We start from the raw sequence: 113,256 nt of genomic DNA, 5'->3' as shown, positions 1-113,256 counted from the left end.
GAGATGGCAGCCGAGTCGCGTTGGAACAGGACACCGGCTCCCGAGGGGATCACGGACCGCACCGCCGGTTTCGCCGGGGAGCTGCACCATGTGACCGGTGCGCGGCTGGTCGCGGAGGATTTTCTGTACGATCTCGCGCGGGTCGCGCCGCCGGCCGCCCCCGAGCACTGGGACGACATTCTGCTGGTGGTCACGGAACTGGCGGCCAACGCGGTGCAGTATGCGCCCGGCCCGTTCGAGCTGCAGCTGCGCCGCACCTTCGACGGTGTGCACGTGGTGCTGCACGACACCAGCTCCGTCCCGCCCGAACCGCGTCCCTTCCGTCCCAGCAGCGGCGGGGGCGGCGTCGGCTGGCATCTGATCCACACGCTGTGCGACCAGGTCAGCGTCGTCACCGACGAGCACGGCAAGGACATCCACGTCTTCCTGCCCTGGTGAGCCCGGCCGCCGCGGCGGCGGCCGGGCTCGTGCCTCAGGGCGCGGAGCCGCCCGCGGGCGGCAGCCGGTCGTAGTAGTCGCCGACCGCCGTCAGATACTCCCGGTCCATCGTCTCGCTGTCGGTGCGGAACCGGGGCGCGGCCTTGATCTGGGCCTTGGTGCAGGACACCGTGACCCGCCGGTCCTGCGGGTCGATGCCGGTGACGATCCCGACCGGCACGAGCACGCTGCGCCCGAAGACCCAGGCACCGCTGTCGACGACCAGATGACGCATGCCGAAGTGGTCGGCCTGGCGGTCCACATGGCCGACGGTGCCGTCGGCCGCGACGACCGTGCAGCCGGTCAGGTCCTGCCCCTCGGCATGACCGCTGTCCGGCGCGTACGTCCAGATACTGTCGCTCGGCACGCTGCTCCTTCCCTCCCGGGTGGGTGACGGGTCCCGGTCCGGCGTGCACCGGTGTGCGACGCCGGTCCCACAAGCAGCAATTACCCTGCCCGCGCACCGGCATTCGGCGGCTCCCCGGGGGTGCCGGGCGGCGACGGGCGGTCCCAGCGTACGCCGGGCTGCCGCTCTCGACTGGCGGAACCTCCGGCAGCACGATGGGATCGATGAGGTGCGAGGCACCGGCCCGGGGGCAGGCGCATGGCGTTCGAGGCAGACCGCCGGGAGCCGCAGAAAGGGATGAGCACCGTGACACGACCCAGGATCCTGGTGGTCGGCGCAGGTTTCGCCGGCGTGGAGTGCGTCCGCCGTCTGGAGCGGCAGCTGTCTCCGTACGAGGCGGACATCACGCTGGTGACGCCGCTCGCCTACCAGCTCTACCTGCCGCTGCTGCCCCAGGTCGCCTCCGGTGTGCTGACGCCCCAGTCGATCGCGCTGTCGCTGCGCCGCAGCCGGAAGTACCGCACCCGGATCATCCCGGGCGGCGCGATCGGCGTGGATCTGAAGGCGAAGGTGTGTGTGGTCCGCACCATCACCGACCGGATCGTCGAGGAGCCCTACGACTACATCGTGCTCGCCCCGGGCAGCGTCACCCGCACTTTCGACATCCCGGGTCTCACCGATCACGCCTACGGCATGAAGACCCTGGCCGAGGCGGCCTACATCCGCGACCACGTCATCTCCCAGCTGGACCTGGCGGACGCCAGCCAGGACCCCGCCGAGCGCGCCTCCCGTCTGCAGTTCGTGGTGGTGGGCGGCGGCTATGCGGGCACCGAGACCGCCGCCTGTCTGCAGCGGCTCACTCATGCCGCGGTGAAGCGCTATCCGCGGCTGGACCCCCGGCTGATCAAGTGGCATCTGATCGACATCGCGCCGAAGCTGATGCCGGAGCTGGGCGAGAAGCTGGGCCGCAGCGCCCAGGACATCCTGCGCCGGCGCGGTATCGAGATCTCCCTGGGTGTCTCCATCGAGAAGGCCGGTGCGGAGGAGGTCACCTTCACCGACGGCCGCGTGGTGCCCACCCGCACGCTGATCTGGACCGCCGGGGTGGTGGCCAGCCCGCTGATCGCCACGCTCGGTGCGGAGACGGTCCGGGGACGGCTGGCGGTCACCTCGGAGCTGACCGTGCCCGGCCGAGACGGGGTGTTCGCGCTGGGCGACTCGGCCGCGGTGCCCGATCTGGCGAAGGGCCCGGAGGATGCCGTCTGCCCGCCGACCGCACAGCACGCCATGCGGCAGGGCAGGGTCGCCGCCGACAACATCATCGCCACGGTGCGCAACCAGCCGATGCGACCGTACGTCCACAAGGATCTGGGACTGGTCGTCGACCTGGGCGGGGCGGACGCGGTCTCCAAGCCGCTCGGGGTGGAGCTGCACGGCCTGCCCGCCCAGGCGGTGGCGCGCGGCTACCACTGGTCGGCGCTGCGCACCGGCGTGGCCAAGGCCCGGGTGATGACCAACTGGCTGCTGAACGCGGTGGCCGGGGACGATTTCGTGCGGACCGGCTTCCAGGCGCGCAAGCCCGCCCGGCTGAAGGACTTCGAGTTCACCAACGCGTATATGACGCCCGAACAGGTGCGGGCGCATGTGGAGGGGTCCGGTCCGTCCGCGCCGTGACCCGGCCGCGGCGCTCCGCCCGCGCCGTGACATGCTGAGAAGCGGATCTCTGCGGCGGACGGAGCGGCGGACGGAAGTGAGTGCGGCGGCGTGAGGGCAGGCAGACGCTCGGGGCGGACCCGGCTGCGGGACCGCGTCGCCGCGTCGGATCCGGGGCTGCTGCGGCTGATCGCCGGGCTGCGGACGGTAGGCGCCATCGCGCTGGCCCTGGCCGTGCTGGCGCCGTTCGGCGTCGATGTCTCCCTGCTGGTGGCGGGCGCCATGACGGCGATGGCATCGACGTTCGCCATCCGGGAGAAGCAGCGCGGCGCCCAGGCGGTCACGCTGGCGCTGGGCCTGCCGGTGGCGCTGGTCTCGGTGACGCTGGGCGCGCTGCTGTCCTCGCGCGTCGTCGCCGGTGACCTCTTCTTCGTCGTCCTGATCTTCTGCGCCGTCTACGGCCGCCGGTTCGGCGACCGCGGCACCGCGCTGGGGCTGATCGGCTTTCAGGTCTACTTCGTGTCCCTGTTCGTCGGTGCCACCGTCGCTGAGCTGCCGGGTCTGTGCGCGGCCGTCACGGTCGCGGTCGCCTGCAGTGCCGTGGTGCGCTTCGGGATCGTGCCGGCGACCCCCGCGGGCGTGCTGCAGCGGCTGCGGCAGGCGTTCCGGGCCCGGCTGGCGCAGCTGATCCAGGCACAGACCGATCTGCTGGACGCCGGGGCGGACGACATCGACAAGGCGCTCGAGGACGTGCGCGACGGCACCGCGCGGCTCCACGAGACGGCCCTGATGATCCAGTCCCGGCTGGAGGAGGGCACCCCCGACGCGCCCACGGCGCGGCTGGTGCAGCGGCGCATCGCGGACGCCGAGATCGCCGCGGAGCGGCTGGGCCTGCTGCTGCTGTCCGCGCGCAGCGCCGAGCGCGCGGACACCCTGACGCTGCATCTGCCGGGCGCTCCGGCCCCGTCGGTGGCCCGGCTGCCCGGGCCGGACGAGGCGACGGCCCTGCTGCGCCGTGACCTCGGCGCGCTGCGGGCGCTGGTGCTGGTGCCGCCGGCCCAGGCGCGCGGGACGGCGCTGTCCCAGCTGCGCAACCGGCTGCTCGGCTACCGCGACGAGGAGAACCTGCCGGCGGCCACGCCGGCCGTGCAGGACGTCTTCCGCGGCGTCGGCGAGGCCGCCCGCGCGGTCATGGGGCTGCGGATCGCGCTGGACGGCCCGGAGGACGAGTCGGACGACTCCCCCGCCACCGCGCGCTCTCGCGAGGAGATGGACGCCGAGGACGCGGCGATCGACGCCGAGGAGAGCACGCCCGAGGAGGAGCCGACCGGGCTGCAGCGGCCCACCACGCGGGCCGCGGTGCAGGTGACGGTCGGCTCGTCGCTGGCGATCGTCGGCGGTGAGCTGCTGTCCGCGCAGCGCTGGTACTGGGCGGTGCTGGCCTGCTGGATCGTTTTCCTGAACACGGCGTCCACCGGGGAGATCCTGGTGAAGGGCTACCGACGGGTACTGGGCACGCTGTTCGGGGTGGTGGCGGGCATCGCGCTGGCGGGCCTGGTCGGCAACCGGACCTGGCTGGCGTTCGCGCTGGTCATGCTGTTCATCTTCGCGATGTTCTACACGGCACCGCTGTCGTACACCCTGATGTCGTTCTTCGTCACCGCGATGCTGGGGCTGCTCTACACCCTGCTGCACACCTACAGCATGTCGGTGCTGCTGCTCCGGGTGGAGGAGACCGCGCTGGGTGCGGCGTGCGGGATCGTCGCGGCGGCGCTGGTGCTGCCGGTGCGCACCGACCGCCGGACCAACGAGCTGCTGGTGACGGTGCTGGAGCGGCTCGCCGACGTCACCGAGGGCGCGGTGGACCAGCTCAGCGGCGGCCCGGCGGCGGACCTGCTGGACCGGGCCCGGGACCTGGACCAGGCGCTGGGCGATCTGCGGGCGGCGACACAGCCGCTGACCCATCCGATCACTCCGCTGCGGACCCGGCGCGACACCGCCCGCTACGTGGTGGCGCTGCTGGAGACCTGCGCCTATCACGCGCGTTCGCTGGCGGCGACGGCCGAGCTGCTGCCCGCCCATCCGTCGATCGCGGCGGATCCGCGGCTGCGCGGGGCGGTGCGGCGCACGGTGCGCAACATCGGGGCGATCGCGGCGCGTGTCGCGGACGAGGACGCCCGCACGGAGGCGGAGACCGGGCCGAGCATCGCCTCGCTGCTGCAGCCGGACGCGGAGGGCACCCCGCGGTACGGCAGGATCACCGGCCGGGTGCTGCGGCATCTGGAGCGCCTGGACGAGGCGGTGGTCGGTCTCGCCAGGCCGCTACGGGTGCCGGTGACGGCGCCGCGGCGCTGACGGGCCCCGGGCGGGCGGCTCAGAAGTCGGTGGGCAGGCCGCTGACCTCGGCGATGCCGCGCAGCTCCGCGTTCTGCCGGTGCCGTTCCCGGAGGTAGTCGGCGATGGCGTCGAGCCGGGCCGGGTCGGACGCGGTGACCGCGTCGGTGACGACTCTGACCGGTCCGGTCTCGTCGGTGCTGATCTCGACGACCTCGTTGTCCAGCCGTCCGGTGACGGCGGTGGCGATGACGAGGGCGGCCTCGTCGCGGACCTCCTGGGGCAGCGCGTCGGCTTCGTGGCCGTCCAGGGAGAAGTCGATGGTGGGCAGCTGGTCCTCGTCGATGGCCCGCAGGACGGGTTCCACCACCCTGAGCAGCAGCCGGTAGTCCTCGGTGTCCATGCGGATGCGCAGGAGGTCGAGGTAGACGTCCACGGGACGGCCGTCCGGCGGGATCTCGTGTTCGTTCATCCTGGCCGTGTTCCCCTCCCTGTGCGGTTCAGGCCCGGTCCGTGGCGCGGCGGCAGGGGCGGGACCCCAGGGCCTCGTCGCGCACCCGGGCGCAGCTGCGGTTGATCAGGCGGGAGACGTGCATCTGGGAGATGCCCAGCCGGTCGGCTATCCGGCTCTGGGTCATGTCCTCGAAGAACCGCATGTAGAGGATGGCGCGCTCGCGCTCGGGCAGCCGGCGCAGGCCCTCCTTGGCGGACTCGCGGTCGACGACGACGTCGTAGGAGGTGTCCGTGGCGCCGAGAGTGTCGGCGAGGCTGTAGCCGTCGTCGCCGGTGGACAGCTCGGCGTCCAGGGACAGGGTGCTGAAGCTCTCCAGTGCCTCCATCCCGGCGGCGACCTCGTCCTCGGTGAGCCCGGTGTGCGCGGCGATGTCGGCGACGGTGGGTTCGGGGCTGCCCGGGTTCTGGGTCAGCTCGCGGCGTGCCACCCGTACCTTGTTGCGCAGTTCCTGTACCCGGCGGGGCACCCGCAGCGCCCACATCCGGTCCCGGAAGTGCCGCTTGACCTCGCCGGTGATGGTGGGCACCGCGTAGCTCTCGAAGGCGCCCCGCTCCGGGTCGAACCGGTCGACGGCCTTCACCAGCCCCAGCGCCGCCACCTGGCGCAGATCCTCGACGGACTCCCCGCGGTCGCGGAACCGTCCGGCGATGCGGTGGGCCATGGGCAGCCAGGCGGTGACCAGTTCGTCGCGGACGGCGTCGTGCTCGGGTCCGTCCCGGAGCACCGCGAGCCGGGCGAACAGAGCCGTGGTGTCCGGGGCGTCGTCGTGCCGTCGCCGGGCGGGCCGGGCGGTCTCGGGGTGGGCAGGGGTCGGTTCGGGTGCGGCGGGACGGGTTGCGGGCGTGTCGATGAGCATGCGGACTCGCTCCTGAACTCTGTTTCAGGGACTCTCCGCGGGAACGGGGCCGGCCGGACGGCCTGGAGGGGCCCGGGGCAGCCGTGACGCTCCCGCTGCTGCGCCTCCGGTCCGAAGCACGAAACTGCGACTGCCCCTCGCTCGGGGGGACAAACTCCGCTTCTCTCCGCTTCTCCGAAAGAATTCGAGCGGTACCACCACGGTGCTGCGCCTCGGGCAGGACGGCAACTCGGGGAGGGGTTGCGCGCCGTGGGACGGCCGAGGGCGGGTACGCGGACTGCATGACCGATGTGGTGGACTCCGACGAACTGCTGCGGCGGATGCAGCGGGCGCGTGCCTGCGCCGTCCGGGAGGCGCGGGCCTGGCGGGCCCGCCGGGACGAACTGCGGGCCACGGACCCTGCGGGATCCGGAGAGGCGGCGGTGCGGACGGTGGCCTTCGAGGCCGTGGTGCGGGTGCTGGACGAGGTGCTGACCCCGGGCCGGCACCGGTCCGCGGAGTGAGACGGGTCACGCGACGCCGTTCCGGTTTCACGGCGGAGCCCTAGATGGTTTAGCGTTCATCCATACGTGGTGGCGGGGTCGACCGCAGCCGTCCTCCGTGCACCACCCTTGACAGCCCTGGCTGGCTTCCCCCGTCCAGCCAGGGCTCCTTCATGCCCGCGGGTGTGCCGGGCGGGACGTGTGCGGCGGGTGCGGCGGTCCGGTCGCCGGGTTCGCGCCACCGGCACGGAATCTCCGCCGGATCCGCCGTCCTCCGAGGTGCCCAGGGCGGCGGCAGCGGCTGAAATGGGCGTAGGGAAAGCCCCGGGACCGGACTGTCGGCGAGGAGCTCCGCGTCATGACCAAAGCGATCAAGCTGCTGACCGCCCTGCCACCGCCCCAGCGCGAGCGACTGATGGCGCTCGCCCGGGAGGTGGCGTTCGCCGAGGACGTCCGCATCTTCGAGGCGGGAGAGAGCGCCGACCGGTTCTGGGTGATCCGTTCCGGTGCGGTCTCCCTCACCCAGCGCGTGTCGTCCCTGCAGCGGGTGACGGTCGCCAGTCTCGGCGCGGGCGATCTGCTGGGCTGGTCCTGGCTCTTCCCGCCGCACCAGTGGGACTTCGGGGCGGAGGCGTTCAGCCCGGTGCGCGCCTACGAGTTCGACGCGCAGGCGGTGCTCGCGCTGTGCGAGGAGGACCCGGCGCTCGGACTGGTACTGGTGCGCTCGGTCGCGGAGATCCTCGCCCACCGGCTGGAGACCACCCGGGGCAGGCTCATGGAGCAGTACACGGTGCACCGGCGCGGGCCGGTGTGAGGCACCTGCCGGGGTGAGGCGCGGGCCGCCCCCCGGTGCGAGGGGCCGGTTCAGGCTCCCGCGATCAGGGTGAGACCCAGAACGATCATGGTCGTGGCGACCAGGGCGTCGAGCAGCCGCCAGGCGGCGGGCCGGGACAGGAACCGCCCGAGGAACCGCGCGCCGAACCCGAGCGCGGCGAACCAGCACAGGCTGGCCAGCACCGCGCCCAGACCGAACGTCCAGCGCAGTTCCCCGCGGTCGGCGGCCACGGAGCCCAGCAGGAACACGGTGTCCAGGTAGACGTGCGGGTTGAGCCAGGTCAGCGCCAGACAGGTGAGCACCGCCCGCCGCCGGGACCCCGCGGCGTCACCGTCCGCGGTCAGCGCGCCGCCGGGCCGCAGCACCCGGCGCGCGGCCAGCGCACCGTATCCCAGCAGGAACGCCCCGCCGACCCAGCCGACCACGGTCAGCGCCTCCGGCCAGGCCACCACCACCGCGCCGACCCCTGCGACACCCAGCGCGATCAGCGCGGCGTCGGACAGGGCGCAGATGCCGACCACCGCGAGGACGGCGTCACGGCGGAGCCCCTGACGCAGGACGAAGGCGTTCTGGGCGCCGATGGCGACGATGAGCGAGAGGCCGGTGCCGAATCCGGCCGCCGCGGCGGTGAGGGCGTTGGTCATGGCCCCGACGCTAGGCCGGACGATCACCTGACGTACAGCTAAAGATTCTTACGTATCCTTAGCTGCTGTGATGAGGACGGGCTTGGCGGAGCTTCCGCTGGATCAGGTGCGCACCCTGCTGGCAGTGGTCGACGAGGGCACCTTCGACGCTGCGGCGGCCGTGCTGCATGTGACGCCGTCGGCGGTGAGCCAGCGCATGAAGGCGCTGGAGCAGCGCACGGGGCGGGTGCTGCTGCTGCGCACCAAGCCGGTGCGACCGACCGAGTCCGGCGCGGTGCTGGTGCGGCTGGCCCGGCAGCTGGCGCGGCTGGAGCGGGACGCGCAGGCCGAGCTGGGGCTGAGCGGGGCGGCCGGGGGGCCGACCCGGGTATCGGTGGCGGTGAACGCGGACTCGCTGGCCACCTGGTTCCCGGCCGCACTCACCCGGGTGCCGCAGCAGCCGCCGCTCTGCTTCGAGCTGCGCCGCGAGGACGAGGACCACACCGCGGCGCTGCTGCGGGAGGGCACGGTGATGGCGGCGGTGACCTCGTCACCGGACCCGGTGCCGGGTTGCTCGGTGCGGGCGCTGGGCCGCATGCGCTACTTCCCGGTGGCCGCCCCCGGCTTCGCCGACCGGTTTCCGGCCGGCTCGCTGCCCGAGCTGCTCGCCGGGGCACCGGTGGTGGCCTTCGACCGGCGCGACGACTTCCAGGACGGTTTCGTCCGGCAGCTCGGCGGGGGGCACGGCGCGGCGAGTGCGGCGCGCCACCTGGTGCCCACGTCGGAGGGGTTCGTCGAGGCGGTCGCCGCCGGCCTGGGCTGGGGCATGGTGCCCGAGCAGCAGGCCGGCCCGCTGCTCCGCTCCGGGCGGCTCGTCGGTCTCGCCCCGGACCTCCCGGTCGACGTGCCCCTCCACTGGCAGCAGTGGCGGCTGGACTCACCGGCGCTCTCGGCGGTCGCCGAGGCGGTGGCGGGGGTGGCGGCCGAGGCGCTGCGCCGCTGACCCCCCGGGCCGGGAATTGACCGCCGGCCGGCGGTTTCCCAGGGGCACCGGCGGGTGACCCTGGCGGGTGAGACATCCCCGAGGACGCGAGACCGCGTGGAGCACAGGTGAGCTTCATGGACGACCGGCGGGAGCGGGCCACGGGCCGCTCCGCGGACCCCGATCGGTTCCTCCCCGTCGGCGGCGCCGGCCCGGCCCTGCTGCGGACCGGGCGGGCCAGGGCGGTCCGCCGCCGCCCGGGCGGATGACCCGGCACGGCGGCGGTGCCGGGACCATCCGGGTGCGCCGTGTCTACGACCCGCCGGAACCGGACGACGGGGTCCGGGTCCTGGTGGACCGGCTGTGGCCGCGCGGGCTGGCGAAGGACGCGGCGCAGGTCGACCACTGGCCCAAGGCGATCACCCCGTCGACGGGTCTGCGCCGCTGGTACCACGCGGGCGAGGGCTCCTTCCGGGAGTTCGCCGCGCGCTACGCGGCCGAGCTGGACGCTCCGGAGGCGGCGGACGCGCTCGACGAGGTGCGGGAGCTGGTCCGCCGGGGCCCGGTGACCCTGCTGACCGCGTCGCGGTCCCCCGCCGCCGGCCATGCCGCGGTGCTGGCCCGCCTCCTCGGCGCCGAATGAGCAGCAGGCGGGCCGCCCCGTGCGGTCAGCCGGTCTGCCGGGCCGCGGCCCGGCCTGCCGCACGGCCGGAGAACAGACAGCCGCCGAGGAAGGTGCCCTCCAGGGCGTTGTAGCCGTGCACACCGCCCCCGCCGAACCCGGCCACCTCCCCGGCGGCGTACAGGCCCTCCACCGGGGTGCCGCCGGCGCCCAGGGCGCGGGAGTCCAGGTCGGTCTGGATGCCGCCGAGGGTCTTGCGGGTGAGCACATGCAGCTTGACGCCGATGAGGGGCCCGGCGGCGGGGTCGAGGATGCGGTGCGGGGCGGCGACCCGGCCGAGGCGGTCGCCGATGTAGCGCCGGGCGTTGCGGATGCCCTGGACCTGGGCGTCCTTGCTGTAGGGGTTGGCCATCTGGGTGTCGCGGGCCTCGATCTGGCGCCGGACCCCGGCGGCGTCGAGGAGCGGCTTGCCGGTCAGCGCGTTCATCTTCTCCACCAGCTGCTCCAGGTCGGGCGCGGTCACGAAGTCCGCACCCTTGCGCAGGAAGGCCTCCACCGGGGCGGGCGCGCCCTTGCCGAGGATCCGCTCGCGCAGGAAGGCCTTGCGGTCCTTGGCGGTGATGTCGGGGTTCTGCTCGGAGCCCGACAGGGCGAACTCCTTCTCGGCGATCCGCTGGGTGAGGACGAACCACGAGTGGTCGTGCTCCGCGAGGTCCTCGCGCGTGCGCAGATGCTTCAGGGTGCCGAGGGTGTCGTAGCCGGGAAGACAGGGCTCGGGCAGCCGGCGGCCGAGGGCGTCGAACCAGACGGAGGACGGGCCGGGCAGGATGCGGATGCCGTGGCCGGGCCAGATCGGGTCCCAGTTGCGCACCCCCTCGGTGTAGTGCCACATCCGGTCGCGGTTGACCAGGCGTGCGCCCGCAGCCGCGCTGATGTCGAGCATCCGTCCGTCGACGTAGGCGGGCACGCCGGTGACCATCTCGCGCGGCGGAGTGCCGAGGCGTTCCGGCCAGTGGCGCCGGACGATGTCGTGGTCGGCGCCGATGCCGCCGGAGGTGACGATCACAGCCTGGGCGGTCAGTTCGAAATCTCCGGCGGCGTCGCGGTTGGAGGCGACGCCCCGGGGCGAGATGTCCTCGGCGAGGAGCGTGCCGCGTACGCCGCGGGCCGTGCCCTGCTCGACGATCAGCTCGTCGACCCGGTGGCGGTGGTGGAAGGTGAGCAGCCCGTCGCGGGCGGCCTGCCGGGCGTACCCCACGAACGGTTCCACGACGCCGGTCCCGGTGCCCCAGGCGATGTGGAAGCGGGGTACGGAGTTGCCGTGACCGTGCGCGCGCAGGTCACCGCGCTCGGCCCAGCCCACGGTGGGCAGCAGTCTGATGCCGTGGCCGTCCAGCCAGGAGCGCTTCTCCCCGGCCGCGAACTCCACGTAGGCACGGGCCCAGCGCACCGCCCAGGAGTCCTCGTCCTCCGGCCGGTCGAACCGGGCGCTGCCCTGCCAGTCGTTCCAGGCCAGCTCGAAGGAGTCCTTGACGCCGAGACGCCGCTGCTCGGGGGAGTCGACGAGGAACAGCCCGCCGAAGGACCAGAAGGCCTGCCCGCCGAGGTTGGCGGCGTTCTCCTGGTCGACGAGCGCGACCCTGCGGCCCCGGCTGGTCAGCTCGTGTGCCGCGACCAGGCCTGCGAGGCCCGCTCCCACCACGATGACGTCGGCGTCCATGGCGACCGTCCCTTCCTCGTTGTCCGGCTCATTCGGTGTGCGCGGCCCGTTCGGTGCCGCCGCTGCCGTCGGTGAGCAGCGCGGTGAGCAGCTGGGCCAGCCAGGCGCGGGCGCGGACCACGTCCCGGTCCAGCAGCAGTTGGGTGGTGACTCCGTCGTAGGCGGCGACCACGGCATGGGCCGCCCCGTCGGCGTCGGCGAGCACGGCGGGCAGCTGGGTGCCGCCACGGGCCCGGGCGAGCCGGTCGGCGATCGCCTGCCGCAGCCGGGCCCGGTGCGCCAGCAGGGTCCGGGCCACGGCGGGGTCGCGGGCGGCGTGCACCAGGAAGTCCGTCTTGACCAGCAGCCAGTCCCGGTCGAGCAGCAGGACGTCGGTGACGCGGTCGACGGCGGCGCGGACGTCCAGGTCGCCCCCGTCCGCACCGTCCGCGGCGAGGGCGCCGGAGACCTGTTCCGCGATCAGGTCGGCCCGCTCCCGGTAGAGGGCGAAGAACAGTTCGTCGAGGCCGGCGAAGTTGGAGTAGAAAGCGCCCCTGCTGTAGCCGGCGGCCTCGCAGACCTCCTCGATCGTCACATGGCCGAAGCCTTTGGCTGCGAAGACCGTGAACGCGGCCCGAAGGAGGTTGGCGCGCGTCCGGGCACGGCGCCTGGTGACCCGCCCCGCCGTGCCTTCGGTGCTCATGCCCGCGCCCTCCGTTCCCCGCCCTCCGGCGGATACGCGAATGTATCCGATACACGCGTGTACCCAAAGACCCCGTGCAGGAATCCGCCCGCGGCCCCAGCACCGCTCGACTGGAACATATTTTCGAATAAAGGCTAGGCTTGTGCCATGACCACGCACCTCCAGGGCTCCCTGTTCGACCAGACCGACGAGGTCCGGCTCGGCGCCCTCGACGGGCTGCGCCGCACCCGCCTCGGCTCCGGCGCCTGGATCGATGTGCTCCCGGGCTGGCTGACCGGCTCGGACACGCTGTTCGAGGAGCTGGCGTCCGGCGTCCCGTGGCGCGCCGAGCGGCGCACCATGTACGACCACGTGGTCGACGTGCCCCGGCTGCTCGCCTTCTACGGCGCCGGTGACCCGCTCCCCCGTCCGGTGCTGGCAGAGGCGCGCGACGCGCTGTCGGCGCACTACGCCGGGGAGCTCGGCGAGCCGTTCACCACCGCGGGGCTGTGCCTCTACCGCGACGGCCGGGACAGCGTGGCCTGGCACGGCGACCGGATCGGCCGGGGCGCGCGGGAGGACACGATGGTCGCCATCCTCTCCGTGGGCGCACCCCGGGACCTGCTGCTGCGCCCGGTGCACGGCGGCGCCGGCACGGTCCGCCGGCCGCTCGGCCACGGCGACCTGATCGTCATGGGCGGCTCCTGCCAGCGCACCTGGGAGCACTGCGTACCCAAGTCCGGGCGCGCCGCGGGACCTCGGATCAGCGTGCAGTTCCGCCCGCACGGGGTGAAGTGAGGCGCGCTCACCCGTCACGGAACGCCGTCCTCCCGCGCGGGGCTGCCGGACACCGGGCGAACGGCTCGGGAGGAGGCCCCGGACGAGCACGGGAGCCGACCCGGTGCGGGCGCCGGCCCGGCGCACCGATGCCCGTGCTCCTCCTGGCCGCCGGCGTCGGCACCCGGCCCTCGCCGCGAGCCCCGCGGGTTCGCGTACGCGGCGCTCGTGACCGGATCGCTGGTGGTGATCCTCGTGTCGTACGGGTCAGCAGTACGCCGCACGCGGGCCACCCGATTCCTGTCCGGCATGCGCCACCACCCGCGGCCCGCCGCCTGATCTGCTTTCCTGGTGCCCGTACGACACGGACCTCACCCTGGGGACGATCATGCGGGCGGATGTGCGGCAGGTCGCGGACGGCACCTATCTGGTGCACGGCAGCAGCACCAACTGGGTCATCCTCACCGACGGGGACGCGCTGACACTGATCGACACCGGCTATCCCGGTGACCGGCAGGGGCTGCTCGACTCCCTCGCGGCGGTGGGAGGTTCGCCCCGGGCCGTGACGGCGGTGCTGATCACCCACGCCCACAACGACCACCTCGGCTCCGCCGAGTACCTGCGCACCGCCTTCGGCACACCGGTCCAGCTGCACACCGCCGAGGTGCCGCACGCCCGCCGGGACTTCCTGCACCAGGTCTCCGTGCCCACCGTGCTGCGCAACGGCCTGCGGCCGGGGGTGCTGCCCTGGGCGGTGCACGTGCTGCGCTCCGGCGGCACCGCCCGGGTCCCGGTCGCCGCTCCCGAGCCGTTCCCGCAGACCGGTGCGCTGGATCTGCCCGGCCGGCCGGTGCCGGTGCACACCCCCGGGCACACCGACGGGCACTGCGCCTACCATCTGCCGCACGCCGGGGTGGTGGTCTCCGGCGACGCGCTGGTCAGCGGCCACCCCACGTCGCGGGTGCGGGGGCCGCAGCTGCTGCCCGGCATGTTCCACCGCGACCGGGCGCGGACCCTGGCATCGCTGGACGTCCTCGCCCGGCTCGACGGCGACCTCCTGCTGCCCGGACACGGGCCGGTCCACCACGGCCCGGTGAAGGACGCCGCGCACCGGGCCCGGGAACGGGCGTTCTAGAGTCGGGCCATGGCCTTGCAGATCAGTGCCACCAACCCGGAGCATCCGGCGCTCCTGCTCGAACTGCCCTGGCAGCTGCCGCTGGAGGAGTGGCCGGAGGAGTACCTGGTGCCGCTGCCCCGCGGCATCTCCCGGCACGTCGTCCGCTACGCGCGCGCCGGCGACGAGGTGGTGGCCGTCAAGGAGCTGGCCGAGCGTCCGGCGCTGCGCGAGTACGAGCTGCTGCGCGACCTGGACCGGCTCGGCATCCCCGCCGTGGACCCGCTCGCCGTCGTCACCGGGCGCACCGGCACGGCGGGCGGTGCGCTGGAGCCGGTGCTGATCACCCGGCATCTGGGCGGCTCCATGCCGTACCGGTCGATGTTCGAGACGACCCTGCGCCCGGCGACCATGCACCGGCTGATGGACGCCCTCGCGGTGTTGCTGGTGCGGCTGCACCTGGCCGGGTTCGCCTGGGGCGACTGCTCGCTCTCCAACACGCTCTTCCGGCGGGACGCGGGCGCCTTCGCCGCGTACCTCGTCGACGCCGAGACCGGCGAGCTGCATCCGCGGCTCAGCCCCGGGCAGCGCGACTACGACCTCGATCTCGCCCGGGTGAACATCAGCGGTGAGCTGCTGGACCTGGAGGCGTCGGGGGCCCTGCACCCGTCCGTCGACCCGGTGGCGTTCGGCAGCGGGATCTGCGCCCGGTACCAGGGCCTGTGGCAGGAGCTGACCCGCACCTCCGTCTACCCGGCGGGCAAGTACCACTACATCGAGCGCCGGATACGCCGGCTCAACGACCTCGGCTTCGACGTGGCCGAGATGCAGATCGAGCACGCCTCCAACGGTGACACGGTCACCTTCGTGCCCAAGGTCGTCGACGCCGGCCACCATCAGCGGCAGCTGCTGCGCCTGACCGGCCTGGACACCGAGGAGAACCAGGCCCGCAGGCTGCTGAACGACCTGGAGTCCTGGATGGCCACCCAGGACGACCATGCGCCGGGCGACCCCCTCGGCGCCCGCCCCGAGGTGCTGGCCCACCGGTGGGTGCGGGAGGTGTTCCGGCCGACCGTGCGGGCGGTCCCCCGCGAACTGCGCGGCGCGATGGACCCCGCGGAGATCTACCACGAGCTGCTCGAGCACCGCTGGTACCTCTCCGAGCGGGCCCAGCAGGACATCGGCCTCGATACGGCGGTCCGTGACTACGTCGAGAACTTCCTCCCGAAGGCCGGCCGGACCCCGCGGACGGAGCCGGGCTGAGGCGCCGGACCGGCCGGGTCAGCCGTGCGGGACGACCGCCACCGGGCAGCCGGCGTGGTGCAGCACGCCGTGGGCGACCGAGCCGATCCGGGTGCCGACGGCCGTGCGGCGGGACCGGCGGCCGACGACGAGCAGCTGGGCGCCGCCCGCCGCCGACAGCAGCACCTGCCCGGCGCTGCCCATCTCCACCTGCTCCACGACCGGCACGTCCGCGAAGCGCTCCCGCCACGGCCGCAGCGCCGCGGCCAGTGCCTGTTCCTCGTAGGGTTCCAGTCCCCCGGCCTCGTCGAACAGCTTCAGGGTGGCCGGGCTGTAGGCGTACACCGGCGGCAGCGTCCAGGCCCGTACCGCACGGACGGTGGCGCCCCGGGACGCGGCGGCCTCGAACGCGAACCGCAGGACGTCGGCGCTGTCCTCGGGCTCGCCGTGCTGGCCGACGACGATCTCCCGGCCGGCCGCCTCGCCGGCGGACCCGGTCTCCGCCCGGACCAGGACGACGGGGCACGGCGTCTCGGCGATCACCTGCTGGCCCACGGAGCCGACCAGGAAGCCGACGATCCGGCCGTGCCCGCGCGAGCCCAGCACCAGGGTTGCGGCGTCGGCCGCGGCGGCGAGCAGTACGGCTACGGTGTCGCCCTCCACGACGTCGACCATCACCTCCGGGCCGGGGCGGTGCCCGGTGACCGTGCGGGCGGAGGCGGTGACCGTGTCCCGCACCCACTGCTCCTGCGTGTCCCGGTGGGTCACCCCGGCCGCCTCCATCGGCTGGAACCGCCAGGCGTGCACCACGCGCAGGGGCGTCCCCCTCCGCACGGACTCCCTGGCCGCCCAGGCCAGTGCGGCCAGACTCTCCGGTGAACCGTCCCACCCTGCCGTGACCGGGCGCGTCATGCGCGGCTCCTCCCTGTGTGGCTTCGGTGCCCTGAGGTGCGTCTGCCCAGTCTTCACCAGTCCGAGCCCGGCATCCGGGAACCGGGGCCGGGTGACGGACGTTGTCCGGGCGCCCTCTCCGGAGCGCGAGCAGCAGACAGGGCGGCCTCATGAGCGAGTTGGTCCCCGCGCTCCGGGTCACCGATGCCCGGGGCCGCAGCCTCGCGCGCTTCACCTCGCCGCCGGCGCAGCGGCAGACGGGTGCTGCTGCCGGCCGAGTCCTGCCGGCGCGGCCACCGCTGGAAGCTGCGCGCCCCCGGGCAGGGGCACGCCGACGGACTGGCCGGACTCGCCCGCGACCTCGGCGTGGAGGTGCTGGACGACGGAGCGCCGGCGGACGTCGGCGTGGCCGTCGCCGCGGAGATCCCGGGCACCGCGGACGGCTTCCTCCGGGCGGTCAACTCGGCGCGTGCCGCGGCCGGTTCCCCGCCCGTGAAGCTGGACGCCCGGCTGGCCCCCGCGGCCCGCGCCCACGCCGCCGTCACGGCGGGGACGCACCGAGCGTACAGACCGGGGGCGGGATCTCCGTCTGCTCCCGCACCGGCCCCGAACGGCGGTGCGCGGCCGGCGAGAACGTCGCCCGCGGCCCACGCACCCCGGCCGAGGTGGTGGAGGGCTGGATGAACAGCCCCGGTCACCACGCCGACATCCTGGGCGGATCGCACATCTCGGGGTCGGGCCGGCGGGCGGCGGCCGGGCGGGCCCGTACCGGACGCAGGTGCTGGGCCGTTGAGGACCGGCAGCTGGGATCCGGCCGGAGGCGATCTTGGCGGAACGGGAGCGTCCGGGCGAGGATGCCGATATGAAGGGTGACCTCTTTTCCGGTGAGCACATGGTGCAGCCGGCCCGGGCTCCGGGGATGACCGTCGAGAACTCCAAGTGCATCCGCTACACGGTCGACGGCGAGATGCTGGCCCGGCAGGGCGCCATGGTCGCCTACCGCGGCAGCCTCCAGTTCGAGCGCAAGGGCCAGGGCGTGGGCGGCATGCTCAAGCGCGCGGTCACCGGGGAGGGCCTGCCGCTGATGGCGGTGCGCGGGCAGGGCGAGGCCTGGTTCGCGCACCAGGCGCAGAACTGCTTCGTCGTCGATGTCGACCCGGGCGACGAGTTCACCGTCAACGGCCGCAACGTGCTGTGCTTCGACGCGAGTCTGTCGTACCGCATCGCCACCGTGAAGGGGGCCGGCATCACCGGCGGCGGCCTGTTCAACAGTGTGTTCACCGGGCAGGGGAAGCTCGGGCTGGTGTGCGAGGGCACTCCGCTGGTGATCCCCGTCGCCCCGCAGTACCCGGTGTACGTCGACACGGACGCCGTCGTCGGCTGGACCGCCGGGCTGGACACCTCCCTGTACCGTTCGCAGTCCATCGGGTCGATGCTGCGCGGCGGTTCCGGGGAGGCGGTGCAGCTGGTGCTGCAGGGCCAGGGGCATGTCGTGGTGCGCCCCAGCGAGGCGACCCCGCAGAAGCCGCAGCAGCACTGACCGCGCCGGAAGGGACGAGGAGACTTCCTTGATCGGGATCTCGCGGATCGAAGCCGCCGCCGAACGGATCGCCGGGCATGTGGTGCGCACCCCGACGGTGCCCAGCCCGGGGCTGGCCGCGCTGCTGGGCGTGCCGGTGGCGGCGAAGCTGGAGCTGCTGCAGCGCACCGGCTCCTTCAAGGCGCGCGGCGCGACGGCCAAGTTGCTGTCGCTCGGCGAGGCCGAGCGGGCCGCCGGGGTGGTGGCGGTCAGCGGCGGCAACCACGGCATCGCCCTGGCGGTGATGGCCGCGGCGCTCCATGTCAAGGCCACGGTGGTCATGCCGCGTTCGGCGGCGGCCCGATCGGTGCGGATCGCCGGGGAGGCGGGGGCATCGGTGCGGCTGACCGACGGGATGGACGAGGCGTTCGCACTCGCGGCACGGCTGGGCGAGGAGGGGCTGACGGTGGTCCACCCCTTCGACGACCCGGAGGTGGTCGCCGGGCAGGGCACCGTCGGGCTGGAGTTCGCCGACGACGCCGAGGAGCTGACCGACGTCCTGGTGAGCATCGGGGGCGGCGGACTGATCGCCGGGGTCGCCGCGGCGCTGCGCGCCCGCCGCCCCGGGGTGCGGATCTGGGGCGTGGAGACCGAGGGCGCCGAGGCGATGTCGCGGGCGCTGGCTGCGGGCGGCCCGGTGCCCGTGCCGCTGTCGTCGCTGGTGACCACGCTGAGCGCGCCCTCGGTGTCGCGGCTGACGTACGAGCATGCCGCGGCGCTGGTCACCGAGGTGCTGGTGGTGCCGGACCGGGAGGCGGTACGGGGATCGCTGGAGCTGGCCGAGCACGCGAAGCTGTGGACCGAGCCGGCCGCGGGGTGTCTGCTGCCGGCCGCGCGGCGCGTGCTCGAGCGGGTGGGTGACGGGGCGCGGCTCGGGCTGGTCGTGTGCGGGGGCAATGCGGCCACCGCGGACATGGCGGAGTGGACCGCCCGGTTCGGGTTGCAGTGACGCGGGTTGAGTGCGGCCGGGCCGAGCGCGGACGACGGTGAATTCCGGCCTGCACAGCGGGCGTTCCCGATGACGGCAGGAACCGGCTTACCCACGGTTACCACCTGGTGGGGCGGGAATTCCGGTTCTCGCCCCGGCCCGGGGAATTCCCCGGACGGACAACGCTCCAGGTTGCCGAGGTGAGGGACGGTGTGGCCGGATCGGCCGTATTTTCTCGCACACGTGCTCGCCTTTTCATGAAGAAGCGAAAGAACACGCACCGGAGTTGGTGTTCCTTTGAACACACCCCGGCTCGCTCACCGTACCTGTGGTCAAGCTGAGAGCCAGGGCGCGAACGAGGGATGGCCATGGAAAGGGCGCAGGTCTCCACACACGAATGGGTCGCCGGAAGGTACCGCCTTCTCCAGATCCTCCACCGGGAGACGAACCGCATCTGCTGGTCCGGTGAGGACACCGAGGCCGCCCGCCCGTGTCTGGTCGCCCGGATCGGGCTGCCCGAGGATACGGCCGTGGAGAGCGCACGCCGCGCCACCGGGCGGTTCATCCGCACCTCCGAGACCATGGGGCTGCTGTGCTCGGACCGGGTCGCCGGGGCCATCGACGCCGTGGTGGAGAACGGTTCGCTGTGGACGGTGTCCGAGTGGGTCCGCGGCGTTCCGCTGAGCGAACTCCTCGCCGAGCAGGGCACGTTCAACTACGTTCGGGCGGCGCGGATCGGGCTCGGGGTGCTGGACGTGCTGGAGGCCGCGCACGGGCAGGGCATCACGCACGGGGAGCTGAGCCCCGGCCAGGTGCTCGTGCGCGAGGAGGGCTCCGTCGTGGTCACCGGCTTCGGGCTGGCCGGCGCCACCCTCGCGCCCCGGCTCACCGCACCGTCGTACGCCTCCCCCGAGCAGGCACGCGACGAGCGCATCGGTCCGGCGGCCGACCTGTGGGCGCTGGGCGCGATCCTCTACACGATGGTGGAGGGACGTCCGCCGTTCCGGGACCGCGGCAGCCCCGACGACACCCTGAAGGGGGTGGACCGGCTGCCGCTGCGCACCCCGCTGCGCGCCGGTCCCCTCACTCAGGCGGTGCAGGGGCTGCTCCGCAAGGACTCCCGGGAGCGGCTGACCCGGCCGGTGATCCGCGAGGCCCTGACCCGGGCGCTCAGCGAGGAGGCCGACGCGGTCCCTCCCACGGCCCTCCGCCCCCGGCTGCGCGGCGCCTGCGCCGCAGCCGCCCGGGTCAGCCGGCGGTGGAGCAGTCGGACGATGATCGCCGGCACCACGCTGGCCGTCGTCACGGTCACGGTGGCCGTCCTTGCCACCACCTACGGGCTGCCCGGCACCGCGGACTCGCCGGCCTCGTCGCGGCCGCGCCCCTCGGTGCCCGCCGCTCCGGACGGCACTCCCGCGCCCGGCACCCCGGCACCGTCAGCCTCCCCGGCCACCCCCTCGCCCTCCCCGTCGCCCTCCGCGCCCGCGCTGCCGGCCGGCTTCGACACCTTCACCGCGCAGGAGGGCTTCTCCGTCGCCCTCCCGGAGGACTGGCGGCGGGTGGACACCTCGCGCGTGTCCGGTGTGGCGTACCGCGTGGTCTTCGGCGCGTCCGGCGACCCGCGCACGCTGGCGGTCACCTACAGCGAGCGGGTGGGGCCGGACCCGGTGGCGGTCTGGCGCGACGACGTCGAGCCCGGGCTGCTGCGGTCGGCCGGGTACGAACGGCTCGGCGAGATCCGTGCGACGACCTACCGCGGGCGCGAGGCCGCCGACATGGAGTGGCTCGCCGAGGACGACGGCACCCGGGTCCGCACCTTCGGGCGCGGCTATCTGCTCGGCGGCGGCCGGAGCTTCTCCCTGCGCTTCACCACCCCGGCCGCCGACTGGGACGAGGCCGGGAACCAGGAGGCGCTCGCCACGTTCCTCGAGACGTTCCGCGAGCCGCGGGACTGAGGGGCGGTTCAGCCGGCGGTGTGGTGGCGCCGGGTCCACAGCGGGATCGCGAACCAGCACAGCAGGTACCAGGCGACCACGCCGGCGACCACCCACGGCACAAAGCCGTCGCCGGTGGCGACGCGCAGGATCAGCAGCAGCGAGGAGGTCGTGGTGGCGAGCAGCAGAAGCAGGCCGAGCAGGGTCAGCCGGGAGGCCCAGCGCACCGCCTGCGGCTTGACCCGCCGGCCGGACACCAGGCGGTGCAGGGACACCGGGGCGATCAGCGCGCCGGTGGCGCAGGCGCCGAGGACGACCGTCACCAGGTAGATCGTCTGGTTGGTGTCCGACAGCTCGCGGTACGTCGGCTGGAACACCACCGTCAGCAGGAAGGCGAACAGGATCTGCACGCCCATCTGCGCGACGCGGACCTCCTGGATCAGCTCGGTCCACATCCGGTCGGCGCGCTCCTCCTCGCTCTCGTCGCGCCCCCGGCGCCTGCCGGTTCCGTCCGGTTCCGCACCCGTGCCCGTCACGGTGTCCTCCCTGTGGCCGGTCGACTCTTCCCCTCCCGGGTTCCCCGGAGCCGGGATCCGTGTCCCGCCGGTCCGCGGCGGACGGCCGCGGCGGTGCGGAGCGCCCTCGCGGGCCCGGTGCGGGTGCCGGGCTACCAGCGGGACTCGACCCGGTGCCTGATCCTCCGGTCGTAGAGGTCGGCGATCGCGGCGAGGGTCCTCCCGGACAGCTCGGGCAGCCGCGCGGCGTCCGCGTTGGCGCGGGCCTGTTCCGGGGAGCGGGCGCCGGGGATCACGGTGGTCACACCGGGCTGCTGGACGATCCAGCGGAGCGCCAGCTGGGCGGGGCTGTATCCCCCGGGGGCGAGGGCGGCGAACTCGGCGGCGGCCTCGACCCCCGTGGCGTAGTCGACGCCGGAGAAGGTCTCGCCCTGGTCGAAGGCCTCGCCGTGCCGGTTGAAGGTGCGGTGGTCGTCGGCGGCGAAGACGGTGTCCTCGGTGTACCTGCCGGACAGCAGGCCCGAGGCGAGCGGCACCCGCGCGATGATGCCGACGCCCGCCCGGCGGGCCGCCGGGAGGACTTCGCGCAGCGGCTTCATGCGGAACGGGTTGAGGATGATCTGCACGCTCGCCACGTTCGGCCGGGCGATCGCGGTGAGGGCCTCGGCACAGGTCTCGACGCTGACCCCGTAGGCGGCGATCCGTTCCTCCGCGACCAGGGTGTCGAGTGCGTCGAAGACCTCGTCCCTGGAGTAGACGGGGGTGGGCGGGCAGTGCAGCTGGACCAGGTCCAGCACGTCGACGCCGAGGTTGCGCCGGGAGCGGTCGTTCCAGGCGCGGAAGTTGTCCAGGACGTAGTTCTGCGGGATCTGGTCGGCGCGACGGCCCATCTTGGTGGCGACCAGCACATGCAGATCGGGCCGGCTGCGCTGGAACGTACCGATGGTCTCCTCGCTGCGTCCGTCGCCGTAGACGTCCGCGGTGTCGAGGAAGGTCACCCCGGCCTCGGCGGCCGTCTCCAGGACCGTGAGGGCCTGGCGGTCGTCGACGTGTCCCCAGTCCGCGCCCAGCTGCCAGGTGCCCAGACCGACCACGGACGCGTGCTGACCGGATCTGCCGAATGTGCGCTCTTCCATGGTGTCAGTCTGTCATCGGGCGGCGGCGTGTCGTCCGGTGGTCAGCCGTCCGGGGTCTGCCGGGCGTGCACGGTGCGGGCCAGCCTCGGCCCGAGCCAGCGCTTGAGGCGGCGCAGCGGCTCCAGGTGCCCGGCGGCGCGGTCGAGCCGGTAGTACAGCTGCGGCGGGACATGGGGCAGCAGCGGCGAGTGGCGCTGGCCGAGCAGGGCGAACATCCGCTCCGGGGGCAGATCGATGTAGCGGGGGAGGTTCTCGTACCACTGGGCGCTGTGCCGGGCCGCGCTCTGCACCGGCAGCAGAGCGGCCTTGCGCCGGCGTTCGTAGTGGGCGAGGGCGTCCGGCAGTGCGGGGTGCGTGCGCAGGGCGGCGGCCAGGGCCATGGCGTCCTCCAGGGCGAGTGTGGTGCCGGCGCCGATGGAGTAGTGCGTGGTGTGGGCGGCATCGCCGAGCAGTACGAGGTTGCCGTGGGACCAGGTGCGGTTGGTGAGGGTGCGGAAGGTCTGCCAGGGGGCACCGTCGTCGGCCGCGGGTCGGGCGGTGAGGGGGTGGCCCTCCAGGACGCCGGCGAACAGCCGCTGCAGCAGGGCCAGGGTGTCGGGCGCCGGCCTCCGGTCCAGTCCCAGGCCGGTGAAGGCGCGCGGCTCGCACTCGACGACGCAGGTGCTGCGTTCGGGGGCGTAGCCGTAGCCGTAGGCCCAGATCCACCCGTGGGCGGTCTCGGCGAAGGCGAAGGTGAAGGAGTCGAACTCCTTGCTGGTGCCTAGCCAGAGGTAGGGGTTGCGGCCGGTGCGCCGCACGGTGCCGAAGTGGCCGGCGTACCGGGTGCGCAGCGCGCTGCCGACGCCGTCGGCGGCGACCACCAGGTCGGCGGCGGGCAGCCGGGCGGGGTCGGTCTCGTGCCGGTACTCCAGCCGGACGCCCAGCGACCGGGCCCGGTCGGCGAGGATCTCCAGCAGCCGGTGACGGCCGATGGCACAGCCCTCGTCACCCCGGTGCCGGGTGGTCAGGCCGCGGACGTGGGCGACGCCGTCGCGCCAGCGCACGGACGCCGCCTCGACGGCGCGCGCCGACTCGGGATCGTGCGTGTGCAGCCGGTCGAGGAAGGTGCGCCAGTACGTCACGCCCCAGCCGTAGGTGGAGCCCTCGGGGTTGCGTTCGTGGACGGTGATGTCGTGGGACGGGTGCTGCCGCTTCAGCAGGATCGACAGATACAGCCCGGCGGGCCCGCCGCCGACACAGACGACCTTCACTCACACCTCTGATATCTACTCATAACAGTCATTTCGCACCGCAGGGTAACAGCCGGTCGACAGGAGGCCGGCCCTTCGAATCGCGTCACCTTCCCGCGACCGGTGCACACGTCCAAGATCGGTCATCGTGCGAAACACCGCCCGCACCACGGGTGCGAACGGAAGGAATTCCCCCTTCCGGGCCACGGCACCCCGCTTCGGCGGCAAGATCATCTTGGTTCAATCCTGTACCGGATATTGGCAATTGTCCGGATCACAGCCAACCACCGTTCCGGGATTTCCCGAGCTCACGGCGTCGCAGGTAGGCATGCGGAGTCGCCAACCCTACGAACCGTCAGGAGATCCGTATGCCGGAACTCACCCGCCGCCGCGCCCTCTCCGCCGCGGCTGCCGTCGCCGCGGGCGCCGGAGCAACGGCCGCCGGGCTCACGGCCGGCGGCGCCCGGGCCGCGGCTGCCGCCGATGACCGCCACGCCCACACCCCCGGCGCCTTCGACGAGGTCTACCGGGGCCGCCGGATACAGGGCCGCCCGGTCGACGGCGGCGCCCATCACCACCACGGTGCCGGCTACGCCGTGTTCGTCGACGGCATGGAGCTGCATCTGATGCGCAACGCCGACGGCACCTGGATCAGCGTCATCAGCCACTACGACCCGGTGCCGACCCCGCGCGCCGCGGCACGGGCCGCGGTCGAGGAGCTGCAGGGGGCACCGCTCGTGCCGTTCTCCGCCCCCGCCGTCCACTGACCCCGCCCGCACAGATCCCGGGAGCCACCCGCACATGACCGTCCGCAAGAACCAGGCGAGCCTGACCTCCGACGAGAAGCGGCGGTTCGTCGCCGCCGTCCTGGAGCTCAAGCGCACCGGCCGCTACGACTCCTTCGTCACGACGCACAACGCCTTCATCCTCGCCGACACCGACGACGGCGAGCGCACGGGGCACCGCTCGCCGTCCTTCCTGCCCTGGCACCGCAGATTCCTGCTGGAGTTCGAGAGAGCGCTGCAGTCGGTGGACGCCTCGGTGGCGCTGCCGTACTGGGACTGGACCACCGACCGCACGGCACGGGCATCGCTGTGGGCGCCGGACTTCCTCGGCGGCACCGGCCGCAGCCGGGACGGGCGGGTGGCGGACGGCCCGTTCGCCGCGTCCGCCGGCGACTGGCCGATCACCGTGCGGGTGGACGGGCGCACGTTCCTGCGCCGCTCGCTGGGGGCCGGCGGGTGGGAGCTGCCGACCCGGGCCGAGGTGGAGTCGGTGCTGTCCATACCGACGTACGACATGGCGCCCTGGAACAGCGCCTCGGACGGCTTCCGCAACCATCTGGAGGGCTGGCGGGGCGTCAATCTGCACAACCGGGTGCATGTCTGGGTCGGCGGCCAGATGGCCACCGGGGTGTCCCCCAACGACCCGGTGTTCTGGCTGCACCACGCCTATGTCGACAAGCTGTGGACCGAGTGGCAGCGGCGGCACCCCGGCTCCGGCTATCTGCCGGCCGGCGGGACGCCGGACGTGGTCGATCTGAACGAGCCGATGAAGCCGTGGAACGACCAGACCCCGGCGGACCTGCTCGACCACACCCCGTACTACACGTTCGACACCGACTGATCGGCACCGCCGGAAGGCCCCGCCGGGACCGGCGCTATCCGGCCGCCGCTGTGCGGCACTCCGGGTGGCCCCAGCCCCGGTCGTTCTTCGCGATGGACTCCCCGGCGGCGTACCCGCGCCCGCACACGCAGCGTCCGGGGAACTTCGCCTTGATGGTCCGCGGCGAGGAGGCCGCCCCGCCCTTGCGGGCGCTGCCCGGCCTGCGGCGCGGCACCCCGGTCGGCGGGGTGTCCGGCGCAGGCGGCGGCTCCGGCGAGCCGAGGCCGCTGCCCGCGGGCTCCTGCGCGGTGGCCGCCTGGCTGGCGGCGCGGTCGGCGAAGTCGTTCAGCCGGTCTCCGTCGACCTGGTGGGCGGGTACGTGACGGAACTCGACCGAGCGGCCCGCCAGGAGCTCGTCGATGCGCGCCACCAGCTCCTGGTTGGCGACCGGCTTGCCGGCGGCCGTCCGCCAGCCGTTGCGCTTCCAGCCGGGCAGCCAGGTGGTGACGGCCTTCATGGCGTACTGGGAGTCCATACGGACCTCCAGCGGGACGGCGGGGTCGGTCGCCGCCAGCAGCCGCTCCAGCGCGGTGAGCTCGGCGACGTTGTTGGTGGCCCGGCCCAGCGGCCCGGCCTCCCAGCGGGCCGGGGTCTCGGTCTCGTCCGCGACGACCCAGGCCCAGCCCGCCGGCCCGGGGTTGCCCTTCGAGGCCCCGTCGCACGCGGCCACCACACATTCACGCATGGGCCCGATCATGCCATGGCGGTACCGGGCCTCCAGGTCCCCGGGTCCGGTTCAGGAGATGTCCGAGAGCTTCGGCATCTCTCCCTGGGTGGTGGTGACGTCGATCACCGAGAAGTTCGCGCCCTGCGGGTCGCTGAGCGCCGCGAACCGGCCGAACGGCGAGTCCATCGGCCCGAACCGCAGCACACCGCCGAGCCCGGTGGCCCGGGACACCGCCTCGTCGCAGTCGGGCACCGCGAAGTAGACGTTGATGTACGCGGGCACCTCCGGCGGGAAGTCGTCACCCATCTCCATCCGGCCCAGGACGGTCTGCTCGCCCAGGTCGTAGATCCGGAAGTCGATCGCGTCGTCCTCCATCTGGCGGCTCTGGTAGCCGAAGAGGGCGGGGAAGAACGCGTCGGACCTGCCGGGCTCGCGGGTGAAGACCTCCGCCCAGCAGTAGGCGCCGGGCACGGCCATCGCCTCGAAGCCCTCGTGGGTCCCGGCCTGCCAGAGGCCGAAGACGACGCCGCCCGGGTCGCGGGCCAGGCACATGGTGCCGAAGTCGCCGACCTGCATCGGTTCCATCAGCACCTCGCCGCCCGCGTCGCGGATCCTCGCGGCGGTCGCGGCCGCGTCCGCCGACGCGAAGTAGAGGCACCACTGCGACAGGCCCTCCTGGCCGGGCATCGGCGGCACCACCGCCGCAACCGCCTTGCCGTCCGCGTAGGCGGTCGTGTAGTCACCGAACTCCGACGAGGACTCGCCGAACGTCCAGCCGAGGACCTCGCCGTAGAAGCTCTTGGCTCCCTCGAGGTCCGTGAACATCGCGTCGGCCCAGCAAGGGGCTCCCTCAGGTTGTGCGGCCATGGCCGAAACCTCCCGTTGAGGTGGTTGGTCGATCGGGTCACGGGTGCGTCTTCGTCGGTGGCAGAGGGTGGGTCTGCCGGTGTTCGGCCCGGTTCCTCACGCTACTCATCCGCCTGCGGGTGCGCGCGCCGAGCAGCGCCTTCCGACCGGCGGACGTCTTCCGCGCACGGCCCGGGTGTGTTTGCCTGGGGGCCCTTTCGGTGGCGGGGGCGGGAGTTGCCGTATGCGCAGGGCGTGGGTCGCTGGGCTGCTGCTGGGCGGGGTACTGCTCGGTGGGTGCCAGGATCCGGCGTCCGAACCGGCCGGGCCGCCGCCGACCGCGCCGGGCGGCCCGGCCACCACCCACCGGCGGGCCGCCGCCGGCCCGGACGCCGCCTCCCCGAGCTCCTCGGTGCCCGCGAATCCGCCCCGGGTGCTCTACCTCGGCGACTCGCTCGCCATGGAGAACCAGCAGATCCTCGGACAGGAGCTGCGCGAGCGGCTGCGGGCCGCCTACACCAGCGCGCCGTACTCGGGGACCACGCTGTGCGACTACCTGGAGGGCGTCCCCGGCCGGTCCCTGGTGCCCGCCCGCCACAAGGCGGCGGCCCTGGTGCGCTCGGTGCGGCCGGACGTCGTGGTGCTGCAGTTCTGGGGCAACTCCTGGGGCTACACCCCCTGCATGGACCAGATCACGTACGACGCCTCGCGCCGGCGCTACGCCCAGCGGTTCGAGGCCGACGCGCGGCGGCTCACCGAGCAGATCGCGGCGGCGGGCGGGGCGCACCGGCCGCGGATCGTGTGGGTGCTGCAGGGCCCCGACCCCGTCACGCCCGAGCGGGTCCGGCTGGTGAACGGCGTCTACGAGCGCGCGGCGCGGGCCTCCGGCGATCTGGTCGCCGACGCCGGGAGGACGGTGAGCCGGGCCGGGGCCCGCTACGCCTGGGTGCAGCACCTGCCGTGCACGGAGTACGAGCGGGCCCGTGCCGAGTACTGCACCGAGCCGGCCCGTGACCGTGCTGCCCTGCACCGCGACGACGACCACCTGCACTTCTGCCTGGCGCCGACGACCTCCACGCCCCGGCCGTGCCCGGTCCGCTCCCCCGGCATCCTGCGCATGGCCCGGGAGATCACCCGCGTGGTCGGCGAAGGGGCCGCACTCCGCTGAGGTGCGGGGCACCGCCGGGGCCTCCGGCCGGCTCACCCGCCCGCGTGTGCCTTCTCCAGGGCGGCGATGTCGAACTTCCTCGACGCCAGCATCGCCCGGGTCGCGCGGGCCGCCGCCTCCGGGTCGGGGTCGGCGATCATGTCGGTGAGGCCGGCGGGCAGCACCTGCCACGACACCCCGAACCGGTCCTTGAGCCATCCGCACCGGCCCTCCTCGCCGCCCTCGGCGAGCCTGCTCCAGTAGTAGTCGATCTCGTCCTGGTCGGCGCAGAGGATCTGGAAGGAGACCGCCTCGGTGAACCGGAACTGCGGGCCGCCGTTGAGCGCCACGAACGGGTGGCCGTTGGCCGTGAACTCCACCGTCAGCACGTCGCCGGACGTGCCCATGCCGGCCTCGTCATAGTGGGTGACCCGCCCGATGGCGGCGTTCCTGAAGATCGACACGTAGTGGTCCGCGGCCTCCTCGGCCTGGCCGTCGAACCAGAGACATGTGATGAATCCGTCGGTGGTCATGCGTGCCTCCTGGCGTGGAAACCGGTCATCACTGTCGACCGTGCGGTGCCCCGGAACTCATCGGTCCACGGGCAACCGGTCTCCCGGACGGCCCGCACGGCTCTGCCCCTGGCGAATCTGCCGCGGGCAGAGGAACCCCCGCCGGGGACCGAGCCGGCCCCAGAGTGGAGAGCGCGGCGGCGACCAGCCGCGCAGGATCCCCACCGACGACTCGACAAGGAGCGCCGATGTCTCCACTGACCGCCGGCCCCGGGCCGGCCCCGCTGCCCCGTGCGGAGGAGGGCGACACCCCTCCGACACGGTTCGACGACCAGCTGGCCGCACAGCTGCTCGCGCAGCGCATCGTGCTGCTGGGCACCCAGGTCGACGAGGTCTCCGCGAACCGGGTCTGCGCCCAGCTGCTGATCCTGTCCGCCGAGGACCCGCGCACCGACATCGGTCTGTACGTCAACAGCCCCGGCGGCTCGGTGCACGCGGGGCTGGCCATCTACGACACGATGCGGCTGATCCCGAACGACGTGGCCACGCTGGCGATGGGATTCGCCGCCAGCATGGGCCAGTTCCTGGTCAGCGTCGGCGCCGCCGGCAAGCGGTACGCCCTGCCGAACGCGCGCATCATGATGCACCAGCCGTCGGCGGGCATCGGCGGCACCACGGCCGACATCGAGATCCAGGCGGACAACCTGGAGTTCACCAAACGGACGATCGAGCGGATCACCGCCGAGCACACCGGGCAGTCGCCGGAGACCATCTCCCGCGACGGCGACCGGGACCGCTGGTTCACGGCCGAGGAGGCCAGGGAGTACGGGATGGTGGACCGGGTCGTGGAGTCCCTCGCCGATGTGCGCCCGGCCGCCGCGCGACGACGGATGGGGCTGTGAGATGGGTGCGTACACGATTCCCAGCGTCGTGGAGCGCACCCCGCAGGGTGAGCGGTCCTACGACGTGTTCAGCCGCCTGCTGTCCGAGCGGATCATCTTCCTCGGTACCGAGATCGACGACGGCGTCGCCAACGTCGTCATCGCGCAACTCCTCCATCTGGAGTCGGCAGCGCCGGAGAACGAGATCGCGGTCTACCTCAACTCCCCCGGCGGCTCCTTCACCTCACTGATGGCGATCTACGACACGATGACCTTCGTCCGGTCTCCGGTCTCGACGTTCTGCGTCGGGCAGGCGGCGTCCACCGCGGCGGTGCTGCTGGCCGGAGGGGACCCCGGGAGGCGGTTCGTGCTGGAGCACGCGCGGGTGCTGCTCGGGCAGCCGGCCACCGGCGGCAGCCGGGGCACGGTGTCCGATCTGGCGCTCCAGGCCAAGGAGATGGTCCGGATCCGCTCCCAGGTGGAGGAGGTACTGGCCCGGCACACACGGCACGACGTGGCGACGCTGCGCGCGGACATGGACCGCGACAAGGTGTTCACCGCGGCGGAGGCGGTGGCGTACGGGCTGGCCGACGAGGTGCTCGGCAGGCGCACGACGGCGGTCTGAGACCGGGTTGGGCCGGTGCGGTGCCGCCACGACAGCGGCGGGCGGCACCGGCCCGTTGTCTGCGTCAGGCGGCCAGGCACAGTCCGCCGTGGCGTCCGCCGGGTGTACCGCGGCCGGTGGTCCTGGGCGGGGCCGCCGGACGGGTGAGCTCCGCGTGGGCCCGGGACAGCAGGTCGCCCAGGCCCAGGCCGAGGGCGCGGGCCGCGGCGGCGAGCACCTCGGACGAGGCCTCCTTACGCCCGCGCTCCACCTCCGACAGATACGGCATGGAGATCCGGGCGTCCTCGGCCACCTCCTTCAGCGTGCGCTCCTGGGCGAGGCGTTCGCGGCGCAGCACCTCCCCGACCAGATCGCGCCAGAGCGGCTCCCGGGGAGCGGGCGCGGTGTCCGGGCCGGCCGGGGAGACGGCGGCGGGGCGGGCTCCCCGGCGCCCGGCGGGCGGGTGCAGGGGGATGACTCGGGCTTCGTTCGGCGCTCGGCTGCTCACCGCTTCAGCCTAGAAGCGCCCGGCGCGGAGGAAAGGGCGCGGCGTTCCGCCGTGAGGGGAATTCCCGGCTTCGGCCGGAAGTTGACCGCCACGCAGCTCACGCCAGCGGGGCGTAATCTGACAAAAGGAGTATTCACCAAAAAATCGTCGATGATTTTCCGCCACCCGGGACATCGATGGGCATGCGCCGCATCGACCCGGGTATCTGCATCCGCGAAGGGCTCAGCGAGACCAAACCGTGACTTTCGTGGGAGAGGGAATGGACACCGCCGTGATCCAGTCGCAGGCAGAGGTTGTCGAGGAGACCACCGGGACCGGCACCGGCGACGGATCGCTGCCGGATGTCGCGGACCCACGGTCCGTGGCCCCGCGCGACGCGCGCGAGCTGTCCCGCCGGTTCTTCCGGCGGCTGACGGAGCTGGAGGAGGGCACACCCGAGCACCAGTACGTGCGCAACACGCTGATCGAGATGAACATGTCGCTGGTGCGGTTCGCCGCCGGCCGGTTCCGCGACCGCGGGAACGACATGGAGGACATCGTCCAGACCGGGATGATCGGCCTGATCAAGGCCATCGACCGGTTCGAGCTGTCCCGGGAGGTCGAGTTCACCTCCTTCGCGGTGCCGTACATCGTCGGTGAGATCAAGCGGTTCTTCCGGGACACCACATGGGCGGTCCATGTGCCGCGCCGGCTGCAGGAGCTGCGGGTGGATCTGGCCAAGGCCCGCGAGGAACTGGCGGGCCGGCTGGACCGCGAGCCCACGGTGGCCGAACTGGCCACGCTGATGAACATCTCCGAGGACGAGGTGATCGAGGGCCAGATCGCCTCCAACGGCTACAACTCCTCCTCCCTGGACGCGGCGCTCACCGGTGACGGCCCCGAGAGCGGGGAGGCGGTGCTCGCCGACTTCATCGGCATGGAGGAGGACGGGCTGCGGCTCGTGGAGGACTGCCATGCGCTGGCCCCGCTCATGGCCGAGCTGAGCGAACGCGACCGGCGGATCATCCATATGCGGTTCGTCGAGGAGGCCACCCAGGCGGAGATCGGCGAGCGGCTCGGCTGTTCGCAGATGCATGTGTCCCGGCTGATCCGGCGGATCATCACCCGGCTGCGCAAGGGGATGCTGGGCGAACTGGACTGCGCCTGAGCGCGGGGACGGGGCGGCCCCGCCGCCCCGTCAGCCGTCGAGCGGCAGGACGGCGCGCACGCGTTTGCCGACCGGCACCCGCTCGACGGCGACATCGCGGGCCAGGGCGTGCACGATCTCCAGCCCGTGCCGGCCGACGCGCTCCGGGTCGCGGGGGGAGGGCTGCGGGACCACACCGCTGCTGTCGTAGACGCACACCGTCACGGAGACGTCCGTGCCCTCCAGTTCCAGGATGTACGGACCCTCGCTGTGCCGGTCGGCGTTGGTGACGAGTTCGCTCACCACCAGCAGCACCGCGCCGTCGACCCGTGGGCCGACGGTCGCGCACCACTCCGTCCTGAGCTGGTCGAGAAAGGCCGAGGCGAAGGAACGCGCCTCGGCGATGCTCCCCGGGTCACCGGTGTAGTGCGCCGCACGCCGCAGTGGTTCCACGGGCACGTCGAAACCAGTCGGTATCACTGCCCCGTCCAGGTGCTCGATCAATGCGTCTCTCTCTCGGATGCCGGACTGGCCGGATGCTGCTGCACCAGTCCTCGTACCCCGGCCACGGCCGCACAGTCCCCCCGATCCGCAGTGCGGGCATCGTCACATCCGGGCCGGGCACCCGAGGGGAAGAGCACGGCGGGAAGGGCGTGCGATGGAGGAGCTGATGGCCTCGCGCAGCCTGACGACCCGCCCGGTGGTCACCCTGGACGGCGACGCTGTCGCCGAGGTCAGGGACACCGTCTTCGACGCCGGGGCCGGGCGGATCGCGGGCTTCACCCTGAGCGGGCGGGGTCTGCTGCCCGGCCCGCTGCGGCTGTTGCCCTGGCCCGCGGTGCACGCGCTGGGCCACGACGCGGTGATGGTCCGCGACGCACGGGCCCTGACGGAGGTCTCCGCCGCGGTGGCGCGGAAGGAGAGCGAGGGCGGGCGGCTGCTGGGGACGCGGGTGCTGACCGACGAGGGCACGGAGGTGGGCACGGTGCTGGACGTGGTGGAGGGCGGCACCGCCGGCCGGGTGGTCGGCTTCCGGGTGGCCCCGAACAGACGGTTCGGACCGGTCTCGCACCGCCGCAGGCGCACGGTGTACGTACCGCGCGGCGAACCCGTCACCGTCTCCGGCCGGACCCTCGTACTGCCGGCCGACGCCGTCCGGCACGCCGCCGACGGCCTGGACGGCCTCTCCGCACCGTCCCCCGGCCGGCCGGGGGACGGCCGGGACCCCCCGGCGTGAGGCCGTTCCCGCCGCGTGCACGGTCCCGGCACCCGGTCCGGTGGTGTGTGCAGGCAGACGCGGACGGCCCCGCTCGGCGGGCGACCAGATCGGGCCCTGCTTAGCGTGGCAGGGTGAGTCCGCCGACGTCTCCCCGCACCGCCGCCGACCCTGCGACCGCCGCGCGGCACGGCTGGCCGCAGGCGCTCGGCACGGTGCTGGCCGGGCTGATCGCCATGGGTGTCGTCGCCTCGCTCGGCCTGTGGGCGGCCGGCGCCACGGACCTGGGCGGGGACGCCTTCCCGCGGATCGTCTCGGCGACCGTGGTGACGTCCGTCGGCGGGGCCGTGGAACTGTCCGGCGACGCCGGGGGGATCGTCGGCACCGAGGCGTCGCTGACCGTGATCCCGCTGTCGGTCACACTGGCCGGGGCGCTGGTGGTCGCCTGGGGTTTTCTGCGCCCACTCCACCACCGCGCGGTCGCCGGATCCGCGGAGCTGGCGGACTGGGCCGGACGGATCGCGGTGCTGTGGCTGGCCGCCCTGCTGGGGCTGGCCTTCGCCGCACGGCAGACCTTCCAGGTCCCTCTGGAGGAGGGCGGACCGGACGACCTCGGCGACCTGTTCGGCATCGAACCGACGGTGGGTTTCACCACCGACGTGCCGCTGACCGTGCTGTTCGGGCTGCTGTGGCTGGCCGGGGTGCTGGCGCTGGCCCTGCTGGTCCCGCACGGCGCACCGCTGCCGGGGCGGCTGCTGCAGCTGGAGACGCCGCTGCGGCCGGCGGCGTACACCATGGTGCTGCTGCTGCTCGCCTACGTGGTGATCGGGGTGGTGGTGGGGCTGGTCGTGGCGGGGACGGAGGGCCATCCGGCGGAGACCTTCGCGGTGATGCTGCTCGGGTTGCCGAACCTGGTGTGGCTGTCGCTGACCATCGGGATGGGGGCGACCTGGGACGGGCGGGTGGAGGGGCCGTTCGGGCTGCCGATGCCGCACATCCTGGACGAGGTGCTGCGCGGCCAGGAGGTCTCGGCGCTCAACCTGGGCACGCTGTCCGAGCACGACGGCCGGGTGTGGTGGCTGCTGGTGGTCGACGTGGTGCTGCTGCTCGCCGCCGGCTGTGTGATGGCGGCCCGCACCCCGGCCCGGCTGCCTCCGTGGCGGCACGCCGTGCACATGGCGGTCGCGCTGGCCCTGACGGTGCTGATGATCTGCCTGGTGGGCCGGGTCACCGCGCACTACGGGCTGTCGGTGCTGGGCATCGGCGATCTGGGCGGCGGCCTGTCCGGGGACGTGTTCCTGCGGCCCCGGCTGTGGGGCGCGGTCGGCCTGGCCGTGGCGTGGGGGCTGGTCACCGGATTCCTCGGCGCGCTGCTCGCACGGTGGCTGGTACGGCGCGGGCGGGGCGTGGTCGGGTACGGGTCCGAGTAGCGGCGGGCCCTCCGGAGCCCACGGCGTCCGCGACGGCGGGGACGGCGGGGACGGGCGCGGCACCGTCGCCCCGGTCCGCTCCGGGGTCGGCCCCGGGTCCGCCGACGACGCCGGGCCGGACAGGGAGGACGGGGAGGACGGCCCCGTGCCCTGGGCACCGGACGTACCCGGTGCGGCGGCCGCTGCCTACTTCCGCATCACGACCGGCTCGTGGCGGCGCAGCAGCCGGGAGACGACGAAGCCGAAGACCGCGGAGAGCACGACGAGCATGCCGACGTCGAGCAGCCAGACGTCCACCGTGTGCGCGAACAGGGGATCCGAGGTCCGCTCGCCGGGCGAGATGGAGCCCAGTCCGATGGTCCCGGCCATGGCGCCCAGCGCCCACCGGGAGGGCACCAGCCAGGACAGCTGTTCCAGACCGGGCACGCCCTCCAGCTTGAGCAGGGCGCCGCAGAACACCACCTGGACGATGGCGAGCAGCACCAGCAGCGGCATCGTCACCTCCTCCTTGCGCACCAGCGCGGAGACCAGCAGCCCGAGCATCATCGCGGTGAACGCCAGCAGGGCGACGGCGATGGTGATCTCCAGCAGCGGTGGCAGCAGCACGCCCTGCCCGCCCGGCGCGTTGAGATCCACGCCGAGCAGGGCGACGAGGGTGAGCACCACGGCCTGGACGACGGTGATCCCGCCGAGAACGACGATCTTGGACATCAGATACGCCGATCTGGACAGGCCCACGGCCCGCTCCCGCTGGTAGATCACGCGTTCCTTGACCAGTTCGCGCACCGCGTTGGCCGCGCCGGTGAGCACTCCGCCCACGCAGAGGATCAGCAGCGTGTTGATCGCGGTCTGCTGGGTCAGCTCGCCGCCGGCCAGGGCACGGGCCATCGCACCCATCACGAAGGGCAGGGCGATCATCACGGCGAGGAAGGTGCGGTCGGCGCTCAGCGCGGCCGTGTAGCGGCGTACCAGCGTGCGCAGCTGGGCGAACCTGCTGCGCGGCCGCGGCGGTGGTTCGATCTCGACGGGTCCGGAGCGGGGCCGGTGCGGCTGGCCGTCCTCGTCGGCGACGTAGCGCCGGTGCAGCGCGGAGCCGGCGAACCGGCCGGCCCAGTCGCGGTCCCGGTCCAGTTCGAAGGCCTCGAAGGCCTCGGGCCACTGATCGAACTCGAAGAACGGCAGGGCCCTGTCGGGCGGGCCGTAGTAGGCCACCTTGCCGCCGGGCGCGAGAACGAGGAGCCGGTCGCACACGTCGAGGTTGAGCACGCTGTGGGTGACCACGATGACGGTGTGCCCGTCGTCGGCGAGGCCGCGCAGCATGTGCATCACCGAGCGGTCCATGCCGGGGTCCAGGCCGGAGGTCGGCTCGTCGAGAAAGAGCAGCGACGGCTTGGTGAGCAGCTCCAGGGCGACGCTGACCCTCTTGCGCTGGCCGCCGGAGAGGCTGTGCACGGGCTGGTCGGCGCGCTGCTCCAGCCCGAGTTCGCGCATCACCTCGTCGATCCGGGCGAGCCGCTCGGCCTTGGCGGTGTCCTGCGGGAAGCGCAGTTCGGCGGCGTAGGACAGGGCGCTGCGGACGGTCAGCTGGGAGTGCAGGATGTCGTCCTGCGGCACGAGGCCGATGCGCTGACGCAGCTCCGGGTAGTCGTGGTAGAGGTCGCGGCCGTCGTAGAGGACGGTGCCGCGGTCGGCGGGCCGCTGCCCGGTGAGGGCGTTGAGCAGCGTCGACTTCCCGGCGCCGCTGGGTCCGACGACCGCGAGCAGGCAGTCCACTCCGACCGGGAAGGACACGTCGTCGAGCAGGGTCTTGCTGCCGCCCTCGACGGCGACCGTGAGGTCCTGCACATCGAGGGAGATCTCACCGGTGTCGACATACTCCTGGAGCGTGTCGTCGACCAGGCAGAAGTCCGAGTGGCCGACGCCGATGATGTCGCCGGGGCCGATCAGCGCGGCGGTGACGCGCAGCCCGTTGAGGTAGGTGCCGTTGTGGCTGCCGAGATCGACGATCTCGTACGTGCCGTCGGCCTGGGTACGCAGTTCGGCGTGGTGCCGGGAGACGATCAGGTCGTCGACGACGAGGTCGTTGTCGGCGGCACGGCCGATGCGGACCGTGCGGGTGGGCAGCGGACGTACGTGCGTGGGCTGCCGGTAGGTCGAGGTCAGCGCGGGGTGGGAGACGACGGCGAGGCGATCGGGGACCGCCTGGATGGGCCGGTCGGTCAGGATGATCCGGGGGCCGTCGGCGGGACTGCCGAAGTGGATGACGCTGCCGGGGCCGACGTCCCGGGCGTCGATGCGGTGCCCGTCGGCGTACGTGCCGTAGGCGCTGTGTTCGTCCTGGAGCGTCCAGTGGTCGTGCTCCGCCCGCAGCACAGCGTGGTGCCACGAGACCCGGTCGTCGTCGATGACGATGTCGCTCAACGGGTCCCGCCCGACGTGGTAGTCGCGGCTCGGACTCATCACCGTGGAGCCGGTGTCGGTCTCCAGGACGAGTTCGGGCGCGGTCGGAGCGCCCGGTCGCTCAGCCATGCCAGAATTCTACCGATTTGCCCATGCATGCGCCCGGGCGGTGCTGGTGCTGCCGGGCCGAGCGGCAGGCGCAGACGCCGCGCGGCCGAGGCCGTCGGACGGGTGCGGCTCAGCCGACGGGTACCAGCAGGGGCGGCGCGGCGCGCTGCATGCGCAGGGCGTCCACGGACTCGGCGAGCAGTTCGTACTCGGTGGTGTCGTCGCTGGTGGCGATGCGCACCAGCCGCCCCGCGGCCAGGTCGTCGGCGACCCGCTCCTGCCGTGCGTCGTCGGCGCACCAGGCGCGGAGCACCGCCGGCACGTCGGGCACGGTGTCGGCGACCGGGGTCAGGACTCCGGGCGGCAGGTGAGGGGTGTCCGGCTGCGGATCGAGGCGCTCGGCGATCCACGAGGCGCGGTCGCGCAGCCACCACAGGGCGAGGGCGAGGGTGGGCGCCCGGTAGGTGCCCAGGGGTACGCCGACACGGCGGCCGTCGCAGACGCCGTACGCGGTGACATGGCACAGGAACTCGTCGTGCACTGGTCCCCTCCCCCGTCGCCCGGCCCACCGGCGGGTCCGGCCGGGCGCCACTGCGGATCGTGTGCGGTGTGTGAGGGCGCTGTCGCGTGCGGTGAGGCGGCCCTGAGGTCGAGTATGTTGACTGCTGAAACACTGTCACCACGACTTTCCGGCCAGTCTCCTGGCATATTCACCGGCCACGGTGGCCAGAACGCGATGAGTTCTCCCGCCGTCGGCGGTCTCCCCTGTGACGAGCCCGTTGGCGGACCGCCGGGCGACGGACCGCCGGGCGACGGAATCGGCAGCGGAGGACGTCATGGCCACGACCGGAGAGCTTCCCGAGGAATTCACCGCCGTACTGCGCCGCAACCCGGGCGAGGGCGGCTGGACCTGTCTGGCCTGGCCCCGCTCCGTGGAGTTCTTCGGCACCCGCGGACTGGTCAAGGTCCGCGGCACGATCGACGGGCACCCCTTCCGCAGCTCCTTCATGGCGCTGGGGGACGGCACCCACATGCTGCCCGTGAAGGCGGAGATCCGGCGGGCCATCGGCAAGCAGGAGGGCGACACCGTCACCGTGCGCCTGGAGGAGCGCCTGAACCCCTGAGACCGGGCTCCGTCGGCGCCGCTACGCCTGGAGGACCGCGTCGATCCGGGCCAGTTCCTCGGCGTCGAAGTCGAGGTTCCGGGTGGCCGCGACGCTGTCCTCGAGCTGGCGCGGGCTGCTGGCGCCGACCAGCGCGGAGGTCACCCGGCCGCCGCGCAGTACCCAGGCCAGCGCCATCTGGGCCAGCGACTGCCCGCGGGACCGGGCGATCCCGTCCAGGCCGCGGAGCCGGTCCACCAGCTGCCCGGTGACCTTCTCCGAGCTCAGGAAGGGGCTGTCGCTCGCGGCGCGGGAGTCCTCGGGGATCCCGTCGAGGTACCGGGCGGTGAGCAGGCCCTGCTCCAGCGGGGAGTAGGCGATGGAACCGACCCGCAGCTCGTCCAGGGCGTCGAGCAGCCCCTCGCGCTCCGGGCGCCGGTCGAGCATCGAGTAGCGCGGCTGGTGGATCAGCAGCGGGGTGCCCAGGTCGGCGAGGATCCGGGCGGCCTCGCGGGTCTGCTCGGCAGAGTAGTTGGAGACACCGACGTAGAGGGCCTTGCCCTGCCGGACCGCCGAGTGCAGGGCGCCCATCGTCTCCTCCAGCGGAGTCTCCGGGTCCGGGCGGTGCGAGTAGAAGACGTCGACGTATTCCAGGCCCATGCGGTGCAGGCTCCGGTCGAGCGAGGACAGCAGGTACTTGCGCGATCCCCACTCACCGTACGGGCCCGGCCACATCAGGTGGCCGGCCTTGGTGGAGATCACCAGTTCGTCGCGGTAGGGCGCGAAGTCGGTGCGCAGCGCCGCGCCGAGGGCGGACTCGGCGGCGCCGGGCGGCGGCCCGTAGTTGTTGGCCAGGTCGAAGTGGGTGACGCCGAGGTCGAAGGCGCGGCGCAGGATGGCGCGCTGGGTCTCGACCGGGCGGTCCGGGCCGAAGTTGTGCCACAGCCCGAGCGAGAGCGCGGGGAGCTTCAGGCCACTGCGTCCGCTCCGCCGGTAGGGCTGGTCGGCGTATCGGTCGGGGTGTGCGGTGTACAACGCGACTCCAGAGGGATTGGCACCGGGGGCACCGGCTGCCGGGAGCCGGTGCGTACGGGTAGGTACTCTCGCGCGATCGGCGGGCAGCGGTCCAACAGGAGAATCCGATCGGATTCAGCGCCTACGCTTCTCAGTCATGGAACTGCGCCATCTCCGGCACTTCGTGGCCGTCGCCGAGGACCGGCACTTCACCCGTGCGGCGGAGCGGCTGCTGGTCTCCCAGTCCGGGCTGTCGGCCTCCGTCCGGGCACTGGAGCGGGAGCTGGGGACCCCGCTGTTCGTGCGGACGACCCGCCGGGTGACGCTGACGGAGGCCGGGCGGGCCCTGCTGGGCGAGGCGCGGCGGATCCTGGCCCAGGTGCGCTCCGCGCACGAGGCGGTCGCCGCCGTGCAGGGAGTGCTGCGCGGCACGCTGTCGCTGGGCACCGAGCAGTGCATCGCCGGGGTGCCGGTGGCCCGGCTGCTGGCCGCGTTCCGGCAGCGCCACCCGGACGTGGAGATCCGGCTGCGGCAGGCCGGGTCGGACGAACTGGCGGAGGAGGTCGCCGCCGGACGCCTGGACCTCGCCTTCGCCTACCGGACCCGGCCGGACCCGGACCAGCTGCGCTCGGTGCCACTGAACAGCGAGCCGATGACGCTGCTGTGCCACCCCGGCCACCGGCTGGCGGGCGGTCCCGCGGTGACGGGTCCGCCGGACCTCGCCGACGAGGTCTTCGTCGACTTCCACCCGGACTGGGGGCCGCGCCGGGTGACCGACGCCGCCTTCGCCGCGGCCGGGGTGCGGCGGACGGTCACGCTGGAGGTCAACGACGTGCACGGGCTGCTCGACCTGGTGGACGAGAACCTCGGCGTCGCAGTGGTGCCCCGGCACTTCCGGCACAAGCGGGCGTCGCTGGCCTCGCTGCCGCTGAGGGACACGGGCGAGGCGGTCTACGAGACCGTCGCGCTGCTGCCGCCCGAGCCGATCACCAGCCCGGCGGCCCGGGCGCTGATGAGGCTGCTGGAAACGGGCGGCGCCTGAGCGGCGGGTGAGTCATGGTGGACGCATGCATGCGAAGGACATCCTCGTCGAGGGCTACGGCCGCATCCGGGAAGAGGTCCGTGCCGCCGTCGAGGGCCTCGGACCCGACGAGCTGAACGCCCGCCCCGGGGGCGACGCCAACTCGGTCGCCTGGCTGGTCTGGCACCTCACCCGCGTCCAGGACGACCACATCGCGGATGCCTTCGGCCTCGACCAGGTGTGGCTCGCCGGGGGCTGGGGGAAGCGCTTCGGACTCGGCCTCCCCCGCCACGACACCGGATACGGCCACAGCTCCGCCAAGGTCGCCGAGGTGCGCGTCGACTCGGCGGACCTGCTGACCGGCTACTACGACGCGGTGCACGAGCAGACCCTCGGCGCCCTGCGCTCGGTGACCGCCAAGGACCTGGAGCGGATCGTGGACGAAGGCTGGGACCCGCCGGTCACCCTGGGGGTGCGGCTGGTCAGCGTCCTGTCCGACGATCTCCAGCACGCCGGACAGGCCGCTTATGTGCGCGGGCTGCTTCAGAGCGCGGCTTCGTAGCCCGGCAGGACGACGTCCCGGATCAGGGCGCTGCGCTCGTCGAACGGGATGAAGGCGCTCTTCACCGCGTTCACGGTGACCGTGCGCAGGTCCGCGGCCGTCCAGCCCGCCTGCTCCACCAGCAGGGACATCTCCCGGGTCATCGTGGTGCCGGAGACCAGGCGGTTGTCGGTGTTGAGGGTGACCCGGAAGCCGAGGTCCCTCAGCGCGGTGATCGGGTGCTCGGCGATGGAGGTCGCGGCGCCGGTCTGCAGGTTGGAGGTGGGGCACATCTCCAGGGCGATCCGGCGGTCGCGGATCCAGCCGGCGAGCCGGCCCAGCTTGCCGGAGCCGAGGTCGGGGATGTCGTCGGTGATGCGCACACCGTGGCCGATGCGCTGGGCGCCGCACACCTGGAGCGCCTGGTGGATGCTGGGCAGACCGTGGGCCTCGCCGGCGTGGATGGTGAAGGGCACGTTCTCGCGGCGCAGGTGCTCGAAGGCGGCCAGGTGGTCGGCGGGCGGGAAACCGTCCTCGGCGCCCGCGATGTCGAAGCCGACGACACCGGCGTCCCGGAAGGCCACGGCCAGGTCGGCGGTCTCCTTGGTGCGGTCGAACATCCGCATGCCGCACAGCAGGGTGCCGACGCGCACGGGGGTCCCGGCCGCCGCGGCCTTCGCCATGCCGGCGGCCAGCCCCTCCTGGACGGTCTCCACGACCTCCGGCAGGGTCAGCCCGCCCTTGAGCATCAGCTCGGGGGCGTAGCGGACCTCTCCGTAGACGACGCCGTCGGCGGCGAGGTCCAGGACGTACTCCTCGGCGGTGCGCAGCAGTCCCTCGCGGGTCTGCATCACGGCGAGGGTGTGCTCGAAGGTGGCGATGTAGCGCACCAGGTCGCCGGAGTTGGCGGCCTCGTAGTACCAGGCGGCCAGCTCGTCGGGGTCGGTGGTCGGCAGGGTGTGACCGACGGCCCGGGCCAGCTCCACGACGGTGGCGGGGCGCAGGCCGCCGTCGAGGTGGTCGTGCAGGACCGCCTTGGGCAGGCGGCGGATCACATCGGTGTCTATGCGCGTAGATGACATATGCGGTCGTTCCTCGGCTGTCGGTGAGCGGTCGTGCGGGTGGTCAGTCGACGGCAGGCTGGAGCAGGTCCCAGCGGTTGCCGTACAGGTCCTGGAAGACGGCGACGGTGCCGTACGGCTCGTGCCGGGGAGTCTCCAGGAAGGTCACGCCGGCGGCGGCCATCCGGGCGTGGTCGCGGGCGAAGTCGTCGGTGTGCAGAAAGAACCCGACGCGCCCCCCGGTCTGGTCGCCGACCCGGGCATGCTGCCCCTCGCCCCTGGCGCGGGCCAGCAGCAGCCCGGTGCCCGGCACGGACCCGGGCGGCTCGACGACGACCCAGCGGGAGCCGTCGGGCCGGGGCGTGTCCTCGGCGAGGCGGAAGCCGAGGGCCTCGGTGTAGAAGCGGATCGCCTCGTCGTAGTCGTCGACCACGAGGGCGACCAGGGCGATACGGGGCATCGGGACCTTCCGGTGCGGACGATTGACCGGAGAGGTTATACGTAAAACGCGCGCGACGCCAGTGTCCGGCTCACGTCCGTCCGCCCTTCTCCGCCGGCTCGGGCCCCCACGCCCGCCCCCGCGGCCCAGGTCCGCGGTCCCCGTTCTCGAGCCGGAGGCGCACCGGGGAGCCGTCGGCCAGCGTGCTGCTCCATGAAGATCACCGAACCGCCCCGAAGCCCCGAGCGGCCGAGCGGGACACCCTGGACCGGCTGGAGCGGGAGCTGGACATCTGGGTGGCGTCGGCAGACGCCACCGGGCTGCCCTGCCTGGTCCCGCCGTGGTTCGTACGGCACCGAGAGGCCGTGTGGCTCTCCACGCGGCTCACCAACCCGACCGGCCGCAATCTGCGTGCGGGAGGCCGGACCCGGCCGGCGTTCGGGCACACCCGGGACGTCGTACTGATCGACGGCGTCGTGGAGTCGATCACGGCTCGGGAGGTGCCGTCGGCGGCGGGCGCAGGCGTTCCTCCGCAAGACCGGCTGGGACCCGCGCGAGGCCGGGGGCTCCTACGCGTACTTCCGGGTACGCCCCGAGGCGGTCCAGGCCTGGCACGAGGAGCGGGAGCAGCAGGGGCGGCATCTGATGCGGAACGGGGCGTGGACCGCCTAGGGGCACCGCTCGCACACCGGGCTCCGGAGCAGGCCCGTCGGCCCGCCCGGCGGGGCCGGACGGACGGGCGGACGGACGGGCCGGACGGACGGGCCGGACGGACGGGCGGACGGGCGGGCGGACGGGCGGGACGGACGGGCGCCCCACGGCGGGACGCCGACGGCGCCCGCGGGGACCGTGGACCGGGCCGGGGCGCCGTGCGACGGTTCCGGCGCGGCCGGTCAGCAGTACAGGTTGCCTCCCGTCGGAACGCCGAGGATCTGGGCGAACTGCTGGTACTTGCTCACGCGGCTCTGCACCTGCGCCGGATTGCGGCCGTCGCACTCCAGGGAGCCGTTGATGGAGCGGATGGCGTGGCCGAAGCCGGCGCCGGTGACCATGGCGTTGTGGCCGGTCATGGAACCGGGGCCGGACTGGGTGTTCCAGTACCACAGGGCGGTCTTCCAGGCCACGGCCGCGTCGTTCTGCACCAGCCACGGGTTGTTGAGCAGGTCGAGGCCGAGGGCGTCGCCGGCGGCCTTGTAGTTGAAGTTCCAGCTGAGCTGGATCGGGCCGCGCCCGTAGTAGGCGGCCTGTCCGGCCGGGCAGCCGTAGGGCCGGCTCCAGTCGCAGTAGTGCGGGTAGTTGGCGGTGTTCTGCTCGACGATGTGGACCAGTCCGCCGGTCTCGTGGCTGACGTTGGCGAGGAAGGCCGCGGCCTCCTGCTTCTTGGTGGTGTCGCTTCCGGTGTTGGCGAAGCCCGGGTAGGCGCTGAGCGCGGCGGTCAGACCGCCGTAGCTGTAGAACGAGTTCCGGCCCGGGAACATCTGGTTGAACTGGGCCTCGGTGACCACGAAGTCGCCGACGGGGGTCTCGGAGCCGCCGCAGGCGTACGGGTCCCAGTACCAGGTGCTGATCGTCGGGTCGTAGCCCGGGTTGGCGTGCTCGGCGATGTAGGCCCGGCCGTCGGTGTACCGGACGATGTCACCGGCGGCGTAGGACCTGCCGGCCACCCAGTTCGGATAGCTGGAACAGGGTGCGGCGGCGGCCGGCCCGGCAGGCAGCAGCACCGGGACGGTGCCCGCGAGGGCGAGGGTGGTCACGAGGGCGGAGATACGGCGTCTCGACACCTGGTCAACTCCTTTGCGGGACACGGCCGCTCCCGTGCCCGCGCAGGGCTGGGCGGAGCCCCGGGTGCGCGTGCCGGCCCGGCCGGCCACGGCGTCGGGGGCGGCCGTGGTGGGGGGTTGTGGTGCCACACTCAATCGCTTTGGTCTGTACCAGTCAAGGGTGTAGACCAGTTCGGCCCCACCGGATTTCGGCGGGCCGGCGCCGGGCGCGCGGCGGACTCAGCCCAGCGGCTTCTCCAGCACCGCCTTTCGATGGCTGAACGTCTCGATCGACCAGCGGCCGTGATAGCTGCCCATTCCGCTCTCCCCCACCCCGCCGAACGGCAGGTCGGAGACGGTGAGATGAGCCAGCGGCAGCCCGTGGCCGAGGCCGCCCGAGGACGTCTCCGCGGCGAACCGCTCGCGCACCTCGGCGGAGTCGGTGAACACGTACAGGGCGAGCGGCTTGTCGCGCTCGTTCACGAATCCGACGGCCTCGTCGGGGCCGGCGACGGTGACGATCGGCAGGATCGGACCGAAGATCTCCTCCTGCATCACCGGTGCCGCGGGGTCGACATCGGCGAGCACGGTCGGCGCGAGGTACTTCGCGCTCCGGTCACCGACGCCACCGACGACCACCCGGCCGGAGCCGAGCAGACCGGCCAGCCGGTCGTAGTGGCGCTCGTTGACGATCCGGCCGTAAGCCGGGGAGGCCGCCGGGTCGGTGCCGTACAGCGCCTCGACGGCGCGGGCCAGGGCGCCTTCGAGGGCCCCGGCGGTCCCCGGGTCGGTGAGCACGTAGTCGGGGGCGACGCAGGTCTGGCCGGCGTTGAGGAACTTGCCGCGCACCAGCCGGTCGGCGACCACGTCGAGGTCGGTGCCGCGGTCGACGAACGCCGGGGACTTGCCGCCCAGTTCGAGGGTGACCGGGGTGAGATGTTCGGCGGCGGCGCGCATCACGATGCGGCCGACGGTGCCGTTGCCCGTGTAGAAGATGTGGTCGAACCGCTCGGCGAGCAGTGCGGTGGTCTCCGGGACGCCGCCCTCGACCACGGCGACGGCGTCGGTGTCGAGGTACCCGGGCAGCAGCCGGGCCAGCGCAGCGGAGGTGGCGGGTGCCAGCTCGCTCGGCTTGGCGACCACCGCGTTGCCCGCGGCCAGGGCGCCGACCATCGGGGCGAGCAGCAACTGGACAGGGTAGTTCCAGGGCGCGATGACGAGGACGACGCCGAGAGGGTCGTACTGCGTCCAGGCCCGGGCGTCCGCGCCGAGGTGCTCCGGGACGGGGGCGGGCTCGGGGCGCAGCCAGCCGTCGAGGCGTTCGAGGGTGTGGTCGATCTCGCGGACAGTGAAGTCGATCTCCGTGCGGTGCGCCTCGGCGGAGCTCTTGCCGAGGTCGGCGCGGAGCGCGGCGGCCAGGTCCGGGCCACCCTCGGTGAGCAGGGCGCGCAGTCGGCGCAGTTGGCCGGTCCGCCAGCCGACGGGCCGGGTGCGGCCGGTGCGGTAGGTGCCGCGCAGCCGGGCCACGGCGTCGGCCGGCGGCTCGGGGGCGGGGCTCTCGGGGGCGGGATGGTTCACGGTGCCTCACTCGTGGTGCGCGCGGGCGTCCCGGCCCGCGGTCGGGGTGGCGCCGGACGGTCCGGTGACGGCCCGGCGGCATCAGATGTATATGCCAACCTTTTGTCGCCGACATGTGTTCCACGGATCGGCCTCCATCACCGCACACCGCTCCCACCACTACACATAAGGGCTAAATAAGAGCAGAATGAACATACGCGGTGCTTACCGCATACCGCATCAGAAGCGGTCGGCCCTGTCAGTCAAAGGAGACGACTCATGGCCAACGTCTCGCACACCAGAGGTGACATATCGAGCCATCCTGATGCCCAGGAGATGCGGGCCCGCTACGCCCGCATGCTCGGCGGGCGTGACGTGGCACTCGTGGACGGGCCGGTGTTCCTGCTCGGCCTGTACTGTGCCGTGTCGCCGTGGATAGTCCACTACACGGCGAGCCAGCCCGCGCTCGTTCCCCACAACCTGATCATGGGCATCGCGATCGGTCTGCTGGCCCTCGGGTTCACCAGGGCCCCGGAGCGCATGTACGGCCTGAGCTGGGCCATGTGCGCCATCGGCGTGTGGATGATCATCTCGCCCTGGATCGTCGGCACCAGCCCGGACGCCGGCGTCGTGTGGAACAACGTCGTCATCGGTGCCCTGGCCGTGCTTCTGGGGCTCGTCTGCGCCGGTACGGCGGCGAGGAGCGCCCCCAAGGCGTAGCGGCCCCGGGAAGCACCCACCGGCAACAGGCCGGTCCGCACCCTGCGGACCGGCCCGTGCAGCGCCGGACGGCCGCCGCTCAGTCGCTCGGCACCAGCCAGGGCTCCTGTGCGAGCGGACTGCCGGTCTCCGGCATCGACTTGAGGTTGGACAGCGCCGCCGGCCAGCCCACCGCGACCTGGGCGCGCTCGGTCTCGCCGGCGAGATTCTCGTGGGTGACGGTCAGGCGGACGATGTCCGCGTGCCGGCGGATGTCGAACGTCACCCGGGAGTGCCGGTCGGACCGCTCCTCGTCTCCGGGCTCGGCCCAGGTGGTGACCAGCCGGTGGGGGCGTTCGCTCACCTCCACGACGCCCACGACGCCCACGACGCCGGAGCCGTCGGTGCGGACGTGCGCCCAGCGCGATCCGGGCTGCCCGGGTGACTGCGCCGGGAGTGCCCGCCGGACCGGAGGGGCGCTACAGGTGCGCGCGGTCCCGCCCGGAGCGGCGCCGGACGGCCCGGCGCCGGAGCCGACGGAGGAGATCCGCGCCGCACCGCCGCTGCCGCGGCGGGCGCGGGGGATCGGCGGTAGCCGCCGGTTCGCCCCGCCCCTCCCCGTCCGCCCCCGGTTGCACCGCCGCACAGGCCGGCCGCCGTCGGGGGCGTGGACGTCGTCCGGTCGCGTCAGGCGTTCGCCCCGGGCCGGAAGCGCCGGTGGAGGACGGCGCCGCCGAGGACGAACGCGACGCCGCCCGCCAGGGCCGGGAGCATCGCGTCCGTGCCGGTGTGCGCGAGGGCACCGGTGGGCGGCCGGGCCTCCTCCGGCGCCGGCATCGGGCGGTCGGCGGGCGGTGCGGGCGGCTGGGGGGCCGGCTCGGCGGGGCGCTGCGGGCGCGAGGGGCGCTCTCCGGGACCGTTCACGGACTGGTTGCCGGTCGCCGGGGTGCCGACGCCCACCACGTTCACCGAGTTGCCGCTGACGTTCACGGGGAGGCGGACGGGCAGCTGCACGCCGTTGCCGGAGAGCACACCCGGTGAATCCTTTCCGCGGCTCCCGGCGGCGGCCGTGCCGGACGACGCGGGGCCGCCCGCCCCGTCGTCGCGCGCGCGGTCGCCCTCCCGGTCCGCGCGGCCGGTGGCGGCGCAGCCGTTGCCCGCGGCGGGGTTGAGGAGTCCGGCCACGTTCACGGTGTTCCCGCAGACGTTCACCGGGAGGTGCACCGGCAGCTGCACGGTGTTGCCGGAGATCAGCCCGGGCGAGCCCGCCGCGGTCCCGTCCGCGGCGGCTCCGCCGGAGACGTGCGCCGACGCCGGGACCGTCACGGCCATCGCGCCGGAGGCGGCGACGGCGAGCACACCGTATCGGGTAACCCTTCGCATGAGGTTCCCTGCCTTCCAGACATGGTCACGGGCGCTCGCCCGCACCGGATAAAACGCGGGCGCACCATCCGAGTTATGGCTTATCGGCCTTTCACTCCATCGAGTGGCCCGTTTGTCGAACGAGCGGCAAAGAAGCCGCACACACTCGCGTCTCGCACACGCGTGCGAGACATGCGGGGGGGTCCGCCCGCCCGGAGGCGCGGCCCCGGGGTGCCGCTTATGGTGAGCGAAGGCGCCGATCTCCGGTCCGCGACGGGGCGCCCGGGAGGCATCGATGCAGGTCAGGCTCTCGATACGGTCCTCGCTCCGGCGCTGTGCGGTCATCGGTGCGCTGGTGCCGGCTCTGCTCGGGGCGGGGCTGCCCGCCGTGGCCGCGGACGACGGCGACGGCGAGGGGACGCCCGGCCTGTCGCGCTTCTACGACCAGACGATCGGCTGGTCCGCCTGCAAGGGCCTGGACATGCCCGACGACCTGCAGTGCGGGAAGGTCACGGTGCCGCTCGACTACGGCCGCCCGGACGCGGGAACCCTCGACCTGGCCCTGGCCCGGCACCGGGCGACGGGTGACTCCCGGGGCTCGGTGCTGCTGAACTTCGGCGGCCCGGGCGGCTCGGGCGTCACCGGACTCGCCGTCGGCGGCAAGGAGTTCATGCATCTGACCAACGGCTACGACGTGGTGGGCTTCGACCCCCGGGGGGTCGGCCGGTCCTCGCCGGTCAGCTGCGGACCCGGTTCCGTGGAGATCATGGAGGCGACGGACGGGGACGAGGATCTGCGCGACCCCGAGGAGGTGCTCCGTCAGCTGCGCAGCGCCGCCGCCGAGTGCGCCGAGCACTCCGGTCCGGTCCTGCCCCGCATAGGCACCGTCGACGCCGCCCGCGACCTGGATGTGATGCGGGCGGCGCTCGGCGACGACAGGCTCAACTACCTGGGCTTCTCCTACGGCACCCGGCTCGGCGCGGTGTACGCGGCACAGTTCCCCGACCGGGTGGGCCGGATGGTGCTGGACGGGGTGGACACCCTGACCGAGCCCCTCACCGAGCAGGGGCTGGCCGGCGCCCGGGGGCAGCAGCGGGCGCTGGAGCACTTCCTCCTCTGGTGCACCGAGGGCGTGGGCTGCCCCTTCGGCCAGGACTCCCGCACCGCCCGCCGGCAGATGGTGCAGCTCGTCCGCTCGCTGGACGAGGATCCGCTGCCGACCGCGTTCGGCGAACCGTTCACCGGGCAGGACCTGGTGGGTGCCGTCGGGCAGGCCCTGTACAGCCGCGAGCTGTGGCCCCTGCTGGCCCGGTCCCTCGCCCTGCTGGTGGAGCACGGCGACCCGAGTGCCCTGGAGGGTTTCGTCTCCGGCGGCGTCACCTTCCCGGTACGGCGCGCGGCGGACGGCGGCCTCACCGACCCGGAGGACATCCCGCTGGACAACCTCCCGGCGGCGCTGATGGCGATCAACTGCGCCGACGACCCCGACCGCCCCACCGCGGAGCAGGTCACCCGCTCCCTGGAGCGGCTGCGCGAGCGGTACGAGGAGGCCTCGGAGGTCTTCGGCCGCTACCGGCTCACCCAGGTGTTGATGTGCTACGGCCGTCCCAAGGGCACCGACTACATCCGGGACGAGGTCAAGGACCTGGACACACCGAAGATGCTGCTGGTCGGCACCCGCGGCGATCCGGCGACTCCGTACCGCTGGACCGTGCAGACGGCCGCGCGGCTCGGCCCGTCCGCGGTGGTGCTGGACAACAAGGGCGAGGGGCACACCGGGTACGCCTCCTCCGAGTGCGTGCACCGCAAGGTCGACGACTTCCTGCTCTACGGCTCCCTGCCGCCCAGCGGCAGCTCCTGCGGCTCCCCGGACCCCGCGGGCGAGGACGGCGGCGAGGGCGCCTGAGCGACGGGCGACGGCGCGTTCCGGCGGGCTGCACCGCCGGAACGCGCCGCCGGGCTGCGCGCCCCGCGACCGCATGTCCCCGATGTTCGGGGATACTCCGAATGCCCGACCGGCTCATCGGTCCTATCGTGCTGACATGGAGCACGATTTCAGTCCCGCCACCCTCGCCGAACTGCGGCGCCCCCGCCCCTATCCCGCGGTGTCGGTGCTGACGCCGACGCACCGCCGCGAACCCGACAACGCCCAGGACCGGCTCCGGCTGCGCAACGCGGTCACCGAGGCCAAGAGGCAACTGGAGGCCGATCCCGCCGTCAGCCGGGACCGGCGTATCGAGGTCGCCCGGCAGCTCGACGCGGCGCTGGCCGAGGTCGATCTGGCGCACGCCGAGGAAGGGCTGGCGATCTTCGCCGCCCCGGGCGAGCACCAGGTGTGGACGCTGGCCCGGAGCGTGCCCGAGCGCGTGGTGCTCTCGGACACCTTCCTGACCCGCAACCTGGTCGCCGCACACACGGCCGAGCGGCCGTTCTGGGTCCTGTCCGTCGCCGCCGACCAGGTCACCCTGTGGAGCGGCGGCACGGACCGCGTCGTCGAGGACCGCACCGGCGGCTTCCCGATGACCAGGGCCGAGACCAACTTCGATCCCGAGCGCCAGGAGCGCATCGGGGACGCACCGAGCACGTTCCGGGACGAGGGCATCCGCCGGTTCCTGCGCGACGCCGACACCGCGCTGACCGAGGTGCTGCGCCGTCATCCGCGCCCGCTGTACGTCACCGGCCCGCAGGCCGCGCTGGCCCTGCTCGACGGGGCGGCGAGCACCGCCCGGGGTGCGGTGCACATCCCGCACGGCGGGCTGGCGCACGGCACCCCGGAGGCGGTGTGGCAGGCGGTGCGGCCGCTGCTCGCCGCCGAGGCGCGCCGCTCCACCGACGCCGTGGCCCGGGAGCTGGAGTCGGCCCGCGGGCGCCGGGACTTCGCGGCCGGCGTGGACGAGCTCTGGCAGAGCGCCCGGGCGGGCCGGGTCCGGCTGCTGGCCGTCGAGGAGAACTACCGGACCACGGTGGTCGACCTCGGCGACCATCTGGAGCCGGCCGGCAGCGGCGATGTGGACGCCCGCGAGGACATCGTGGACGAGATCGTCGAGCAGTGCCTGGAGACCGGTGCCGACGTGCGCTTCGTCCCGGACGGCACGCTCGCGGACGCGGACGGCATCGCGGGCGTGCTGCGGTACTGAGCACCGGCGCCGCAGGTGGGTGACGGCCGTCCGGCGGCACTCCCGGACGGCCGCAGCACCGGACTTTGCGAACACCCGCCCGTCGAACACACAGGCGCCCATGCAGCGACCCCTCCCGTCCCCCAAGTCCCTTACGTCTCCTGCTGTTTGGCCTTGCGGCGGGTACGCAGTTCCGGGCGACGGAGCCGCGCGGCGGAGACTATGACATATGCCCTCGGCATCGCCGTATCGGGTGTTGCCAAATCCCTTACAGGGCAACGCGGGCTGTGCAACAGTCGTAACGGTCCTTCCCTCAGCCTCGGTTCCGCCTTGGTCGCGTACCGTCTGCACACCGGAGTGCGTCATGCCGTCCCATCTCTCCGCGGACCGTCCCTCCGCCCAGCCGCCGGGCCGCGGCTCGGTCGAGGCGTTGATATCGCAGACGCGGCGGCTCAAGGGCGATGTCGACGCGGTGCGGCGCGGTGCGCAGGCCGAGGGCACGGACCCGCGCGAACGCTGGCAGCGGGCCCTCTACGACCTCGCCCTGCACCAGCTCGACGATCTGGACACCCACCTGGCGCAGCTGCGGGACGGCCCGCTGCCCGCCCCGGCGCCGGCGCCGGCCCCGCAAACCGCTCGGGCCTGGTCCGGGTCGCTGCTCAGCCGGGTCGGCAGCGCGGAGTGGAATCTGCTGACGGACGAGGCCGACTGGTCCGGTGAGCTGTACCAGATCCTCGGCCGGGACCCCGGTGCCGGGCCGCTCACCCTCGACGAGCTGCCGTCCCTGGTGGTCGACGAGGACCGGCCGAAGCTGACGGCGATGGTCACGGACTGTCTCGTCGACGCCCGGCCGATCGACGGGGAGTTCCGCATCGCGCGCCCCGACGGGCCCGCACGGACCGTGCACATCATGGGCGAGCCCGTGCTCGACGCCGACGGCAGCACCGCATCCATGTGGGCGGTGCTGCGGGACGTCAGCGAACTGCGGCGCAGCCAGCGGGTGGTGAGCGAGACCCGTGACTCGCTCCGCCGTGATCCGCCGCGACCGCAGGACGGGCACCGGGCCGGCACGGAGCCGCAGAAGGCCGCGCCGCCGAGCCGGCCGGGCTTTCTGCGGCTCCCGTCGCCGCACCGCTCCGCGCCGCTGGAACTGGCGGCCGGCGGGCTGCCCGACGCGGGCCCGGACGCCTGGGGACGGTACGAGGGCAGGTGGTACGACGCGTGCGACCTTGCCGACGGCGACCTCCTGCTCAGCATGGGCACGCTGACGCCGCACGCCGCCGTGCAGTCGCCGGACCCGGCGCTGCTGCTGGGCACCCTGCGCGGCCTGGCGATGGCGGGCACCGGCCCCGGACCGCTGCTGGAGGCGCTCGGCCGACTGCTCGACGCCACCGGGCGCCCGGCTCTGGCCGGCGCCGTGTGCTGCCGCTACCGGCCCGGCACCCGCACCCTGGTGTGGGCGCACACCGGACACCCCGCCCCCCTGCTGTTCCGCGACGGGACGGGGCGCCGGCTCGACGCGGAACAGCAGGGGCAGGCGGAGCAGCTCCTCGAACCCGGCGACCTGCTGGTCCTGCCCACCGCCGAGCCCGGTGACATCCCCCGCGATCCGCTCGCCCTGGGCCCGCGGCTCGCCGAGGACCGCACCGCGCAGGACGCCGTACACCTCCTCCTGGACGAGTTCGGCGCGTCCGGGCCTCTCTCCCCCGGTGACGAACCGGGTGTGCTGGTCGCCAGGGTGACGCCGTAGCCCCGGCCACCGCCCCCGGGCCGGGCAGCGCGCCCCGGCGGTGCGGCTATGCCTGGGCGCCGTCGGCCTTGCCCTTCCCTTTCGGCAGTGCCAGCCGGATCTCCTCCCGCAGGTCCTGGATCTTCGGATAGCCGGCGTACTCGGCCGTGAGCCGGTACATCTGACGCAGCCGGTCCCAGGTGCGGTGGGAGGAGTTGGAGCCCATCGACATCAGTGCCAGCCGGGCGTAGCGGTCGGCCTGCTCGGGGTCGTCGGCGATGAAACAGGCCGACGCCATGGACAGATGATCGAAGATCTTCGAGCGCTCCCGGCCGTCGATCCGCAGTTCCAGGGCCTTGTCCGCGTAGTACTGGGCGTGCGTGGCCGCCCCGGGCTCGAACTCCGCCAGGGTGCGGTAGGCGAGCGCCTGCATGCCGTACAGATCCTCGTCCTTGAAGGTCTGCATCCAGTCCGGCGGCTCGATGTCGTTGCGCTCGGAGACGAAGAGGTCCTCCGCCCGGCCCAGGGTGCGGCGCATCGCCTGGCCCTTGCCCATCGACGCCTGCGCCCACGCCTCGATGGTGTGGAACATCGCCCTGGTGCGGGGAAGCAGCTGCACACCGGAGCCCGAGGTGGCGAGCTTCATCAGGTGCAGTGCGTCGCCGGGACGGCCCAGATGCACCATCTGGCGGGCCGCCCGGGACAGCGCCTCGCCGGCCCGGGGGCGGTCCCCGCCCTCGCGTGCGGCGTGCGCGGCGATGAGGAAGTACTTCTGCGCCGTGGGTTCCAGACCGACGTCGTGCGACATCCAGCCCGCCAGGACGGCGAGGTTGGCGGCGACGCCCCACAGGCGCCGCTGGAGATGGGGTGGGTGGTGGTAGGCGAGCATGCCGCCCACTTCGTTGAGCTGGCCCACGACCGCCTTGCGCTGGAGACCGCCGCCGCGGGCGGCGTCCCAGGCGCGGAACACCTCCACCGAGCGCTCCAGTTCCTCGATCTCCTGCGACCCGACGGGGGCGGCCTCGTAGCGGTCGAACCCGGCGGGGTCGGCGGTGTGCAGGGGATGGTCGAGGTCGGGAGCGTCGGCAGCCAGGGCCGGGTCGGTGTGCAGCCAGTCGTGCATGGCGTTGCTGAGTGCGGATCCCGCGGCGAGCGCGGCGCCCGCGCCCACCAAGCCGCGTCGGTTGAGCATGAGGTCCATTCCCGTGAATTCGGTGAGGACCGCGGCGGTCCGCTCGGGCGCCCACGGCACTCCGTCGGGATGCTCGCTCCCGTCGCCCTGCCGTTTCCCCGCACGCCCGTGCCGGACCAGACCGAGGTCCTCGATGGTCACGACACGGCCGAGACGCTCGGTGAACAGGGCTGCCAGCACCCGCGGCACGGGATCGCGCGGGATCTCTCCCATGTCGATCCACCGCCGCACCCGCGAGGTGTCGGTCGCCAGCTGGGGGTGGCCCATGGCCGCCGCCTGCCGGTTGACCAGCCTCGCGAGTTCGCCCTTCGACCAGCCGGCCAGGCCGAACAGGTCCGCCAGGCGGGTGTTGGGTTCTCCGCTCACGTCAAGCCCCCAGGTTCTCGGCTGAGTTGACAGTAGCCCGGCAGGACATGCCGGGCGACTATTCGCCACGGTTCGCCAGGGTGCGCCAGATGGTGTGCCAGGGCTCATCGGGTGTCAGGTAGGAACGCGCCACCCCGACCCGGTCGCCGCAGGGGCATTCCCCAGGGTGCGTCCGCGTCGGCCAGGTCCGGGTAGCGCGTCGGCCCTTCCGCGAGGCGTTCCGCCTCCCGCGGAGCGTTCGACGAGCTCCTCCTCAGGCACAGCAGGCACACGAAGGGATCTGTCTCGCCCATGTACGCAGCATCGTCCCCCGTGTCCGCCCCGTCCCGGTCGCTGCACCCCCGTCCGGCGGGCAGCGGTCCCTACCTCGCCCCGGCGCGCCCGGCGGCCCCCGTGCTCGGGGCGGGCCGGGCGCGGCGCGCGACGGGCCCCGGCGCGCAGCCGCTCAGCGGGAGAATCGACCTGTCCGGCCCCCAGGGCACGCAGCTGCGCTCGGCGATCGCCTCGGTCAACCGGATCTGCCCGGAGTTCGCACCGGTGCAGGTGCTGCGCCGCAGCGGGCGGTCGGTGCTCCTGGTCGGCACCACCGGGCGCAGCACGGCGGTCGCCAAGTGTTTACTGGACCACTCCCCCGCCTGGGCGGAGCGCATCCGGCACGAGATAGCGGCCTACCGCTCGTTCGTCCGGCACCGCCCTCCGGTGCGGGTGCCGAGGCTGATCGCGGCGGATCCGGACAACTGCACACTCGTGGTGGAGCGGATGCCGGGGCGGGTGGCGGCACTCCAGCGGCACCCGGCGGACACGCCTCCGCGGCCGGACATCCGGGCGGCGCTCGGGGCGATCTGCCGGCTGAACGCCTGGCGACCGCCGGCGGGCACCTTCGACGCCCCGCTGGACTACGCGGCGCGGATCTCCCGGTACCACGAACTGGGGCTGCTCACCGACCGGGACCTGGGCGATCTGCAGAAGCTGCTGCACGGCATCGCCCATGCGGCGGGCCGGCACGGCATGGGGCAGTTCTGCCACGGTGACGCGCTGCTGTCCAACATGCTGCTGTCACCGGCCGGTCCGGTGCTGGTGGACTGGGAGCACGCGGGCTGGTATCTGCCGGGCTACGACCTGGCCACGCTGTGGTCGGTGCTCGGTGACGCGCCGGTGGCCCGCCGTCAGATCAGCCAGATCGCCCAGTCGGCGGGGCCGGCCTCGCGGGACGCGTTCCTGGTGAACCTGATGCTGGTGCTGACACGGGAGATCCGGACCTACGAGACGGCCGTGCAGCGCTCCATGCACGACCCGGCCCCGGCGGCTCCGTCCGCTGCTCCTCCGGGGGCGGTGCCGTCCGGGGAGGAGCAGCGGCTGCTGCTGCGGCGGCTGCACGACGACTGCCAGCTGGCCCGGCGGGCCGTACGGGCGGCGGTCGGCACTCGCTGACGGGCACGGCAGGCCCGCGGTGCGCAGGTCCGGGCGCACCGCGGGCCTGCCGCGTTGCGCAGCCTGCGCCGTGGGTGTGGGCGGGGTGGGACTCTCCGGTCAGCCCTGCTGGAAGAGCTCCGCGGGGAGCGGCTTGAGCAGGGCGTACAGGTCGTCGGTGATGGGGCGGTCCCAGGAGGCGATGGTCACCAGGACCTTGTCGCTGCGGTCGAACTGCACACAGGAGATCCGGCCCTCGGAGAGCTTGACACGGCGCACGATCAGCAGGTTGTCGCCCTGCATCACCGGTACGTCCTCGCTGCCGACGACGGTGACCTCGTCGTCGTTCTCCAGCGCAAGCAGCAGCTGGGCCACCTCGAAGGGGGGCTGTCCCTCCGGCAGCTCCCGGGCCGGGGACCCCTCCGGCAGATTGCCGATGATCATCGCGGGGCCGCGTCCGCCGAACAGGTCGTAGCGCAGGAAGACACCCTGGCAGCTGCCGTCGGGGGCGGGCAGCAGCCCGGCACCCAGATTGCCGGGCCAGTCGCCCGGGTCCATGGCCAGGACGTCGAAGTCGGGCCCGGCGGGTGTGGCGCTGCGGCGGCGGAGGAACGACATGCCGCCATGGTACGTGGCCGGACCGGTCGGGCGGCGTGCGGGCGGCCCCCGTTCCGGGGGCCGCCGTGCGGGGTGACGGGCACCGCACCGGTACCGTGGCGGGGCCGCCCAGAGGTCGTCCCGCCGGCCGCCTCGTGCCGCCCGCAGTCTCATGCAGTCGGCCGCCTCATGCAGTCGGCCGCCTCATCCCGTCGATGGCGGCACCACCGCGACGGGGCTCGCCGCGTGCAGCACCACGGCCTGGGTGACCGAGCCCATCATGCGGGCCGGGGCCAGCAGCCGACGGCGGTGCCGGCCGACGACGACCAGCTCGGCGTCCCGGGAGGCGGCGACCAGATGCGCTGCGGCGGCGCCCGGCCCCACGTACAGCCGGGCGTCGACGTCGGGGTGGCGGGCTCGGTGCGGGGTGAGGAAGCCGTCGGCCAGGGCCCGGGTCTCGTCCTCGACGGCCGTCTGGTCGATCATCGGCGGCACGATCTGGCCGGGCGCGGCCCAGGGCTGCACGGGCGCCGGGTAGGCGGCGATCACCTGCAGGCGGGCGTCACGCAGTGCGGCCTCGGCGAAGGCGAAGGCGAGCGTGGCCTCGTCGGGGCTGTCCACGTGCAGTCCGACGACCGTCCGGGGGCCGGGTCCGGCGGGCTCCTCGCCGTGGACCTCACGGCCGGGGCGGGGCACCACGACGACCGGGCACTCGGCGTCGCGGGCGACGGCCAGTGAGGTGGAACCGAGCAGCAGACTGGCGAAACCGCCGCGGCCCCGGGAGCCGGCCACCAGGAGCTGGGCCTCGGCGCCCAGCTCCGGCAGGGTGGCCTCGGGGGAGCCGTCCAGGCCCACGTACCGGGTGTCCGTCGCGTCGGCGCGGTCACGCAGGTGGGCGCGGGCGGCGTCGAGCACCGGGTCCTCGTAACCCGCCGGAGGGGCGACGGCCAGGATCTCGGAGCGGCCTCGGCCGGGGTGGTTCCGTACGTGCACCACATGGAGCGGGGCGTCGCGCCGGCCGGCGGCGTCCCGGGCCCAGTCCAGGGCGCGCAGGCTGTCGTCCGACCCGTCGACCGCCGCGATGACCGGCAGGGTGCTCATGGGTTCCTCACCTCCGGAGTACGACCGTTCCCCTCCCTGGCGCCAGCCTCGCTCAGGCGCCGGCGACGGGAGGGCACTCCGGGTCGCGTGTCCGGAAAAACCGGGGCAACACCCCCGGTTCAGGTGAGGTCGAACTCCCCCTCCCGCGCGCCCGTCACGAACGCGCCCCACTCGTCGGGGGTGAAGATCAGGGAGGGGCTCTCCGGGCGGGCGCTGTTGCGCATGGCGATGAAGCCCTCGACAAAGGCGATCTGGACATCCCCCCGGCCGCGGCTGCTGGACTGCCACTGTGCCTTGCTGAGGTCGAGTTGCGGCTTGTCCCAGCCGGTGAGCGGGCGCTGGTGGGTGGTGGTCTCGGCCACGTCCGTGCTCCTCCCGATGACGTCGTCCGCGGCCAGCCTAGCGATCGTCCCGGGGTGCCAACAGGCCACGTGGGGAGGACCTTTCAGGTGGTGGGGGGTTCGCTGCCGACCAGCCACACGGCGAAGAACTGGGAGCCGCCGCCGTAGGCGTGTCCGAGTACCCTCCGGGCGCCGTCGACCTGGTGGGTTCCGGCCTGTCCGCGGACCTGGAGGGCGGCCTCGGCGAACCGGATCATGCCGGAGGCGCCGATGGGGTTGCTGGACAGCACGCCACCGGACATGTCGACGGGCAGGTCGCCGCCGAGTTCGGTGGCCCCGGACTCGGTGAGCTTCCAGCCCTCGCCGGGCGCGGCGAAGCCGAGGTTCTCCAGCCACATGGGCTCGTACCAGGAGAACGGCACGTACATCTCGACGGCGTCGATCTCGCGCCGCGGGTCGGAGATGCCGGCCTGCCGGTAGACGTCGGCGGCGCAGTCCCGGCCGGCCCGGGGCGAGACGAAGTCCTTCCCGGCGAACAGGGTCGGTTCGCTGCGCATGGCGCCGCCGAGCATCCAGGCGGGCGGCCGGGGCGCGCGGGCGGCTCCGGAGCGGCCGGTGAGGACCATGGCGCAGGCGCCGTCGGAGGAGGGGCAGGTCTCCGAGTAGCGGATCGGGTCCCACAGCATCGGGGAGTTCTGCACCTTCTCCAGGGTGATGTCGTGTTCGTGGAGGTGGGCGTAGCGATTCCTCAGTGCGTTGCGGCGGTCCTTGTAGGCGACCAGGGCACCGATGGTGTCGGGGGCGCCGCTGCGCCGTATGTAGGCGCGTACGTGCGGGGCGAAGAAGCCGCCCGCGCCCGCCAGCAGGGGCTGCTGGAAGGGGATGGGCAGGGAGAGCCCCCACATGGCGTTGGACTCGGACTGCTTCTCGAAGGCGACGGTGAGCACGGTGCCGTGCACGCGCGCGGCGACCAGGTCGGCCGCGACCAGCGCGGTGGAGCCGCCGACCGAGCCGGCGGTGTGCACCCGCAGCATCGGTCTGCCGACGGCGCCGAGGGCGTCGGCGAGGTACAGCTCGGGCATCATCACGCCCTCGAAGAAGTCGGGGGCCTTGCCGATGACGACGGCGTCGATGTCGGCCCAGGTCAGCTCGGCGTCGTCCAGGGCGCGCCGGGCGGCCTCACGGACCAGTCCGGCGATCGACACGTCCCGGCGGGCGGCGACGTGCCGGGTCTGGCCGATGCCGACGACGGCGACGGGCTCCTTGGTCATCGGGGTTCCCCTTCGAGGACGGCGACCAGGTTCTGCTGGAGGCAGGGGCCGGAGGTGGCGTGGGCGAGGGCGCGGCCGGACGCGCCTCGGTGGATGCGGGCGGCGGCCTCGCCGATGCGGACCAGTCCGGCGGCCATCAGCGGGTGGGCGGCGAGGGCCCCGCCGGAGGGGTTGACGCGGACGTCGTCGCCGAGCCGGAGGGCCCGGCGCAGGATCACCTCCTGCGAGGTGAACGGGGCGTGCAGCTCTGCGGTGTCGACCGGCCGGCCGAAGGCGCCGGCCCGTTCGGCGGCCAGCCGGGTGGACGGGGAGTCGGTGAGGTCGCGGACGCCGAGGGCGTGGGCCTCGATGCGGTGGTCGATGCCGCGGATCCAGGCGGGCCGCTCGCACAGCTCCCGGGCGCGCTCCCCGGCCGCGAGGATCACCGCGGCGGCGCCGTCGCTCACGGGCGGGCAGTCGCCGGTGCGCAGGGGCCGTACGACGTACTCGCCGTGCGGCACCGGGGCTCTCAGCTGGGCGTGGGGATTGGCAGCGGCGGCCTCGCGGCTGCGGGCCGCGACGGCGGCGAGTGCGGGCTCGTCGGTGTGGCCGGCGTCGATGAGCGCCTGTGCCTGCAGGGCGGCCAGGGCGACGGAGTCGGGCCAGAGCGGGGCGAGGTAGTAGGGGTCCAGCTGCCGGGTGAGGACGTCCCGCACCGAGCCGGGCGAGGACTTGCCCCAGGCGTAGACGAGCGCCGTGTCGGCCGCGCCGGAGACCAGTTTGGTCCAGGCCTCGTACAGCGCCCAGGCGCCGTCGGTCTCGACGTGCGACTCGGCGATCGGCGGCCAGGCGCCGACGCCGTCCAGGGCGAGGGTGAAGGAGAAGGCGCGGCCGGCGAGGTAGTCGCTGGAGCCGGAGCAGGTGAAGCCGATGTCCGCGGTTCTCAGGCCGGTGCGGGCGAGCACCTCGTGCAGCACCGGCATCAGCATCTCGACCTCGGAGAGCTCCTGGCTGCTGCGCCGGTGGCCGGTCTGCGCGAAGGCGACCACGGCGATGTCCCGGTGAGCGTCGTCCTGTGGTCCGGTCACAGCAGCTCCTTGTACGTGTCGTAGTCGGCGTCGGGTTCGCCGGTGGGCCGGTAGTGGTCGGGGTAGCGGCTGTCCGGGGTCCACACCGGTTCGACGCGCAGGCCCATGCGTACCTCGTCGTAGGGGATGCCGCCGATCCGGCCGTGCAGGGCGAGGTCGGCGCCGTCGAGGGCGATGTGGGCGTAGACGTAGGGGACCTCGATGTCGAGGTTCGCCGTGTGCGAGGCCTTGATGTTGACGATGCAGTAGGTGGTGACCGTGCCGCGCGGGCCGACCTCCACCTGTTCGGCGGTGGCCAGTCCGCAGGTGGGGCAGGCGCCGCGGGGCGGGACGTACACCTTGCGGCAGGAGGGGCAGCGTTCGCCGGTGATGCGCCGGCCGGTGAGGGCGGTGAGGAAGGCGGTCTGCGCGCGTCCCGGTGTGTAGGCGTAGTCGAGCCGGGCGGGGGCGACGATGCCGGTCACGGGGTCCGCGAACTCGCCCCCGTGCCCGGTGGGCCGGCCCGGGGCGCCGCCGTACGGTTCGAAGCAGGCGATGTCGGTGATGGCGCCGTGCCGCTCGGCCGCCCAGCGGATCCGCACCCGCAGGCCGGTGCGGACCGCGTCGGGGCCGGGAGCGTCGAGGGCGTGCAGGAGGGCGGTGCCGGCGCCGTCGAGGCGGACCAGTACCCACGCGAAGGGAGCGGTCAGGGGCTGGCCCGGGCGGGGGGAGGGGTTCCAGGCCCAGGTGGTGACGGTGCCGGTGGGGGCGACCTCGACCAGGTCGGCGAGCTCGTCGGCGGTGACGGGGTCGTACTCGACCGGCGGGACCAGGACCCGGCCGTCCCGGGCACGGACACCGAGGACGACCCGGTCGCGCAGGCCGCTGAGGAAAGCGCTCTGGACCGGGCCGAGGGAACGGGTGAAGGGGAACTCGACGGCGAGCGGGGCCTTGAGGATCTCGGGCATGCGGGATCGCTCCCTCGGGGTGTCAGGCTCGGCGGTAGACGGGCGGGCGTTTCTCCGCGAAGGCGCGGGCGCCCTCCCGGGCGTCGGCGGTGTCGAAGACGGGCCATCCGCGTCTCAGTTCGGCGGCGAGCCCGTCGGTCTCGGTCATCCCGGCGGTCTCGTACACCGATGCCTTGACGGCCTCCACGGCCAGCGGGCCGCAGGCGTTGATCCGCTCGGCGGTCTCCAGGGCCTTGTCCAGGGCGGTGCCGTCGGGGACGACATGGCCGATCAGGCCGATGGCGGCAGCCTCGCGGGCGGGGTACGGGCGGCCGGTGAGCAGCATCTCCAGGGCGTGGGTGCGGGGGATCTGGCGGGGCAGCCGGACGGTGGAGCCGCCGATCGGGAACAGTCCGCGCCGGACCTCGTACAGGCCGAAGACCGCCGACTCGCCGGCGATGCGGATGTCGGTGCCCTGGAGGATCTCCGTTCCCCCGGCGACACAGGCGCCCTCGACGGCGGCGATCACCGGCTTGCGGGGGCGGTGGTGGCGCAGCATCGCCTTCCAGTGCAGGTCAGGGTCGGCGGCGAGCCGCTCGCGGTGCTCCCGTCCGGCCATGCCCTCGCCCGCCAGCGCCTTGAGGTCCATGCCGGAGCAGAACGCGCCGCCCGCCCCGGTCAGCACGACGGAGCGGACGGTGTCGTCCGCGTCGGCCTCCAGCCATCCGTCGTGGAGGCCGATCAGCATGGGCAGGGAGAGGGCGTTCCTCGCCTCGGGCCGGTCCAGGGTGAGGACCAGGGTGGCGCCCTCACGCCGCAGGGTGAGGTGTTCCGTCCCGTCCATCGCCGTCTCCCGTCTGCAGGGCACGCGCCCGAACGAGAACAGGTTGCAGGAGGCGTGGACGCACTTCAAGAGTTTCCTGACACTCAGTCAGATTTGTGCTGCCGGAGCCCTTCCCACCCGGGCCGCCCTTTGCTCTGATGACCGGCAACCAGGGTGCGGGGAGCGAGGGCAGGAGGAGCGGTGGAGTACAACCTTGCCGACCTGTTCGAGTCGGTCGTCGACGTGGTGCCGGACCGCGAGGCGCTGGTGTACGCGGACCATCCGGGGACGGGCGCGGAGCGCCGGCTGACCTACGCGGAGCTGGACGCCGCGGCCGACCGGATCGGCCGCCATCTGCTGGACAGCGGGGTGCGCCCCGGAGAGCACCTGGGGCTGCACCTGTACAACGGCGTGGAGTACCTGCAGACCCTGCTCGGCTGCCTGAAGGCCCGGATCGTGCCGGTCAACGTCAACTACCGCTATGTGGAGGAGGAGCTGGTCCACCTCTACCGGGACGCCGATCTGACGGCGCTGGTCTTCGACGCGGAGTTCTCCGACCGGGTGGCGGGCGCGCTGCCGCGCACGGAGCGGCTGCGGCACCTGGTGCGGGTGGGCACATCGGCGCCCGGGGCGGCCGAGGTGCCGGCGGTTCCCTTCGCGGACGCCGAGGCGGCCGGGGCCCGGGGGCGCGGGTTCGCGCCGCGTTCGGGCGACGACCGCTTCATCATCTACACCGGCGGTACGACCGGGATGCCGAAGGGCGTGATGTGGCGGCAGGAGGACCTGTTCTTCGCCGGGCTCGGCGGCGGCGCACCGACCGGTGACCCGGTACGGCGCCCGGAGGAACTGGCCGAGCGGGTCGCCGAGGGCGGCTCCGGCATCACCTTCTTCCCCGCTCCCCCGCTGATGCACGGCACGTCCACCCTCACGGCGTTCATCGGCTTCCACTTCGGTCAGCGGGTGGTGCTGCACCGCCGGTTCGTGCCCGAGGAGGTGCTGCGCACGGTCGAGCGGGAGCGGGTCACCAGTCTGTCGCTGGTCGGCGACGCGATGCTGCGCCCGCTGATCGACGCACTCGGCGGACCGCTCAGGGGCACCGACTGCTCGGCACTGCTCAGCGTCTCGTCATCCGGCGCGATCATGTCGGAGACGGTGCGCAGGCAGTTCCAGGAGCTGGTGCCGCATGTGCTGCTGCTGAACAACTTCGGTTCCTCCGAATCCGGATTCAACGGTACGGCCACGGAGGACGCGGGCGCGGAGCGCGGATTCCGGGTCCGGGTCAACTCCCGTACCCGGGTGGTGGACCCGGTGACCCGTGCGCCGGTCGCCGTCGGCGAGGCAGGCAGGGTCGCGCAGTGCGGCCACGTCCCGCTCGGCTACTACAACGACGCGGTGAAGACCGCCGAGACGTTCTTCGAGCGGGACGGCGAGCGCTGGGTGCTGCTCGGCGACATGGCCACCGTGGACGAGGAGGGCGTGGTGACCGTCCTCGGCCGGGGCTCCCAGTGCATCAACACCGGCGGGGAGAAGGTCTACCCGGAGGAGGTCGAGCAGGCGCTCAAGGCCCATCCCGAGGTGTACGACGCACTGGTGGCCGGGGTGCCGGACGCCCGCTGGGGGCATCATGTCGCGGCGGTCGTCCAGTTGCGCGAGGGCGCCGGGCCGCTGACCCTGCAGGACGTGCAGCAGCACTGCCGCTCCCGGCTGGCGGGATACAAGATCCCGCGGCAGCTGGTGCTCACCGGGGAGATCCGGCGCTCGCCGAGCGGCAAGGCGGACTACCGGTGGGCCCGGGAGGTGGCGGTGGCGGCGGCGGACGGGTGAGCGGGTACGGCGGGGTGAGGCGGGCACCCTGCCACCGCGCCGGTATGCGCCCCGCAGGGCCGCCCGGGCCGTGGGACTACGGCTCGCCGCGGGACACGACCAGGGACTGGATCTCCGGGAGGGTGTACCAGTCGCTGGTGACGAAGCTCGCATGGGCGGCGGCCAGTTCGGTCACGCGGGCCCGGGCCTCCTCCGGTGCCGGGTGGGTGCCGCTGATGGGCGGATGGACGCCGTGGGCGCCGGTCATCACCAGGACGTAGTGGTTGGCCGCGTACCAGGCGGTGTCGACCGACTCGCCCAGCCAGGCGGAGGCTTGGGAGTCGAAGAGGACGAACCACGGGCGGATGCTGCGCTCGTAAGCGTCGCGGGGGTCGCCGGTCCCGGACCCGGCCGCGGGAAAGATCTGCGCGTCACCGATGCTTCCCGTCCCGGCGAGATCACGGAGCCGGGCGGCGTACTGCTCGTTGGAGGGCCAGAAGTCGAAGGGGTTGCGGTTCTCGACGGTACCCGGGATGACGTTGAGCAGGACCCGGCCGGCGAGCTGCTGCCGGGTGGGCCAGTTCCCGGCACGAGCGGCCTCGTCGAGGGTCGTGTACGCGCCGCCGCCGGGCTTGGCCAGCAGGTCCGCGGGGCGGAAGACGCGCTCTCCCAGGTGCTTCCGGATCAGGCGGTCCAGCTGGGCCGGGTCCATGCCGAAGGCGGTGGCGTAGCCCAGTTTCAGTTCCAGTTTGATCATCAGGGGTCCGCTTTCGGGGTGCGCCTCGAGCCAGACGCGGACGTTGTCCAGGCAGTGCTCGAGGTACTTGCTCGTGCCGCCCGCGTAGAGGTCCCCCGGCATCGAGGCCGAGGTGCAGTTGTTGTCGTTGCCCAGCGGGTTGGCGTGGCTGACGTGCCACCGCTTGGTGAAGACGTTCGGCCAGGCGTCGATCTCGATGAGGCTGGTGCCCGTGTCCAGGGCCCGGGCGAGGTACGGGAAGGCGCTGCGCTCGTAGGTGTTGTGCATGCCGACCGTGGTGGCCGACGTGAAGGGCAGGTCGTCGGCGGGGGCGGCGGTGGCGGGCCGGGTGGGTAACACCAGGCCCGCGAGGAGCATGACGAAGGCGAGCAGGGCGGCTCGACGGGGCATCGGAGGCCTCCTCGGGCGGGGACCGGCAGGGACGGCGGCCGAGCGTACCGACCGACGGAGACCTTGGGAATGGACATGACAGATCTGTCGGCCGGAGGGCCGTCGTCGCAAGGCCGGCCACCTGCCGCTCGCCCAGGACCCGGACCGCTCCGGGGCGTCACGTCCCGCCAAGGTGCCCGTGCACCGCGTGGACGCCTCGCCGCCACCTGCGGTGCGTCCGGCCGCGCCGGCGTTGCCGCATGAGCCACGACCGAATTCCGTCCGTGGACGGACTCATGGCGCTGCCGGCCGACTGCCGGGACGTCTGGGACACTCCGGACCGCTCCGGTGAGCCGGTGGACATCCCGGACCACGGCCTCCGGGTGGCCGCCGTCCTCGCGGAACGCCACCCGGACGATGACCACGAGGAACTGCCGGCCGCCGGGCTCGTCCACGACATCGGCCACCATCTCGTCCCCGACGGCGAAGCGGGCCGCGGCACGCACGCCGCCGAAGCGGTCGAGGGACTCCCGGGACCGCGGCTCGCTCGTCCGGTGGCCCTCCGCATACCGGCCAACCCTGGCTCGCAGCCGCTGCCCCGGGGCTCGAACATCCCCGGAGAGCCGCGCGCACCCCCGGCTGCCAGGGCGGCCCGATGACACGGAGCCAGATCCTCGCGTTCGAGTTCCGATCCCGACCTCACGTCGGCGGTCGCACTGCGCCGCGCCCGACGACGCGGGCAAGGGCGTGGGCCTGCGGGTGCCGGGCCCGGACCCCTGGCGGCCTGCCGTGGAACGCCTCGCGTCCCGGGCGGCCCGCCGCGGGTGGACCACGCAGCCAGGACCGCGGCGTACCTCCGCCTCACGGCGGGTGCACTCCCGGGCGGCCCGTGACGCCTCAACGGCGGCCGCCGTCCGGGCCCTGCCGCCACATCGTCGACCGTACTCGCGCGCGCGTTCCGCCCGCCCTGTTCGGGGCGCGGCACGCCCCTTCCGCGAAGAGGCTCGCCCTTCCCGGCGGAGTGCGGCGGAGGTCCGGCCGGGGGCGACGCGGCGGGGAGGCGGTCGGCGTCGGCGCGCGCGGGCAGGCGCCGCCCCTGAGTTGCGATTGCCCGACGGCGGACCGATGCTGAGAAGTAGCGACGACCTGCTCGTCCTCAGGCCCCGTCGGGTCGACATATCCGGTTCTTCTGCTGTGGTGTCGCCGCGTGTCCTTGTCCGCGCACGCCCAGCGTTTGCGCCACACCGATGGCCCCGAACTGTGCGGCACAGAGAGGCCGACACCATGCATCAGATCGTTCGCGAACACTGGATCGCGTTCAACGACCCGCTCGAAGGCCGAGTCGACTTCATGTATCTCGACCAGAAGGGGTGGGTGAGCACAGGGATCGGCAACAAGATCGACCAGACCGCGGCGCCCCACTCCGCGCCGACTCCGGCGGAACGGTCCGCCTCCCTGGCACTGGCGCGGGAACTGCGATGGCTGGACGCCGGCGGATCCCCGGCGACGGCGGAGCTCGTCGCCGCCGAGTGGGACAGGGTCAAGGCACGCCTCGACCTCGCCCGCCAGGGCCACAAGGCCTTCAAGCCACCGTTCACCTCGCTGCACCTGACGGACGAAGAGATCGATCGCCATGTCTTCGCCAAGCTGGACCAGATGGAGTCGTTCCTCACCGAACGGCGCCCCGAGTTCCTCCAGTTCGCCTCCTGGCCGGCCAACGCACAGCTCGCGACGCTGAGCATGTGCTGGGCGCTGGGCCCGGCGTTCAGGTTCCCCAGATTCCAGGGCCATGTGTCGGTGCGCAACTGGACCGGTGCCGCAGACGAGTGCCACTTCACCCCCGACGAGGGAACCATCAGGATCCGGAACAGACTCGACCGGGCGCACTTCCTGCTGGCCCAGACCGTCGAGGCTCAGGGCCTGCCCGCCGACCGGCTGGCACTCGACCTGTCCGACGTGTTCGGCGTGCAGGGCGCGCTGCTCGCCCTCGGCTACGACCCGGGTCCCCAGGACGGTGTGGACGGGCCCCGTACCCAGGGCGCGGTCCGCGCGTTCCAGGGCGACAACGGACTCGACCGGAACGGGTCCTCGGAGGATCCGGCCACCCTGGCCGCACTGGGTTCGCGGCTCACGGAGTCCGGCTTCACCGTGCTCGGGGTCTGATCGGCGACGGCACTCGTGAGCGGCGACGGCACCCGTGGACACCGCTCGGAGCCGGGGACACGTCGCGCAGGTCGGCACTCGTCGGAGGTCGCAGGCTCCTGCTGCGACGTCACACACCCACGACACGGCTCCTGAACACGGCAGAACGATGGAACAGGTGATCGGCCCATGGCAGAGGACCAGGGCACGCGGCTGCTCCGGCTCGTGTCGCGCACGTTCGTGAGCGCGCTGGAGGAGGCTGCCGCAGCCGTCATGCAGGATCTGGCCGGCCTCCCCGTCGACGAGAGGTTCGCAGCGTCGCCGTACGCCGGAAGGATCCTCCAGGCGGTGCATCCCGACCATCCCGCTCTGGCGGTTCTCGACCGGCTGAGTGCCGATGCGGGCACCACGCACGCGGGGCTGCACGGCTGGAGGGACACTGCGGCCGACGACGCACCGCACGGCCTGGCGTTCGTCGCCACATCCGGGGACGGCGCCGTGGCGCTCCTCTCGGTGGTGCCCCAGGGGCACCCGGCAGTCACCGTCCGCGCGGCCGGTTTCAGCGGCGGTTCGATACCGCCGCTGCCGCTGCCGGGCGGGTTCACCCTGACCATCGGCGGCAACACACCCGGCGAACTGGCCGTCGGCCTCTCCTCCGAAACGCCGCCGGCCGTGCTCCAGCTCCCGGCGGGCTCCCGCGTCGAGCTGGCCCTGGCCCGTTCCGGTCCGGCGGAGCCCGTGGGTGTCGAGGGCGGACCAGCCGTCCAGTTCGGCGCGGTGAGCACCGGGGCCTTCGTCGGTGCGGACCCCACCGGAGAACTCGAACACGGCGGTCACCTGAGGCTGACCGGCGGGGAAGTGGTGCTCGCCCCGGGGTTCCTGCGCGGCATGCTCCCGGTGGATCTGGCCTTCCCGCTCGAGCTCGACCTGCAGGTCTCTGCGGGTGCCGGGGTCGTCATGGGCGGCAGCCCCTCGCTGCGGACCCGCCTGCCGGGATCCGGAGGGCGCTGGCTCGACCTGGCGCTCGAGGTCCCCGAAGCGGCCGGCACTGCGGCGATCCGCGCCTCGTTCGAAACATCGCTGACCGTCGCGCTGCCGGGCGCGCCGGTCGAGGTCCGGGTCGATGGGCTCGGGTTCGGCCTCCCGCTCTCGCTGAAGCCCGGCACCCCGCTGCTGCCGAAGCCGGCGGAGCTGCTGCCCGCGGTACCGGACGGTGCAGGGGTCTCGCTCGACCTCCCGGTCGTCGCCGGCTCGGGTGTCCTGGCCCGGATCGGCGACGACCTGGCCGGTGCGCTGTCGGTACGCATCCCGCCGATGTCGGCCTCCGCGTTCGGGGTGCTGTCCCCGGCGCGGGGCGACAACCCGCTGTCCTTCCTCGTCGTCATGGGGGCGACATTCCCGCCGCCCGGCGTCCAGATCGGATTCGGGTTCGCGATAACCGGGGTGGGCGGCGTGGTCGGCGTGAACCGGCGGATCGACCGGGACGCCCTGATGCGCGCGGTCTCGGACGGCACCGCGGCGCAGATCCTGTTCCCGTCCGACCCGGCCGGCACCGGGCGCAGTACGATCGAGGCCCTGCCCGCGATCTTCCCGGCCGCACGTGGATCCGTCGTCACCGGCCCGATGTTCCAGGTCGGCTGGGGCGGTCGCATCATCACCGGGAGTGTCGCCGTCCTGGTCGAGACAGGCAGCCAGGTCCGGCTGACCATCATGGGCAAGCTCGTGGTCGCGCTGCCCGATCCGGCTGCCCCACTGGTCTTCCTGCAGGTCTCGTTCGCCGGATTCATCGACCCGGCCGAACCAGGTGTCATGTTCGTCGCCGGCCTTGCCGGCTCCCACATCGTGGGGGCGCCACTGACCGGCGATCTCATGCTCCTGACCCGCGGCGGCGACGACCCGGCCCTGGTGATCAGCGCGGGCGGGTTCCACCCGGGCTTCCCGGTGCCGCGCGGCGTCCCGCCGCTGACGCGCCTGTCGATGGACCTGTGCCCGGTGCCGTGGATCGAGATGCGGTGCGAGGCGTACTTCGCGCTCACCACCAACACGCTGCAGCTGGGGGCAGCCCTCGAACTCATCGCCGAGGTGTCCGGCTGCGGACTGCGCGGGTTCCTGGAGTTCGACGCGCTGGTGCAGTACTCCCCGTTCCGCTTCGTCGCGGACATCAGCGGAGGAATCGCCCTGCGGGTCCTCGGCCGGACCCTCATGGGTGTCAGCCTCGCCTTCCACCTGGAGGGCCCCGCGCCCTACCTCGCCCGGGGGCGCGGCTCGATCGACTTGTTCCTGTTCGAGGTCTCCTTCGACTTCGAGATCGGCTGGGGATCCCCCGCGCCGGATCCCGTGGGCGGCGATGTCGGTCTGGACCTGCGCAAGGCCCTGGCCGATCCGGCCGCGTGGCGCTCGCGCGGGTCCGGCCGGCAGACGTTCGAGCTCACTGCCCGGTCCGAGAAGGCTCTCGAGGACGCCACCGTCGTGGATCCCTACGGAACGGTGTCGGTGCGCCAGGAGGTCGTCCCCCTCGGGGTCGAGATCCGGCGGTACGGCGGAGTACCGGTGCAGGCCCAGCGATGGGACCTCACCGGCGGGGATTTCGCCGAGGGGGAGCCCGCCGAGCACACGGTCGAGATCAGGGCCGACTTCGCACCGGGCATGTTCGTGCCGAGCCGGTCGGACGACGATGCCTTGACCAAGGAGGCGTTCGTGCGCCTGCGGTCGGGGATGGAGCTGCATCCGGAGTCCGCGGCCGGCCCCGAGTTCCGCCCGGCGGACCTGGTGTGGGAGGAGCGAGTGCTGGCCCGCGATATACCCATGCCGGTGCCGATGCCGTCGCCGGTGGGCAGGCGGGTCGTTCCGGAGATCCTGGACTCGGTGATCAGTGCGTCGTTCTTCCGGCACCGTCGCTGGTGGACGGTGCCCGAGATGACCGTCCAGGTCGCAGCGGCTCCCCCGGTGGCGGCCGCGTCGAGGTGGTCGATGGCCGCAAGTGGACTCGGCGCGGTCACCGGCCTGGAACTGGCACAGGCCGTCGCGGACTCCGGCGGAGCGCTCATGACCGTCGAAGCGTGGGAGATGTGACCCGATGGCGGACCTGGAGTTCAGCCCGTACGCCCAGGGCCCCTTGGGCGAAGCCATCACGACCGTGGACACCATGGGCACCCTGCCCCCGCCGGCCTTCAAGCCGTCGGTCACCCTCCTGGGTCCCGGAGAGGAGACAGACGTCGTCAGAGGCCCGGACACACGCCTGCTCGGACCGGGCGACGTCGCGGGCCTGGCGCCCGGCTGCGTGCTGCGGTCCGAACCGGCCTCGGGCGCCACGGACGTGGAACCCAACTACCTCGCCTCGGTCGAGGTGACACCCGCCGAACTGCCCTGGGTGCTGACACCGGCGCGGGCGAACGAGGCCAGGCTGCGCCCGTGGATGGTGCTCGTGGTTCTGGAGAAGGCCGGCGCTCCGCTGGCCGACGGCCCCGGGCTGCCCTTCGTCGAGGCCGACCTCGGTCAGCTCCCGGATCTTCGCGACTCCTGGGGATGGGCTCACGTGCAGTTTGCGCCCGGGGAAGGCATGACCGCCGGCGGCGGGGTGCCGACCGACCCTGCCGTGGCCCGGCTGGTGTGCCCCAGGCGGCTCGCGGAAGGAGTGACCTACCGGGCATGTCTCGTACCCGCGTTCGACACCGGCGTCGCCGCCGGGCTGCTCGGCACCGCACCGGGCACCGCCTCGGACGTGCCGCCGCACAAGCCCGCGTGGAACGTCGACGACACCGGATCGGTAGCGCTTCCCGTCTACCACGAGTGGTCGTTCACCACCGGGCCCGCCGGCGACTTCGAGCAACTCGTCACCCGGCTGCAGCCCGCCGACCCGGAGTCCCTCCGAGTCTCGGCGGCACGGCCGGTCGACGTGCGGGCGCCGTGGCCGGGCAGCACCCCGCTCAGCGACACCGCCCAGACGATCGGTGTCCAGGGCGCGCTGGTCCCGTTCGCCGACCCTCCCGAGCCTGCCGGAGCCGCGGCCCCGGACGTCACCGGCGAGCTGGTGCAGCGTTTGCGGGCGCAGTTGGACGCCCCGGCGCAGCGCCTGCTGGGCGCGCCGCCCGACGACCGTACAGGGGCCCTCGCACCGCCCCTGTACGGAGCCCGGCACGTGTCCGAGGAACGTCTGGTGGACGACCCTGCGTGGATCGGTGCGCTCAACACCTCCGTCGCGAACCGCATCGCCGCAGGACTGGGCGCACAGTACGTCCGCGACCACCAGGAGGACCTGATGGCCAAGGCGTGGGAGCAGGTCGGCGCGATCCGTGAGGCCAACCGCCGGCACGCCACGGTCGAGCTGACCACGGCCGTCACCGAGCGCATGCACGAGCGGCACGTCGCACCCCTGCAGCACGGTGAGGTGCTGGCTCTGGTCGCTCCCGCGCAGGCCCGTCTGCGTACCAGCGATTCGACCACGCTGTCGATGGAACTGCACATGAGCCGTCTTACCGACGGGGTCGCGAGTTCGGCCTTCGCGCGGCGTCTTCGGCCCGGCGCGAAGCTGGCACGACGCTCGCGCGTGTCGATGTCCGGGATCGTGCCACGGGGCCTGGAGGGCGAGGTGGACGTCCCTGCCGGCAGCCGGCTCGTCCCGGCGACGCCGCCGGTCGATCCGGCCGGCTCGGCAACGGTGATGTCGCGGGCTGCGGCCGGCCAGTTGATGGTGATCAGTGCTCTGGCCGACGTGGCGAGTGTCAACGGGGTCCCCGGCGGTGCCGACCTGCAGGCCCGGGTCGGCACCGTGCCCCTCGTTGCCGAGGTGGGCGGACTCATCGCCGCCGGCGACGTCGGGGCGCTCGCGGAGGCGATAGCCGGGAACGTCGGCGAGGTGACCGTGGCGACCGGCCGGGTGCTGTCGGACATGACCGAGCACCGGGCCTTCGGCGACGTGTCGGAGGGCGGCGTCCCCATCGCCGCCGGGCAGATCGCCGGGCGCGTCCGCGACGGACTGATTCCGGGAGCGAGCCACTGGCACCGGCTGGCCTCGCAGATCTCTGTGCACGAACAGCTCGCTCCGGCCGGCCCCAGCGACCCTGTCATGGCCTGCCCCCGGTTTCCCGTGCCGACGGCGCTGGCCCTGCTGGACGCCGATCCCGAGTGGTTCATGCCGGGGCTGTCCGGGGTGCCGGCGAACCGGGTCGCTCTGCTGCGGCAGAACTCGGCGTTCATCGAGTCCTATCTGGTCGGTATCAACCACGAGATGATGCGGGAGCTGCTGTGGCGCGAGTACCCGACGGACCGCCGCGGCACCCCGTTCACCACCTTCTGGCCGCGCCTCGACGAGGCACCGGACATCGAGCCGCTGCATACCTGGACCGGCCCGGCGGCCCTGGGCGACCGACTGCTGCAGGACGAGGCCCTGGCGGTGCTCCTGGTACGCGGGGACGTGCTGCGTCGCTATCCGGGCACGGTCGTGACCGCCGTCCGCTCGGGGCCACCCGACGCGCAGGGCCGCCACCGCCCCCTCGAGGGCACGGACTCGCTCGTGCCGTCCTTCGTGATCCAGGTGGACGCCCAGACCCACGCGTATGCCTTCGCGATCCCGGAACAGGAGCTGTTGACCCCGGCGAGCCCGGAGGCACCCGGATGGTTCTTCGTGTTCGCCGAGAACGGCTACCGGATGCGCTTCGGTTTCGACGCACCGCCGGATCCGCCTGCCCCTCCCAGGGATCTTGCGAGCTGGAGCGACGCGACATGGCCGGCGCCCGACGGCAGCTCGCACCCCACCGACGTGCCCGTGGTGCGCTCTCACGCGATCGCCGGACTCCCGTTCGGACCGCCGGGCGGCACGACCGACGACCAGCCGCGGTGGAACCGTGATGCCGCCGACATCGCACGGATCACCCTGCAGAAGCCGTTCCGCGTGGCCGTCCAGGCCGACTTGCTGGTGCAGCACGAAGGCGGTGCCTGATGTCCGAGATCACCGAGGCCCGGCTGGCTCTGGGCGCCGCTCGTGCCGCCCGCGAGGTCGCCCTGCGGAACCTGCACGAGGCCGAGGCCGCCGCGCTCGTGCTGCGCGAGCCGGACGGCAGTCTCCCCGTCGTCGACGCGAGCGTTCCGGGCAACGAGGAGCTCGCCGCCCGGGTGCAGGCGCTCCGGGCGTCGCTCGACGCCGCCTCCGCAGCGCTCGCCCGGGCCGAGGAGGCCCATGCCGGGGCAGCCGCGGCCTACGAGGCACTCGCGGGCCTCGCTCCGCTGTTCCCGTCGGACAATCTCGGTCCGGTCCTGCTGCTGCCGGTGCGCATCGAAGCCGTCTACGGAGCCCATGGCGACGGAACCCCGGAACTCCGCATCCGGGTCTACCCCGACGACGTACACGTGGACAGCCACGAGCCGGCCCTGACCGATGGCGAGCGGGAGGCCGGTACGGCGTACTGGCGTGCGGTGTTCGCCTCGGGTGACGACGCACAACGGCGCCGGGCCGCCTGGGCGGCGCTGGTGGCGGCGACCGGCGGGGAGCGCGCGACGTGGATCCGGGAAGCGCTCACGCCGTCGGCCGGGCCGCCGGGTGATCCGGTCTTTCCCGAGGTGGAGACCCGCCGCGATGCCTGGAACAGGGCCGCACGGACCGTGCTGCTCCCCGACCGTCTCGAGTTCTCCGCCTACCGGGACGGCACCCTGGTCTGGCGCATGACGGGCGCGGACATCCCCGACACCCTCCCCCTGGGGGTCGCACCGCGGCAGGCCGACGGCGACGACGGGGAAGAGGACACCGACGACGCACCCGCCGACCGGACCGACGCCCTGCCGTTCGACCAGAACAGCCGCTGGCTGGTCGACTTCGAGGCCGCGGTCGACGTCGGGATGGGACTCTCCGTCCCGCTGGAATCCCCCACCGACCGGTTCGACCTGCTCACCGTGGTCGGTGTCGGCAGCCAGGACGCCGCCACCGGTGCACAGCGCGTCCAGGACGTGCTCGCGGCCCGGTTGTTCACCGACGGCCTGTCCCCCCTTCCGGTCGGCACCCCGACCAACAACACCCCGGAGAGCAGGAGCGGATGGCGCACCCGCGGCGCTCCCAGGGACCCGGAACTGGCGGACGCCTGGCAGGCGTCGTACGACCCGGCGGGCCCGCAGGAGGCGGCACGGCTGGCACGGGCGTTCGGGATCGACGGGCACACCGTCCTGGCGCGGGTCTGCGACCCGCAGGGCGGTGACGAGGCTCTGCTGGCGAAGCTGCACAGGCTGCGGGCGCAGACCGCCGCCTGGTCGGGAGTCTGGCATCCGGCCGTGGACAGCAACAAGGACCACCGCCCCCTGGCCGACCCGTGGTACGCCACCGCCGCGGACCACTTCACCTCCTACGTCCGCGGACGTGGCCCGCTGCCGCTGCTGCGCATCGGACGACAGCCGTACGGCGTCCTGCCGGTGAGCTCGCTGGATCTGTGGCGTGGCGCCGACGGCGACGACCCCATCGCCTGGCACGTGGGGTCCTTCGCCGCCGCCTTCGCCGAGCACGTCGACCGGGCGGTCCAGGTGGGCGAGGGCACGGATCAGGACGCGGTGCTCCTGGACCTGCTGAGCCGGGAGGCGAGCCCGCAGGAGGTGGCGAGGTGGGCGCACCTTCTCGACGGGACGGACCAGCCGCCTCCGCCGGCCTCGGCGGGTTCGGTGCCGCCGGCGCTCGGTCTCGCCTGGCAGCAGCAGTTCAGGTTCCCGGCGGACCCGGCGGCGATCCCGCAGGAGGCCGAGACGATCACGCCGTTCCCGGACGAGATCCCCCCGGACCTGAGGGCATTCCTGGCCGCGCGGCCGCTGGCCCAGCTCCTCGTCCTCTTTCACGAGACCGTCGCCCGGATGCGGCAGACCCGCACCGCCCCGGTGCCCGAGGAGTTCGTCGGGCAGTACGCCCCGATCGCCTCGACCCTGTGGCAGCTACGCCGCGAACCCACCGTCAGTCTCTTCTACAGTCACGCCGAGTGGGTCCACAACGCGATCTCCAACACTCTGAGATCCGGGCCTGTGCTTCCCGATGCCGTCAACCGGGCCATCACGGACGCGGAGAAGTTCCTCGACCTGTTCAGCGCCTACGTGGGCCTGGAGGACGAGGCCGTGGAGGACCTCTCCCGTGTCGAACGGCTCTTCCGCGAGACGCTCGAGCCCCTGTCGCACCGGGTCGACGCCTGGGCGACCTCGCTGTCCACGCGCCGCCTCGAGGACCTGCGAACCCGGCTGCCCACCGGGATCCACACCGGCGCGTACGGCTGGCTGACCGACGTGGAGCCCACCGACCCGAATCCGCCGCGGGAAGGGTACGTCGTCACCCCCTCCCTCCATCACGCCACGACGGCCGCAGTCCTGCGGTCCGGGTGGCAGGCGCATTCCGCGAAGAGTTCGTTCGCGGTCGACATCCAGTCCGCCCGCGTCCGCAGGGCGCAGGCGGTGATCGAAGGGGTACGCGCCGGACAGGCCGTCCCGGCCTTGCTCGGCTACCAGATCGAGCGCGCGCTGCACGACGCCCGGCTGGACCGGTTCATCGCCGGGCTGCGCCGTGCGTATCCGCTGGCGCCGCTGGTCCAGCCGGACGGTCCCGGCGTACCGCAGGCTCAGGTCTCGATCGGGGCACGGAATGTCGTCGACGGGCAGGCACTGCGGCGCGACCGTCCGGAACTCGACGACGACGCCGCCCTGGCAGCCGCGGTCGGTCAGGAGCTCGGCGACGACGCTCCGGCGCTGCGCCGTCTGCTGGCCGAGCTCGACGAGACGTTCGACGCGGTGGGTGATCTGCTCCTGGCGGAGAGCGTGCACCAGCTCGTCGGCGGCAGTGCGCTGCGTGCGGGACTGGCGGCCGACGCCGCCGGCCGGGGGCAGGAACTTCCCCAGGACTTCGACGTGCTGCGCACCCCTCGCGGCGGCGTCGCCGTCACGCACCACGTGGGGGTGCTCCTGCCCGACTCCGTCCCCGAGGGCTGGGCCGACGACCGGCCGCTGGCCGCGCTGGAGCCCGGGCTCGAGGCATGGGTGCGCGAGCGCCTCGGCCCGGCCGACCGGTGGCCCGTAGGACCGGACCTCGCGGGCCTCGGCTGGTGCGCACTCGACATACTCGTCACACCGGCACAGTCGCTGCGCTCCGTGCTCGCTGCCCGGGGTGAGGTGGACGGGCCGGTCCTCGACCGTCTGATGCTGCTGTGCGAGCGCGTGCGGACCGCGTTGGCCGGCACGGTGCCGCTCGCCGCGGGGCACTGGGACCCGGGCGCGGTGTCGCCGTCGTCCGGGTACGACCTGGGCGACCTGGACGGCCGGGTCCGCCCGTGGCTGGGCCGGGTCCGGGCAGCGGCGGCGGCCCTGGCGGCCGCCCGCCCCGCGGGTGACACCGCACCGGCAGTCGCCGAACTGGCCTCGCTGGGGCTGCCGGTCGGCGCCGACCGGCCGGCGGCCGAAGCCGAGCGGCTGCACACCCTGCTCGAGACGGCCGACCTGGCGGAACCGCCGCCGCCCCCCGATGCCGGAACGGACCCCTCGGCCGCGGACCGGTGGGTGAAGAGCGTCCTGGACGTCGCCTCGGGCCTGCTGCATCCGATACTCCGGGTGGTACCGAGGCTGAGCGCCGCCCTGCCGCCCCCGCCGGCCCCCGAGCCGCCGGCGGACGAGGTGGCGGACTGGCTGCGGGACATGGCGCTGGTACGGCCGAAGGTCGACGCCCTCGACGGCGCGCTGGTCGCCGGTGAGGTGCTGGCGTCGTCCGCGCCTGCCGCGCTGCTCGTCGCCCAGCAGCCCGTTCCGTCGGCCGGCGCGGGCAGGTGGCTGGCCACCTCGGCAGCGCAGGAGGGTCTCAGGGCCCGGTACGCGCTCGTTCTGGCGCATGACGGCAGCGGAGCCTCCCACGGCGGTCTGGTCATGGACTCGTGGTCCGAGGTGGTACCGCGGGCACCCGGCGAGAAGGGTCCGGAAGAGGTGGTGGGAGTGGCGTTCGACTTCGACCGGCCCGGTGCCCGGGCACCGCAGTCCCTGCTCGTCGCGGTGCCGCCGGATCTCACACGTGGCTGGTGTCTGGAGGACGTGCACGCCTGTGTGGAGGAGACACTGCTCATGGCTCGTATCCGTACGCTCGATCTGGCCGACCTGCCCGAGCTGGCACCGGTGCTGCCCATTCCCCAACGGGTGTTCTGATGAGCCGCTACGAGACGCCATCGCGCGGACACGGCATCGGAGAGGGTCTGGCGGCCAGGGCGCACGACCCGCTGTGGCTGCTCGGACGGCAGTGGCAGTTCGGCGAGTACCGGCACGAGAACGCCGCGTCACCCGCCTGGGTCGAGATCTCGACCCAGGCGCACAAAGTCGACGAGTGCCGCACGGCCGACGAGTCGTCGTGGCAGCCCTTCGACGTGGCGCGGACGCCGCTGGAGCGGATGGTCGAGGAACACAGCGGCGGTCCCCCGCCGCGGCTGAGGCTGGAGGGCGGCCTGCGCCTGCGCAGGGCCCTGACCGCGGCCGGCAGGGCCGGTGACCTCGGCGCGTTCGTCACGCGCTGTCCCTTCCCCGCGGCGCCGATGCTGGATGCTTCGGACGGGGCGGTGCGCTCGGCACTGCCGGACGGTGCGCTGCTGTCACCCTGTCTGGAGAATCTGGCCGACCCCGGCATGCGGGACGCCGAGTTCGAGGCGCTGCGGGGACTGGGACCCGTCGCCTCCACGGCGTCCCAGTTGGCCGGGCTGGCCCAGGATTGGCTGTCGTGGTGGCGGACGCGGGTGCCGACGGTCGTCGAGGAGGCCCACGACTGCTGGGACGAGCACCGTTTCGAGCACCGCTTCGCGCTCCGGGCATCGGGTCTGCCAGAGCTGGAACTGCGGGCGAGTGAGTACACCGGCGGCCGGCTGGACTGGCCGTCCGTGGACGCCGTCGCCGTGGACGGGCAGGAGGCAGGGCGGACCGAGCCGCTGCTGGTGGACCAAGTGTGCGTACCGGCCCCGGCGCGCTTCGGCGGGATGCCCGCCCCGCGGTTCTGGGAGATGGAGGACGCCCGGTTCGACCCCGGGTCGATCGACGCCGCGCCGATCGACCTCGGCAGGATGATGCTGGCCGGCTACGCGACCGTGTACGGCAACGACTGGTTCGTGGCGCCCGTACGGCTTCCCGTCGCGACGCTGAGCCGGGTGGTGCGGTTCGTCGTCCATGACGTCTTCCAGCAGACCACCGAACTCACCGCGGTCGCCGCCGACCAGGACGGCTGGAACCTCTTCGGGCTGACCCGGGCCGATCAGCCGCTCATGGCGGATCAGGAGCGCCCCACCAGTGACTGGTTCTTCCTGGCGCCGTCTCTGCCGGGGTCGCTGGAGAGCGCGCCGACCGATGTCGTGATGCTGATCCGCGACGAGATGGCCAACGTCGCCTGGGCCGTCGAGGCCGTGGTCTGTGACGACCAGGGCCGACCGCGCGACCGGTTCGCGCAGTGGGCCGCCCGCGAGGCCGTCCCGCAGGCGGAGACCGACGTACCCGCGTACCACGTGGCGTCCGAAGTGCCCGACCACTGGTTCCCGCTCGTGCCCGAGCAGTTCGCGGATCACGAATCTGTCCGTCTCAGGCTGGTCCCGCTGTCCCGGACGGCCGGCGACACGGTGACCGAGGTGCTGCCGACGGGCACGCTGCTGCCCGCGGGCGACGCGTGGCTGCACGAGGAGGAAGTGCCGCGCTCCGGGGTCCAGGTCGTGCGCACGTGGCAGCACGCCAGGTGGCACGACGGGTCCCGGCACCTGTGGCGGGCCCGGCGCAAGCTGACCGGTCACGGCGAGGGCGACAGCGGGCTGCGCTTCGACGAGGTCCGGGGCTCCTGAGGAGGCCGTCCGGCAGAGGATACGGAGGAAGGCTCATGGACGCGCAGAAAGGCTGGGCCAGGTGCAGCCTGTGCCAGGTCCTGGTCAACTCGTTCGGCATCGGCGGCGGATGTGTCGGAGGCGGGATGCACGTCTTCCACAGCAGCGCCGAGTACAAAGCGCCATGGGGCACACCGGAACCGAGCGCCCAGTCCGGCTGGGGGGCATGCCGGAAGTGTGCGTGCCTCGCGTTCAGGGGCGGCGCCGGCGTGTGCAACGACGGCGGGGCCCACGAGTTCGCCGAGTTCGACGCCAAGTACTCGGTACCGGTGGGCACCCTGCCCGCTGCCGAGCAGGGCTGGCGGTGGTGCTCCAGGTGCCAGTGCCTGTGGGACGGAAAGCACCCCACCGGGCTGTGCTTCGCCGGAGGCGGCGCCCATGACCCGTCCGGCAGCGCCGAGTACAGCGTGCCCGTGGTGGAAGCGGCGTTGCAGGAATGGTGGATCTGGTGCGACACCTGCCAGGGTCTGGTCGCCGGCATGCACTCCGGTGTGTGCCAGGGTGGTGTCCCGCACACCATCGGTGGTGGTGTGAGCACCTACCTGGTCGCCTTCGGCAGCACCGCCACCGGCTCCCAGGCCGGTTGGCGGATGTGCGGCAGATGCCACATGCTGGCGTCCGGGGCCGGGGAGGGAGTCTGCTTCGCAGGGGGCGGACACGACTTCACCGAGAGCCTCGCGTACAGCATCCCCTCGGGTGCCGAGCCGGCCGACGCACAACCGGGCTGGCGTGCCTGCGGCAGGTGCGGAACCCTGAGCTACACCGGGTTCCGGGTGGGGCCCTGCCCGGCGGGCGACGTCCACGACCACAGCGGCAGCGACACCTACAGCGTCTTCCCCACCACCCTCGCAGGCGGCCGACCCGGCTGGAGGCGGTGTGGCAAGTGCCTGACGATGAATCTCGGAGCGGTCTCGGACGGGATCTGCCGGGACGGCGCTCCGCACGACTTCTCGGCCAGCAGGGCCTATTGCATCGGCAGCGGCGGGCCTCTCGAGGGCGCCGAGGGCAGTTGGAACTGGTGCCACCGCTGTCAGGCCCTCGCCCACGGCGGGCCCAGCTTCGGCGGGATCTGCCACGACGGAACTCCGCACGACTTCACCGAGAGCGGCACCTACGGCGTACAGATCCAACCGGCGCCGGAAGGCGGCGAAGCAGGATGGCGGCGTTGCGCTGTCTGCAACCAACTGGCGTTCAGCGGCGGCGCACCCGGCGGGATGTGCGCCGGAGGGGCACAGCACGATGTCTCGAACAGCCCCGAGTTCACGGTCGCCGTGCAGGCCCCGGCCGAAGCGCCGCCGCCCGCAGGGCCCTCCCTGACCCTGACCGAGTCCGCCGACGCGGTCGTGGTCGACGGATCCGCCTTCGGCAGCAGCACGGCGGTGGAGGTGTCGTTCATCGCGGGCGCCGTCACCACGAAGGCCGATCTGACGACGGACGGGCAAGGAGCCTTCCACCACGAGCAGCGGCCCGTGATGGCGGCGCCGCCGGGTGGCGGGCTCATCATCGCGCGTGACCAGGGCGGGGCTGCGGCGAGCGGGAGGCTGAGGAGCTTCGTCCCCGCGCCTGCGGGCTGAATCCTGCGCAGAACGCTCTCGAGTCCCTGTTGCGGCCATACCGAACGTCACGCCGATCCAGCGCGCCGCTACCGCTGCGACGGCCAGATCAGCGCCTGGGCGACGACGACGTTCTCGCCGTTGAACGTGACTGCCGGGGCTCCGTGCAACTCGTAGCCGAGGCCGATCGCCTCGCTCACTCGATGGCAGAACGCGGCGTCGTCGGGGCCGGTCAGGACTCGGTAGACGGGCAGGCCGTCCGGTGGTGTGCTCATGCGGCAAGGGTGTCAGGCCCACCCGTCGTCCGGACGTCCGGGGCGGTCGTGATCCGAGGACGGCCGGCATCCTCATCCGCCCGGCGGGATGTTGCGGTTGACGCGGAAGAGGTTGTCCCCGTCGTACGCCGCCTTGATGCGGCGGAGCCGCTCGTAGCTGCCCCGGTACGCGTCGGCGGTTCTGGTGGTGTCGTCCTCGGCCAGCTGGAAGTTGACGTAGTTGCCGCCGGTCGAGAACGGGCGGATCCTCTCCCATCCCTTGCGGACGGCGGCCACGATGCCGTCGCCGTCGGTCTGCGGGGGCCACACTCCGGAGAAGCCGCTGATGTACCGGGCCTCCCGGTTGCCGACCGCGCCGCCGTCGCCACCGGAGTCGTTCAGCGCACCCGCGAGGTGGAAGACGACGGAGAAGGACAGGGGGGACGCGGCCTCCAGCGCGACCGTCAGCGCTGCGTCCCGGAAGGCGGGGAGGTAGTCGCCGGGCAGGCAGGGGAGGAACTCGGCCTTCCAGTACTGGTTCAGCCCCTTGGGCTCCATCGCGTCGAGCATCGACTGCTGGGCCACGTACGGTTTCGCGCCGATCTGGTCGAAGACCGGCTCCCCGAGGGCACGCAGCGGGGCGAGGTCGGCCGCGGCGTCGGCGCCGCTGTGGCACACGAGCAGCGTGGCGACGGGCCTGAGGTGCCAGCCGGCCGGGACGAACGGCGCGGGCGGTGCGAGCCGGACGAGCGCCACCGCGGTCAGTTCGCGCGGGGCGGTCGCGGTGAGCTCCCGGTACGTCGCGAGTACCTCGTCCGCCCGGTCGGCGCTCCACGCGGCCAGTCCGCCGGTGACGACGGGGCCGACCTCGTGCAGCCGGAAGGTGAAGCGGGTGACGACGCCGAAGTTGCCGCCACCGCCGCGGACCGCCCAGAACAGGTCCGGGTTCTCCGCCCGGTCGGCGGTTCGTGTCCTGCCGTCCGCCGTGACGATCTCGACCTGCTCCAGGTTGTCGGCCGCCCAGCCGAACCGGCGCGTCAGGTAGCCGAATCCGCCGCCGAGGGTCAGGCCGGCGACACCCGTCCCGGACACGAACCCGAGCACCGTCGCAAGGCCGTACTGCTGGGTCGCCCGGTCCACGTCCTGCAGCAGGCATCCCGGACCGACGTGTGCGAGGCGGGCGGCCGGGTCCACGGTGACCTCGCGCATGCCGGACATGTCGAGGGTCAGACCACGGTCGGCGAGGGCCGTTCCGGCGATGTTGTGGCCTCCGCCCTTGACGCTCAGCAGCAGGCCCTGGTCCGCGGCGAACCGGACGGCCGTGGCCACGTCCCGGGCCGAGGCGGGCCGGACGACCAGCGACGGCTCGGCCGTGACCATGGCGTTCCAGACCAGGACGGCCTCGTCCCAGCCCTCGTCCCCGGCGGTGAGCAGCGGCCCTTCGAGCCGGGTGCCGAGCTGCTCGATCCGGGCGGAGGTCAGCCCTACCCGCCCGCCGTCGAGCCCGGCGACCTCGAACCTTCTCGTCCTCATGCCGGTTCCGCCTCGCTCGGTTCCGCCTGTGGCGCCCGCATCGCGGTGCGCAGCGCGTCGAGGAAGGCCTCCGGCTGCTCCACGGCGGGGTCGTCCCGGCACTCCTCGATCACGTGCAGCGGCCAGCCGTACCGGACGCTCGCCGCCTCCGCCGCCCGCAGCCGTACCTGGAGGCCGTACCGACCGTGGACGAGGTCGGTGGGGACGGCGATACGCGCGAGATCTCCGGCCGGGATCGCCGGCATGGCGACCCGTGGGACGAGGCGGCGGAGCGCCGCCTGCACGCTCGGTGTGCGGGCGCGGTCCAGGGCGTAGTCGAGCAGCGGCTGCCACTGCTCTCCCGTCTGCTCGCCCACCCGGTCCATGTCGAGGAAGCACCGGTTGAACAGGCGGTCCCGGCTCTTGGGAGTCGGACGGGCGACGAAGCCCATCATGGGTACCGCGAAGCTCGGCGCCGGCCGGAACAAGCCCAGCCCCAGTGTGTCGACCAGGATCAGGTGGGCGAGGCGGTCGCTGTGGTGCACCGCGTACCGCGCGGCGATCGCGCCCCCCATCAGGTGGCCGGCCAGTACGGGCGGCCTCCCCTGGCAGGTCTGGTCGATCAGCTCGTCGAGCCACGTCAGGACCGTTTCGGTGTCGAGTCGGCCGTCGCGTACCACCGAGGCGCCATGGCCGGGCAGGTCAGGAACGATCACCCTGTGGGTCCTGACGAGGTCGGGGATCACCTTGATCCAGAGGGCGGCGAACTCTCCCTGGCCGTGCAGCAGCACGATGGGCGGGCCCGCACCGCCTTCCAGGACTGCGGTGGACACCGTCGCCAGCTGAAGCTGCCGCTCCCTCAGCGGCATCGCGGCGAGGAGCTGGTCGCGCGTCTGCTGACCGGCGGGCCGCTCCGGGTGTGCCGGCCTGTCCTGAGTGCTCATCACGGTCTCCTTCCCTCAGCGCCCACCAGGAGGCCTACGAGACCTACGGGGCCTACGAGGAAAGAGTCCGCGTCCGGCGGCGGCCTCCGCATCGGTCGTACCGACCAACTCGGCCGGCGCGCGCCGTGTGGGTATTTCTGTGCAGGCTGCCCGGGTTATACGAGGTCGTGCTCGTAGGCGTACGCGGTGGCGGCGGCCCGCGAGGAGACGCCCAGCTTGGTGAACATGTTGCTCACGTGCCGGGCAACCGTCTTGTCGCTGATGACGAGCCTGTCCGCGATCTCCCGGTTCGACGCACCGGTCGCGACCAGGCGGAGCACCTCGACCTCGCGGGGGGTCAGGCCTCCGGGAGTCGGGTACGAGGCCCGGCCCGCCCGGCTCATGAGCTGCCGCACCTGGTCCAGCGCCGGCACCGCGCCCAGGCGCTCGAAGACCCGGCGGGCGGCTTCCAGCTCCATCTCGGCCGTGTCGTGGTCGCCGATCCGGCGGCACGCCCGCGCCATCTGCAGCCGGACCCGTGCCGTTTCGTAAGGAGCGTCGATGTCGTGCCAGGCAACCCACGCGCGGCGCAGGGCGACGCACGCGGCCTCCGGTTCACCGGCGGCAAGGAGCGCGGACCCGTGCGCGTACGCGACGACCGCACGCAGGTACGGCGAGTCGAAACCGGCGGCGATCTTGTCCAGCTCGTCCACCGCGAGGTGAGCGTCCTCGACGGCTCCGGCGGCGAGCTCGATCTCCACATAGCCGGCCAGCACCCCGGGCCGGTCCTCCGCCCCCTCGGTCTCCCCGAGCGTCCGGCGGATCGCGGCTGCGGCGTCATCGAGGCGGCCCTGGGCCAGCCGGAGCAGCGCCAGGCCCGGCTGCGCCGAGTGTCCCCGGTCGATGGCCTCGCGGTAGCAGTTCTCGGCCCGGGGGAAGTCGCCGCGCAGCCGGTACAGCTCGGCTCGCTGGTACAGCGCCATGCCCATCACCGGGTTGCCGGGCGGGTCGGACAGGTGCTCGCACGCCTGCCGCACCTCGTCCATGGCGTCCGCCCACTCGCCGCGCAACTGCATGATCTCCGAACGGTGTACCAGGCACTGGCCCCGGTACGGCTTGAGGTCCTGCTGCGTGGCGCACCAACGGCTCAGTGCCGCCGTCCACTCCTGCACGCGACGGAGGTCGAAGACCCCGCGGCAGGCGAGGATCACGGCGCAGTAGACGATTCCGGCGGCGACCGGCGACACCTCTCCCATGGTCACCGCCACCATCGCCTCGTCCAGCATCGCCACGCCCTGCGCCGTCCGGCCCTGTGCGAGCAGCGCCTGGCCCTGCCCCAGCCTCCCGAGCGCCTGCAGGTCGGCATCGTCGAACCGGTCCGCGATCTCGGTGATCTCCACCAGCGAGCGGCGCGCCGCCTCGGGATCGCCCCCGTCCAGAGCCCGCAGCACCATGGGGATGCGCAGATACCCCTGCTCCGCGCAGTCCAGCGCCGCGTCCTCGAGGATGTGCTGCGCCCGTGCCAGCCATCCGCCGCCGCGGGCATGCTCGCCGTGGAGGACGAGCGTGAACCCGATCCAGAACGCACACCGTACGGCCGAAGCCACGTCCCCTCGCTCCAGGAACGCGTGATGGGCCCGCTCCCAGGCCCCGGTCGCCCCGTCGACGGCTCCGATCAGGTACGCCGCACGCGCCATCCGGTCGAGATCATCAGGCTCCAGCCGGCCCCGCTGGTCGGCGGCCGACAGATGCTCATACGCATCCCGCCACGCCAGCCGCTCGTACGCCTCGCGCCCCCGCATGCGTGGATCAACGGTGGCCATGAGTGCTCCCTCGAGCGACGAGTCCCTGTGGGCAGCGTACGTGGTGACCGCTGGTCACGCCCGGGTCCCGGGGCCGGGCCGGCGGTTCCGGCGAGGTCCCGGGGCGGGCCACGGCCGCGGCGCGTTCTCCGGGCAGAAAGTGCGGGCAGGCCCCTTGCCTGTCCGTGTCCGGGGCTGAGTTACTGATCTCCGGCATGTGGCGACCGAATGATCGGTCGTCCGGAGTGACGCGGCTGGCGAGGGAGGCGTCCCGATGGCGGATGCGGTGACGGACCTGCTGGACCCGGGGGAACGGCTGGACGCGGAGGCGTTGCGGGCGCTGCAGCTTCAGCGGCTGCACAGCTCACTGCGGCACGCCTACGAGAACGTGCCGTTCTACCGGGAGTCCTTCGACCGTGCCGGGCTCCGTCCGGAGGACTGCCGCTCGCTCGCCGACCTGGACCGCTTCCCCTTCACCACCAAGGCGGACCTGCGGGAGAACTACCCGTACGGGATGCTCGCGGTGCCGCGGGAGAGGGTCCGGCGCATCCATGCCTCCAGCGGGACCACCGGGCGGCCCACCGTCGTCGGCTACACCGACGGCGATCTGGACCTGTGGGCGGACGTGGTGGCGCGGTCGCTGCGGGCGGCCGGTGCCCGGCCGGGGGACACCGTGCATGTGGCGTACGGGTACGGACTGTTCACCGGCGGGCTCGGCGCACACTACGGGGCGGAGCGGCTGGGCTGCACGGTCGTCCCGGCGTCCGGAGGGATGACCGCCCGTCAGGTGCAGCTGATCCAGGATCTGCAGCCGGGCGTCATCATGGTCACCCCGTCCTACATGCTGACGCTGCTGGACGAGTTCGAGCGGCAGGGCGTCGATCCGCGGAGCACCTCGCTGCGGGTGGGTGTCTTCGGCGCCGAGCCGTGGACCGAGGGGATGCGGCGGGAGATCGAGGAGCGGTTCGCCATCGACGCGGTGGACGTCTACGGGCTGTCGGAGGTGATCGGCCCGGGTGTGGCGCAGGAGTGCGTGGAGACCAAGGACGGGCTCCACGTCTGGGAGGACCACTTCTTTCCGGAGATCGTCGATCCGGTCACGGGCGAGGTGCTGCCGGACGGTTCCGAGGGGGAACTGGTCCTCACCTCGCTGACCAAGGAGGCGATGCCGGTGATCCGGTACCGGACGCGGGATCTGACGAGGCTGCTGCCGGGCACGGCGCGGGTGTTCCGGCGGATGGAGAAGGTCACCGGAAGGAGCGACGACCTGGTGATCCTGCGCGGGGTGAACCTGTTCCCCACACAGGTCGAGGAGATCGTGCTGCGCACGCCCGGGGTCGCGCCGCACTTCCAGCTGCGGCTCACCCGTGAGGGCCGGCTCGACGCGCTGACCGTGCGGGCGGAGGCGCGCACGGATGCCGGGCCCGGGGTGCGGGAAGCCGCGGCACGGGCGATCGCGCAGGGTATCAAGGACGGTATCGGGGTGTCGGCGGGCGTGGAGATCGTCGATCCGGAGTCGCTGGAGCGGTCGGTGGGCAAGATCCGGCGGATCGTCGACGAGCGTCCCCGGTAGCCGGCGCCCCGACAGCCGGCGTCCCGACAGCCGGCGTCCCCGTCAGCCGGCGCCCCCGTCGCCCAGCCGGTTCCGCAGCTCCCGCTTGAGGATCTTTCCGCTGGCGTTGCGGGGCAGTTCGGCCACGAACAGGACCTGCTTGGGTGCCTTGAAGGCGGGCAGCCGCTCCCGGGCGTGGGCGATCAGCTCCTCCTCCGTGACCTCCTCGCGCGGGACCACGACCGCCGTCACCGCCTCGATCCACCTCTCGTGGGGCAGGCCGATCACGGCAGCCTCGGCGACGGCGTCGTGGGTGTAGAGGGCGTCCTCGACCTGACGCGAGGCGACGAGTACGCCGCCGGAGTCGATGACGTCCTTCACCCGGTCGACGATCGTGAAGTAGCCGTCTCCGTCGCGGACGGCGAGGTCGCCGGAGTGGAACCAGCCGCCGCGGAAGGCCTCGGCGGTCTCCTCCGGCTTGTCCCAGTAACCCTCACAGAGTTGCGGGGAGCGGTAGACGATCTCGCCCGGGGCGCCGTCCGGGACGTCCTTGCCGTCCTCGTCGACCACGCGGGCGTCGACGAACAGGACGGTCCTGCCACAGGAGTCCATCCTGCCCTCGTGCTCGTCGGGGCCGAGGACGGTGGCCAGCGGTCCGATCTCGCTCTGTCCGAAGCAGTTGTAGAGGGCGAGCCGGGGGAGGTGCTCGCGCAGGCGTTGCAGCACCCGGACCGGCATGACCGACGCCCCGTAGTAGGCCTTGCGCAGGCCGCCCAGGTCCCGGGTGGCGAAGTCGGGGCGGCCGGCCAGGCCGATCCACACGGTGGGCGGCGCGAAGAGGCTGTCCACGCGGCCGGTCTCGATCAGGTCGAGGAGCCGGTCGCCGTCGGGTGCGTCCAGGACGGTGTTCGTCGCGCCGACCGCCAGATACGGCAGCAGGAAGACGTGCATCTGCGCCGAGTGGTACAGCGGCAGCGCGTGCACGGGGCGGTCCCCGGCGCTGAGGTCGAGGGCCGTGATGGCGCTCAGATACTCGTGGACCAGCGCGCGGTGGGTCATCATCGCGCCCTTCGGCAGAGCGGTGGTGCCGGAGGTGTACAGCAGTTGCACCAGGTCCTCGGCGGCGGGCTCCGGACCGTCGTACGCCGGCGCCGCGTCCAGCCGGGAGAGCAGCGAGCCGGCGGCGTCGCGCAGCGGCAGGGCGGGTACCGCCTCCGGGAGCCGGCCGGCCAGGTCGGGGTCGGCCAGGACCAGCGCGCTGCCGGACTGGCGGACGAGGTAGGCGAGGTCGTCGCCGGTCAGGTTCTGGTTGACCGGTACGTGCACCAGTCCCGCGCGGGCGCAGGCGAGGAAGGCGATGAGGTAGGCGTCGGAGTTGTGGCCATAGGCACCGACGCGGTCGCCGGCTGCCAGGCCCGCGCCGCGCAGGACGCTCGCCGCGCGGGAGACGGCGGCGTCGAGTTCCTCGTACGTCCAGGAGCGGTCGCCGTACTCCAGAGCGACCCGTGCCGGGGTGCGCCGGGCGCTGCGCCGCAGCACCCCGTCAACCGTGCTGCCGTGTCCGGGCGTCATGACAGATGATCCTCGGTCCGTTCGACGGGGCGGGTCAAGACGGCTGCGTCCGGCGCCCCGAACGACCGCCGGTCGTGGCACTTACACGTGAACATACCCAGTGGTACGGTCAACCGCCCCTTCCCCTCATGACGTTGGGAGGCTCGATGCGCACCCGCCGCGCGAGAAGAAGGCTCGCCGTCGCCGCCGTCGCCCTGCTCACCGCCGCGACCGCGCTGCCGGCGTCCGCCGCGGACCGGCACGAACAGCCCGACCGGCACGAACGCCCGTCCCACGGCGGGCTGTCCGCCGTCATCCGCTACACCGAGTACGGCATCCCGCACATCCTGGCCGAGGACCACGCGAACCTCGGCTTCGGCACCGGCTGGGCGCAGGCGGCCGACGAGGTGTGCACGGTGGCCGACGGGTTCGTGACGGTGCGCGGGGAGCGCTCCCGCTTCTTCGGGCGGGACGCGACGAGCGACGGCTCCCTCTCCTCCGCCCGCACCAACCTCTCCAGCGACCTGTTCTTCCGCGGTGTCCGGGAGGCGGGCACGGTGGAGAAGCTGCTGCGCGAGCCGGCTCCGCGCGGCCCCAGCCGCTCGGCGAAGGATCTGATGCGGGGCTACGCGGCGGGCTACAACGCCTGGCTGGCGCAGAACCGGATCACCGACCCGGCGTGCCGCGGTGCCGACTGGGTGCGGCCGGTGACGGCGCTGGACGTGGCCGTGCGCGGCTTCGCCCTGTCGGTGCTCGGCGGGCAGGGACGGGCCGTGGACGGCATCACGGCAGCGCAGCCGCCGGCCGGTGCAACCGCACCCGGCGGGGCGCCGACCGGGCCGCCGGCACCCCGCCGGGCGCCGGACGCCGAGGCGACCGCGCGGGCCGCCCGGGAGCTGTTCGCCCACGACGATGCCGGCATGGGCTCCAACGCGGTGGCCTTCAGCGGCAGGACGACGGCGGACGGGCACGGGCTGCTGCTCGGCAATCCGCACTACCCGTGGCACGGCGGGCGCCGCTTCTGGCAGTCGCAGCAGACGATCCCGGGCCGGCTCAACGTCGCCGGAGCCTCACTGCTCGGGACGTCGACGGTGGCCATAGGTCACAACGCCCATGTGGCCTGGAGCCACACCGTCGCCACCGGTGTGCCCTTCAACCTGCACCGGCTGACGCTGGATCCGGCCGACCCGACCGCCTATCTGGTGGACGGCCGGCGCGAGCGCATGACCAGACGGTCCGTCACCGTGCCCGTCAGGGGAGGTGAGCCGGTCACCCGGACCCAGTGGTGGACCCGGTACGGGCCGGTGGTCACCGGACTCGGCCCCTCGCTGCCGCTGCCGTGGACGGCGACGGCGGCGTACGCGCTCCACGACCCCAACGCCGCCAACCTGCGGGGCTCCGACACCGCGCTCGGTTTCGGCCGGGCCCGCGGCACCGACGACCTGCTGTCCACGCTGCGGCGCACCCAGGGTCTGCCCTGGGTGAACACCATCGCCGCCGACTCCCGCGGCCACACCCTGTTCACCCAGTCCCAGGTGCTGCCCCGGATCACCGACGAGCTGGCCGAGCGCTGCTCCACCCCGCTCGGCGAGGTGACGTACCCGGCCTCCGGGGTCGCGGTCCTGGACGGCTCGCGCGGCGACTGCGCACTGGGCCGTGACCATGACGCCGTGCAGCGGGGCATCCTCGGCCCGGCGCGGATGCCGACACTCACGGACGCGCCGTACGCGGAGAACTCCAACGACAGCGCCTGGCTGACCAACGCCGACCGGCCGCTGACCGGGTACGAGCGGGTCTTCGGCCCGGAGGCGACGCGGCGTTCGCTGCGGACCCGGGGCGCGCTCGAGGACGTCGCCGCGATGGCCGACCGCGGCGGTCTGACCGTACGGGACCTGCAGCGGCAGCAGTTCACCAACCGCGCGCCCGCCGGGGAGCTCGCCGCGGCGGACGCGGCGAAGGCGTGCGAGGCGCTCCCCGGGGCCACCGCGCAGGGCAGCGACGGCGAGCCCGTCGACGTGCGCGAGGCCTGCGCGGTGCTCGCCGCGTGGGACCGCACCGTCGGGACCGACAGCCGCGGGGCGCTGCTCTTCGACCGGTTCTGGCGGAAGCTGACGGCGGCGGTGCCGGCCGAGCGGCTGTGGAAGGTGCCGTTCGACGCCGCCGACCCGGTCCGCACCCCGCACACGCTCGACACCGGCGGCCCGGCCCTCGCCACCGCCCTCGCGGACGCCGTGGCCGAACTGCGGGCGGCCGGCACTCCGTTGGACGCACCGCTCGGGGAGCACCAGTACGTGGTCCGGGGCGGCGAGCGGTTCCCGGTCGGCGGCGGGACGGAGGCGCTGGGTATCTGGAACAAGCTGGAACCCCGGTGGGACGCGGGCCGCGGCGGCTACACCGAGGTGGCACACGGCTCCAGCTACATCCAGGCCGTGGGCTGGGACGGTGGCCGCTGCCCGGTGGCGCGGACGCTGCTGACGTACTCCCAGTCCTCGAACCCGCAGTCCCCGCACCACGCCGACCAGACCCGGCTGTTCTCCCGCGGGAAGTGGGTGACCTCCCGCTTCTGCGAGCGGGACATCTGGTCGTCGCCGGAGCTCAGGGTGGTGTGGGCGCGCGAGCGCCGCTGACCGCACCGTCCGGCCGCCACCCGTGCCGCCCGGACGCGAGCCGTACACGAGCCGGCGCAGCACCGCCTCGGCGGGGCCCCGGCGGCCCGGCGCGTTCCCGGGCGCGCGGCCGCCACGGTGGCCGGCCCCGGCGCCCGGGGATCGGCCGGAGGGCGCCGGCCTGTCCACCGAAGTCCCGGGCACGCCCGCCGATGACCGACGCAAGACGGCGCGGCCCCGTCACCGGGTCATGGCCGGCCCTGCCGATAGGTTTCGCGCAGCCGCCGTTTGTAGAGCTTTCCGTTCGGGTCCCGGGGCATCTCGGCGACGAAGTCGACGCTCCGGGGGCGTTTGTATCCGGCCAGATGCCGGGCGCAGTGGCCGAGGATCGTACCGGCGAGTGCGGGACCGGGCTCGTGGCCCGGGGCGGGTTCGACGACGGCCTTGACCTCCTCCCCCCAGTCGTCGTGCGGGACGCCGAAGACGGCGGCGTCGGCGACGGCCGGGTGGGCGAGCAGGGCGGCCTCGATCTCGGCCGGATAGATGTTGACGCCGCCGGAGATGATCAGGTCGATCTTGCGGTCGCGCAGGAAGAGGTAGCCGTCCTCGTCGAGGTGGCCGAGGTCGCCCACGGTGAAGTAGTCGCCGACGCGGCTGCCGCGCGTCTTGGCCTCGTCCTTGTGGTAGGTGAATCCTCCGGTGCTCATCTTCATGTAGACGGTGCCGAGCCGGCCCGGCGGGAGCGGGTTGCCGTCGTCGTCGAGGACGGCGAGCTCGCTGATCGGCCAGGCCCGCCCGACGGTGCCGGGTTTCTTCAGCCAGTCCTCGGCGGTCGCGAAGGCCCCGCCGCCCTCGCTGGCGGCGTAGTACTCCTCCACGCACGGCCCCCACCACTCGATCATCGCCCGTTTGACGTGGTCGGGGCAGGGTGCGGCACCGTGGATGGCGTGCCGCAGACAGGAGACGTCGTAGCGGGAGCGCACCTCCTCGGGCAGCGCCAGCAGGCGGTGGAACTGGGTGGGCACCATGTGGGTGTGGGTGCAGCGGTGACGGTCGATCAGGCGGAGCATCCCCTCGGGCGTCCACTTGTCCATCATCACCAGCCGGTGCCCGAGGTGCAGGGACGCTCCGGCGAACTGCAGCACGGCGGTGTGGTAGAGCGGCGAGCAGACCAGGTGAACGTTGCCGTCGAAGGGCCGGATGCCGAAGATGCCGAGGAAGCCGCCGAGGTGGGTGTCCTCGGGGGCGGTGCCGGGCAGCGGCCGGCGGATGCCGCGCGGACGGCCGGTGGTGCCGGAGGTGTAGTTCATCACCCAGCCGAGGGTGCGGTCCGCGGGAGGCGACTCCGGCTGTCCGGCGAGGAGACCGGCGTACGGCCGGAAGCCCGGGGCGGCGCCGACCAGGTACCGGTGGGCGGCGGGCAGCCGGGCCTCGTCGGCGGCGTGCCGGGCGGGCTCGGCGTACCGCTCGTGGGCGATGAGCACCTTGGCGCCGGAGTCCGCGACGATCCAGGCGATCTCGGGGCCGACGAGATGGTGGTTGACCGGGACCAGGTAGAGCCCGGCCTGGGTGGCTGCCAGATAGGCGGTGAGGAGTTCGGCGCCGTTGGGCAGCACGACGGCGAAGGCGTCGCCGCGGGAGAGCCCGGCCGCGCGCAGTCCGTGCACCAGGCGGTTGGCGTCGGCGTGCAGCCGTCCTGCGGTCCACTCGGCGCCGTCGGGGGCGACGAGCACGCGGCGGGCGGGGTCCTCGGTGGCCTGGGCCCAGAATCCGTCCGTCATGACGGGCCGCTCCTTCCGGCGATGCGGTTGATGCGCTGCACGGCCCGTTCGAAGCCGCGGGTGAGGTCGTCGAGGACGGCCCGGACGCTGCGCTCCTCGGTCATCCGGCCGACGATCTGCCCGACGGGGGTGCCGAGCAGCGGCTCGACCTCGTAGCGCTGGATGCGGGAGACCGCCTCGGCGACCAGGAGACCCTGCAGGGGCATCGGCAGGGTGCCGGGCCCGTCGGGGGCGTCCCAGGCGTCGGTCCACTCGGTGCGCAGCTGCCGCGCGGGCTTGCCGGTCAGCGCGCGGGAGCGGACGGTGTCGCCGGAACCGGCGTCGAGCAGCTTGCGGGTCAGGGCGGGCGAGCCGAGCGTCGCCTCGGTGGTGGTCAGCCACAGCGAGCCCAGCCAGACGCCCTGGGCCCCGAGGGCGAGGGCGGCGGCGGCCTGCTCGCCGCTGCCGATGCCGCCGGCGGCCAGCACCGGGAGCGGGTCGACGGCCTCGACGACCTCGGGGGTGAGCACCATGGTGGCGATCTCGCCGGTGTGGCCGCCGGCCTCGTAGCCCTGCGCGACCACGATGTCGATGCCCGCATCCCGGTGCTTGCGGGCGTGCCGGGCGCTGCCCGCGAGGGCGGCGACCCGGATGCCGCGGTCATGGGCGCGGGCGACGACGTCGGGGGGCGGGGAGCCCAGGGCGTTGGCCAGCAGCCGCACCGGATGGTCGAGGGCGACGTCGAGCTGGCCGCGGGCGACCTGCTCCATCCAGCCGGTGATGCGCCATCCGGACGGCTGCCCCTCGGCGAGTTCGGGCACGCCGTGGCGGGCGAGCAGGTCCTTGACGAACCGCCGGTGCGACTCGGGGATCATGGCCTCGACCTGGGCCTCGGTGACACCCTCGACCTTCCTGGCGGGCATGACGACGTCCAGGCCGTAGGGCCGCCCCCCGGTGTGCGCCTCGATCCAGTCGAGGTCGCGTCCGAGGTCGTCCGGGGCGGTGTAGCGGACCGCGCCGAGCACACCGAGGCCGCCGGCCCGGCTGATGGCGGCGGCGACGGCGGGAAAGGGCGTGAACCCGAAGACGGCGTGCTCGATTCCGAGGGTCTGGCTCAGCTCCGTCTGCATGGGCGCAGGATGCCGCAGCCGACCGGACGACGGAAGAGGTTGTCTGACAGACAGTCAGATAGCTGGACGGAATCCCCGCACCGGCCCGGCGGGCCTCGCGCACCCCATTGACACGCTCAGCCACTGACAGGAAAGTTTCGTCCCGAAGGGCGGTTCCCGAAAGATACTTTCACATCGGACGCGGGAGGCCTCGATGGCGGACGACCCGACGAGCGGACCGACCCGCCGGCAACTGGGCGCCCTGGCCCTGGGCGGCGCTCTGACCATCGCCCCGCTCGCGGCCGGTCCCGCCGCCGCGGTCCCGGACGGCGGCCGCGGAGGGCACCGCCGCACCCTGCGGTACGGCTCCCCGGAGCGCGCCGGGCTGCTCGGCTCACATCTGCGGCACCTCGTCACCGACGCCGAGACGTTCCTCGGCCCCTCCCCGGCACACCCCTGGTACGCGGGTGCCGTGCTGCTCGCCGGTCGCGGCGGCACCGTGGCGCTGCACGAGCCCATCGGCACGGCGGTGCGCTACCGGGCGTACGACGAGGAGACCGACACCGGGGTCGAGTTCCCGCCCGAGGAGCAGCACCCCATGGCCCGGGACACGGTGTTCGACCTGGCGTCGGTCTCCAAGCTGTTCACCTCGATCCTCGCGGTGCAGCAGCGGGAGCGGGGCGCGCTGGAGCTGGAGGCGCCGGCCGCCGCGTACCTGCCGGAGTTCGGGCAGGCCGGCAAGCAGGACGTGACCATCCGCCAACTGCTCACCCACACCTCGGGGTTCCGCCCGTGGATCCCGCTGTACCTGGCGCCGACGTACGAGGAGAGGCTGCGGCTGGTCTTCGAGGAGGAGCCGACCGCCCCGCCCGGTACCGCCTACCGCTACTCGGACCTGAACCTGATCTCGCTGCAGCTGGTGCTGGAGCGGGTCACCGGCCGGAGCCTGGACGCCCTGCTCCGCGACGGGATCACCGCCCCGCTGGGGATGCACTCCACCCGCTACAACCCGCCCGCCTCCTGGCGGCCGAGGATCGCGGCCACGGAGGACGCCCGCGCCCCCTGGTCCGGGCTGGACCGGGGCCTGGTGTGGGGCGAGGTGCACGACGAGAACGCGTTCAGCCTAGGCGGGGTGGCGGGCCACGCGGGCGTCTTCTCCTGCGCCTGGGACCTGGCGGTCCTCGGCCGTACGCTGCTGGACGGCGGCTCCTACGGGCGGGCGCGCATCCTGCGGCCGGAGTCGGTGGAGCTGATGTTCACCGACTTCAACACCGACTTCCCCGGCGACGAGCACGGCCTCGGCTTCGAGCTCTACCAGCACTGGTACATGGGGGCGATGGCCACGCCGCGCACCGCCGGACACACCGGGTTCACCGGCACCTCGCTGGTGCTCGACCCGACCACGGACTCGTTCCTCGTCGTGCTGGGCAACTCGGTGCATCCGGTGCGCTCCTGGCGCTCCGGGTCGGCTCCCCGTGTCGCCGCCGCCGACCGCATGGCCCGCGCGGTGCCGGTCCGGCCGGACCGGGGGCGCACCGCGTGGTTCTCCGGGATGGCGAGCTCCGCGACGGCGACGCTGACCCTGCCGGCGCTGGACACCTCCTCCGGCGGAGCCGCGCTGCGCTGCGCGCTGTGGTGGGACACCGAGCCGCTCTCCGACGCCCTCGTCCTGGAGGCGGCCACCGACGGCGGCGCCTCGTGGCAGCCGGTGCCGTTCACCACCGACCGCCGGGGCGCGACGCCGCGCGAGCACCCGGACGGCACGGCCGACGGCTGGTCGGGGCGGGCCTGGCACCGGCTCGCGGCTCGGCTGCCGGCCGCCCGCGGTCTGACACTGCGCTGGCGGTACGGCACCGACCGGCTGTACGTGGGCCGCGGAGCCTATGTCGACCGGCTGCGGGTCCGGGCGGCGGACGGCGTGCTGTTCGACGACGCCCGCCCGGCGGACGCGGCGCGGATCCGGTCGGAGGGGTGGGCCCGGTCGGCCGACTGAGGTGCCGCGCCGAGCGCCGCCGGGTTCAGCCGCCCGTCCGCTCCAGTACGGCCATGGCCGCGTTGTGTCCCGGTACCCCGCTGACCCCGCCACCACGGACCGCGCCCGCCCCGCACAGCAGCAGGTTGGGCTGTGCCGTCTCCACTCCCCAGCGGCCGGTGCCGTCCTGGGCGTGGGGCCAGGCCAGTTCGCGGTGGAAGATGTTGCCGCCGGGCAGCCGCAGGTCGTGCTCCAGGTCGACCGGGGTGCGGGCCTCGATGCAGGGCCGCCCGTCGGCGTCGGTGGCCAGGCATTCGGCGAGCGGTTCGGCCAGGTGGGCGTCGAGCTGGGCGAGGGTCGCCTCGAGCAGGTCGGCACGGACGGCGTCGTTGTCCCGGGCGAACAGCCGGGCGGGGGTGTGCAGACCGAACAGGGTGAGGGTGTGGTGGCCCCGCGCGGCCAGGTCCGGGCCGAGGATGCTCGGGTCGGTGAGCGAGTGGCAGTAGATCTCCGAGGGCGGGGCGGCGGGCGGCGCACCGGCCGCCGCCTGGGCGTAGGCCTCGGCGAGCTGGGCATAGCCCTCGGCGATGTGGAAGGTTCCGGCGAACGCCTCGCGCGGGTCGGCCGCCGGGTCGCGCAGCGCGGGCAGCCGGGTGAGCAGCATGTTCACCTTCAGCTGGGCGCCCTCGGCGGGCTCGGGCGGCGGGGTGCCGGTGAGCGCGGCCAGCTCGCGCGGGGAGGCGTTCACCAGGACGTGCCGGGCGGCGGCCACACCCTCGCCGTCGGCCGTGCGGTAGGTGATCTCGGCGGTCCGCCCGTCGCTGTCGATACGGACCGCCTCATGGCCGGTGGCGAGTTCGGCGCCGGCCGCGCGGGCCGCCCCGGCCAGCGCGTCGGTGAGGGCGCCCATGCCGCCGACCGGCACGTCCCAGGCGCCGGTGCCCCCGCCGATGACGTGGTAGAGGAAACAGCGGTTCTGCCGCAGCGAGGGGTCGTGGGCGTCGGCGAACGTGCCGATCAGCGCGTCGGTGAGGACCACTCCGCGGACCAGGTCGTCCGCGAAGCGCTCCTCGATGGCCACGCCGACCGGTTCCTCGAAGAAGGCCCGCCAGGCCTCCGCGTCGTCGACCCGGCGGCGCAGCTCCGCGCGGCTGGGCAGTGGCTCGGTGAGCGTCGGGAAGACCCGCTCGGCGAGCCGCCCGGTCATGCCGTAGAAGCGCTGCCAGGCGGTGTACTCGCGGTCGGAGCCGGTGAGCCGGGCGAACGACTCGCGGGTCCGCTGTTCGCCGCCGCCGACCAGCAGCCCCGTGGGCCGTCCGCCCCGTTCGACGGGGGTGTACGAGGAGACGGTGCGCGACCGGAGGCGGAAGTCCAGGCCGAGGTCCCGCACGATCTTCCCGGGCAGCAGGCTGACCAGGTACGAGTAACGGGACAGGCGGGCGTCGACGCCGGCGAACGGCCGGGTGGACACGGCCGCGCCACCGGTGTGGTCCAGCCGCTCCAGCACCAGCACCGAGCGCCCGGCGCGGGCCAGATAGGCGGCGGCGACCAGGCCGTTGTGGCCGCCGCCGACGATCACGGCGTCGTAGGTACCGGATCCCGGGTCTGCGGTCATGGCTCTTGGTAGCACGCGGTGATCGCCGCCGCCAGAGGCCGCCGGCGGGCGGGGGCGGCGGCGCGGCGGGGGCGGGACGTCAGGCACGGTTCGGGGGTACGGGGCGCAGTGCGGCCGACCGGCGGTACAGGTCGGCGGCCTCGGCGCCGCGGCCGAGCTGCCGCAGGCAGTGGGCCTCGTCGCCGCGGGCCGTGAGGATGTCGGGGTGGTCGGCGCCGAGGACGCGCTCGCGGGCGGCGGCGACCTGCCGGTACTCGGTGAGCGCCGCCGTCCGGCGGCCCAGCCGGCCGAGGCCCACGGCTACCTCCGCTGCGGTTCGGCAGCACCCTGAAGGGGCGCGGGGAACTGCGCGGCCGGCCACGACCGCACCACGGACGAGCGACGGCACATCAGGGCGCTTCCAGCGGAGCACTCAGCGCCGTACCCGCGGCATCCCCAGGCCGATCCAGGAGATGATCTCGCGCTGGATCTCGTTGTTGCCGCCGCCGAAGGTGAAGACGACCGCCGAGCGGTAGCCGCGTTCCAGCTCGCCGTGGAGCACGGCGCCCGCCGAGTCCTCCTTGAGCGGACCCGCGGCGGCGAGGATCTCCATCAGCCAGGCGTAGGCGTCCCGGCGCGCCTCGGAGCCGTACACCTTGACGGCGGAGGCGTCCTGCGGAGTGAGCGTGCCGTCCTGCACGGCGCCGACCATCCGCCAGTTGAGCAGTCTGAGCGCCTCGAGACGTACATGCGTCCGGGCGAGCAGGCGGCGTACCCAGGGCAGGTCGGCGACGCGGCGGCCGTCGGCGAGCTTGGTCTCCGTCGTCCAGCGCTGTACGTCGTGCAGGGCGCGGATCGCCATGGTGCCGTGGGCTGCGAGGGTGACGCGTTCGTGGTTGAGCTGGTTGGTGATCAGCCGCCAGCCGCGGTTCTCCTCGCCGACCCGGTGGGTGACCGGGACGCGGACGTGGTCGTAGTAGCCGGCGGTGGTGTCGTGGCCGGCGAGGGTGCGGATGACGGTGCAGGAGTACCCGGGGTCGGTGGTCGGCACCAGCAGCATCGTGATCCCCTGGTGCGGCGGGGCGCCGGGGTCCGTGCGCACGGCGAGCCACACCCAGTCGGCGGTGTCCCCGTTGGTGGTCCAGATCTTCTGGCCGTTCACCACGTAGCTGTCGCCGTCGCGCTCCGCGCGGGTGCGCAGTGCCGCCAGGTCGGTGCCTGCGTCGGGTTCGCTGTAGCCGATGGCGAAGTCGATCTCGCCGGAGAGGATCTTCGGCAGGAAGTACGCCTTCTGCTCGTCGGTGCCGTACCGCATGAGCGTGGGCCCGACGGTGTTCAGCGCCATCAGCGGCAGCGGGACGCCCGCCCGGGCGGCCTCGTCGAAGAACACGTACTGCTCCATCGCGCTCAGGCCGCGTCCGCCGTACTCCTCCGGCCAGCCGACGCCGAGCCAGGCGTCCGCGCCGAGGCGCCGGATCGTGTCCCGGTAGAACCGCTTCTGGGCGGCCGGGTCGGTGTGCCGGCCGGCCGGGCCCGGCGGCACCACGTCGGCGAAGTAGGCGCGCAGTTCGCTGCGCAACCGCTGCTGCTCGGGCGTGTGGGCGAGGTGCACGGCGCCTCCAGGTCCCCGGGGACGTTCCTACGGTCCTGACGGTCCTGACGGCGCACACGGTAGAACGTGTTTCAGTAAGGGGGAAGAGCCATGCGCACCCGAAACCGGCGCCCGCGGGTCAGCCCAGCGTGGCGAGGAAGGCGTCACAGGCCCGTGCGCAGGCACGGCAGGCCGCCGCGGCCTCCTCGGCGCCCGGATGCCGGTCGAAGGAGTGCGCGCCCTCCAGGCAGGCCTGACGGCACCACTCCACCTGGACCCGGATCACGGACTCGTCCACCTGGTTCTGCTGCGACAGCACACGGCAGGTGGCGTCGCACACCTCCGCGCACATGATGCCCCGGCGCCGGAGGTGTTCCCGGTCCTCGGTTCCGTCCCGTTCGTCGAAGCTCGCGCGCAGTGCGCACGCCCGCGCGCACTCGGTGCAGGCCTGCGCACAGGCGAAGCGGTCCTCCAGGAAGCGGAACAGCTCCTGCTGCGTCGTCGTGGTCACATCGCGCGGGTGTCCGCCCGCCCCGCCGCCAAACCCCCCGATCCCGCCACTGCCCGGGCCGTCGGCTGCCGCCGACGGCCCGGGGTGCCGGAGGGTGACGGGTCGTGCCGGTGCGTAGTTTCCCGCTCGCCGGGGGCGGGGAACCCATGCGCCGTGCTGCTGAAGAGGAGAAGGGCCCGGGCCGGCGCGCGGGCCCGTCGTGCCGCCGAGGCGACCGCCGACTGGGCCGACGCGCGACTTCCCCTCTCGGAGGGCGGAGGGCTGCTGCGCAAGGCGTTCCCGGACCACTGGTCGTTCCTGCTCGGCGAGATCGCCCTCTACAGCTTTGTCGTCCTGCTGCTGTCCGGTGTCTGGCTGACGCTGTTCTTCCATCCCGCGATGAACGAGGTCGCCTACGAGGGCTCGTACCTGCCGCTGCGCGGCGTGCCGATGTCGGAGGCGTACCGCTCGACGCTGGAGATCAGCTTCGATGTGCGCGGCGGACTGCTGATCCGTCAGATGCACCACTGGGCCGCACTGGTGTTCGTCGCCGCGATCGGTGTCCATCTGCTGCGGGTGTTCTTCACGGGCGCGTTCCGCCGTCCGCGCGAGGCCAACTGGGTGATCGGGGTGACGCTGTTCCTGCTGGCGCTCGCCGAGGGCTTCGCCGGCTACTCGCTCCCCGACGACCTGCTGTCCGGGACGGGGCTGCGGATCGCGCAGGGCATCATGCTGTCGATCCCGCTGGTGGGGACGTATGTCAGCATGCTCGCGTTCGGCGGCGAGTACCCGGGCCAGGACTGGCTCCCGCGGCTGTACTCGCTGCACATCCTGCTGCTGCCGGGTCTGCTGCTGGCCCTGGTGACGGTCCATCTGATCCTGGTCTTCTATCTCAAGCACACGCACTGGGCGGGCCGCGGGCGCACCAACCGCAACGCGGTGGGCAAGCCGATGTTCCCGCAGTTCACGGCGAGTTCGTCGGGCCTGTTCTGCATGGTCTTCGGGGTGCTGACGCTGATCTCGGGTGTGGTGCAGATCAATCCGGTCTGGGCGTACGGCCCCTACCGTTCCGACCTGATCTCGACGGGCTCGCAGCCGGACTGGTACGTCGGCTTCCTGGAGGGTGCGCTACGGCTGGTGGGGCCCTGGGAGACGGTGGTGGCCGGGCACACGATCATGTGGAACGTGCTGCTGCCCTCCATCGTGCTCCCGGGGGTGCTCTTCGCCGTGCTGTACGCCTATCCGTTCCTGGAGCGGTGGGTGACGGGTGACCGGGGTGAGCACCATCTGTGCGACCGGCCCCGGGACCGGCCCGTGCGCACCGGGCTCGGCGTCGCCGCGGTGAGCGCCTACGCGGTGCTGCTGGCGGCCGGCGGCAACGACATCATCGCCTTTGCCCTCGACATCTCCCTCAACCTGCTGACCTGGGTGTTCCGGATCTCGCTCGTGGTCCTGCCGCCGGTCGCGTTCATGGTGACCAAGAGGATCTGCCTGGCGCTGCAGGAGAGGGACCGGCAGCGGCTGGCCGAGGGCGAGGAGACGGGCGTGATGCGGCAGACGGTCACGGGCGGTTTCGTGGAGGACCACACGCCGCTCGACGAGGAGAAGCAATACGTGCTCGGCACGCGCCGGCTGCCCGCTCCGCTCGCCCCGCCGGAGGGAGGGGGGCCCGAGCGGCCGGTGCAGCGGCTTCGGACGACGCTCAGCGGCTGGTACTACGACGACGGGGTCGACGTCGGGGAACCGGAGCCGGGGGCGGCAGGGGCACCGGGCGCGGAGCCCGAGCCGGACGCGTCCGCGGGCGGGCTGGAGCGCTGACGGTCCGGGTCCGCGTACTGGAAGACCAGCCCGAAGACCCCGAGCGCGAGCACACCGAGGCCTAGCAGGGCCAGCCACAGGCCGTGCACCACGCCGAGCGCGACGACCACGGACCCGACGGCGACGGTGATCGGCCAGGGACTCCGCGGCGGGAAGAAGTCCAGCGCACCGGCTCCGTCGGCGATCTCGGCGTCTCGGCGGTCCTGGGCCCGGATGCCGCGCCTGCGGTACTGGGTGTACAGGAAGAACGCGACGAGCGCGGCCATCAGGAAGGCGATGATCAGGACGGCGGTGCCGGTGGGCTCCTGGGCGAACCAGCCGTAGCAGGCCGCGGTGGCGGCGAAGAAGACCGCCACACCGGTGAACAGACGGGCCTCGGTCCTCACCGCACCTGCCTCCGTCCGGTCCGGCTCGCCGGCGTCCCGCCGATCCCGGGATGGCGCAGGTCGAAGGCCGGGGACTCGGACCGGATCCGCGGCAGCGAATGGAAGTTGTGCCGCGGCGGAGGGCAGGAGGTCGCCCACTCGAGGGAGCGGCCGTAGCCCCACGGGTCGTTTCCGTCCGCCGCCCGTCCGCGGTGGCGGGAGCGCCACACGTTGTACAGGAAGGGCAGCGTGGACAGGCCGAGCAGGAACGCGCCGATGGTGCTGACGGTGTTCAGCAGGGTGAAGCCGTCGGCGGCCAGATAGTCGGAGTAGCGGCGCGGCATGCCCTGTTCGCCGAGCCAGTGCTGGACCAGGAACGTGGTCTGGAAGCCGACGAACAGCGTCCAGAAGTGGACCCTGCCCAGACGCTCGTCCAGCATCCGGCCGGTGAGCTTGGGCCACCAGAAGTAGAAGCCGGCGAACATGGCGAAGACGACCGTGCCGAACAGCACGTAGTGCAGATGGGCGACGATGAAGTACGAGTCGGTGAGGTGGAAGTCCAGCGGCGGGGAGGCGATGAGGACGCCGCTCATGCCGCCGAGCAGGAAGGTCACCAGGAAGCCGCACGCCCACAGCATGGGGGTCTCGAAGGACAGCGACCCGTTGATCATCGTGCCGATCCAGTTGAAGAACTTCACCCCGGTGGGCACCGCGATGAGGAAGGACATCAGGGCGAAGAACGGCAGCAGCACCGCCCCGGTGGCGAACATGTGGTGCGCCCACACCACGGCCGACAGCATGGTGATGGCGATGGTGGCGCCGACCAGGGTGACATAGCCGAAGATCGGCTTGCGGCTGAAGACCGGGATGATCTCGGTGACGATCCCGAAGAACGGCAGCGCCACGATGTAGACCTCGGGGTGCCCGAAGAACCAGAACAGGTGCTGCCACAGCAGTGCCCCGCCGCTGGCCGAGTCGTAGATGTGCGAGCCGAACCTCCGGTCGGACTCCAGCGCCAGCAGCGCCGCGGTGAGCACCGGGAACGCGGGCAGCACCAGGATGGACGTGAACAGCACGTTCCAGGTGAAGATCGGCATCCGGAACATGGTCATGCCGGGGGCGCGCAGGCACAGGATGGTGGTGATGAAGTTGACCGCGCCGAGCGTGGTGGACACCCCGGTGACCACCAGCCCCATGGTCCACAGGTCGCTCCCGGTGCCGGGGCTGAACACGGCGCTGTTGAGCGGCGCGTAGGCGAACCATCCGAAGGACGCCGCTCCCCCGGGGGTCAGGAACCCGGCCACCACCATCAGTCCGCCGAACAGGTACAGCCAGTACGACAGCGCGTTGAGCCGTGGGAAGGCGACGTCCGGGGAGCCGATCTGCAGCGGCATGATCGCGTTGGCGAACCCGGCGAACAGCGGGGTGGCGAAGAGCAGCATCATGATCGTGCCGTGCACGGTGAACAGCTGGTTGTACTCGTGACTGGTCACCAGCTGCAGACCCGGCCGGGCGAGTTCGGCCCGCATCAGCAGCGCGAGGGCGCCGCCGAGCAGGAAGAATCCGAACGACGTGGTCAGGTAGAGATTTCCGATGACCTTGTGGTCCGTGGTGGTAGCCCACCGCACCAGGGCACGCCCGAGCGTGCGGTTCGTCCGGGTGCGCGCCGGGGTGCGACGCGGCTGCTCGGTCCTCCGGTCCACCGCCATGCGCCGGAGGCTACCCAGGCCCGGCAGGGCGGGTGGTACGGCCACGCCGGGCGGGGTGTCAGGGGCGGTGGGGCTCCCCCGTCTGGTCCCCACCACGCATCAGGATCCGCCTTGCGGGCCCGGAGCGGGTCCCTCCACGTTCACCGGGTACGGGACGAAGGTGCTGCTGTTCTGGTCGATGCGCAGCGGCCTGCCGAGCGGCGGTGTGGCGCGCTGGGGGCAGTCCAGGCGTTCGCAGACTCGGCAGCCCATGCCGATCGGGGTGGCCGCGGCCGCGCTGGAGAGGTCCAGGCCGTCGGAGTAGACGAGCCGGTGGGCGTGGCGGATCTCGCAGCCCAGGCCGATCGCGTACGTCTTGCCGGGTTCCCCCCAGCCGCCGCGGTGCCGGGTGACGGCGCGGGCGGTCCACAGGTAGCGCTGCCCGTCGGGCATCTCGGCGATCTGGACATGGATACGGCCGGGGGCGGCGAACGCCTCGTAGACGTTCCACAGCGGGCAGGTGCCGCCGGCCCGGGAGAAGTGGAAGGCGGTGGCGGACTGGCGCTTGGACATGTTGCCGGCCCGGTCGACGCGGACGAAGGAGAACGGCACCCCGCGCAGCCGCGGGCGCTGGAGGGTGCTCAGCCGGTGGCAGACGGTCTCGTAACCGAGCCCGTAGCGGTCGGTGAGCCGCTCGATGTCGTAGCGGACCTCCTCGGCCGCCGCGTGGAAGCTGCGGTAGGGCAGGATCAGGGCGGCGGCGAAGTAGTTGGCGATGCCGATGCGGGCCAGGGCGTGGCTGGGTGCGCCGGGCGGGAAGTCGGCGGCGGCCTGACGGTCCAGGCCGCCGCCGAACTCCAGCAGCGCGAGCTGGGTGGCGAGCCGGAAGGCGCGCTGTCCGGGCCGCAGCCGGGTGGAGAGGTGGAGGGTGCGGGTGACGTCGTCGTAGTGGTGGAGGTGGTCGCCGGTACCGGCGGTGGACAGGCGGACGCCGTGCCGGTCGGCGAGGCGGCGGGTGAGGGCGGGGATGACCTCGCCGGGCCGGATACCGATCTCCGCGGCCAGCTCCTCTGCCGCGAGGTCGGTGTCGTGCAGGTAGTTCTGGCGGCGGTAGAAGAAGTCCCGGATCTCCTCGTGCGGTGAGTCCGGCGCCGGCTCGCCGGTGCCGCGGCCCTCCGCGGCGCCCGCCAGGCGTTCCGACAGGGCCTGGTTGCGGTGGCCCAGGTCGACCAGGACCCGCGCCACCGCGGGCATCCGGGAGGCCAGCTCGGCGAGGTCCGAGTGGGACACCCGGGCCTCGGCGAGCTCCCCGGCGAGCGCCTCGCGCAGGTCCGCCACCAGCCTGGTCGCGTCCCGCTCGGAGAAGAAACCCGGGTCGACGCCGAAGGTCTCCGTCAGCCGGAGCAGCACGGGCACGGTGAGCGGGCGGGAGTCGTGCTCCATCTGGTTCAGATAGCTCGGCGAGATGCCCAGGGCGCGGGCGAGGTCCGCCTGGCTCATCCGGCGCTCCTCGCGCAGCCGCCGCAGCCGCGCTCCGGCGTAGGTCTTGCTCACCCGCGCTCCTCCGTGCTCGTCGGTGTCCGCGTCCGGTGCCGTCCGGTGCCGTCCGGTGCTGCCCTGAACAGCTGCAGCCTACGCGAACGACTCCCCGGGGAAGTCTTCGCAATCTTGGCAAAGGAGGCTCGGAAGATTTACAGAACTTGGCAATGATCCACGCTTGATGGCACTCAGTGCCAGTGCCAGAGTCATCAGTGCGGCCCGCCGGACCGGCAGGCACCGATCGGAACCGGGGCGCGATTCATGCCCTGACGTCGGAGATCCCGGCGACGACGGTGCTCCGCACCGGCAGCGTTGCTCACCTGCTCCCCTCGGGGGCGTCGGCGGGCCGCATCCGCAGCTACGACACGCAGTGCCACCTCAGTCCGACGCGGACCGGGATTGGCAGACGCAACAGACCGAGGAGACGGTGACAGGCATGGCAGAGGCGAGGACGCAGGCGGCCGAGGAACTCGCGCGGCGCTGGGCCACCGACCCGCGGTGGCAGGGCATCGAGCGCACTTACACCGCAGAGGACGTGGTCCGGCTCTCCGGCAGCGTCCGCGAGGAGCACACCCTGGCCCGGCGCGGCTCCGAGCGGCTGTGGCGCCAGCTGCACGAGCGGGACTACATCCACGCGCTCGGCGCGCTGACCGGCGGCCAGGCCGTGCAGCAGGTCAAGGCCGGGCTGCAGGCCATCTACCTGTCCGGCTGGCAGGTCGCCGCCGACGCCAACCAGGCCGGCCACACCTACCCCGACCAGAGCCTGTACCCGGCCAACTCGGTGCCGCAGGTGGTGCGCCGGATCAACAACGCGCTGCTGCGCGCCGACCAGATCGCCACCGCGGAGGACGCCGGCGAGACCACCGACTGGCTGGCGCCGATCGTCGCCGACGCCGAGGCCGGGTTCGGCGGCCCGCTGAACGCCTTCGAGCTGACCAAGGGCATGATCGCGGCCGGTGCGGCCGGCATCCACTACGAGGACCAGCTCGCGTCCGAGAAGAAGTGCGGCCACCTCGGCGGCAAGGTGCTCGTGCCCACCGCCCAGCACATCCGCACCCTGAACGCGGCCCGGCTCGCGGCCGACCTCGCGGATGTGCCGACCGTGATCATCGCCCGCACCGACGCGCTCGCCGCCAACCTGCTGACCAGCGACGTCGACGAGCGCGACGCCCGCTTCTGCACCGGCGAGCGCACCGCCGAGGGCTTCTACCGGGTGCAGAACGGCATGGACCCGGTGATCGCCCGCGGCCTCGCCTACGCCCCGTACGCGGACCTGATCTGGGTGGAGACCGGCACCCCGGACCTGGAGCAGGCCCGCCAGTTCGCCGAGGCGATCCACGCCCAGTACCCGGACCAGATGCTGGCCTACAACTGCTCGCCGTCCTTCAACTGGAAGGCGGCCCTGGACGACGACCAGATCGCCAAGTTCCAGCGCGAGCTCGGCGCGATGGGCTACAAGTTCCAGTTCATCACCCTGGCCGGTTTCCACTCCCTCAACCACGGCATGTTCGACCTCGCCCGCGGCTACGCCGAGCACGGCATGACCGCCTACGTCGACCTGCAGGAGCGCGAGTTCGCCGCGCAGGAGCACGGCTTCACCGCCGTCAAGCACCAGCGCGAGGTCGGCACCGGCTACTTCGACCTGGTCTCCACGGCCGTCAACCCGGCCTCCTCCACCACCGCGCTGACCGGCTCCACGGAGGAGGAGCAGTTCCACTAGGCCTGCCCCGCAGGCCTGGGCACCGGCCCCGCCCTCCGGGCGCCGTCCCCGGCGCCCGGCCCGAGCGGGGGCCGGCGCGACCGTCCCCGCGCGGCCCCCGCTCCCCGCCCTCCCGCAGGAGAAACCGATGACCACCAGCGCACTGGACCACCGCGTCCGCGTTCTCGCTCCCCGGGGCGACCGTCACGACGAGATCCTCACCCCGGCCGCCCTCGACTTCGTCGGCAGGCTGGCCGCGGCGTTCGCCGAGCGCCGTCAGGACCTGCTGAAGGAACGCCGCCGGCAGGCGCTGCGCCTCGCCAGCGGCAGCCCGCTCGACTTCCCCATGGTCACCGCCGCGGTCCGCACCGACCCGGCCTGGCGCGTCGCGCCGCCCGCGCCCGGGCTGACCGACCGCCGGGTGGAGATCACCGGTCCGCCGGAGCGCCGTATGGCGGTGAACGCGCTCAACTCCGGGGCCCGGGTGTGGATGGCGGACTTCGAGGACGCCACCGCCCCCACCTGGGACAACGTCATCGGCGGCCAGCTGACGCTGCTCGACGCCATCGAGCGCCGCATCGACTTCAGCACACCGGAGGGCAAGGAGTACCGGCTCGCCGACGGGGACCGGCTCGCCACCATCATGGTCCGGCCGCGCGGCTGGCACCTGCTGGAGGAGCACCTGGAGGCCGACGGCGGCCCGGTGCCGGCCGCGCTGGTCGACTTCGGCCTCTACTTCTTCCACTGCGCCCAGCGGCAGATCGACGCCGGATCCGGACCGTACTTCTACCTCCCGAAGCTGGAGAACCGGTACGAGGCCCGGCTGTGGAACGACGTGTTCCTGCTGGCGCAGGAGCTGCTCGGCATCCCGCGGGGGACGATCCGCGCCACCGTGCTCATCGAGACGATCACGGCGGCCGTGGAGATGGAGGAGATCCTCTACGAGCTGCGCGAGCACAGCTCCGGCCTCAACGCCGGGCGCTGGGACTATCTGTTCAGTCTGATCAAGACCTTCGGCCACCGCACCGACTTCCTGCTGCCGGACCGGGCGAAGGTGACGATGACGGCCCCCTTCATGCGCGCCTACACCGAACTGCTGGTCCGCACCTGTCACAAGCGCGGCGCGCACGCCATCGGCGGCATGGCCGCCCAGGTGCCGGCCAGGGACCCGGCGGCCCACGAGGCGGCGCTCGCCACGGTCCGGCTGGACAAGGAGCGCGAGGCCGAGGACGGCTTCGACGGCTCCTGGGTGGCCCACCCCGGGCTGGTCCCGGTGTGCCGCGAGGTGTTCGACGGGGTGCTCGGGGAGCGCCCGCACCAGATCGACCGGACCCGGGACGATGTCGCGGTGACCCCGGCCGACCTGCTGTCCGTGCGCCGGATCAGCGGGCCGCCGACCGCCGAGGGGGTGCGCACCAACGTCGCGGTGGCACTGCGCTACTTCGCCGCCTGGCTGCGCGGGCAGGGAGCGGTCGCCCTGTACGGCCTGATGGAGGACGCCGCCACGGCCGAGATCGCGCGGGTGCAGATCTGGCAGTGGCTGCGGCACCGGGTGATCGGCCGGGAGACGGTCCTGCGGGTGCTGGACGACGAACTGGCCGCGGTCGGCGCCGAGTACCCGTGGGCGCCGCTGGAGGAGGTCCGGGAGCTGTTCGAGCGGACGGCGCTCGCGGGCGAACTGCCGCAGTTCTTCACGCCGGAGGCCTACACCCGCCACCTCGTGCGCACCGCCGGGGCCGTGTCGTGAGCGGGGACGTCAGGGGCAGCGGGAGCAGCGGGGGCATCAGCCGCGTCGGCGTCGTGGGCGGCGGGCAGATGGGCGCCGGGATCGCCGAGGTGTGCGCCCGGGCCGGGCTGGACACGGTGGTGTGCGAGGCCGACGCGACGGCCGCACGCGCCGCCCGCGACCGGGTGGCGCAGTCGCTGGACCGCGCCGTGCGGCGCGGCAAGCTGGAGCAGTCCGCCGCCCGGGACGCGCTCGACCGGATGGTCTTCACCGGCAGCCTGGACGACCTGGCCGACCGTCAGCTCGTCGTCGAGGCGGTGGTGGAGAACGCGGAGGCGAAGGCGGAGATCTTCGCCGCGCTCGACAAGATCGTGGAGGATCCGGCGGCGGTGCTGGCGACCAACACCTCCTCGATCCCGGTGATGCGGCTCGGCATGGCCACGGGGCGTGCCGACCGGGTGATCGGGCTGCACTTCTTCAACCCGGTGCCGGTGCTGCCGCTGGTGGAGGTCGTGACCTCGCTGCACACCTCGGCCGGGACGGTCGCCGCCGTCGAGGAGTTCGCGGGCGCGGCCCTCGGCAAGACGGTCATCCACTCCCGGGACCGGGCCGGCTTCGTGGTCAACGCCCTGCTGATCCCGTATCTGCTGGCGGCGGTGCGGATGGCGGAGTCCGGCTTCGCCACCGCCGAGGACATCGACACCGGCATGGAGCTGGGCTGCGCCCACCCCATGGGTCCGCTGCGGCTGGCCGACCTGATCGGCCTGGACACGGTCGCGTCGATCGCGGAGTCGCTCTACGACGAATTCCGCGAGCCGCTCTACGCGCCGCCCCCGCTGCTCCAGCGGATGGTTCAGGCGGGGCTCCTGGGCCGGAAGGCCGGCAGGGGGTTCCACGTGTACGACCAGGGCTGAGGGGTCCTGGTACGCGTCCCGGGCGAGGGTCCCGGGACACCGCCGCCCGGTCGAGGGTCCGGCGCGGCGTCACAGGGGAAGGGCGGGGAGCGCGAGGGTGCGCTTCCCGCCCTGTGGTGTGTGCGTACGGCGCCGGGGCCTGCGGAGCGCGGCGGCAGCCGGTTGCGCGGGCATGCCGCACGCCCCTCTCCGGGGAGATCCGCCGCGCTGCTCGTCGAGGAGGCGACCGCGTGAGTCTCCCGGCTCCCGGGGCACTGCCCCCGGGGGGCCGCTTCCGCGAGCCGTCCCGGATTGCCCCGATCCCGGCGCTGACCTGGGACTGGCCGGATCGCACCACCCGGCGGCGGGCCTACGGCAGTTGCCGGCCGGGCCGTTGTCACCGACGGGTACGGTGTGCCCATGGAGGATTCCGCAACGAGTTCAGCCGACGACCACTCGACGCGCGTGGCCGCCGTCAAGGCCATCGCGCGCCGGCTGCTGGAGAAGGCCGGTCCGGGAGAGCTGTCCCCGGCCGCCGTGGCCGAGGCCGGCGGTCCGGCCGCCGACGAGGTGGCAGCCGTGTTCCCGCACCGGGACGATCTGCTCACCGCCCTGGTCATCGACGCCTACGACGCGTCCGGCGCCGCGATGGAACGGGCCGACGAGGCGGCCCGGGCGGCCGGTGCGTCCGCGGGTGTCCGTCTGCTCGCGGTCGCCCGCGCGCTGCGCGGCTGGTCCTTCGCCAACCCGGGCGAGTTCACGCTGATCTACGGCTCGCCCGTGCCCGGCTACCACGCCCCGCAGGACACGGTGCCGCCCGCCTCACGCACCCCCGCGGTACTGGCCGGAATCGTGCGCTCGGCGCTCGAGGCCGGTGAACTCACCCCGCCCCGACGCGCGGTGTCAGGAGCGCCGCTGCTGCTGCCTGCCGCCGTGGAGCTGTTCGGCGGTACTCCCCCGGCCCCCTTCTCGGACCTGATCGAGCGGGGCATCGTGCTGTGGAGCAACCTGATCGGGCTGCTGATGTTCCAGGTCTTCAGCCGCACCCATGACAGCGTCCGGGACCAGGCGGTGTTCTTCGACTACGCCGTCGCCGTGGCCGCCGAGAGCATCGGCCTCGACGTTCCCGCGGACGCCGGCGGCGACAGCACCGGCTGACGTTCCGGCTCCCGTTCCGCCTCCCCCCAACTCCCCCACCCGCACGCGCGGCACCCCCCCCCAGGAATCGGCCCGTGAACGCCACCAGAACCATCTGCTTCCTCATAGCGGCGATATCGTCGTACTCCGCGCTCGTCTACCGGCTGAGCCAGGCCCGGCGCAGCTGGCGGGACGGCGCCTACCGCACCCTCGTCGTCACCCTGCTCCTGCAGTGCCTCACCTTCACCATGGGCGCCGTCGCCATGAGCGGCGACAGCTTCCTGGGCGTGGGCAACCTCGCCATCCTGGTGATGCATCTGTCGGCGGTCGCCTTCTGCGTCAGCGCACAGATCATCCTGCTGCACTGGGCGACGGCCGACGAGAGGGCGGCGCACAAGACCCGGATCTGGCTGGTCGTCGGCGTCGCGCTCAACACGCTGCTGACGGCGCTGTTCCTCCTCGCCGACGGTCCGGGCCGGCCGGCCTCGGACTTCGACACCGGGAGCGGTCAGCCGCTGGTCCTGACCTATCTGCTGGCCTTCATCGTCTCCCAGGCGGTGCCGTGCGTCACGATCTTCCGGCAGTGCGGTCCGTACGCCCGGATGACGGACAACACCTCGCTGCGGCAGGCACTGCGGCTGCTCTCGGTCGCCGCGGTGGTGCTGTTCCTGTACTGCACGGCCCGGACGGTCAACATCCTCACGGCCGCGGCCGGTCTGGACATCGGCGTCTGGACGGTGACCCCGTCGCTGTTCAGCGCGGCGGGCATCGTGATCCTGTCACTGAGCCTGACCATGTCGTCCTGGAGCGGCTCCGCCGGCAGGCTGCTGGACTGGGCGCACAACTACCGCTCCTACCGGGCGCTGTACCCGCTGTGGCGGGATCTCTACGAGTCCTCCCCGGACATCGTGCTCGAGCCGCCCGGGACGACGTCGGTCTCCGACCTCAACTACCGCCTGCACCGGCGGGTCGTCGAGATCCGCGACGGGTGGCGCGACCTGCGCCCCTACATCGACCGCAGCGCGAACGGCGTGCCCGGACCCGGTGCGGAGGCGAGCGAGGAGCACCGGCAGGCGTTCGCCGAAGCGGCACAGATCAGACAGGCACTGCACGCCAAGCGCACCGGCATCGTGCCCGCCGACAACAAGGACGACGGCGACTTCGACGACCGGGATACGGACAACTTCACCGCGGAAGTGGCCTGGCTCGCCAAAGTTGCATCCGCCTACAGTAAACTCAAGGGCGCGGGTTGAGAGCTCCCGCCCGGCCTGTATCCCCCGTCAGACCGGGCGGGCCTCCCCTTTCCATTCCCCGTTTCCCCGTTGTTCCCCCGTTCCCCCGTTCTCCCGGCAGTTGTGATCCGCCCGGATGCTCCGGCCCGGCCCGCGTACGAGCGTACGCGGGCCGGGCCTTCCGACAATCCGGCGCCAACTCGACTACCCCCGTAGGTCAAGTTAGCTGCCAGCTATCGGCGGGTTCCAACGTTGGCGGAGACTCGGCCAATTGTCAACTGCCCGCTAATCTGCGAGACTGACCGATAGCCAAGGGCAATGCCGAGGAGGTGACGGGAGGGAGATTCACCATGTCCGAGACTGACGACCGGCCCCTGCTGGCGGTGCGCCTGGACGACCTCTTCAAGACGGTGCGCCCCAAGGGCAGGCACTGGACCAACGCCGAAGTGGCGGAGGAGCTGAAGAAGGCCAACCCCGAACTCCGGGTCGGGGGTGTGTATCTGTCGCAGTTGCGGACGGGCAAACGCGCCAATCCCTCTCCTGACCTTCTGGCCGCCCTGGCCCGTTTCTTCGGGGTCTCCGTCGCCTACTTCTTCGACGACGAGGTGGCCCAGTCGGTTCTCAGCCAGCTCGCTGCCGTCGAGGCGCTGCGGCAGTCCGGCGTACGGGCCGTGGCGATGCGCGCGGCCGGGATGAAGAAGGAGAATCTCCAGGCCATCACGGCCATCATGGACCAGTACCGGCAGTTGCAGGGCCTGCCACCGGTCACCGACTCCACGGAGCCGGAGTGAGGGGCTCCAGGAGCGGGCGGCAGACCGGCCAGGACCGCCGCAGCCAGCTCAAGCGGCTGCGCAAGGCGGGCACCCGGCGGATCGCCGAACTCGACCTGCCGGAGCTGGCCGACGTGGCCGAGCTCTGCCGCCATCTCGGGGAGTCCCGGGGCCGTCCGATCACGCTGGTGCCGATGCAGATGCCGGCCTCGCACCCGTGCGGCATGTGGGTCGCCGCACGCGACGAGGACCTCATCTTCTACGACGCCAACACGACCAGCGCGCATCAGGAGCACATCATCTTGCACGAGCTGGGCCACATCATCTGCTGCCATCGCGGGGCCGGCTGGCTGGACGAGGACACCGCGCGTCTCCTCTTCCCCAACCTCGACCCCGACCTCGTGCGTGACATGCTCCTGCGCGCCACCTACGACGACGTCCAGGAGCAGGAGGCCGAGATCATCGCCTACCTCCTCTCCCAGCGGCTGCGCGGCACCGAGCAGCCGACCGAGGCGACGCCCGGCGGGACCGCACCGGGCGACGGCGACGCCGGCACCCACGCGGTGCTCAGCCGGATCGAACGCACTCTCATCTGACGTGCGTCGCTCACCCGCCCGCGTCCCTCACCTCCTCGGCCAGGATCGACACCGCGCGCCTGATGTCGTCCTCGCGGTGCTCGCTGGTGACGAAGAACCGCAGCCGCGCGAGCCCCTCCTCCACCGCGGGATGGAAGATCGGGTCGGCCACCACGCCCCGCCCGTACAGCCGGTCCGCGACCCGCAGGGTCCGAGCCGAGTCACCGAGCAGACACGGCACGATCGGGGTGTGGGCGCTGGAGCCCGTGGCCAGACCGGCGGACCCGGCCAGCCGGAGGAACAGCTCCGCGTTGCGGCGCAGGGCGTGCACCCGCTGCGGCTCCGCGGTGATCAGCTCGGTGGCGGCCAGCGCCGCGGCCGCGTTGGCCGGGGTCAGACCGACGCTGTAGACGAAACCCGGCAGGGTGTGGCGCAGCCAGCGCACCATCCGGGCCGAGCCGCCGAGGTAACCGCCGCAGCTCGCGAAGGCCTTGGACAGGGTGCCCATCCACAGGTCCACGTCCGCCCGGTCGACGCCGAAGAACTCGCCCACGCCTCGGCCGCTGTCCCCGACGGTGCCGATGCTGTGCGCCTCGTCGACCATCAGCAGGGCGCCGTAGCGCTTCTTCAGCTCGATCACGGCGGGCAGGTCGACGAGATCGCCGTCCATGCTGTAGGCGCCCTCGACGGCGATCAGCACCCGCCGGAACCGGGACCGGTTGATCCGCAGCAGATGCTCCAGCTGACCGGTGTCGTTGTGGGCGAACGGCCGCCGTGCCGCCCCGGACAGGGCGCAGCCCTGCAGGATGCTGTCGTGGGCGAGCGCGTCGTGCAGCACGAGGTCCCCGGCGCCGACCAGATGGCCCACCGCGGTCACGTTCGTGGCATGGCCGCTGACCAGCGCCAGGCAGTCCGCCACGCCGAGGAACCCGGTGAGCGCGCGCTCCAGCCGAACGGTCAGGTCCCGTTCGCCGGAGAGCACCCGGCTCGCGGAGACCGAGGTGCCGTAGCGGTCCACGGCCCGGTGCACGGCCTCGTCGACCGCCGGATGGCCGGACAGCCCCAGGTAGTTGTAGCTGCCGAAGGACAGGTACGACCGGCCGTCGATCACGGTGGTGTCGCGGATCGTGCCCTCGTGGACCCGGAAGTACGGGAACTCCGCACCGCTGCCCGCGATACCGCCGAGCACCTCCTCGAGCTGTCTCACCTCCGGGAAGTCGTCGACGCATGCCGTGTCGGCGTCCCAGTCCGCCCGGGGTCCGGAGAGCGGTGCGGCAGCCGGCCGGGATCCGGGTGCCGTCGGTGGCCGGGTGCGGTCCGGGTCCACCAGGGTGATCAGCCGCTCGATGGTCAGGCCGGGAGAGTAGATCTCGTCGTCGCGGAATCCCGGTATCCGCTTGCCTATGCTGACCTCCAGCTCCTGCAGCATCAGCGAGTCGAAGCCGAGGTCCGCCACCAGGGCCATGTGCTCGCCGAGGTCGGGGAGCGGGAAGACACCGGTCCGCGACACCTCTTCGAGCACGACGGTGGCGGCGGGTGTGGCAGGGGTGGCCGCCACGGCCGGGGCGGCGGGGGCCCCGA

At 73.1% G+C, this 113,256-nt stretch carries 97 protein-coding genes and 1 pseudogene; 50 read left to right on the top strand and 48 right to left on the bottom strand.

All coding sequences use genetic code 11. The features are described 5' to 3' along the window. Positions 1 to 3: 3 nt before the first annotated feature. Complete coding sequence (locus tag V5O46_RS21515; protein WP_332886282.1) at positions 4 to 438, top strand: ATP-binding protein; 435 nt, start codon at positions 4 to 6, stop codon at positions 436 to 438. Between the two features lie 34 nt (positions 439 to 472). Here the strand turns inward: V5O46_RS21515 and V5O46_RS21510 are convergent, their stop codons facing one another. Next, complete coding sequence (locus tag V5O46_RS21510) at positions 473 to 844, bottom strand: PRC-barrel domain-containing protein (RefSeq protein ID WP_332886281.1); 372 nt, start codon at positions 842 to 844, stop codon at positions 473 to 475. Between the two features lie 276 nt (positions 845 to 1,120). On the opposite strand from V5O46_RS21510, the gene V5O46_RS21505 reads away from it, so the two are divergent. Together V5O46_RS21505 and V5O46_RS21500 are read left to right on the top strand one after the other, a co-directional pair. After that, a complete protein-coding gene (locus V5O46_RS21505; protein ID WP_332886280.1) occupies positions 1,121 to 2,497 on the top strand; it encodes an NAD(P)/FAD-dependent oxidoreductase in 1,377 nt (458 codons plus the stop codon). A gap of 90 nt (positions 2,498 to 2,587) precedes the next feature. Continuing rightward, positions 2,588 to 4,831, top strand: a complete 2,244-nt coding sequence (locus tag V5O46_RS21500) for an FUSC family protein (RefSeq protein ID WP_332886279.1) — start codon at positions 2,588 to 2,590, stop codon at positions 4,829 to 4,831. A 19-nt stretch (positions 4,832 to 4,850) separates the two neighbouring features. Here the strand turns inward: V5O46_RS21500 and V5O46_RS21495 are convergent, their stop codons facing one another. Both V5O46_RS21495 and V5O46_RS21490 read right to left on the bottom strand, forming a co-directional pair. Continuing rightward, the gene (locus V5O46_RS21495) at positions 4,851 to 5,282 is read right to left on the bottom strand and encodes a hypothetical protein (protein WP_332886278.1); all 432 of its coding nucleotides are present in this window, start codon (positions 5,280 to 5,282) and stop codon (positions 4,851 to 4,853) included. Positions 5,283 to 5,310: 28 nt separating this feature from the next. After that, on the bottom strand, positions 5,311 to 6,180 hold the full coding sequence (locus tag V5O46_RS21490) for a SigB/SigF/SigG family RNA polymerase sigma factor (protein WP_332886277.1): 870 nt from the start codon (positions 6,178 to 6,180) through the stop codon (positions 5,311 to 5,313). A gap of 281 nt (positions 6,181 to 6,461) precedes the next feature. Between V5O46_RS21490 and V5O46_RS21485 the strand changes: the two genes are divergently transcribed. Both V5O46_RS21485 and V5O46_RS21480 read left to right on the top strand, forming a co-directional pair. Beyond that, the gene (locus tag V5O46_RS21485) at positions 6,462 to 6,683 is read left to right on the top strand and encodes a hypothetical protein (RefSeq protein ID WP_332886276.1); all 222 of its coding nucleotides are present in this window, start codon (positions 6,462 to 6,464) and stop codon (positions 6,681 to 6,683) included. A gap of 337 nt (positions 6,684 to 7,020) precedes the next feature. Next, positions 7,021 to 7,476, top strand: a complete 456-nt coding sequence (locus V5O46_RS21480) for a cyclic nucleotide-binding domain-containing protein (protein WP_332886275.1) — start codon at positions 7,021 to 7,023, stop codon at positions 7,474 to 7,476. A 50-nt stretch (positions 7,477 to 7,526) separates the two neighbouring features. Here V5O46_RS21480 and V5O46_RS21475 read toward each other — a convergent pair whose 3' ends face one another. Then, entirely contained in the window at positions 7,527 to 8,141 is a 615-nt protein-coding gene (locus V5O46_RS21475; protein ID WP_332886274.1) for a LysE/ArgO family amino acid transporter, read from the bottom strand. 82 nt (positions 8,142 to 8,223) lie between these two features. On the opposite strand from V5O46_RS21475, the gene V5O46_RS21470 reads away from it, so the two are divergent. The 3 genes from V5O46_RS21470 (at position 8,224) to V5O46_RS21460 (ending at position 9,745) form a co-directional block, all read left to right on the top strand. After that, the gene (locus V5O46_RS21470) at positions 8,224 to 9,123 is read left to right on the top strand and encodes a LysR family transcriptional regulator ArgP (RefSeq protein ID WP_332886273.1); all 900 of its coding nucleotides are present in this window, start codon (positions 8,224 to 8,226) and stop codon (positions 9,121 to 9,123) included. Positions 9,124 to 9,230: 107 nt separating this feature from the next. Further along, positions 9,231 to 9,371 (top strand): hypothetical protein, encoded by a 141-nt coding sequence (locus V5O46_RS21465; RefSeq protein WP_332886272.1) that lies wholly within the window; start codon positions 9,231 to 9,233, stop codon positions 9,369 to 9,371. After that, entirely contained in the window at positions 9,368 to 9,745 is a 378-nt protein-coding gene (locus V5O46_RS21460) for a DUF488 domain-containing protein (RefSeq protein ID WP_332886271.1), read from the top strand. The genes V5O46_RS21465 and V5O46_RS21460 overlap by 4 nt, the downstream gene beginning before the upstream one ends. Positions 9,746 to 9,770: 25 nt before the next feature. Here the strand turns inward: V5O46_RS21460 and V5O46_RS21455 are convergent, their stop codons facing one another. Both V5O46_RS21455 and V5O46_RS21450 read right to left on the bottom strand, forming a co-directional pair. After that, positions 9,771 to 11,444: an FAD-binding dehydrogenase gene (locus V5O46_RS21455; protein ID WP_332886270.1), complete on the bottom strand. Its 1,674-nt coding sequence runs from the start codon at positions 11,442 to 11,444 to the stop codon at positions 9,771 to 9,773. Between the two features lie 28 nt (positions 11,445 to 11,472). Next, on the bottom strand, positions 11,473 to 12,126 hold the full coding sequence (locus tag V5O46_RS21450) for a TetR/AcrR family transcriptional regulator (RefSeq protein WP_332886269.1): 654 nt from the start codon (positions 12,124 to 12,126) through the stop codon (positions 11,473 to 11,475). Positions 12,127 to 12,273: 147 nt separating this feature from the next. Between V5O46_RS21450 and V5O46_RS21445 the strand changes: the two genes are divergently transcribed. The 3 genes from V5O46_RS21445 to V5O46_RS21435 all read left to right on the top strand — a co-directional run bounded on the left by V5O46_RS21445 (position 12,274) and on the right by V5O46_RS21435 (position 15,259). Beyond that, entirely contained in the window at positions 12,274 to 12,903 is a 630-nt protein-coding gene (locus tag V5O46_RS21445; RefSeq protein WP_332886268.1) for an alpha-ketoglutarate-dependent dioxygenase AlkB, read from the top strand. Positions 12,904 to 13,270: 367 nt separating this feature from the next. Further along, the gene (locus V5O46_RS21440; protein WP_332886267.1) at positions 13,271 to 14,017 is read left to right on the top strand and encodes an MBL fold metallo-hydrolase; all 747 of its coding nucleotides are present in this window, start codon (positions 13,271 to 13,273) and stop codon (positions 14,015 to 14,017) included. 9 nt (positions 14,018 to 14,026) lie between these two features. Further along, on the top strand, positions 14,027 to 15,259 hold the full coding sequence (locus V5O46_RS21435; protein ID WP_332886266.1) for a DUF4032 domain-containing protein: 1,233 nt from the start codon (positions 14,027 to 14,029) through the stop codon (positions 15,257 to 15,259). Positions 15,260 to 15,277: 18 nt separating this feature from the next. Here the strand turns inward: V5O46_RS21435 and V5O46_RS21430 are convergent, their stop codons facing one another. Beyond that, the gene (locus V5O46_RS21430; RefSeq protein WP_332886265.1) at positions 15,278 to 16,150 is read right to left on the bottom strand and encodes a universal stress protein; all 873 of its coding nucleotides are present in this window, start codon (positions 16,148 to 16,150) and stop codon (positions 15,278 to 15,280) included. 240 nt (positions 16,151 to 16,390) lie between these two features. Between V5O46_RS21430 and V5O46_RS21425 the strand changes: the two genes are divergently transcribed. From V5O46_RS21425 to V5O46_RS21410, 4 genes are all read left to right on the top strand, one after another. Next, entirely contained in the window at positions 16,391 to 16,813 is a 423-nt protein-coding gene (locus V5O46_RS21425; RefSeq protein ID WP_332886264.1) for a CAP domain-containing protein, read from the top strand. A 178-nt stretch (positions 16,814 to 16,991) separates the two neighbouring features. Then, positions 16,992 to 17,669, top strand: a complete 678-nt coding sequence (locus V5O46_RS21420; RefSeq protein ID WP_332886263.1) for an AIM24 family protein — start codon at positions 16,992 to 16,994, stop codon at positions 17,667 to 17,669. Positions 17,670 to 17,697: 28 nt separating this feature from the next. Continuing rightward, positions 17,698 to 18,657 (top strand): threonine/serine dehydratase, encoded by a 960-nt coding sequence (locus V5O46_RS21415; protein ID WP_332886262.1) that lies wholly within the window; start codon positions 17,698 to 17,700, stop codon positions 18,655 to 18,657. Between the two features lie 341 nt (positions 18,658 to 18,998). Beyond that, complete coding sequence (locus tag V5O46_RS21410) at positions 18,999 to 20,591, top strand: serine/threonine-protein kinase (protein WP_332886261.1); 1,593 nt, start codon at positions 18,999 to 19,001, stop codon at positions 20,589 to 20,591. 8 nt (positions 20,592 to 20,599) lie between these two features. Here V5O46_RS21410 and V5O46_RS21405 read toward each other — a convergent pair whose 3' ends face one another. From V5O46_RS21405 to V5O46_RS21395, 3 genes are all read right to left on the bottom strand, one after another. After that, positions 20,600 to 21,025: a DUF6328 family protein gene (locus tag V5O46_RS21405; protein ID WP_408649033.1), complete on the bottom strand. Its 426-nt coding sequence runs from the start codon at positions 21,023 to 21,025 to the stop codon at positions 20,600 to 20,602. A gap of 212 nt (positions 21,026 to 21,237) precedes the next feature. Further along, positions 21,238 to 22,221, bottom strand: coding sequence for an aldo/keto reductase (locus V5O46_RS21400; protein WP_332886259.1), 984 nt, complete (start codon positions 22,219 to 22,221; stop codon positions 21,238 to 21,240). Between the two features lie 41 nt (positions 22,222 to 22,262). Continuing rightward, a complete protein-coding gene (locus V5O46_RS21395; protein ID WP_332886258.1) occupies positions 22,263 to 23,471 on the bottom strand; it encodes an FAD-dependent monooxygenase in 1,209 nt (402 codons plus the stop codon). Between the two features lie 347 nt (positions 23,472 to 23,818). Here V5O46_RS21395 and melC1 point away from each other — a divergent pair, with 347 nt between their 5' ends. Both melC1 and melC2 read left to right on the top strand, forming a co-directional pair. Continuing rightward, on the top strand, positions 23,819 to 24,217 hold the full coding sequence (gene melC1, locus V5O46_RS21390; RefSeq protein WP_332886257.1) for an apotyrosinase chaperone MelC1: 399 nt from the start codon (positions 23,819 to 23,821) through the stop codon (positions 24,215 to 24,217). Between the two features lie 34 nt (positions 24,218 to 24,251). Then, complete coding sequence (gene melC2, locus V5O46_RS21385) at positions 24,252 to 25,076, top strand: tyrosinase MelC2 (protein ID WP_332886256.1); 825 nt, start codon at positions 24,252 to 24,254, stop codon at positions 25,074 to 25,076. A gap of 34 nt (positions 25,077 to 25,110) precedes the next feature. Here melC2 and V5O46_RS21380 read toward each other — a convergent pair whose 3' ends face one another. Beyond that, a complete protein-coding gene (locus V5O46_RS21380; protein WP_332886255.1) occupies positions 25,111 to 25,812 on the bottom strand; it encodes a ribonuclease H family protein in 702 nt (233 codons plus the stop codon). Positions 25,813 to 25,851: 39 nt separating this feature from the next. Then, positions 25,852 to 26,649: a VOC family protein gene (locus tag V5O46_RS21375; RefSeq protein WP_332886254.1), complete on the bottom strand. Its 798-nt coding sequence runs from the start codon at positions 26,647 to 26,649 to the stop codon at positions 25,852 to 25,854. Between the two features lie 223 nt (positions 26,650 to 26,872). Here V5O46_RS21375 and V5O46_RS21370 point away from each other — a divergent pair, with 223 nt between their 5' ends. Continuing rightward, positions 26,873 to 27,796, top strand: coding sequence for an SGNH/GDSL hydrolase family protein (locus V5O46_RS21370; RefSeq protein ID WP_332886253.1), 924 nt, complete (start codon positions 26,873 to 26,875; stop codon positions 27,794 to 27,796). A gap of 32 nt (positions 27,797 to 27,828) precedes the next feature. Here the strand turns inward: V5O46_RS21370 and V5O46_RS21365 are convergent, their stop codons facing one another. Next, positions 27,829 to 28,308, bottom strand: coding sequence for a VOC family protein (locus tag V5O46_RS21365; protein WP_332886252.1), 480 nt, complete (start codon positions 28,306 to 28,308; stop codon positions 27,829 to 27,831). Between the two features lie 227 nt (positions 28,309 to 28,535). Here V5O46_RS21365 and V5O46_RS21360 point away from each other — a divergent pair, with 227 nt between their 5' ends. Beyond that, positions 28,536 to 29,189 carry an ATP-dependent Clp protease proteolytic subunit gene (locus tag V5O46_RS21360; protein WP_332886251.1) on the top strand — a complete coding sequence of 218 codons (654 nt, stop codon included), beginning with the start codon at positions 28,536 to 28,538 and terminating at the stop codon, positions 29,187 to 29,189. Position 29,190: 1 nt separating this feature from the next. Continuing rightward, the gene (locus tag V5O46_RS21355; protein WP_332886250.1) at positions 29,191 to 29,793 is read left to right on the top strand and encodes a ClpP family protease; all 603 of its coding nucleotides are present in this window, start codon (positions 29,191 to 29,193) and stop codon (positions 29,791 to 29,793) included. 64 nt (positions 29,794 to 29,857) lie between these two features. Here V5O46_RS21355 and V5O46_RS21350 read toward each other — a convergent pair whose 3' ends face one another. Beyond that, positions 29,858 to 30,280, bottom strand: coding sequence for a helix-turn-helix domain-containing protein (locus V5O46_RS21350; protein WP_332886249.1), 423 nt, complete (start codon positions 30,278 to 30,280; stop codon positions 29,858 to 29,860). Positions 30,281 to 30,539: 259 nt separating this feature from the next. Here V5O46_RS21350 and V5O46_RS21345 point away from each other — a divergent pair, with 259 nt between their 5' ends. Next, entirely contained in the window at positions 30,540 to 31,427 is an 888-nt protein-coding gene (locus V5O46_RS21345; protein ID WP_332886288.1) for an RNA polymerase sigma factor SigF, read from the top strand. A 30-nt stretch (positions 31,428 to 31,457) separates the two neighbouring features. Here the strand turns inward: V5O46_RS21345 and V5O46_RS21340 are convergent, their stop codons facing one another. After that, positions 31,458 to 31,910 (bottom strand): ATP-binding protein, encoded by a 453-nt coding sequence (locus V5O46_RS21340; protein ID WP_332886248.1) that lies wholly within the window; start codon positions 31,908 to 31,910, stop codon positions 31,458 to 31,460. Positions 31,911 to 32,064: 154 nt separating this feature from the next. On the opposite strand from V5O46_RS21340, the gene V5O46_RS21335 reads away from it, so the two are divergent. Both V5O46_RS21335 and V5O46_RS21330 read left to right on the top strand, forming a co-directional pair. Beyond that, the gene (locus V5O46_RS21335) at positions 32,065 to 32,643 is read left to right on the top strand and encodes a PRC-barrel domain-containing protein (protein ID WP_332886247.1); all 579 of its coding nucleotides are present in this window, start codon (positions 32,065 to 32,067) and stop codon (positions 32,641 to 32,643) included. Between the two features lie 113 nt (positions 32,644 to 32,756). After that, complete coding sequence (locus tag V5O46_RS21330) at positions 32,757 to 34,052, top strand: streptophobe family protein (protein WP_332886246.1); 1,296 nt, start codon at positions 32,757 to 32,759, stop codon at positions 34,050 to 34,052. Positions 34,053 to 34,238: 186 nt separating this feature from the next. Here V5O46_RS21330 and V5O46_RS21325 read toward each other — a convergent pair whose 3' ends face one another. Together V5O46_RS21325 and V5O46_RS21320 are read right to left on the bottom strand one after the other, a co-directional pair. Further along, positions 34,239 to 36,581, bottom strand: a complete 2,343-nt coding sequence (locus V5O46_RS21325) for an FHA domain-containing protein (protein WP_332886245.1) — start codon at positions 36,579 to 36,581, stop codon at positions 34,239 to 34,241. Positions 36,582 to 36,690: 109 nt separating this feature from the next. Beyond that, positions 36,691 to 37,101, bottom strand: coding sequence for a hypothetical protein (locus V5O46_RS21320; RefSeq protein ID WP_332886244.1), 411 nt, complete (start codon positions 37,099 to 37,101; stop codon positions 36,691 to 36,693). Between the two features lie 295 nt (positions 37,102 to 37,396). Here V5O46_RS21320 and V5O46_RS21315 point away from each other — a divergent pair, with 295 nt between their 5' ends. Next, a complete protein-coding gene (locus tag V5O46_RS21315; RefSeq protein ID WP_332886243.1) occupies positions 37,397 to 37,684 on the top strand; it encodes a DUF1905 domain-containing protein in 288 nt (95 codons plus the stop codon). Between the two features lie 21 nt (positions 37,685 to 37,705). Here V5O46_RS21315 and mgrA read toward each other — a convergent pair whose 3' ends face one another. Continuing rightward, positions 37,706 to 38,698, bottom strand: coding sequence for an L-glyceraldehyde 3-phosphate reductase (mgrA, locus tag V5O46_RS21310; RefSeq protein ID WP_332886242.1), 993 nt, complete (start codon positions 38,696 to 38,698; stop codon positions 37,706 to 37,708). A 136-nt stretch (positions 38,699 to 38,834) separates the two neighbouring features. Here mgrA and V5O46_RS21305 point away from each other — a divergent pair, with 136 nt between their 5' ends. Continuing rightward, positions 38,835 to 39,719: a LysR family transcriptional regulator gene (locus tag V5O46_RS21305; RefSeq protein WP_332886241.1), complete on the top strand. Its 885-nt coding sequence runs from the start codon at positions 38,835 to 38,837 to the stop codon at positions 39,717 to 39,719. Positions 39,720 to 39,744: 25 nt separating this feature from the next. Then, positions 39,745 to 40,260, top strand: coding sequence for a mycothiol transferase (locus V5O46_RS21300; protein ID WP_332886240.1), 516 nt, complete (start codon positions 39,745 to 39,747; stop codon positions 40,258 to 40,260). On the opposite strand, the gene V5O46_RS21295 is transcribed toward V5O46_RS21300, so the two are convergent. The 4 genes from V5O46_RS21295 to V5O46_RS21280 form a co-directional block, all read right to left on the bottom strand. After that, positions 40,242 to 41,321: an adenosine deaminase gene (locus V5O46_RS21295; protein ID WP_332886239.1), complete on the bottom strand. Its 1,080-nt coding sequence runs from the start codon at positions 41,319 to 41,321 to the stop codon at positions 40,242 to 40,244. The two genes, V5O46_RS21300 and V5O46_RS21295, sit on opposite strands and share 19 nt — an antisense overlap. 43 nt (positions 41,322 to 41,364) lie before the next feature. Further along, positions 41,365 to 41,760 carry a VOC family protein gene (locus V5O46_RS21290; protein ID WP_332886238.1) on the bottom strand — a complete coding sequence of 132 codons (396 nt, stop codon included), beginning with the start codon at positions 41,758 to 41,760 and terminating at the stop codon, positions 41,365 to 41,367. Between the two features lie 872 nt (positions 41,761 to 42,632). Next, complete coding sequence (locus V5O46_RS21285; protein WP_332886237.1) at positions 42,633 to 43,520, bottom strand: glycoside hydrolase family 19 protein; 888 nt, start codon at positions 43,518 to 43,520, stop codon at positions 42,633 to 42,635. A gap of 219 nt (positions 43,521 to 43,739) precedes the next feature. Further along, the gene (locus V5O46_RS21280) at positions 43,740 to 45,077 is read right to left on the bottom strand and encodes an aldehyde dehydrogenase family protein (RefSeq protein ID WP_332886236.1); all 1,338 of its coding nucleotides are present in this window, start codon (positions 45,075 to 45,077) and stop codon (positions 43,740 to 43,742) included. 258 nt (positions 45,078 to 45,335) lie between these two features. On the opposite strand from V5O46_RS21280, the gene V5O46_RS21275 reads away from it, so the two are divergent. After that, a complete protein-coding gene (locus tag V5O46_RS21275) occupies positions 45,336 to 45,776 on the top strand; it encodes an SPW repeat protein (RefSeq protein WP_332886235.1) in 441 nt (146 codons plus the stop codon). Between the two features lie 79 nt (positions 45,777 to 45,855). On the opposite strand, the gene V5O46_RS21270 is transcribed toward V5O46_RS21275, so the two are convergent. Both V5O46_RS21270 and V5O46_RS21265 read right to left on the bottom strand, forming a co-directional pair. Then, positions 45,856 to 46,401, bottom strand: a complete 546-nt coding sequence (locus tag V5O46_RS21270; protein ID WP_332886234.1) for an SRPBCC domain-containing protein — start codon at positions 46,399 to 46,401, stop codon at positions 45,856 to 45,858. 41 nt (positions 46,402 to 46,442) lie between these two features. Then, on the bottom strand, positions 46,443 to 47,138 hold the full coding sequence (locus V5O46_RS21265; protein ID WP_332886233.1) for a chaplin: 696 nt from the start codon (positions 47,136 to 47,138) through the stop codon (positions 46,443 to 46,445). Between the two features lie 274 nt (positions 47,139 to 47,412). Between V5O46_RS21265 and V5O46_RS21260 the strand changes: the two genes are divergently transcribed. The 3 genes from V5O46_RS21260 (at position 47,413) to V5O46_RS21250 (ending at position 51,983) form a co-directional block, all read left to right on the top strand. Then, complete coding sequence (locus V5O46_RS21260) at positions 47,413 to 49,023, top strand: alpha/beta hydrolase (RefSeq protein ID WP_332886232.1); 1,611 nt, start codon at positions 47,413 to 47,415, stop codon at positions 49,021 to 49,023. 136 nt (positions 49,024 to 49,159) lie between these two features. Then, positions 49,160 to 50,254: a baeRF3 domain-containing protein gene (locus V5O46_RS21255; RefSeq protein WP_332886231.1), complete on the top strand. Its 1,095-nt coding sequence runs from the start codon at positions 49,160 to 49,162 to the stop codon at positions 50,252 to 50,254. 343 nt (positions 50,255 to 50,597) lie between these two features. After that, a complete protein-coding gene (locus V5O46_RS21250; RefSeq protein WP_332886230.1) occupies positions 50,598 to 51,983 on the top strand; it encodes a SpoIIE family protein phosphatase in 1,386 nt (461 codons plus the stop codon). A gap of 46 nt (positions 51,984 to 52,029) precedes the next feature. Here V5O46_RS21250 and V5O46_RS21245 read toward each other — a convergent pair whose 3' ends face one another. Then, a complete protein-coding gene (locus V5O46_RS21245) occupies positions 52,030 to 53,520 on the bottom strand; it encodes a DNA-binding protein NsdB (protein WP_332886229.1) in 1,491 nt (496 codons plus the stop codon). A 291-nt stretch (positions 53,521 to 53,811) separates the two neighbouring features. Here V5O46_RS21245 and V5O46_RS21240 point away from each other — a divergent pair, with 291 nt between their 5' ends. Next, positions 53,812 to 54,951, top strand: a complete 1,140-nt coding sequence (locus V5O46_RS21240) for an aminoglycoside phosphotransferase family protein (protein ID WP_332886228.1) — start codon at positions 53,812 to 53,814, stop codon at positions 54,949 to 54,951. A gap of 99 nt (positions 54,952 to 55,050) precedes the next feature. Here V5O46_RS21240 and V5O46_RS21235 read toward each other — a convergent pair whose 3' ends face one another. From V5O46_RS21235 to V5O46_RS21205, 7 genes are all read right to left on the bottom strand, one after another. Then, a complete protein-coding gene (locus V5O46_RS21235; RefSeq protein ID WP_332886227.1) occupies positions 55,051 to 55,548 on the bottom strand; it encodes a hypothetical protein in 498 nt (165 codons plus the stop codon). Between the two features lie 183 nt (positions 55,549 to 55,731). Continuing rightward, positions 55,732 to 56,628, bottom strand: coding sequence for a universal stress protein (locus V5O46_RS21230; RefSeq protein ID WP_332886226.1), 897 nt, complete (start codon positions 56,626 to 56,628; stop codon positions 55,732 to 55,734). Positions 56,629 to 56,747: 119 nt separating this feature from the next. After that, entirely contained in the window at positions 56,748 to 56,990 is a 243-nt protein-coding gene (locus tag V5O46_RS21225) for a DUF397 domain-containing protein (RefSeq protein WP_332886225.1), read from the bottom strand. Positions 56,991 to 57,073: 83 nt separating this feature from the next. Beyond that, positions 57,074 to 58,240, bottom strand: coding sequence for a thiolase domain-containing protein (locus tag V5O46_RS21220; protein WP_332886224.1), 1,167 nt, complete (start codon positions 58,238 to 58,240; stop codon positions 57,074 to 57,076). Continuing rightward, positions 58,237 to 59,307: a thiolase domain-containing protein gene (locus V5O46_RS21215; protein WP_332886223.1), complete on the bottom strand. Its 1,071-nt coding sequence runs from the start codon at positions 59,305 to 59,307 to the stop codon at positions 58,237 to 58,239. The genes V5O46_RS21220 and V5O46_RS21215 overlap by 4 nt, the downstream gene beginning before the upstream one ends. Beyond that, the gene (locus V5O46_RS21210; protein WP_332886222.1) at positions 59,304 to 60,254 is read right to left on the bottom strand and encodes a Zn-ribbon domain-containing OB-fold protein; all 951 of its coding nucleotides are present in this window, start codon (positions 60,252 to 60,254) and stop codon (positions 59,304 to 59,306) included. The genes V5O46_RS21215 and V5O46_RS21210 overlap by 4 nt, the downstream gene beginning before the upstream one ends. Positions 60,255 to 60,276: 22 nt before the next feature. Then, positions 60,277 to 61,077 (bottom strand): crotonase/enoyl-CoA hydratase family protein, encoded by an 801-nt coding sequence (locus V5O46_RS21205; protein WP_332886221.1) that lies wholly within the window; start codon positions 61,075 to 61,077, stop codon positions 60,277 to 60,279. Between the two features lie 180 nt (positions 61,078 to 61,257). On the opposite strand from V5O46_RS21205, the gene V5O46_RS21200 reads away from it, so the two are divergent. Next, complete coding sequence (locus V5O46_RS21200; protein WP_332886220.1) at positions 61,258 to 62,880, top strand: acyl-CoA synthetase; 1,623 nt, start codon at positions 61,258 to 61,260, stop codon at positions 62,878 to 62,880. 76 nt (positions 62,881 to 62,956) lie between these two features. Here the strand turns inward: V5O46_RS21200 and V5O46_RS21195 are convergent, their stop codons facing one another. Next, positions 62,957 to 64,006: a phosphatidylinositol-specific phospholipase C domain-containing protein gene (locus tag V5O46_RS21195; protein ID WP_332886219.1), complete on the bottom strand. Its 1,050-nt coding sequence runs from the start codon at positions 64,004 to 64,006 to the stop codon at positions 62,957 to 62,959. A 239-nt stretch (positions 64,007 to 64,245) separates the two neighbouring features. Here V5O46_RS21195 and V5O46_RS21190 point away from each other — a divergent pair, with 239 nt between their 5' ends. The 7 genes from V5O46_RS21190 (at position 64,246) to V5O46_RS21160 (ending at position 79,538) form a co-directional block, all read left to right on the top strand. Further along, a complete protein-coding gene (locus tag V5O46_RS21190) occupies positions 64,246 to 64,644 on the top strand; it encodes an HD domain-containing protein (protein WP_332886218.1) in 399 nt (132 codons plus the stop codon). Positions 64,645 to 65,269: 625 nt separating this feature from the next. Next, positions 65,270 to 66,148, top strand: coding sequence for a peptidoglycan-binding protein (locus tag V5O46_RS21185; protein ID WP_332886217.1), 879 nt, complete (start codon positions 65,270 to 65,272; stop codon positions 66,146 to 66,148). A gap of 168 nt (positions 66,149 to 66,316) precedes the next feature. Next, positions 66,317 to 69,199, top strand: a complete 2,883-nt coding sequence (locus V5O46_RS21180; RefSeq protein ID WP_332886216.1) for a DUF6603 domain-containing protein — start codon at positions 66,317 to 66,319, stop codon at positions 69,197 to 69,199. A gap of 4 nt (positions 69,200 to 69,203) precedes the next feature. Further along, positions 69,204 to 72,065: a hypothetical protein gene (locus tag V5O46_RS21175; RefSeq protein WP_332886215.1), complete on the top strand. Its 2,862-nt coding sequence runs from the start codon at positions 69,204 to 69,206 to the stop codon at positions 72,063 to 72,065. Continuing rightward, on the top strand, positions 72,065 to 76,264 hold the full coding sequence (locus V5O46_RS21170) for a hypothetical protein (RefSeq protein ID WP_332886214.1): 4,200 nt from the start codon (positions 72,065 to 72,067) through the stop codon (positions 76,262 to 76,264). Before V5O46_RS21175 ends, V5O46_RS21170 begins: the two co-directional genes overlap by 1 nt. Beyond that, positions 76,264 to 77,925 (top strand): hypothetical protein, encoded by a 1,662-nt coding sequence (locus tag V5O46_RS21165; protein WP_332886213.1) that lies wholly within the window; start codon positions 76,264 to 76,266, stop codon positions 77,923 to 77,925. The genes V5O46_RS21170 and V5O46_RS21165 overlap by 1 nt, the downstream gene beginning before the upstream one ends. Before the next feature lie 35 nt (positions 77,926 to 77,960). Further along, the gene (locus V5O46_RS21160; protein ID WP_332886212.1) at positions 77,961 to 79,538 is read left to right on the top strand and encodes a hypothetical protein; all 1,578 of its coding nucleotides are present in this window, start codon (positions 77,961 to 77,963) and stop codon (positions 79,536 to 79,538) included. A gap of 68 nt (positions 79,539 to 79,606) precedes the next feature. Here V5O46_RS21160 and V5O46_RS21155 read toward each other — a convergent pair whose 3' ends face one another. The 4 genes from V5O46_RS21155 to V5O46_RS21140 form a co-directional block, all read right to left on the bottom strand. Further along, complete coding sequence (locus tag V5O46_RS21155; protein ID WP_332886211.1) at positions 79,607 to 79,792, bottom strand: DUF1737 domain-containing protein; 186 nt, start codon at positions 79,790 to 79,792, stop codon at positions 79,607 to 79,609. A gap of 72 nt (positions 79,793 to 79,864) precedes the next feature. Beyond that, the gene (locus tag V5O46_RS21150; protein ID WP_332886210.1) at positions 79,865 to 81,304 is read right to left on the bottom strand and encodes an FAD-binding oxidoreductase; all 1,440 of its coding nucleotides are present in this window, start codon (positions 81,302 to 81,304) and stop codon (positions 79,865 to 79,867) included. Further along, positions 81,301 to 82,227: an alpha/beta fold hydrolase gene (locus V5O46_RS21145; RefSeq protein ID WP_332886209.1), complete on the bottom strand. Its 927-nt coding sequence runs from the start codon at positions 82,225 to 82,227 to the stop codon at positions 81,301 to 81,303. Before V5O46_RS21145 ends, V5O46_RS21150 begins: the two co-directional genes overlap by 4 nt. 155 nt (positions 82,228 to 82,382) lie before the next feature. Then, positions 82,383 to 84,029, bottom strand: a complete 1,647-nt coding sequence (locus V5O46_RS21140) for a LuxR C-terminal-related transcriptional regulator (protein WP_332886208.1) — start codon at positions 84,027 to 84,029, stop codon at positions 82,383 to 82,385. A 253-nt stretch (positions 84,030 to 84,282) separates the two neighbouring features. Between V5O46_RS21140 and paaK the strand changes: the two genes are divergently transcribed. Then, the gene (paaK, locus tag V5O46_RS21135; RefSeq protein ID WP_332886207.1) at positions 84,283 to 85,581 is read left to right on the top strand and encodes a phenylacetate--CoA ligase PaaK; all 1,299 of its coding nucleotides are present in this window, start codon (positions 84,283 to 84,285) and stop codon (positions 85,579 to 85,581) included. A 42-nt stretch (positions 85,582 to 85,623) separates the two neighbouring features. On the opposite strand, the gene V5O46_RS21130 is transcribed toward paaK, so the two are convergent. Continuing rightward, positions 85,624 to 87,132: an acyl-CoA synthetase gene (locus V5O46_RS21130; RefSeq protein WP_332886206.1), complete on the bottom strand. Its 1,509-nt coding sequence runs from the start codon at positions 87,130 to 87,132 to the stop codon at positions 85,624 to 85,626. A gap of 146 nt (positions 87,133 to 87,278) precedes the next feature. On the opposite strand from V5O46_RS21130, the gene V5O46_RS21125 reads away from it, so the two are divergent. After that, positions 87,279 to 89,738, top strand: coding sequence for a penicillin acylase family protein (locus tag V5O46_RS21125; RefSeq protein ID WP_332886205.1), 2,460 nt, complete (start codon positions 87,279 to 87,281; stop codon positions 89,736 to 89,738). Positions 89,739 to 89,965: 227 nt separating this feature from the next. Here the strand turns inward: V5O46_RS21125 and V5O46_RS21120 are convergent, their stop codons facing one another. Together V5O46_RS21120 and V5O46_RS21115 are read right to left on the bottom strand one after the other, a co-directional pair. Further along, the gene (locus tag V5O46_RS21120; protein ID WP_332886204.1) at positions 89,966 to 91,498 is read right to left on the bottom strand and encodes an acyl-CoA synthetase; all 1,533 of its coding nucleotides are present in this window, start codon (positions 91,496 to 91,498) and stop codon (positions 89,966 to 89,968) included. Then, complete coding sequence (locus V5O46_RS21115; RefSeq protein ID WP_332886203.1) at positions 91,495 to 92,607, bottom strand: NAD(P)H-dependent flavin oxidoreductase; 1,113 nt, start codon at positions 92,605 to 92,607, stop codon at positions 91,495 to 91,497. Before V5O46_RS21115 ends, V5O46_RS21120 begins: the two co-directional genes overlap by 4 nt. 193 nt (positions 92,608 to 92,800) lie before the next feature. Between V5O46_RS21115 and V5O46_RS21110 the strand changes: the two genes are divergently transcribed. After that, positions 92,801 to 94,579, top strand: a complete 1,779-nt coding sequence (locus V5O46_RS21110) for a serine hydrolase (protein WP_332886202.1) — start codon at positions 92,801 to 92,803, stop codon at positions 94,577 to 94,579. 25 nt (positions 94,580 to 94,604) lie between these two features. Here the strand turns inward: V5O46_RS21110 and V5O46_RS21105 are convergent, their stop codons facing one another. From V5O46_RS21105 to V5O46_RS21090, 4 genes and pseudogenes are all read right to left on the bottom strand, one after another. Then, positions 94,605 to 96,173: a phytoene desaturase family protein gene (locus V5O46_RS21105; protein ID WP_332886201.1), complete on the bottom strand. Its 1,569-nt coding sequence runs from the start codon at positions 96,171 to 96,173 to the stop codon at positions 94,605 to 94,607. Positions 96,174 to 96,252: 79 nt separating this feature from the next. Next, positions 96,253 to 96,480: pseudogene (locus V5O46_RS21100) on the bottom strand (tetratricopeptide repeat protein); the annotation flags it as partial. 105 nt (positions 96,481 to 96,585) lie between these two features. Further along, positions 96,586 to 97,764, bottom strand: coding sequence for an acyl-CoA dehydrogenase family protein (locus V5O46_RS21095; RefSeq protein WP_332886200.1), 1,179 nt, complete (start codon positions 97,762 to 97,764; stop codon positions 96,586 to 96,588). Positions 97,765 to 97,882: 118 nt separating this feature from the next. Next, positions 97,883 to 98,254, bottom strand: coding sequence for a ferredoxin (locus tag V5O46_RS21090; RefSeq protein ID WP_332886199.1), 372 nt, complete (start codon positions 98,252 to 98,254; stop codon positions 97,883 to 97,885). Between the two features lie 153 nt (positions 98,255 to 98,407). On the opposite strand from V5O46_RS21090, the gene qcrB reads away from it, so the two are divergent. Then, a complete protein-coding gene (gene qcrB, locus V5O46_RS21085; RefSeq protein ID WP_332886198.1) occupies positions 98,408 to 100,051 on the top strand; it encodes a cytochrome bc1 complex cytochrome b subunit in 1,644 nt (547 codons plus the stop codon). Here qcrB and ctaF read toward each other — a convergent pair. The 3 genes from ctaF to V5O46_RS21070 form a co-directional block, all read right to left on the bottom strand. After that, positions 99,949 to 100,437, bottom strand: coding sequence for an aa3-type cytochrome oxidase subunit IV (ctaF, locus tag V5O46_RS21080; protein ID WP_332886197.1), 489 nt, complete (start codon positions 100,435 to 100,437; stop codon positions 99,949 to 99,951). The genes qcrB and ctaF overlap by 103 nt on opposite strands. Then, positions 100,434 to 102,125 carry an aa3-type cytochrome oxidase subunit I gene (gene ctaD / locus V5O46_RS21075; RefSeq protein WP_332886196.1) on the bottom strand — a complete coding sequence of 564 codons (1,692 nt, stop codon included), beginning with the start codon at positions 102,123 to 102,125 and terminating at the stop codon, positions 100,434 to 100,436. Before ctaD ends, ctaF begins: the two co-directional genes overlap by 4 nt. A gap of 99 nt (positions 102,126 to 102,224) precedes the next feature. Further along, positions 102,225 to 103,658: a short-chain fatty acyl-CoA regulator family protein gene (locus V5O46_RS21070; RefSeq protein WP_332886195.1), complete on the bottom strand. Its 1,434-nt coding sequence runs from the start codon at positions 103,656 to 103,658 to the stop codon at positions 102,225 to 102,227. A gap of 421 nt (positions 103,659 to 104,079) precedes the next feature. Here V5O46_RS21070 and aceA point away from each other — a divergent pair, with 421 nt between their 5' ends. The 7 genes from aceA (at position 104,080) to V5O46_RS21035 (ending at position 111,696) form a co-directional block, all read left to right on the top strand. Further along, positions 104,080 to 105,363, top strand: a complete 1,284-nt coding sequence (gene aceA, locus V5O46_RS21065) for an isocitrate lyase (protein WP_332886194.1) — start codon at positions 104,080 to 104,082, stop codon at positions 105,361 to 105,363. Between the two features lie 127 nt (positions 105,364 to 105,490). Beyond that, a complete protein-coding gene (gene aceB, locus V5O46_RS21060) occupies positions 105,491 to 107,089 on the top strand; it encodes a malate synthase A (protein WP_332886193.1) in 1,599 nt (532 codons plus the stop codon). Continuing rightward, entirely contained in the window at positions 107,086 to 107,982 is an 897-nt protein-coding gene (locus V5O46_RS21055) for a 3-hydroxybutyryl-CoA dehydrogenase (RefSeq protein WP_332886192.1), read from the top strand. Before aceB ends, V5O46_RS21055 begins: the two co-directional genes overlap by 4 nt. 399 nt (positions 107,983 to 108,381) lie before the next feature. Further along, a complete protein-coding gene (locus V5O46_RS21050; protein ID WP_332886191.1) occupies positions 108,382 to 109,119 on the top strand; it encodes a TetR-like C-terminal domain-containing protein in 738 nt (245 codons plus the stop codon). A 74-nt stretch (positions 109,120 to 109,193) separates the two neighbouring features. After that, positions 109,194 to 110,351, top strand: a complete 1,158-nt coding sequence (locus V5O46_RS21045; protein WP_332886190.1) for an MAB_1171c family putative transporter — start codon at positions 109,194 to 109,196, stop codon at positions 110,349 to 110,351. 329 nt (positions 110,352 to 110,680) lie between these two features. Next, positions 110,681 to 111,121: a helix-turn-helix domain-containing protein gene (locus V5O46_RS21040; protein WP_332886189.1), complete on the top strand. Its 441-nt coding sequence runs from the start codon at positions 110,681 to 110,683 to the stop codon at positions 111,119 to 111,121. Next, positions 111,118 to 111,696 (top strand): toxin, encoded by a 579-nt coding sequence (locus V5O46_RS21035; RefSeq protein ID WP_332886188.1) that lies wholly within the window; start codon positions 111,118 to 111,120, stop codon positions 111,694 to 111,696. The genes V5O46_RS21040 and V5O46_RS21035 overlap by 4 nt, the downstream gene beginning before the upstream one ends. A 10-nt stretch (positions 111,697 to 111,706) precedes the next feature. Here V5O46_RS21035 and V5O46_RS21030 read toward each other — a convergent pair. Further along, the coding region (locus V5O46_RS21030) for an aminotransferase class I/II-fold pyridoxal phosphate-dependent enzyme (protein WP_332886187.1) at positions 111,707 to 113,256 on the bottom strand (1,550 nt) is incomplete at its 5' end.

This window comes from Streptomyces poriticola (genome assembly GCF_036689765.1).
GTDB lineage: Bacteria > Actinomycetota > Actinomycetes > Streptomycetales > Streptomycetaceae > Streptomyces > Streptomyces poriticola.
Note: the sequence above shows the minus strand (reverse complement) of the source record. Positions and strands in the feature narration are given on the sequence as shown.

Excerpts from the sequence above, each read along its gene's own strand:
- V5O46_RS21515 (WP_332886282.1), top strand. The coding sequence starts at position 4 with ATGGCAGCCGAGTCGCGTTGGAACAGGACACCGGCTCCCGAGGGGATC.
- V5O46_RS21505 (WP_332886280.1), top strand. The coding sequence starts at position 1,121 with ATGAGCACCGTGACACGACCCAGGATCCTGGTGGTCGGCGCAGGTTTC.
- V5O46_RS21495 (WP_332886278.1), bottom strand. The coding sequence starts at position 5,282 with ATGAACGAACACGAGATCCCGCCGGACGGCCGTCCCGTGGACGTCTAC.
- V5O46_RS21490 (WP_332886277.1), bottom strand. The coding sequence starts at position 6,180 with ATGCTCATCGACACGCCCGCAACCCGTCCCGCCGCACCCGAACCGACC.
- V5O46_RS21485 (WP_332886276.1), top strand. The coding sequence starts at position 6,462 with ATGACCGATGTGGTGGACTCCGACGAACTGCTGCGGCGGATGCAGCGG.
- V5O46_RS21480 (WP_332886275.1), top strand. The coding sequence starts at position 7,021 with ATGACCAAAGCGATCAAGCTGCTGACCGCCCTGCCACCGCCCCAGCGC.
- V5O46_RS21475 (WP_332886274.1), bottom strand. The coding sequence starts at position 8,141 with ATGACCAACGCCCTCACCGCCGCGGCGGCCGGATTCGGCACCGGCCTC.
- V5O46_RS21460 (WP_332886271.1), top strand. The coding sequence starts at position 9,368 with ATGACCCGGCACGGCGGCGGTGCCGGGACCATCCGGGTGCGCCGTGTC.
- V5O46_RS21455 (WP_332886270.1), bottom strand. The coding sequence starts at position 11,444 with ATGGACGCCGACGTCATCGTGGTGGGAGCGGGCCTCGCAGGCCTGGTC.
- V5O46_RS21450 (WP_332886269.1), bottom strand. The coding sequence starts at position 12,126 with ATGAGCACCGAAGGCACGGCGGGGCGGGTCACCAGGCGCCGTGCCCGG.
- V5O46_RS21445 (WP_332886268.1), top strand. The coding sequence starts at position 12,274 with ATGACCACGCACCTCCAGGGCTCCCTGTTCGACCAGACCGACGAGGTC.
- V5O46_RS21440 (WP_332886267.1), top strand. The coding sequence starts at position 13,271 with ATGCGGGCGGATGTGCGGCAGGTCGCGGACGGCACCTATCTGGTGCAC.
- V5O46_RS21435 (WP_332886266.1), top strand. The coding sequence starts at position 14,027 with ATGGCCTTGCAGATCAGTGCCACCAACCCGGAGCATCCGGCGCTCCTG.
- V5O46_RS21430 (WP_332886265.1), bottom strand. The coding sequence starts at position 16,150 with ATGACGCGCCCGGTCACGGCAGGGTGGGACGGTTCACCGGAGAGTCTG.
- V5O46_RS21420 (WP_332886263.1), top strand. The coding sequence starts at position 16,992 with ATGAAGGGTGACCTCTTTTCCGGTGAGCACATGGTGCAGCCGGCCCGG.
- V5O46_RS21410 (WP_332886261.1), top strand. The coding sequence starts at position 18,999 with ATGGCCATGGAAAGGGCGCAGGTCTCCACACACGAATGGGTCGCCGGA.
- V5O46_RS21405 (WP_408649033.1), bottom strand. The coding sequence starts at position 21,025 with ATGTGGACCGAGCTGATCCAGGAGGTCCGCGTCGCGCAGATGGGCGTG.
- V5O46_RS21400 (WP_332886259.1), bottom strand. The coding sequence starts at position 22,221 with ATGGAAGAGCGCACATTCGGCAGATCCGGTCAGCACGCGTCCGTGGTC.
- melC1 (WP_332886257.1), top strand. The coding sequence starts at position 23,819 with ATGCCGGAACTCACCCGCCGCCGCGCCCTCTCCGCCGCGGCTGCCGTC.
- melC2 (WP_332886256.1), top strand. The coding sequence starts at position 24,252 with ATGACCGTCCGCAAGAACCAGGCGAGCCTGACCTCCGACGAGAAGCGG.
- V5O46_RS21380 (WP_332886255.1), bottom strand. The coding sequence starts at position 25,812 with ATGATCGGGCCCATGCGTGAATGTGTGGTGGCCGCGTGCGACGGGGCC.
- V5O46_RS21375 (WP_332886254.1), bottom strand. The coding sequence starts at position 26,649 with ATGGCCGCACAACCTGAGGGAGCCCCTTGCTGGGCCGACGCGATGTTC.
- V5O46_RS21370 (WP_332886253.1), top strand. The coding sequence starts at position 26,873 with ATGCGCAGGGCGTGGGTCGCTGGGCTGCTGCTGGGCGGGGTACTGCTC.
- V5O46_RS21365 (WP_332886252.1), bottom strand. The coding sequence starts at position 28,308 with ATGACCACCGACGGATTCATCACATGTCTCTGGTTCGACGGCCAGGCC.
- V5O46_RS21360 (WP_332886251.1), top strand. The coding sequence starts at position 28,536 with ATGTCTCCACTGACCGCCGGCCCCGGGCCGGCCCCGCTGCCCCGTGCG.
- V5O46_RS21355 (WP_332886250.1), top strand. The coding sequence starts at position 29,191 with ATGGGTGCGTACACGATTCCCAGCGTCGTGGAGCGCACCCCGCAGGGT.
- V5O46_RS21345 (WP_332886288.1), top strand. The coding sequence starts at position 30,540 with ATGGACACCGCCGTGATCCAGTCGCAGGCAGAGGTTGTCGAGGAGACC.
- V5O46_RS21335 (WP_332886247.1), top strand. The coding sequence starts at position 32,065 with ATGGAGGAGCTGATGGCCTCGCGCAGCCTGACGACCCGCCCGGTGGTC.
- V5O46_RS21325 (WP_332886245.1), bottom strand. The coding sequence starts at position 36,581 with ATGGCTGAGCGACCGGGCGCTCCGACCGCGCCCGAACTCGTCCTGGAG.
- V5O46_RS21315 (WP_332886243.1), top strand. The coding sequence starts at position 37,397 with ATGGCCACGACCGGAGAGCTTCCCGAGGAATTCACCGCCGTACTGCGC.
- V5O46_RS21305 (WP_332886241.1), top strand. The coding sequence starts at position 38,835 with ATGGAACTGCGCCATCTCCGGCACTTCGTGGCCGTCGCCGAGGACCGG.
- V5O46_RS21300 (WP_332886240.1), top strand. The coding sequence starts at position 39,745 with ATGCATGCGAAGGACATCCTCGTCGAGGGCTACGGCCGCATCCGGGAA.
- V5O46_RS21295 (WP_332886239.1), bottom strand. The coding sequence starts at position 41,321 with ATGTCATCTACGCGCATAGACACCGATGTGATCCGCCGCCTGCCCAAG.
- V5O46_RS21290 (WP_332886238.1), bottom strand. The coding sequence starts at position 41,760 with ATGCCCCGTATCGCCCTGGTCGCCCTCGTGGTCGACGACTACGACGAG.
- V5O46_RS21275 (WP_332886235.1), top strand. The coding sequence starts at position 45,336 with ATGGCCAACGTCTCGCACACCAGAGGTGACATATCGAGCCATCCTGAT.
- V5O46_RS21265 (WP_332886233.1), bottom strand. The coding sequence starts at position 47,138 with ATGCGAAGGGTTACCCGATACGGTGTGCTCGCCGTCGCCGCCTCCGGC.
- V5O46_RS21260 (WP_332886232.1), top strand. The coding sequence starts at position 47,413 with ATGCAGGTCAGGCTCTCGATACGGTCCTCGCTCCGGCGCTGTGCGGTC.
- V5O46_RS21255 (WP_332886231.1), top strand. The coding sequence starts at position 49,160 with ATGGAGCACGATTTCAGTCCCGCCACCCTCGCCGAACTGCGGCGCCCC.
- V5O46_RS21250 (WP_332886230.1), top strand. The coding sequence starts at position 50,598 with ATGCCGTCCCATCTCTCCGCGGACCGTCCCTCCGCCCAGCCGCCGGGC.
- V5O46_RS21240 (WP_332886228.1), top strand. The coding sequence starts at position 53,812 with ATGTACGCAGCATCGTCCCCCGTGTCCGCCCCGTCCCGGTCGCTGCAC.
- V5O46_RS21235 (WP_332886227.1), bottom strand. The coding sequence starts at position 55,548 with ATGTCGTTCCTCCGCCGCCGCAGCGCCACACCCGCCGGGCCCGACTTC.
- V5O46_RS21230 (WP_332886226.1), bottom strand. The coding sequence starts at position 56,628 with ATGAGCACCCTGCCGGTCATCGCGGCGGTCGACGGGTCGGACGACAGC.
- V5O46_RS21220 (WP_332886224.1), bottom strand. The coding sequence starts at position 58,240 with ATGACCAAGGAGCCCGTCGCCGTCGTCGGCATCGGCCAGACCCGGCAC.
- V5O46_RS21210 (WP_332886222.1), bottom strand. The coding sequence starts at position 60,254 with ATGCCCGAGATCCTCAAGGCCCCGCTCGCCGTCGAGTTCCCCTTCACC.
- V5O46_RS21205 (WP_332886221.1), bottom strand. The coding sequence starts at position 61,077 with ATGGACGGGACGGAACACCTCACCCTGCGGCGTGAGGGCGCCACCCTG.
- V5O46_RS21195 (WP_332886219.1), bottom strand. The coding sequence starts at position 64,006 with ATGCCCCGTCGAGCCGCCCTGCTCGCCTTCGTCATGCTCCTCGCGGGC.
- V5O46_RS21190 (WP_332886218.1), top strand. The coding sequence starts at position 64,246 with ATGAGCCACGACCGAATTCCGTCCGTGGACGGACTCATGGCGCTGCCG.
- V5O46_RS21185 (WP_332886217.1), top strand. The coding sequence starts at position 65,270 with ATGCATCAGATCGTTCGCGAACACTGGATCGCGTTCAACGACCCGCTC.
- V5O46_RS21180 (WP_332886216.1), top strand. The coding sequence starts at position 66,317 with ATGGCAGAGGACCAGGGCACGCGGCTGCTCCGGCTCGTGTCGCGCACG.
- V5O46_RS21175 (WP_332886215.1), top strand. The coding sequence starts at position 69,204 with ATGGCGGACCTGGAGTTCAGCCCGTACGCCCAGGGCCCCTTGGGCGAA.
- V5O46_RS21170 (WP_332886214.1), top strand. The coding sequence starts at position 72,065 with ATGTCCGAGATCACCGAGGCCCGGCTGGCTCTGGGCGCCGCTCGTGCC.
- V5O46_RS21165 (WP_332886213.1), top strand. The coding sequence starts at position 76,264 with ATGAGCCGCTACGAGACGCCATCGCGCGGACACGGCATCGGAGAGGGT.
- V5O46_RS21160 (WP_332886212.1), top strand. The coding sequence starts at position 77,961 with ATGGACGCGCAGAAAGGCTGGGCCAGGTGCAGCCTGTGCCAGGTCCTG.
- V5O46_RS21155 (WP_332886211.1), bottom strand. The coding sequence starts at position 79,792 with ATGAGCACACCACCGGACGGCCTGCCCGTCTACCGAGTCCTGACCGGC.
- V5O46_RS21150 (WP_332886210.1), bottom strand. The coding sequence starts at position 81,304 with ATGAGGACGAGAAGGTTCGAGGTCGCCGGGCTCGACGGCGGGCGGGTA.
- V5O46_RS21145 (WP_332886209.1), bottom strand. The coding sequence starts at position 82,227 with ATGAGCACTCAGGACAGGCCGGCACACCCGGAGCGGCCCGCCGGTCAG.
- V5O46_RS21140 (WP_332886208.1), bottom strand. The coding sequence starts at position 84,029 with ATGGCCACCGTTGATCCACGCATGCGGGGGCGCGAGGCGTACGAGCGG.
- paaK (WP_332886207.1), top strand. The coding sequence starts at position 84,283 with ATGGCGGATGCGGTGACGGACCTGCTGGACCCGGGGGAACGGCTGGAC.
- V5O46_RS21130 (WP_332886206.1), bottom strand. The coding sequence starts at position 87,132 with ATGACGCCCGGACACGGCAGCACGGTTGACGGGGTGCTGCGGCGCAGC.
- V5O46_RS21125 (WP_332886205.1), top strand. The coding sequence starts at position 87,279 with ATGCGCACCCGCCGCGCGAGAAGAAGGCTCGCCGTCGCCGCCGTCGCC.
- V5O46_RS21120 (WP_332886204.1), bottom strand. The coding sequence starts at position 91,498 with ATGACGGACGGATTCTGGGCCCAGGCCACCGAGGACCCCGCCCGCCGC.
- V5O46_RS21115 (WP_332886203.1), bottom strand. The coding sequence starts at position 92,607 with ATGCAGACGGAGCTGAGCCAGACCCTCGGAATCGAGCACGCCGTCTTC.
- V5O46_RS21110 (WP_332886202.1), top strand. The coding sequence starts at position 92,801 with ATGGCGGACGACCCGACGAGCGGACCGACCCGCCGGCAACTGGGCGCC.
- V5O46_RS21105 (WP_332886201.1), bottom strand. The coding sequence starts at position 96,173 with ATGACCGCAGACCCGGGATCCGGTACCTACGACGCCGTGATCGTCGGC.
- ctaD (WP_332886196.1), bottom strand. The coding sequence starts at position 102,125 with ATGGCGGTGGACCGGAGGACCGAGCAGCCGCGTCGCACCCCGGCGCGC.
- aceA (WP_332886194.1), top strand. The coding sequence starts at position 104,080 with ATGGCAGAGGCGAGGACGCAGGCGGCCGAGGAACTCGCGCGGCGCTGG.
- aceB (WP_332886193.1), top strand. The coding sequence starts at position 105,491 with ATGACCACCAGCGCACTGGACCACCGCGTCCGCGTTCTCGCTCCCCGG.
- V5O46_RS21050 (WP_332886191.1), top strand. The coding sequence starts at position 108,382 with ATGGAGGATTCCGCAACGAGTTCAGCCGACGACCACTCGACGCGCGTG.
- V5O46_RS21040 (WP_332886189.1), top strand. The coding sequence starts at position 110,681 with ATGTCCGAGACTGACGACCGGCCCCTGCTGGCGGTGCGCCTGGACGAC.